Source organism: Novosphingobium sp. PASSN1 (assembly GCF_002278815.1).
Genome location: NZ_NKIS01000005.1, coordinates 1 through 115,343 on the forward strand (window position 1 = coordinate 1; position 115,343 = coordinate 115,343).

Annotated in this window: 84 protein-coding genes, 4 tRNA genes and 1 riboswitch (1 of these 89 running past the window's edge); of the genes, 26 read left to right on the top strand and 62 right to left on the bottom strand. The window is 65.3% G+C overall.

Annotated features, from left to right (window positions below):
• Positions 1-111: 111 nt before the first annotated feature.
• Positions 112-252: a hypothetical protein gene (locus CFE35_RS09855; RefSeq protein WP_292930427.1), complete on the bottom strand. Its 141-nt coding sequence runs from the start codon at positions 250-252 to the stop codon at positions 112-114.
• A 389-nt stretch (positions 253-641) separates the two neighbouring features.
• Positions 642-1,847, bottom strand: a complete 1,206-nt coding sequence (locus CFE35_RS09860) for a site-specific integrase (RefSeq protein WP_292930428.1) — start codon at positions 1,845-1,847, stop codon at positions 642-644.
• A 548-nt stretch (positions 1,848-2,395) separates the two neighbouring features.
• Between CFE35_RS09860 and CFE35_RS09865 the strand changes: the two genes are divergently transcribed.
• Positions 2,396-2,971, top strand: a complete 576-nt coding sequence (locus CFE35_RS09865) for a hypothetical protein (RefSeq protein WP_292930429.1) — start codon at positions 2,396-2,398, stop codon at positions 2,969-2,971.
• A 297-nt stretch (positions 2,972-3,268) separates the two neighbouring features.
• Here CFE35_RS09865 and CFE35_RS09870 read toward each other — a convergent pair whose 3' ends face one another.
• From CFE35_RS09870 to CFE35_RS09880, 3 genes are all read right to left on the bottom strand, one after another.
• A complete protein-coding gene (locus CFE35_RS09870; protein WP_292930430.1) occupies positions 3,269-4,363 on the bottom strand; it encodes an acyltransferase in 1,095 nt (364 codons plus the stop codon).
• Positions 4,364-4,389: 26 nt separating this feature from the next.
• A complete protein-coding gene (locus CFE35_RS09875) occupies positions 4,390-6,468 on the bottom strand; it encodes a glycoside hydrolase family 3 C-terminal domain-containing protein (protein WP_292930431.1) in 2,079 nt (692 codons plus the stop codon).
• A 216-nt stretch (positions 6,469-6,684) separates the two neighbouring features.
• On the bottom strand, positions 6,685-8,949 hold the full coding sequence (locus CFE35_RS09880; RefSeq protein WP_292930432.1) for a TonB-dependent receptor: 2,265 nt from the start codon (positions 8,947-8,949) through the stop codon (positions 6,685-6,687).
• A 307-nt stretch (positions 8,950-9,256) separates the two neighbouring features.
• Between CFE35_RS09880 and CFE35_RS09885 the strand changes: the two genes are divergently transcribed.
• The 3 genes from CFE35_RS09885 to CFE35_RS09895 are packed head-to-tail and all read left to right on the top strand — an operon-like array spanning position 9,257 to position 13,228.
• A complete protein-coding gene (locus tag CFE35_RS09885) occupies positions 9,257-10,303 on the top strand; it encodes a LacI family DNA-binding transcriptional regulator (RefSeq protein ID WP_292930433.1) in 1,047 nt (348 codons plus the stop codon).
• Between the two features lie 23 nt (positions 10,304-10,326).
• The gene (locus CFE35_RS09890) at positions 10,327-11,763 is read left to right on the top strand and encodes a DUF1593 domain-containing protein (protein ID WP_292930434.1); all 1,437 of its coding nucleotides are present in this window, start codon (positions 10,327-10,329) and stop codon (positions 11,761-11,763) included.
• Complete coding sequence (locus tag CFE35_RS09895) at positions 11,756-13,228, top strand: hypothetical protein (RefSeq protein WP_292930435.1); 1,473 nt, start codon at positions 11,756-11,758, stop codon at positions 13,226-13,228. Before CFE35_RS09890 ends, CFE35_RS09895 begins: the two co-directional genes overlap by 8 nt.
• Here the strand turns inward: CFE35_RS09895 and CFE35_RS09900 are convergent.
• The 5 genes from CFE35_RS09900 to CFE35_RS09920 all read right to left on the bottom strand — a co-directional run bounded on the left by CFE35_RS09900 (position 13,225) and on the right by CFE35_RS09920 (position 17,617).
• Positions 13,225-14,238, bottom strand: coding sequence for an oxidoreductase (locus tag CFE35_RS09900; RefSeq protein WP_292930436.1), 1,014 nt, complete (start codon positions 14,236-14,238; stop codon positions 13,225-13,227). The two genes, CFE35_RS09895 and CFE35_RS09900, sit on opposite strands and share 4 nt — an antisense overlap.
• A 65-nt stretch (positions 14,239-14,303) precedes the next feature.
• Positions 14,304-14,807, bottom strand: a complete 504-nt coding sequence (locus CFE35_RS09905; RefSeq protein ID WP_292930437.1) for a nuclear transport factor 2 family protein — start codon at positions 14,805-14,807, stop codon at positions 14,304-14,306.
• Between the two features lie 51 nt (positions 14,808-14,858).
• Complete coding sequence (locus CFE35_RS09910) at positions 14,859-15,716, bottom strand: aldo/keto reductase (protein ID WP_292930438.1); 858 nt, start codon at positions 15,714-15,716, stop codon at positions 14,859-14,861.
• A gap of 23 nt (positions 15,717-15,739) precedes the next feature.
• Positions 15,740-16,735 (bottom strand): aldo/keto reductase, encoded by a 996-nt coding sequence (locus CFE35_RS09915; RefSeq protein WP_292930439.1) that lies wholly within the window; start codon positions 16,733-16,735, stop codon positions 15,740-15,742.
• A 48-nt stretch (positions 16,736-16,783) separates the two neighbouring features.
• On the bottom strand, positions 16,784-17,617 hold the full coding sequence (locus CFE35_RS09920; RefSeq protein ID WP_292930440.1) for an SDR family oxidoreductase: 834 nt from the start codon (positions 17,615-17,617) through the stop codon (positions 16,784-16,786).
• A 127-nt stretch (positions 17,618-17,744) separates the two neighbouring features.
• On the opposite strand from CFE35_RS09920, the gene CFE35_RS09925 reads away from it, so the two are divergent.
• Positions 17,745-18,641, top strand: coding sequence for a LysR family transcriptional regulator (locus CFE35_RS09925; protein ID WP_292930441.1), 897 nt, complete (start codon positions 17,745-17,747; stop codon positions 18,639-18,641).
• Between the two features lie 299 nt (positions 18,642-18,940).
• Here CFE35_RS09925 and xylA read toward each other — a convergent pair whose 3' ends face one another.
• Entirely contained in the window at positions 18,941-20,254 is a 1,314-nt protein-coding gene (xylA, locus tag CFE35_RS09930; RefSeq protein WP_292930442.1) for a xylose isomerase, read from the bottom strand.
• Positions 20,254-21,705: a xylulokinase gene (gene xylB / locus CFE35_RS09935; RefSeq protein WP_292930443.1), complete on the bottom strand. Its 1,452-nt coding sequence runs from the start codon at positions 21,703-21,705 to the stop codon at positions 20,254-20,256. The genes xylA and xylB overlap by 1 nt, the downstream gene beginning before the upstream one ends.
• A 157-nt stretch (positions 21,706-21,862) precedes the next feature.
• Between xylB and CFE35_RS09940 the strand changes: the two genes are divergently transcribed.
• Entirely contained in the window at positions 21,863-22,936 is a 1,074-nt protein-coding gene (locus tag CFE35_RS09940; RefSeq protein ID WP_292930444.1) for a LacI family DNA-binding transcriptional regulator, read from the top strand.
• Positions 22,937-23,064: 128 nt separating this feature from the next.
• On the opposite strand, the gene CFE35_RS09945 is transcribed toward CFE35_RS09940, so the two are convergent.
• The 5 genes from CFE35_RS09945 to CFE35_RS09965 form a co-directional block, all read right to left on the bottom strand.
• Complete coding sequence (locus tag CFE35_RS09945; RefSeq protein WP_292930445.1) at positions 23,065-24,216, bottom strand: calcium-binding protein; 1,152 nt, start codon at positions 24,214-24,216, stop codon at positions 23,065-23,067.
• Positions 24,217-24,339: 123 nt separating this feature from the next.
• A complete protein-coding gene (locus CFE35_RS09950) occupies positions 24,340-26,505 on the bottom strand; it encodes a M10 family metallopeptidase C-terminal domain-containing protein (protein ID WP_292930446.1) in 2,166 nt (721 codons plus the stop codon).
• A 106-nt stretch (positions 26,506-26,611) separates the two neighbouring features.
• The gene (locus CFE35_RS09955) at positions 26,612-27,826 is read right to left on the bottom strand and encodes an NAD(P)/FAD-dependent oxidoreductase (RefSeq protein WP_292930447.1); all 1,215 of its coding nucleotides are present in this window, start codon (positions 27,824-27,826) and stop codon (positions 26,612-26,614) included.
• 10 nt (positions 27,827-27,836) lie between these two features.
• Positions 27,837-29,249, bottom strand: coding sequence for a dihydrolipoyl dehydrogenase (lpdA, locus tag CFE35_RS09960; protein ID WP_292930448.1), 1,413 nt, complete (start codon positions 29,247-29,249; stop codon positions 27,837-27,839).
• Between the two features lie 83 nt (positions 29,250-29,332).
• Positions 29,333-30,616: a pyruvate dehydrogenase complex dihydrolipoamide acetyltransferase gene (locus tag CFE35_RS09965; protein WP_292930449.1), complete on the bottom strand. Its 1,284-nt coding sequence runs from the start codon at positions 30,614-30,616 to the stop codon at positions 29,333-29,335.
• Between the two features lie 220 nt (positions 30,617-30,836).
• Between CFE35_RS09965 and CFE35_RS09970 the strand changes: the two genes are divergently transcribed.
• A complete protein-coding gene (locus CFE35_RS09970) occupies positions 30,837-31,343 on the top strand; it encodes a universal stress protein (RefSeq protein ID WP_292930450.1) in 507 nt (168 codons plus the stop codon).
• 48 nt (positions 31,344-31,391) lie between these two features.
• On the opposite strand, the gene CFE35_RS09975 is transcribed toward CFE35_RS09970, so the two are convergent.
• From CFE35_RS09975 to efp, 12 genes are all read right to left on the bottom strand, one after another.
• Positions 31,392-33,689: a VacB/RNase II family 3'-5' exoribonuclease gene (locus tag CFE35_RS09975; RefSeq protein ID WP_292930451.1), complete on the bottom strand. Its 2,298-nt coding sequence runs from the start codon at positions 33,687-33,689 to the stop codon at positions 31,392-31,394.
• 37 nt (positions 33,690-33,726) lie between these two features.
• Positions 33,727-35,043: a M20/M25/M40 family metallo-hydrolase gene (locus CFE35_RS09980; RefSeq protein WP_292930452.1), complete on the bottom strand. Its 1,317-nt coding sequence runs from the start codon at positions 35,041-35,043 to the stop codon at positions 33,727-33,729.
• 69 nt (positions 35,044-35,112) lie between these two features.
• Positions 35,113-36,663, bottom strand: coding sequence for an aminoacyl--tRNA ligase-related protein (locus CFE35_RS09985; protein WP_292930453.1), 1,551 nt, complete (start codon positions 36,661-36,663; stop codon positions 35,113-35,115).
• Positions 36,664-36,732: 69 nt separating this feature from the next.
• Positions 36,733-37,290: a polyhydroxyalkanoate synthesis repressor PhaR gene (gene phaR, locus CFE35_RS09990; protein ID WP_292930454.1), complete on the bottom strand. Its 558-nt coding sequence runs from the start codon at positions 37,288-37,290 to the stop codon at positions 36,733-36,735.
• A gap of 87 nt (positions 37,291-37,377) precedes the next feature.
• Positions 37,378-38,454 (bottom strand): alanine racemase, encoded by a 1,077-nt coding sequence (gene alr, locus CFE35_RS09995; protein WP_292930455.1) that lies wholly within the window; start codon positions 38,452-38,454, stop codon positions 37,378-37,380.
• Positions 38,447-40,072, bottom strand: coding sequence for an MFS transporter (locus CFE35_RS10000; protein ID WP_292930456.1), 1,626 nt, complete (start codon positions 40,070-40,072; stop codon positions 38,447-38,449). Before CFE35_RS10000 ends, alr begins: the two co-directional genes overlap by 8 nt.
• A gap of 123 nt (positions 40,073-40,195) precedes the next feature.
• On the bottom strand, positions 40,196-40,627 hold the full coding sequence (locus CFE35_RS10005; protein ID WP_292930457.1) for an iron-sulfur cluster assembly scaffold protein: 432 nt from the start codon (positions 40,625-40,627) through the stop codon (positions 40,196-40,198).
• Positions 40,624-41,247 (bottom strand): CvpA family protein, encoded by a 624-nt coding sequence (locus CFE35_RS10010; RefSeq protein ID WP_292930458.1) that lies wholly within the window; start codon positions 41,245-41,247, stop codon positions 40,624-40,626. The genes CFE35_RS10005 and CFE35_RS10010 overlap by 4 nt, the downstream gene beginning before the upstream one ends.
• Positions 41,248-41,259: 12 nt before the next feature.
• Positions 41,260-42,627, bottom strand: a complete 1,368-nt coding sequence (gene radA / locus CFE35_RS10015) for a DNA repair protein RadA (RefSeq protein ID WP_292930459.1) — start codon at positions 42,625-42,627, stop codon at positions 41,260-41,262.
• 64 nt (positions 42,628-42,691) lie between these two features.
• Positions 42,692-42,775: transfer RNA gene (locus tag CFE35_RS10020), tRNA-Leu, on the bottom strand.
• A 35-nt stretch (positions 42,776-42,810) separates the two neighbouring features.
• Positions 42,811-43,635: an inositol monophosphatase family protein gene (locus tag CFE35_RS10025; protein ID WP_292930460.1), complete on the bottom strand. Its 825-nt coding sequence runs from the start codon at positions 43,633-43,635 to the stop codon at positions 42,811-42,813.
• Positions 43,636-43,641: 6 nt separating this feature from the next.
• Positions 43,642-44,205, bottom strand: coding sequence for an elongation factor P (efp, locus tag CFE35_RS10030; RefSeq protein WP_292930461.1), 564 nt, complete (start codon positions 44,203-44,205; stop codon positions 43,642-43,644).
• Between the two features lie 120 nt (positions 44,206-44,325).
• Here efp and CFE35_RS10035 point away from each other — a divergent pair, with 120 nt between their 5' ends.
• On the top strand, positions 44,326-44,703 hold the full coding sequence (locus tag CFE35_RS10035) for a hypothetical protein (RefSeq protein ID WP_292930462.1): 378 nt from the start codon (positions 44,326-44,328) through the stop codon (positions 44,701-44,703).
• A 9-nt stretch (positions 44,704-44,712) separates the two neighbouring features.
• Here the strand turns inward: CFE35_RS10035 and thiE are convergent, their stop codons facing one another.
• The 6 genes from thiE to tkt form a co-directional block, all read right to left on the bottom strand.
• Positions 44,713-45,342, bottom strand: a complete 630-nt coding sequence (gene thiE / locus CFE35_RS10040; protein WP_292930463.1) for a thiamine phosphate synthase — start codon at positions 45,340-45,342, stop codon at positions 44,713-44,715.
• Between the two features lie 42 nt (positions 45,343-45,384).
• The gene (locus CFE35_RS10045; protein ID WP_292930464.1) at positions 45,385-46,284 is read right to left on the bottom strand and encodes a fructose bisphosphate aldolase; all 900 of its coding nucleotides are present in this window, start codon (positions 46,282-46,284) and stop codon (positions 45,385-45,387) included.
• 102 nt (positions 46,285-46,386) lie between these two features.
• Positions 46,387-47,586: a phosphoglycerate kinase gene (locus CFE35_RS10050; protein ID WP_292930465.1), complete on the bottom strand. Its 1,200-nt coding sequence runs from the start codon at positions 47,584-47,586 to the stop codon at positions 46,387-46,389.
• Positions 47,583-48,011, bottom strand: coding sequence for an MOSC domain-containing protein (locus tag CFE35_RS10055; RefSeq protein WP_366557138.1), 429 nt, complete (start codon positions 48,009-48,011; stop codon positions 47,583-47,585). The genes CFE35_RS10050 and CFE35_RS10055 overlap by 4 nt, the downstream gene beginning before the upstream one ends.
• 43 nt (positions 48,012-48,054) lie before the next feature.
• The gene (gene gap / locus CFE35_RS10060; RefSeq protein ID WP_292930466.1) at positions 48,055-49,062 is read right to left on the bottom strand and encodes a type I glyceraldehyde-3-phosphate dehydrogenase; all 1,008 of its coding nucleotides are present in this window, start codon (positions 49,060-49,062) and stop codon (positions 48,055-48,057) included.
• A 22-nt stretch (positions 49,063-49,084) separates the two neighbouring features.
• The gene (gene tkt / locus CFE35_RS10065) at positions 49,085-51,052 is read right to left on the bottom strand and encodes a transketolase (RefSeq protein ID WP_292930467.1); all 1,968 of its coding nucleotides are present in this window, start codon (positions 51,050-51,052) and stop codon (positions 49,085-49,087) included.
• Positions 51,053-51,212: 160 nt separating this feature from the next.
• Here tkt and CFE35_RS10070 point away from each other — a divergent pair, with 160 nt between their 5' ends.
• The 6 genes from CFE35_RS10070 (at position 51,213) to CFE35_RS10095 (ending at position 53,688) form a co-directional block, all read left to right on the top strand.
• Entirely contained in the window at positions 51,213-51,416 is a 204-nt protein-coding gene (locus CFE35_RS10070) for a hypothetical protein (RefSeq protein ID WP_292930468.1), read from the top strand.
• A gap of 27 nt (positions 51,417-51,443) precedes the next feature.
• The gene (locus CFE35_RS10075; protein ID WP_292930469.1) at positions 51,444-51,773 is read left to right on the top strand and encodes a cell division protein ZapA; all 330 of its coding nucleotides are present in this window, start codon (positions 51,444-51,446) and stop codon (positions 51,771-51,773) included.
• A 245-nt stretch (positions 51,774-52,018) separates the two neighbouring features.
• A complete protein-coding gene (locus CFE35_RS10080; protein WP_292930470.1) occupies positions 52,019-52,606 on the top strand; it encodes a 5-formyltetrahydrofolate cyclo-ligase in 588 nt (195 codons plus the stop codon).
• Positions 52,607-52,617: 11 nt separating this feature from the next.
• Entirely contained in the window at positions 52,618-52,842 is a 225-nt protein-coding gene (locus tag CFE35_RS10085) for a DUF2842 domain-containing protein (RefSeq protein WP_292930471.1), read from the top strand.
• Between the two features lie 136 nt (positions 52,843-52,978).
• Positions 52,979-53,055: transfer RNA gene (locus CFE35_RS10090), tRNA-Asp, on the top strand.
• Positions 53,056-53,208: 153 nt separating this feature from the next.
• The gene (locus tag CFE35_RS10095; protein WP_292930472.1) at positions 53,209-53,688 is read left to right on the top strand and encodes a hypothetical protein; all 480 of its coding nucleotides are present in this window, start codon (positions 53,209-53,211) and stop codon (positions 53,686-53,688) included.
• Between the two features lie 13 nt (positions 53,689-53,701).
• Here the strand turns inward: CFE35_RS10095 and CFE35_RS10100 are convergent, their stop codons facing one another.
• The 4 genes from CFE35_RS10100 to CFE35_RS10115 all read right to left on the bottom strand — a co-directional run bounded on the left by CFE35_RS10100 (position 53,702) and on the right by CFE35_RS10115 (position 58,387).
• Positions 53,702-54,988, bottom strand: a complete 1,287-nt coding sequence (locus CFE35_RS10100; protein WP_292930473.1) for a dihydrolipoamide acetyltransferase family protein — start codon at positions 54,986-54,988, stop codon at positions 53,702-53,704.
• A 4-nt stretch (positions 54,989-54,992) separates the two neighbouring features.
• Positions 54,993-56,006, bottom strand: coding sequence for an alpha-ketoacid dehydrogenase subunit beta (locus CFE35_RS10105; protein ID WP_292930648.1), 1,014 nt, complete (start codon positions 56,004-56,006; stop codon positions 54,993-54,995).
• 14 nt (positions 56,007-56,020) lie between these two features.
• Complete coding sequence (locus tag CFE35_RS10110; RefSeq protein ID WP_292930474.1) at positions 56,021-57,310, bottom strand: 3-methyl-2-oxobutanoate dehydrogenase (2-methylpropanoyl-transferring) subunit alpha; 1,290 nt, start codon at positions 57,308-57,310, stop codon at positions 56,021-56,023.
• Positions 57,311-57,409: 99 nt separating this feature from the next.
• On the bottom strand, positions 57,410-58,387 hold the full coding sequence (locus CFE35_RS10115) for a thymidylate synthase (RefSeq protein WP_292930475.1): 978 nt from the start codon (positions 58,385-58,387) through the stop codon (positions 57,410-57,412).
• A 106-nt stretch (positions 58,388-58,493) separates the two neighbouring features.
• Here CFE35_RS10115 and CFE35_RS10120 point away from each other — a divergent pair, with 106 nt between their 5' ends.
• The 3 genes from CFE35_RS10120 to CFE35_RS10130 all read left to right on the top strand — a co-directional run bounded on the left by CFE35_RS10120 (position 58,494) and on the right by CFE35_RS10130 (position 60,583).
• The gene (locus CFE35_RS10120) at positions 58,494-58,826 is read left to right on the top strand and encodes a hypothetical protein (RefSeq protein ID WP_292930476.1); all 333 of its coding nucleotides are present in this window, start codon (positions 58,494-58,496) and stop codon (positions 58,824-58,826) included.
• Positions 58,819-60,366 (top strand): methyl-accepting chemotaxis protein, encoded by a 1,548-nt coding sequence (locus CFE35_RS10125; RefSeq protein WP_292930477.1) that lies wholly within the window; start codon positions 58,819-58,821, stop codon positions 60,364-60,366. Before CFE35_RS10120 ends, CFE35_RS10125 begins: the two co-directional genes overlap by 8 nt.
• Before the next feature lie 140 nt (positions 60,367-60,506).
• Positions 60,507-60,583, top strand: a tRNA-Pro gene (locus CFE35_RS10130).
• A gap of 77 nt (positions 60,584-60,660) precedes the next feature.
• On the opposite strand, the gene CFE35_RS10135 is transcribed toward CFE35_RS10130, so the two are convergent.
• Both CFE35_RS10135 and recG read right to left on the bottom strand, forming a co-directional pair.
• Positions 60,661-61,113, bottom strand: coding sequence for a DUF3429 domain-containing protein (locus CFE35_RS10135; protein WP_292930478.1), 453 nt, complete (start codon positions 61,111-61,113; stop codon positions 60,661-60,663).
• 18 nt (positions 61,114-61,131) lie between these two features.
• Positions 61,132-63,201: an ATP-dependent DNA helicase RecG gene (recG, locus tag CFE35_RS10140; RefSeq protein WP_292930479.1), complete on the bottom strand. Its 2,070-nt coding sequence runs from the start codon at positions 63,199-63,201 to the stop codon at positions 61,132-61,134.
• 142 nt (positions 63,202-63,343) lie between these two features.
• Between recG and CFE35_RS10145 the strand changes: the two genes are divergently transcribed.
• The 3 genes from CFE35_RS10145 to mfd all read left to right on the top strand — a co-directional run bounded on the left by CFE35_RS10145 (position 63,344) and on the right by mfd (position 67,602).
• Positions 63,344-63,745: a host attachment protein gene (locus CFE35_RS10145; RefSeq protein ID WP_292930480.1), complete on the top strand. Its 402-nt coding sequence runs from the start codon at positions 63,344-63,346 to the stop codon at positions 63,743-63,745.
• 69 nt (positions 63,746-63,814) lie between these two features.
• A complete protein-coding gene (locus CFE35_RS10150) occupies positions 63,815-64,096 on the top strand; it encodes a succinate dehydrogenase assembly factor 2 (protein ID WP_292930481.1) in 282 nt (93 codons plus the stop codon).
• 8 nt (positions 64,097-64,104) lie between these two features.
• A complete protein-coding gene (mfd, locus tag CFE35_RS10155) occupies positions 64,105-67,602 on the top strand; it encodes a transcription-repair coupling factor (RefSeq protein WP_292930482.1) in 3,498 nt (1,165 codons plus the stop codon).
• A gap of 236 nt (positions 67,603-67,838) precedes the next feature.
• On the opposite strand, the gene CFE35_RS10160 is transcribed toward mfd, so the two are convergent.
• Both CFE35_RS10160 and CFE35_RS10165 read right to left on the bottom strand, forming a co-directional pair.
• The gene (locus CFE35_RS10160; protein ID WP_292930483.1) at positions 67,839-68,963 is read right to left on the bottom strand and encodes a surface-adhesin E family protein; all 1,125 of its coding nucleotides are present in this window, start codon (positions 68,961-68,963) and stop codon (positions 67,839-67,841) included.
• Between the two features lie 113 nt (positions 68,964-69,076).
• A complete protein-coding gene (locus CFE35_RS10165) occupies positions 69,077-69,463 on the bottom strand; it encodes a RidA family protein (protein ID WP_292930484.1) in 387 nt (128 codons plus the stop codon).
• A 226-nt stretch (positions 69,464-69,689) separates the two neighbouring features.
• Here CFE35_RS10165 and CFE35_RS10170 point away from each other — a divergent pair, with 226 nt between their 5' ends.
• Positions 69,690-70,829, top strand: coding sequence for a patatin-like phospholipase family protein (locus tag CFE35_RS10170; RefSeq protein WP_292930485.1), 1,140 nt, complete (start codon positions 69,690-69,692; stop codon positions 70,827-70,829).
• Between the two features lie 4 nt (positions 70,830-70,833).
• On the opposite strand, the gene CFE35_RS10175 is transcribed toward CFE35_RS10170, so the two are convergent.
• Positions 70,834-72,111 (bottom strand): bifunctional diguanylate cyclase/phosphodiesterase, encoded by a 1,278-nt coding sequence (locus CFE35_RS10175; RefSeq protein ID WP_292930486.1) that lies wholly within the window; start codon positions 72,109-72,111, stop codon positions 70,834-70,836.
• Between the two features lie 160 nt (positions 72,112-72,271).
• On the opposite strand from CFE35_RS10175, the gene CFE35_RS10180 reads away from it, so the two are divergent.
• Both CFE35_RS10180 and CFE35_RS10185 read left to right on the top strand, forming a co-directional pair.
• A complete protein-coding gene (locus tag CFE35_RS10180; RefSeq protein WP_292930487.1) occupies positions 72,272-73,051 on the top strand; it encodes an NAD kinase in 780 nt (259 codons plus the stop codon).
• A 101-nt stretch (positions 73,052-73,152) separates the two neighbouring features.
• A tRNA-Asn gene (locus CFE35_RS10185) sits at positions 73,153-73,227 on the top strand.
• Between the two features lie 352 nt (positions 73,228-73,579).
• Here the strand turns inward: CFE35_RS10185 and CFE35_RS10190 are convergent.
• The 8 genes from CFE35_RS10190 to CFE35_RS10225 all read right to left on the bottom strand — a co-directional run bounded on the left by CFE35_RS10190 (position 73,580) and on the right by CFE35_RS10225 (position 97,219).
• Positions 73,580-76,855: a cadherin domain-containing protein gene (locus CFE35_RS10190; protein ID WP_292930488.1), complete on the bottom strand. Its 3,276-nt coding sequence runs from the start codon at positions 76,853-76,855 to the stop codon at positions 73,580-73,582.
• Between the two features lie 705 nt (positions 76,856-77,560).
• Positions 77,561-77,884: a PilZ domain-containing protein gene (locus tag CFE35_RS10195; protein WP_292930489.1), complete on the bottom strand. Its 324-nt coding sequence runs from the start codon at positions 77,882-77,884 to the stop codon at positions 77,561-77,563.
• Between the two features lie 127 nt (positions 77,885-78,011).
• Positions 78,012-79,277 carry a D-amino acid dehydrogenase gene (locus CFE35_RS10200; protein ID WP_292930490.1) on the bottom strand — a complete coding sequence of 422 codons (1,266 nt, stop codon included), beginning with the start codon at positions 79,275-79,277 and terminating at the stop codon, positions 78,012-78,014.
• Positions 79,278-79,492: 215 nt separating this feature from the next.
• Positions 79,493-79,583, bottom strand: a riboswitch (glycine riboswitch).
• A 165-nt stretch (positions 79,584-79,748) separates the two neighbouring features.
• A complete protein-coding gene (locus CFE35_RS10205) occupies positions 79,749-82,817 on the bottom strand; it encodes a CHAT domain-containing protein (protein ID WP_292930491.1) in 3,069 nt (1,022 codons plus the stop codon).
• 11 nt (positions 82,818-82,828) lie between these two features.
• Positions 82,829-91,999 carry a hypothetical protein gene (locus CFE35_RS10210; protein ID WP_292930492.1) on the bottom strand — a complete coding sequence of 3,057 codons (9,171 nt, stop codon included), beginning with the start codon at positions 91,997-91,999 and terminating at the stop codon, positions 82,829-82,831.
• Positions 91,999-93,699, bottom strand: coding sequence for a ShlB/FhaC/HecB family hemolysin secretion/activation protein (locus tag CFE35_RS10215; RefSeq protein ID WP_292930493.1), 1,701 nt, complete (start codon positions 93,697-93,699; stop codon positions 91,999-92,001). Before CFE35_RS10215 ends, CFE35_RS10210 begins: the two co-directional genes overlap by 1 nt.
• Positions 93,700-94,128: 429 nt before the next feature.
• The gene (gene secA, locus CFE35_RS10220) at positions 94,129-96,861 is read right to left on the bottom strand and encodes a preprotein translocase subunit SecA (protein WP_292930494.1); all 2,733 of its coding nucleotides are present in this window, start codon (positions 96,859-96,861) and stop codon (positions 94,129-94,131) included.
• A gap of 97 nt (positions 96,862-96,958) precedes the next feature.
• Complete coding sequence (locus CFE35_RS10225; protein WP_292930495.1) at positions 96,959-97,219, bottom strand: hypothetical protein; 261 nt, start codon at positions 97,217-97,219, stop codon at positions 96,959-96,961.
• Positions 97,220-97,338: 119 nt separating this feature from the next.
• Between CFE35_RS10225 and argJ the strand changes: the two genes are divergently transcribed.
• Entirely contained in the window at positions 97,339-98,565 is a 1,227-nt protein-coding gene (argJ, locus tag CFE35_RS10230) for a bifunctional glutamate N-acetyltransferase/amino-acid acetyltransferase ArgJ (protein ID WP_292930496.1), read from the top strand.
• A complete protein-coding gene (locus CFE35_RS10235; protein ID WP_292930497.1) occupies positions 98,562-99,362 on the top strand; it encodes an inositol monophosphatase family protein in 801 nt (266 codons plus the stop codon). Before argJ ends, CFE35_RS10235 begins: the two co-directional genes overlap by 4 nt.
• Before the next feature lie 201 nt (positions 99,363-99,563).
• Here CFE35_RS10235 and CFE35_RS10240 read toward each other — a convergent pair whose 3' ends face one another.
• From CFE35_RS10240 to CFE35_RS10285, 10 genes are all read right to left on the bottom strand, one after another.
• Positions 99,564-101,195: a M20/M25/M40 family metallo-hydrolase gene (locus tag CFE35_RS10240; protein ID WP_292930498.1), complete on the bottom strand. Its 1,632-nt coding sequence runs from the start codon at positions 101,193-101,195 to the stop codon at positions 99,564-99,566.
• A 67-nt stretch (positions 101,196-101,262) separates the two neighbouring features.
• Complete coding sequence (gene trxA / locus CFE35_RS10245) at positions 101,263-101,583, bottom strand: thioredoxin (protein ID WP_292930499.1); 321 nt, start codon at positions 101,581-101,583, stop codon at positions 101,263-101,265.
• Between the two features lie 66 nt (positions 101,584-101,649).
• Entirely contained in the window at positions 101,650-105,141 is a 3,492-nt protein-coding gene (addA, locus tag CFE35_RS10250) for a double-strand break repair helicase AddA (RefSeq protein ID WP_292930500.1), read from the bottom strand.
• A complete protein-coding gene (gene addB, locus CFE35_RS10255; protein WP_292930501.1) occupies positions 105,138-108,155 on the bottom strand; it encodes a double-strand break repair protein AddB in 3,018 nt (1,005 codons plus the stop codon). The genes addA and addB overlap by 4 nt, the downstream gene beginning before the upstream one ends.
• Positions 108,148-108,891, bottom strand: coding sequence for a nucleotidyltransferase family protein (locus CFE35_RS10260; RefSeq protein WP_292930502.1), 744 nt, complete (start codon positions 108,889-108,891; stop codon positions 108,148-108,150). Before CFE35_RS10260 ends, addB begins: the two co-directional genes overlap by 8 nt.
• Positions 108,888-109,904 carry a phosphotransferase gene (locus CFE35_RS10265; protein ID WP_292930503.1) on the bottom strand — a complete coding sequence of 339 codons (1,017 nt, stop codon included), beginning with the start codon at positions 109,902-109,904 and terminating at the stop codon, positions 108,888-108,890. Before CFE35_RS10265 ends, CFE35_RS10260 begins: the two co-directional genes overlap by 4 nt.
• The gene (gene tsaE / locus CFE35_RS10270; protein ID WP_292930504.1) at positions 109,901-110,350 is read right to left on the bottom strand and encodes a tRNA (adenosine(37)-N6)-threonylcarbamoyltransferase complex ATPase subunit type 1 TsaE; all 450 of its coding nucleotides are present in this window, start codon (positions 110,348-110,350) and stop codon (positions 109,901-109,903) included. Before tsaE ends, CFE35_RS10265 begins: the two co-directional genes overlap by 4 nt.
• Before the next feature lie 13 nt (positions 110,351-110,363).
• Complete coding sequence (locus CFE35_RS10275; RefSeq protein ID WP_292930505.1) at positions 110,364-112,724, bottom strand: PAS domain-containing sensor histidine kinase; 2,361 nt, start codon at positions 112,722-112,724, stop codon at positions 110,364-110,366.
• Between the two features lie 142 nt (positions 112,725-112,866).
• On the bottom strand, positions 112,867-114,285 hold the full coding sequence (gene ahcY, locus CFE35_RS10280; protein ID WP_292930649.1) for an adenosylhomocysteinase: 1,419 nt from the start codon (positions 114,283-114,285) through the stop codon (positions 112,867-112,869).
• A 148-nt stretch (positions 114,286-114,433) separates the two neighbouring features.
• Positions 114,434-114,952, bottom strand: coding sequence for a hypothetical protein (locus CFE35_RS10285; protein ID WP_292930506.1), 519 nt, complete (start codon positions 114,950-114,952; stop codon positions 114,434-114,436).
• Between the two features lie 217 nt (positions 114,953-115,169).
• On the opposite strand from CFE35_RS10285, the gene CFE35_RS10290 reads away from it, so the two are divergent.
• A protein-coding gene (locus CFE35_RS10290; protein WP_292930507.1) for a peroxiredoxin crosses the window boundary here: on the top strand, positions 115,170-115,343 show its start. Its footprint extends 306 nt past the window's final position; only the first 174 of its 480 coding nucleotides appear in the window; the start codon lies at positions 115,170-115,172; its stop codon lies off the right edge, out of view.

The window sequence follows — 115,343 nt, forward strand, 5'->3', positions numbered from 1 at the left end:
GCTCAATAAAGCCATGTCGATCACTCCAATGTCCCCCGACCAGGCAGCCAGGGGGAAGGTCAGAACATGGGTCACTTCTCAGTGGAAATTATGCGCCTCCCGGGTCAGCTCTCAGTGGAAATCAACAGGCAATTGGGTGACCGTGCCGACTTTCGAGTTTTGCGGGAAGGTCAAGAACAGCAGTTTACGAACCAGAATCAGCGAGGAATGCAAACCGCCGTGGTTGCTGAAACGACGAGGCCGGGTTGCCATAACTGCCGTCGCACGGTGTTCCTTGCCCAGAGGCAAGCGGCTCCGCTCTTATAGTTTACCCGAGTCACCGTCGTTCCATTGGACACGACAAGGACGTGAGGCCCCGGCCCAAGCGTTTCTGGCTTTGGGTCAAACTGGTCAAAGAAGTTTGGAGTCGCTTTCGCGGTTGATGTTGCGCCTTGCGCCTGCGCCGAAACGGTCGCTGGAAATAACACCCAAAATGTAGCGGCAACACACAATATCGCGACCCGTGCGGGAAAGCGCGGCGCTTCTCTTGATCGCTGATACCGTTCGTTCATGGTTCCCCCGGACGCCAAGGTCCACAACGATTTTGAGCTATCGCTGATCCGCCAGACCTGCAAGGCCGCAAGCCCAAACGGAGTAGGAAGTTAAGAGCAGTAGGCCGCCCAAGCGTCCATGAGCTCCCGACGCTTCTCGAACAAATCGCCCCGGCGATAGGCGGCCTCGGCCTTGTTCTTGATCGTGTGCGCCAATGCCATCTCACAGACCTCGTGCGGGAACGGCGTTGTCTCGGCGGCCCAATCGCGAAAGGTCGAGCGGAAGCCATGCACGGTCACGATCTTGCCCCCGGCATTCACGTCCATCCGCCGAAGCAACATGCCCATGGCCATGTTTGAGAGCATCTTGGTCGGCGAGCGTCCGAAGATCAGGCTCTCGGGCTGGCGCTCAGCCTCTCCAAGCGTGACGTGAATCGAGCGCAGCAGATCCAACGCTCTCGGCGAAAGTGGGACGCGGTGCTGCCCGTCCCCGGCCTTTGCCGCCTTCACCTTCATGCGCTCGGCTGGGACCGTCCAGACAGCTTTCTCTAGGTCGACCTCGCCCCACTTGGCTCCCAACGCCTCGCCGGTCCTGACTGCCGTCAGGATCGTGAATTCGAGAAGCAGGGCGGCGGTGCCGTGCTGGGCGCGTAGGCGCTCCATGAAGCCCGGAAGCTCTTCGTAGGGCAGCGCGGTGTGGTTGCCCCGGTTGAGCCGGGTACGCGGCGGTAGACGGGTCTTGAGATTGCCCTTCCATTGAGCCGGGTTTTCACCGCTGCGCAGCCCGACAGCCTTCGCCGCATCGAGGACGCGCTCGATCCTGCCGCGCAAACGCTCTGCCGTCTCCGGCGTTTTGCTCCAGATTGGCTTGAGGACCGCCAGCACATCGGCGGTGGTAATCTGGTCGAGCCGTAGCGGGCGTAGCTTTGCCGCGTGCTGCTTGAGCGTCGTTTCCCATTGTGCGGCGTGCTTCGCGTTCTTCCATGAGGGCCGCAGGTCGGCAACGAAGACATCAGCAAACTCGCCGAAGGTCTGCCCCGGCTTGTCCTTGGCGCGCACAGAGCGCGGATCGTCGCCCCGCTCGATCGCGGCGCGCATCTCACCGGCAAGGGCGCGCGCGTCGGCCAGCTTCAGGTCACGGCCGCTGCCGATCCCCAGCTCGGTGCGCTTGCCAGCGCGGGTGTACATGAAAAGCCAGCGCCGACGGCCATCGCCATCGATCGCCAGGTATAGGCCCCCGCCGTCAGAGTGCCTGCCCGGTTCCTTGGTCTTCGCGACAAAAGTCGCGCTGAGCTTGTTCAGACTGCGTTGCGCCATCGGCCCCACCTTCAAACTGCGCCGGTCCCACTTCTGGATTGACCGGCCCCACTTTCGGCCCCACTTACTGAGTGAGTATCTGGGAAACATTCTGCAACAGCGTGAAGCAATCTGCAACGTAGAATGCCAGAATATCAGGGGTTTCAGCGGGTCTATGCGATTGCCTGTATCGCATGGAAAGGGAAATTAGGCGGACACCCTGTCCGCCAATAACTATTGGTTTAAATGACATTTTTTCGGTGTTGGGCGCAAATTAGCACAAAAGCTCCCCGATAGAGGGCTCGCTTGAAGCGGGATGTAGCTAGACAATCTCGCTCAAAAGGCGAGTGCCGGATTGTAGGTCGGGCAGCCCGCGCGCGCGTTATCTGGGCGCATAGTCACTTCGTGCGTAACGTGGGCAAGGGCCGTTCGCGGGCCGCCCGTTCTCAGCGCATCTGACATTTCTGCTGGCCGTTCAAATCGCGGAGAGCTAATTTAACCAGCAGGGAACGGGGTCGCGCATAGCGGTCAATTGGTTTGAAGGTGGCCGCCGTATCAACGGCTTTTTCATGGGGCTCGTTGCTCTCGGAGGGGCGGGACACCTGTTTCTTAGCAGTCCATCGACCGTGTTCCTGTTTAGCAGCACTCCAGATGAACCATGGTATTTCGCGCCGCGCGAGTGCGGGTATCCAAATGATACGGAGTATATCTCCGATCAAGAGCCGCCAGAGTTGAACGGACGAGAGGTCGCACTCTGTTTCGTGGCCGAAAAAGGCGACATATACTATGCAGAGGCCCCACCGCCGAAGGATGCGCCCCAGCCCCCACCGCCCATAGGAGGCGCGTCAACGGGTGCTAACCGCACGCCCACGCAAAAATGGTATTGGCATGGCGATAGTTACGATGAGCCGGTTAAGGCCTACATTGAAAAGCGCAAAGCGGACTTTGTTTTTACGCCAGACCTTATCCGCCAAATTCGGGACGGGTTTTCGACCCTGCGCTGGAATCGCTTCACCGCGCGCTGCAATGAGGCAGCCCCCTTTGTGTTCGGCACGATTTTGATCCTTTGGCTGGTCGCTGCCGTTGTGGGTTGGATCGTCCGTGGCTTTGCTGGCATACCGAGCGGTCAGGACTTCAGGCCTTAAAAGAAGAAAGACGAAACCAGCTAGGCCGTATCCCGCACCAGACGCGCACGGCCTGTCCGCCTTCACTGACATGCACATGCTTGACGGTTTGCTCGCGCGGCTGGTGCAGTCTCGCCAGCGCCTCCAGCGTTGATCGGCACGCCGCCTGCGCTTTGAGCGCAAGTCTCATGTACCGTCGTCTCGTTCGTTTTTTTGCGGGCGCTCGTCCATGAAACCAAGGGAGTCGAGCTGGAAGAAATGACCGGCTGATGAGGTGGAGCCGCGTCCCAGCGGCCGAACCAAAACACTGAATAGGTGTCAGCTTCCCGGCGCGACCTTGGATCCCAGCAAGCGACGAGACAGCCAGCCCCGCACGGGTTCGTCCCATAGGCGCAGGCCCAGCCAGGCAAGCAGCATCACGCTCATGAACAGCACCGGGGTTGCCGCGAGGCTGGTTGCAGGCGCACCGTGGCCGAACCGTGCATAGTCGATGAAGCAGTACACGAAGGGATAGTGCAGGATGTAGAGCGGATAAGAAAGTCGGCCGAGCAAGCTGCATGCGCGGATCGCCGCTTCACTAGCGCCGGAATGCGCGCCCAGCAGGATCACCGCCGGAAACACCACGATCACCGCCAGCGCTTCGGCAATGCCGTTACTGGTGGTTCCGGCCCCGCCGATGGCCGGCGCGGCAAAGATCGCAAGCAGCGCTAACGAAAGCGGCGCGAGCCCCAACCGGCAGGCTGGCAGATAGCCGACCGCGCGGTGGAGCCAGAGGCCGCAGACAAACGGAAAGGCAAGCCGCACCGGCGCCATCCACCAGCCATCAAAGCCGAAGCCCTTGCTCATCGTGCCAAAATGGGCGGCGGAGACCAGCGTGATGGCAGCACATGCCAGCGCGAGGCCAAACAAGGCGCGCAGGTCCAGCCGGCGCAGCACAAGCGCGTAGGCCAGGCTGCCGATATACTCCTGCAGCAGGGTCCAGGTCGGCCCGTCGAGCGAGTGGGTGTCGTCAAACCGCTCGGGCAGCGCGGGATAGGGCAGGACTAGCAGCGCTGCGGCGACAGTGAGCGCCATTCGCAACGCGGAGACACCGTGGTCAGGCCCAGGATAGGGCGAGAGCACATAGGCCGTTGCACCGAAGGCAGTCGCCAGAAGGACCAGCGGGTGCAAGCGGATCAGCCGCCGGAGCAGAAACTGGCCAGTGCTCATCTCCGGCCAGCGCTCGTCGTAAGCGTAGCCGATCACGAAGCCCGAAAGGCCGAAGAAGAAATCGACCGCAAGCGCCCCGTGCGGCAACACATTGCCTGCCGGATCGCCTCCAGCCAGCACTTCTGAAAGGTGGAACACGACGACGAGGATCGCCGCCACGCCGCGCAAGCCGTCAAGGACGGCGTAGTGCTGCTTTACCTGCATGGCGGTTCCCGATCCTCTGGGTCTGATCAGTCCTTCCAGCTGCGCGCGGCCATGCGAACCGTAACCGGCGTGCCCAGATGCTCGGCATCGTCGCCAAGCGCGAAGGTGTAGGCACCTGCGGGGAGCGACCACCCGCCGTCCTTCCAGTCCGCCAGAATGCGCGGATCGAACGTGACCTTCACGGTCTGCGAGGCCCCCGGCTGGAGATCGACGCGGGCAAACCCGGCGAGCCGCTGCTTGGGTGCACCGGCCCGCGAGACCAGATAGACCTGACCCACTGTGGCACCCTGCCGGCTGCCCGTGTTCTGGACCGTGAAGCTGGCACTCATGCCCGAAACCTTGAGCCCCGAACTGGCGAAGGTGGTGTAGCTTAGCCCGAAGCCAAACGGGAACAGCGCCTTGTGCAGGTTCCGCGCGAACCAACGATACCCGACGTCTGATCCCTCGATATTGTAGTTGGCATCGAGCTTCGTATCGGGGGTCGGCGGATCACCGGCGAAATTGGGCTCCAGATCAAAATACCCATCAATCACCGAACGCGGCAACTGGGCCGCACTGGCCGGGAAAGTGATCGGCAAATGGCCGCTGGGATTTACTTTTCCGAACAGCACATTCGCAATCGCCTCACCGCCGCGCCCGCCGGGGAACCAGGCTTCGATAACCGCCGCCGTCTTGCCGAGCCACGGCATGTCCACAGGATTGCCCGTCTCCAGCACGACGATGGTATTGGGATTGGCCTCCGCCACTGCGGCGATCAGCGCGTCCTGCCCGTTTGGCAGCGAGAAGTCCGCAGAATCCTGCCCTTCGGTCGACCACTTGGTGGCGAACACGATGGCCACATCGCTCGTCTTCGCCTGCGCCACGGCATCGGCAATCGTGGAGCCGTCTCGGTAGATTACCTGCGCTTCCGGCGCGAGCGCCTTGATCGCCTTGAGCGGGGCGGAAGCGTGATACTGGATCTGCATGAACGCTGCGAATGGACCATCGCCGCCGAGCGGGATCGACACCGCCGGACCGCCGGGCAGCTGCACCTGGCTCGAACCCGCCCCCGACATCACGCCGGAATTGGCAAAGCCGCCGATAACGGCAATGCGCTTGGCAGACGCCGCCAGCGGCAGCGCGCCGTTCTGGTTGCGCAAAAGGACGATGCCCTGCTCCGCTGCTGCCAGCGCAACTGCTCCATTTGCGGCAAAATCAATCGCACCGCTAGGCTTGGCGGGATTGGTATCGAGGTGGTACTTGAAGATCTGCGAGAGGATCCGGGTGTTCATGTCCACCAGCTTGGCGGCATAGGCCGGATCGCTCGCGGCCTTGGCCTGCAGGTCCTTCGCGAAGAACACCTTGGGATCGAGCTGCTCGCCCGATTGCTGATCAAGTCCGTTCAGCGCGGCATCAAGGCTGGGCACTGCGCCCCAGTCCGACATGACGAAGCCCTTGTAGCGCCAATCGCGCTTGAGGACCTTGTTGAGCAGCCAGTCGCTGTCGCAGCCATGCGCGCCGTTAACCACGTTGTAGGAGCACATTACCGATCCAGGCTGGCCCTGTTCGATGCCGATCTGGAACGCCAGCAGATCGCTTTCGCGCGCGGCGGATTCGCTGATGACGCTGTTCACGAACTTGCGGCCGGTTTCCTGCCCGTTGAGCGCGAAGTGCTTGATTGTCGAAATGATGTCGTTCGACTGGATACCCCGGATCGCTGATCCGACGAGCACGCCGGTCAGCAGCGGATCTTCAGAGAGGTATTCGAATGTGCGACCATTGCGGGGGTCGCGGGTAAGGTTCGCACCGCCTGCCAGCAGCACGTTGAAGCCCTTGGCGCGGGCTTCCGAGCCGATCATCGCGCCGCCCTTGAAGAGAATATCAGGGTTCCAGCTTGCGGCCTGTGCCAGACCGGAAGGCAGTGGGGTCGAGCCATCCTTGCGGATGCCCATCACATAAGCAACGCCGAGGCTGGCATCGGATTCCCTAAGCGCTGGCACACCCAGCCGCGCAATGCCGGGGACATAGCCGGCGCCAAGAACAGCGTCTGCCGGGACAACGATTCCGGGAACGAACGGCACCGCAATGATGCCATGGGTGAGCACGACCCTTTCGTCTGCGCTCATCTGCTTCACAGTTGCAGCAGCCCGGGCCTCCGCATCAGCCGCAGGAGCCGGCTTAGCCTCAGTCAACATGGGTGCCGAGAGCGCTGCAGCAGCGACACCGATGGCGATTGCGTTTCGATAAGACATGGTCCGTCCCCTGGGAAATTCAGCAATATCGTTGGAAATCAAAAAAACGGGCCGCAACCGGAGTTGCGGCCCGAGAGGAGGGTTCTCAGATCAGAACTTCACTCCGGCGCGCACGCCGTAGAGACGCGGCGCACCAATCGTGGCACCGGCGGCAAGGCCGGTCGATGCGTTCGAGATGGTGATCTTGTTCTCGATGTTCCGGACAAAGCCCTGCACATAGTAGCGATCACCCGGCGCTGTGTAGGTCAGCGTCGCATCGGTCTTGGTGAACGACGGCTGGCGGAACTGCGACAGGTTGTTGAGATCGATGATGAAGTATTCCGAGCTCATCCGGCTTCGCACCGCTGCTTCGAAACGGCCGCCATTGCCCAGCGGGAACACCTTGGTCATCCCCACCGTCGCCACGTGCTTGGGTGCCTGATCGAGCGCAGCCCCCGTGAACGAGAAGTTCGGGAAGTTCACCGGATCGGGCGAGAACTTGGAATAGCGGGCATTGGTATAGGTATAGCCGAGGTCGAAGGTCAGCGTGTTGCTGGGCTTGAGGGTCGCTTCCAGTTCGAGGCCGTCGACCTTGGCCTTGGCGGCGTTGCTGATCAGCGTTGCCGGGATCGGCACGGTGACCACCTGACTGACTTGCAGGCTGCTGTAATCATAGTGGAACACCGCCGCATTGAAGCGGAACGCGGGCGAGATGCGGAACTTCACGCCGGCTTCGTAGTTCGTGAGGTTCTCGGGGTTGTAGTAGAGTACTGCGGGCGTCAGCGCGCAGCCCACGCCGCTGCCGGTCACGCAGCCATCGTTGAAGCCACCCGCCTTGTAGCCGGTCGAAACCGCTGCGTAGACAAGGCCGAGACCCGGCACATCATAGTCGAGGCCGACCTTCCAGATCGTCTTCTTGAATGTGCGCGAGGCGATGTTCTCGTTCAGCACGCAGCGCGCCTTGCCGCAGATCGACTTGGTCACGTCCGCAAAATCGACCACGGTCGCGCCGTTACGCGACTTGAAGTCGTTGTTGTAGCGGATGCCGCCAGTGAGGTGGAAATCAGGCGTAATGTCATACGTCAGCTGGCCGAACACGGCCTTCGAGCGCGAAACGGTGGGTCCTTGCGGGAACGCGAAGCCGGTCGCGTTCGGCACCACGAAGCCCGAAAGAGGCGCACCAAGGTTGAACTCGATCGCCGACTTTTCGTGGAAGTAGTAGCCGCCAATCTGCCCGTGCAGCGGGCTGCCCTTGCCGAAGGCGAGGCGCAGTTCGTGGCTGTCCTGCTTGAAGTTGCCAAAGAAGAACGCCGGGTTGTTGAGCGCGCCGAACAGCAGCAGGTTGCGCGTGTCGTTGCGGTCGGTTTTGCGATAGGAGCCGAGGTAAGTCGCCTGCACCGGCCCGAAATCATAGGTGAACTCGCCCATGATGCCGTAGTTCTTGTTGTTGCGCTGAGTGGGATAGGTCGGCGCCACAGTCAGCGTGCGCTGGAAATCGGCATCGCCATCGCGGTAGACCGGGTTCTTCGTCTTGATGCCCACGGTGGCGGGATCATAGAACCGGTCGAGCGTGACGGTGTTGCCGTTGGTGCCCGAACCCTTGGTGTTCGAGTAATCGCCGCGGATCACGAAAGTGAGGTTTTCGCCGACCTTTCCGCCGAACGAAAGCCGGCCCGAAAACACCTCGCGGAACGGATTGAGCTTCATGGTTGCGGGGCTTGCCAGCGTGTAGAACGGATCCTGGCGCTGGTAGTTCACAGCCGCGCGCACGCCGAGGCCATCGGCAACGCGCAGGTTGATCATGCCGCTGGCATCGACGCTGTCGAGATTGCCATAGCTCGCGTCGACCGAAGCGCCGAACTCGTCCTTGGGCAGCGCGCTGATCACGTTGATCACGCCCGCCGTCGTGTTGCGACCATAGAGCGTGCCTTGCGGTCCGCGCAGCACCTCGATGCGCTCAACATCATAGAAGCTGCCCAGCACGTCGGCAGGCCGCGCGATGTAGATGCCGTCCTGCAGGAACGCCGCCGAAGGATCGCCCTTCTCGGTCGTATCGGTGCTGGTCACGCCGCGAATCGAGATGCGCACCGCATCGCCGCTTTCGGTGAGTGCGAGATTGGGCACGGAGTTTGTCAGTGCGCGCGCATCGGTCACGCCCGCGCTGCGCAGCTGGTCACCGTTGAGCGCGGTCAGCGTGATCGGGGTCTTGGAAAGCAGGGTCGACTGGCGCGACGCGGTGACGATGATGTCGCCGGTGGCGGCCGCCGCCGAAGCGTCGGCTTCCTGCGCCGGCTGGTCGGTTTGGGCATTCTGCGCAAAGGCTGGTGTCGCCAGCGCAAAGACCGATGCGAAGCAAGCGGTGCGGATCAACTTCATGGAACTTCCCTCCCATTCTTGCGCCGGGCCGTTCTGGCCTGATCACAAATTCATATGCGGCCGCACCGTATGCGCAGACGCCAGACACAGGTCTCCCAGCCCGAAAATCGAGTTTTGGTTGACCAAAAATATTAGGAAACAGTGCCTTGGCACTTTGCCGAGCAGACCCGACGTTTGTTTCCGCTCCCGTGTGCGGGCTGCCTGCCCATCTTCAAGAATCGGCTTGATCTATTTTGGCAGCGCTGTCAAGACTGCGCTGTCAATTCAAAAGGGATGACGAGGGAAGAGGACCCGATATACAGCCAGCATGAACATAAACCCCCGCCTCGCCCCCAATTCCCATGCCACCATGGCCGACGTCGCGCAGCTTGCCGGTGTCTCGCTCAAGAGCGTCTCGCGCGTGGTGAACCGGGAGCCCCACGTCTCGGAAAAGCTGCGCCTCAAGGTCGAGGCCGCGATTGCCGAACTGTCGTTCGTACCAGATCAGGCAGCCCGGTCACTCGCCGGCGCGCGGTCCTTCACGATCGGCCTGATCTTGGACAACCCCAGCCCGAACTACACCATGAAGCTTCAGGCAGGCGTCTACCGCGCGTGCACTGCGCATCAGTATCATCTGCGGATCGACCAGATTGATTCGATGCGCAGCGAAGTCGAACTGACCGCCCTGTTCGAGGCGATGCTGCGCAACACCCGCTGCGACGGCTTCATCCTCACCCCGCCGCTCTCAGACAACCGGCTTCTTCTCGAATTTTTCGACCAGCGCGGCGTCATGTATGTCCGGATCGCGCCTGATTTGGAGCATGATCGCGGTGCGGGCGTCGCTATCGACGATGCTGCTGCCGCTGCCCTGGTGGCACAGCATTTCTGGGCAAATGGCCACCGCCGCTTCGGCATCGTCAACGGACCGTTAGACTACGGCGAAGCGCGCAGCCGCCGCGAAGGATTTTTGGCAGGGCTTGCTGCTTTGGGCGCAACGGAGCCGGTCGCGGAAGCCGATGGCAACTTCCTGTTCGAAGGCGGCATTGAGGCAGGACGGAAACTTCTGGCCGGGCCGAACCGTCCCACCGCCATTTTTGCGGGCAATGACGATTCCGCCGCCGGCACCATGGTCGCCTGCCTTGAGCAAGGGCTCGCTGTGCCGCGCGACATTTCCATCTGCGGCTTTGACGATAGCTGGGTGGCCAAATCGGTCTGGCCCTATCTCACGACAATCTATCAGCCGATCGAAGAGATGGGATTTGCCGCCGCCGAGCTGCTGATCGAGCGTGAACCGGACCAGCGCAAGCTCTTGATGCTCGATTTCCATCTCGTTGAGCGCGATTCCGTGGCGCAAGCCCCACCGGCTATCGATTGACGGGACGGCGGCCTTGGTACGCGGTGGCGCTGGCCACCGCGCTGGCCGCACTCACAGTGCCGGGCCTTGTCGTGGCCGATGCTCCCCGCCCCCGGCTGTTCGTCCTTACCGATATCGGCAACGAGCCGGACGATCAGATGTCGCTGGTGCGGCTGCTGCTCTATTCCAACGAGATCGAGATCGAAGGCATCGCAGCGACCACTTCTGTCTGGCAGAAAACCAAGGCCTCCCCCGAGATCGCAGCGTCGGTGATTGACGGCTATGCGGCAGTTCTCCCGAACTTGCGTTCGAACGCAAGCGGATGGCCGGACGCGCAAATTCTCCGTTCCCGGCTGACCTCCGGTGTATCAGGTTATGGGCTGGCAGCGATCAACCCCGCACATCCCTCCCCCGGCGCACTCGCTCTTCTTGCGGCGGCTGGGCGCACGGATAGCGGGCCGCTCTGGGTTACCGCATGGGGCGGCACCGCCACGCTCGCCGAGGCGCTGCAAGTGGCGCGCCGCACGATGGCCCCGGCAGAGCTGGCCGCACTGGTCGCACGTCTCAGGGTCTATGCGATCAGCGATCAGGATGACGCAGGGCCCTGGCTGCGGCGTGAATTTCCGGACTTGTGGTACATCATCTCTCCCTCCAGCCAGGATGGCGGCGACTATGCCCGGGCGACCTGGACCGGCATTTCAGGCGATCGCTACTACCGCAATGGCGAGGGAGCGGATTTCACCAAGGTCAGCAACGCATGGCTCGATCTGGCTATCCGCAAGGGCCCGCTAGGAGCGCACTATCCGCGCTACATGTTCATCATGGAAGGCGACACGCCGTCGTTCCTTGGCCTCATCCCTAATGGCCTCAACGCGCCGGAGCATCCCGATTGGGGCGGCTGGGGCGGACGCTATGTACTGCGCCAACCGTCTGGCGAGAGCCGCCCGATCTGGACGCAGGGCGGCGACAGCTTCTTCCGGACGACCTCGGCCGACACGGTGAACGGCCATACATCGGATCAGGCGACGATCTGGCGCTGGCGCAGCGCCTTCCAGAACGATTTCGCCGCGCGAATCGACTGGACGCTGATGCCCTATGCCAGCGCCAATCACCCGCCCAGGGTCGTCGTGGACGGCGATGCCAGCCTCGAACCATTGCACGTCAGGGCGCACACTGGCTCGCAGCTTCGCCCCGACGCCGGTGCCAGCCGCGATCCGGATCGCCAAAAGCTCGATTTCCAATGGTTCGCCTATGACGAGGCTGGCTTCATCGGCGCAGGCCCTGCCGCCCAGCTGCGCATCGACCGCGCGAACACGCCGCGCCCCGTCATCACCGTCACCGCGCGCTGCGCCCCGGCATGGCTGCCGCTGATGCCCTGCCCCAAGGCGAACACAGCCCACGTCATTCTCGCCGTGACCAATTACGGCACCCCCCGCCTCACCCGGTACCGCCGGATCATTGTGGAGATTTCCGATGAGTGACACGTTTGCCCGCCGCGAAGCGATTAAGGCCATCGGCGCAAGTGCCGCGTTACTGCCGGTCGCGGCGCGCGCCGCCGATCCGGCCAGCAAGATCGCCTGGCTGGAAACGACGCGCGATGCTCCCGGCCGCCGTGTTTCCGCGCCGGCATTCAGCCCGCCGCCGGCCAGCCTGTTCGATGCCGATGCGACAGTGCTGCTGGACAAGCCTGGCCGTACGGTCGCCGGGTTCGGCGGCGCATTCAGCGAAAAGGGCTGGCAGGCGCTGTCGGTGCTCCCCGAAAGGGCGCGCTGGTCGGCGATGGACGCGCTGTTCGGCGCCGAGGGCTGCAACTTCAGTCTGTGCCGCACCCCGCTGGGCGCCAATGACATTTCGCGCGGCTGGTATAGCTATGACGAAACGCCGGGCGATTTCGCGCTGGCCCAGTTCTCCACTGCCAATGACCGCGATACGCTGATCCCATTCATCAAGGGCGCGCAGCAATTGCAGCCCAAGCTGCAACTCTGGGCCTCGCCGTGGTCCCCGCCGACATGGATGAAGCGCACCGGCCACTATGCGCAGGCCCCCGCATGGCCGGGCCAGCCGGACAACGGCATAAAGCCCGACCAACTCGGCAAGGAAGGCGAAGATTCCTTCATTCAGGAAGACCGCTATTTCGATGCCTATGCCCGCTATTTCCGCCGCTATGTCGAGGAATACGGCGCGGCCGGCATCCCCATCGGCATGGTCATGCCGCAGAACGAGTTCAATTCCGCCCAGCCCTTCCCCAGTTGCTGCTGGTCTCCCGAAGGCCTCGCCCGGTTCCTGCCGTTTCTCGGCAAAGAAATGGACAAGGCAGGCGTCAAAGTCTTCTTCGGCACGCTGGAGCGCGGCAATCCCGATCTGTTTGCCCGCGTGCTCGCCAATCCCGAAGCGGCCAAGGTCATCAACGGCATCGGCGTGCAATGGGCCGGCAAGGGCGCACTCACCACGCTGCGCGCGCGCTATCCCGATCTCGAGATCTGGGGTTCGGAGCAGGAATGCGGCGTCGGCACCAATGACTGGCACTACGCCCGCTATGGCTGGGAGACGATCAAGCGCTATTTCGAAGCCGGTGCGACCGCGTGGCATTACTGGAACCTCGCCATGCCAACGGGCGGCATGAGCGGCTGGGGTTGGCCGCAGAACGCGCTGGTCGAGGTGGACACCAAGCGGCGCAGCTACCGCCTGACCAACGACTACTGGCTGCTGCGCCATATTGCCGGGGCCGTCCGCCCGGGCGCAAAGCTGATCCCGGTCGACAGCTTCTTCGGCTTCAACGATCAGCTCGCTTTCCGAAATCCGGATGGCTCGCTGGTACTGGTGGCAAACAACAGCCTCGGTCAGCGGCAGGCGGTGCGTTATGTCGTGGGCAAGCAGATGCTGGAGCTGAAGCTGGCCCCGGATTCGCTCAACACCATTACCATCCCAGCCGCCATGCTGGGCTAAAGCAGGATTTCCCGGCGCTGATCGCTGCTGGCAATCCCGGCAGCGATCACTTCCATGACGGCAAGCGCTTCTTCGGCGCTGACCGGCATGGGTCCTTTGCCCGCCAAGGCAGCAGCAACGCCGCGGTAAAAGGCGAGGTAGTCGCCGCGCTCGGGCACCACTACGCTGATGGTGCCGTCAGCCTGGGTCAACCGGCCGGGGCTCGGATCTATCCCCCATGCGGGGTCACCCGGCCGCACGCCTGCCTTCGATTGCTCTTCCTGGTTGTCGAGCCCGTGCTTGACGAAGCTGCCGCGCGTGCCGTGCACCGCGAGACGCAGAGCATGATCAGCCGTCAGCTGGCTGATATGCAGCGATACGCGCCGATCAGAATAACGAAGCAGGACTTCTGCGTGATCAACTGCATGCCCGCCGAGCTTGAGAACAGCGAGGTCCGCGCTCACCGCTTGCGGCCGCCCAAACAGCACCAGCGCCTGATCCGCCAGATGCGGCCCGAGATCCTGCCAAACCCCACCCGCGCGCCGGTCCTTCCAGCGCTCACCCGGTTCCGGCCGGAACCGGTCGAAGCGGCTCTCCATGGCCGTGATCTCGCCCAGCACGCCTTCGGCGATCAGCCGGCGCAGGGTGAGGAAATCAGCATCCCAGCGGCGGTTGTGGAAGACGGAGAGCATCAGCCCGCGCGCCGCCGCGTATGCCGCCACGCGGCGCGCTTCCTCCAGTGTCGGCGCCAGCGGCTTGTCTATCACCACATGCTTGCCCGCATCGAGCGCGGCCAAGGCTTGCTCTGTATGCAGGTGATCGGGAGTAGCCAGCACCACCAGATCGATCGAGCAATCCGCAAGGACGGCTTCCAGCGTGGGAACAACCAACGCGTCCGGGTACTCCACAGCCACATCCGCGGCGCGGGACGAGACCACAGCCGCCAGCTTCAGCCCCGGCGTTGCGGCGATGAGCGGCGCGTGGAACGCCTTGCCAGCCAGGCCAAAGCCAATGAGCGCGATCCGGTGCATGGTCTTCCTCAGCGCAGGTGTTCTGGTTGAGTCTGCCCCTACCTCAACTGCCGCGTCAGGTGCTTCTAATTTCCGCTGAAAGCGGCCTTAACCGGACGGAGCAGATGCGAAAAGGTCAGCTGGACCAGATGCCACTTGCCGCCCCGTCGCGAATAAACCGCCGTGACCATGAAGGGATTGATCACTTCATGGGTACCGACTGCGGCCTGGAGGTCCAGATCCTCCAGCACCACGGCCGTGTTGCCGAATATCCGCACATCGACCGCGCCAATCACGACCTTCTTGTACCAGATGCCTCCGCTGGCGATGGTTTTGAGTTCGCTTGTCTTCCCCCATGTGCCGCCCATGTGGGTGAACATGGCCTTGTCATCGAAGAGCGCCGTCAGCGGCTCGACGGACTTGCTCGCCATCCACTCCCACTTCCGGTTCGACAGATCGATCAGCTCCTGCTCGGCCCGGGTGTGCGTGGCGGCGGTCGTGATCGTCTCGCTGGGCGGTGCTGGCGATTGCTGCGCCAGTGCCGGCGCTGCGAGCGATGACAGGAAGAGACCGAAAGCAAGCATTTTCATGGTGATGGTCCTTAGGCAGGTGTCAGTCCGGCAGCCCCGTTCGGCTGCAGCTCAAATTGTCCGGGTGCCAAGCCACTTGACCATGGCCGGGTCACGATGATCGAAAAAGCTGCTGGCGTTCTGATCGAGCGTGGCGATCGCAGCAATATCGTCGTGATCGAGTTCAAATCCGAACACATCGAAATTCTCGGTCATGCGGTCCTTGCGAACTGATTTGGGGATGGCGACCACGCCGCGCTGGATCAGCCAGCGCAGCACCACCTGAGCGATGGTCTTGCCGTGCTTGCCTGCGATCTGCTGCAAGACGGCGTTGGTGAACAAGCCATTCCTGCCCTCGGCAAACGGCCCCCACGCCTCAGCCTGAACGCCGTATTCCTCAAGAATGGTCACGGCGTCGGCCTGCTGGTGGAATGGATGGATCTCGATCTGGTTCACCGCCGGCTTCGTTTCGTTGTGAAGAACGAAATCGACCAGGCGATCCGGTTGGAAGTTGCTGATGCCGATTGCCCGGATGCGCCCGGCCTTGTGCAGTTCCTCCATGGCACGCCACGCGCCATAGACGTCACCGTATGGCTGATGGATCAGGTAGAGATCGAGATAGTCGAGCCCCAGCTTGTTGATCGATCGTTCGAATGCCGCCTTGGCCCCCGCATAGCTCGCGTCCTGAACCCAGAGCTTGGTCGTGACGAAAAGCTCTGCCCGGTCGATGCCATGGTTTTTGATCGCAGCGCCAACCGCTTCCTCATTGCCATAGGAAGCGGCGGTGTCGAGCAGGCGATAGCCAACGTCGATGGCATCGCGAACGCTGCGTTCGCACTCCGCCGGATCGGCCATCTGGAACACGCCAAAGCCGAGTAGCGGCATTTGGACGCCATTGTTCAGCGTAACGGTGGGGACGCGTGTGGGCATGTCGGTTCCTTCCGGGTTGCGGCTCAGCGGTTTACGGTGGCCATCAAGGCGGGCGGATAGCGGGTTCCCTCGATGGTGACCGCCGCTGCCGCCGCCTCGATCCGTGCCATGTCATCGGCGGTCAGTACGATCTCCGCCGCGGCAGCATTTTCCTGCATCCGGTGCAGTTTGCTGGTGCCCGGGATCGGCACGATCCAGGGCCGCAGCGCCAGCAGCCAGGCCAGCGCGATCTGCCCGGTGGTCGCGCCCTTGCCGCGGGCGATCTCGCCCAACAGCTCAACGAGCTTCATGTTGTGTGCATGGGCCTCGCCATGGAAGCGCGGGATGCCCTGGCGAATGTCGCCTTCGCCAAACTGCGTGTCCGCCGCGATGGTCCCCGTCAGGAAACCCTTGCCAAGCGGGCTGAACGGCACGAGGCCGATGCCCAGTTCTTCCAGCGTCGGCAGGATCTCGGCCTCGATGTCGCGCGTCCACAGCGAGTATTCGCTCTGCAAGGCGGTGACAGGATGCACGGCATGGGCCTTGCGGATGGTTGCGGCGCTGGCTTCGGAAAGGCCGAAATGCTTGACCTTGCCTTCGGCCACGAGGTCTTTCACCGCGCCAGCCACATCCTCGATCGGCACCTCCGGATCGACCCGGTGCTGATAGAACAGGTCAAGGCAATCGACCCGCAGCCGCCGCAGCGAATCCTCCGCCACCTGGCGAATGCGGGCGGGTGAGGAATCCACGCCCCGCACCGGCGGCGTGGACTCGGGATCGATCTTGAATCCGAACTTGGTCGCGATCACCACCTCGCCGCGGAACGGCGCAAGCGCCTCGCCCAGCAATTCTTCGTTGGTCCAAGGCCCATAGACCTCGGCCGTATCGAAGAAGGTGACTCCGGCCTCGACCGCGGCGCGCAGCAGCGCAATCGCATCTTCGCGCTCGATCGGCGAGGTCTTGTTGTAGCCAAAGCTGAGACCCATGGCGCCAAAGCCGATTTCGCTGACAGCGAGATCGCCAAGATTGCGTCGTTTCATTGCGTGGTAATCCTTCCAGACAGGGATGGGGATCGAACAGAGCAGGACTTAGCCCGGTGTCGGGAGCTTTCCGGCGCGCATCGCGGCGATGACGCCGCCATCGATCAGCAGGTCACTGCCGGTAATGAATCCGGCATCGGGGCCAAGGAGGAAGCCGGCCGCAATCGCGATTTCTTCCGGCGGGGCCATCCGCTTCGAAGGCGAGGCTGCTACCATTCCCCGATAGATATCGCCGATCTCGGAATTGAGTTCATGTGCGGCGAGCGGGGTGACGATGATCCCGGGGCTGATCGCGTTGACGCGCGCCCCGCGTTCGCCCCAGCGCATCGCTTCGGCCTGGACCCGGAGGAAATTGGCGCGCTTGGCGACCATGTAGGCGACCAGCGTGTTGGGGATCGCATCCGCCTGCAGAAAGGGCAGCGCAAGCAGCTCGTCGGCAGGGGTGTGGGCCAGCCGCTTCTCGTCTTCCTCGGGCAGCTGGCGCATCATGTGTCCGGCCATGCTCGAAATGATGAGCCCCGCGCCGCCGGGTGCGATCACCTCGCCAAACTCCTCGAAGACAACCGCCGAGCCGTAGAGATCGACTTCAAGCACCTTCTCGACCGATGCCATGTTTGGCGAGAGGCCTGCCGTGTTGATCACCTGGGCAACAGACCCAAGGGCAGCGGCCTTGCTTGCCAGCGCCTTCACCGAGGCGCGCTGCGTCACGTCCACCGCCTGCGTCTCGACCGCATAACCAGCATTGGCAAGAGCCTGCGCCGCCGAGGCAAGCACAGCTTCGTTCCAGTCCGCGAGGAGGATCGTCCGGCCGAAACCCTGCCGGCGTGCGATGGCAGAGCCGATTCCGCCAGCGCCGATGACAACGATCACATCTGTTTTCATCTGTCCGGTTCCTCATGCCACGGCGGTCAAACAAAGGGCCGCGCGCTGCTGCGAAGACGCAGTAGGGCATGGGCTTTTGAGCGAATATACGCTAAGTTTCACATGCGGTTATACTCGGAGCTTATCAATGCGGCGTGAAGAGCTAAGCGATCTGGCGGTCTTCCTGGCCGTTGCCGAAGCCCGAAGCTTCACGCGAGCTGCCGCAGTGCTGGGCACCTCGCAATCGGCTATCAGCCAGATCGTCAGGAGGCTGGAAGCCAGTCTGGGGCTCAAACTCCTGTCCCGGACGACGAGGAATGTCGGTGTCACTGAAGCGGGCGAACGGCTTCTCGAAACGCTCTCGCCTGCCCTTGCCGACATCGACGCACGGCTGGCGGAACTGAGCCAGCTACGCGAACAGCCATCCGGCACAGTCCGGATCACCTGCAGCCAGCATGCCGCAGAAACCGTTCTCTGGCCGGCGGTCGAAGCCGTGATGGCGCGCTACCCGGATGTGCATATCGAGCTTTCGATCGACAGCGCGCTGACCAATATCGTCAGCGAGCGGTTTGATGGCGGGGTCAGGTTGGGCGAGCAGGTGGAGAAAGACATGATCGCGGTGCGCATCGGTCCCGATCTCCAGATGCTGGTCGTTGGCGCGCCTGCGTATTTCGAACGCCACGGCCGCCCCCTGACGCCGCGCGATCTGACCATGCATTACTGCATCAACTTGCGCATGGCGACCCGCGGCGACCTCTATGCCTGGGAGTTCGAGCGGGATGGCCATCCGCTCAATGTGCGGGTTGGCGGGCGACTGGTTGTCAATCACGGCGAGATGGCCATCCGCGCCGCCCTCGCCGGCCTTGGTCTGGCTTTCGTGATGACTGATCGCATTGCAGTGGAACTGGACAGCGGCGCACTCGTGCCGGTGCTCGAGGAGTGGAGCCCGCCGTTTTCCGGCTATCACCTCTATTATCCGGACCGGCGTAACCTCACTTTGGGCTTTCGCGCCCTGCTGGATGAACTTCGGTCACGCGCCAGCTAGCGGAAAGGGGTAGTCCACACGGACGATATTGCGGAGCCAATAAAACCAATCCATCTAACATTTGGGACAATATGTGGGTCGAGAAATTTTTGGTTTCCATTTTTTGTTTTTAATCGGATACATACACCAATATTCCGGATGGCACCCTGTCCGCCAGTTCATGCTTCCACGGTGCAAACGCGGTCAAAGGTGACTGCCAGCTGAAACGCCGCGCCGCAAAACCCTCACGCCGCAATCGAACCGCCAAGTCCCGGATCGAGATCGAGCCGGTAGTCACCGGCGCGCGAGGTCAGCACGGTCTAGAACCGGTTGTAGAGGTTCTCCAGCCATTCCTGCCGACCCGAGCGCGGTTGCGGCGCAAGGCTCGCGGCCACGGCGTGGTCGGCGATCCCGGCCAGCGTGGCGTCGGTCGCGTGGATAGCCTTGCCCAGCTCTCCCTGCCAACCGGCATAGCGCTCGGCCCGGAAGGCATCGAGCTGGCCATCCTCGATCAGCGCCGCCGCCTTGAGGAGCGCCCGCGCGATCGTGTCGATACCCCCGATATGGCCATGAAACAGATCAGCCGCGTCGATGGACTGGCGGCGCACCTTGGCATCGAAATTGAACCCGCCATCGGTGAACCCGCCCGCACGGATGATCTCGATCATCGCGAGGGTGAGTTCCTCCACCGAATTGGGGAACTGGTCGGTATCCCAGCCATTTTGGTGATCGCCGCGATTGGCATCGATCGAACCGAAAATCCCCAGCGCCCGGGCCATTGCGATTTCATGTTCGAAAGTGTGCCCGCCCAGCGTAGCGTGGTTCGCCTCGATATTGACGCGCACTTCGTTTTCCAGCCCGAACCGCTTGAGGAAGCCGTAGACCGTCTGCGTATCGAAGTCGTACTGGTGCTTGGTCGGCTCGTGGGGCTTGGGCTCGATCAGGATCGTGCCCTTGAACCCGATCCGGTGTTTGTGATCGACCACAAGGCTGAGGAACCGCCCGAAGTTTTCCTGTTCGATGGCGAGATCGGTGTTGAGGATCGTGTCATAGCCTTCGCGCCCGCCCCACAGCACATAGTTTGAACCACCCAGCCGGTGCGTCGCCTCCAGCGCATCGCGCACCTGGCTCGCGCCCCAGGCCCAGACTTCGGGATCGGGATTGGTCGAAGCGCCCGCCATGTAGCGCGGGTGACCAAACAGGTTGGCTGTGCCCCACAGCAACTTGCGGCCATGCGCGGCCTGCAGGGCCTCAAGGTGATCGACCGCTTCGGCAAAGCTTTTGCGGAACGCGGCTATCCCGTCGGCATCGGCCATCACATCCACGTCATGGAAGCAGTAGAACGGCACATCGAGCTTTTCGACAAAGGCGAGCGCCGCCTCGCGCTTGGCGGCCGCGTTCTTCGCGTCCATCGGCCCTTGCAGCCAGGGCCGCGTGAACGTGCCCGCGCCGAACACGTCGCTGCCCGGCCAGCAGAACGTATGCCACATGCACACTGCAAAGCGCAGGTGGTCTTCCATCCGCTTGCCCAGCACCACCCGGTCCTTGTCATACCAGCGGTAGGCGAGATCGGAGGTGGCATCCGGCCCTTCGTAGCGAACGACCGGGAACTCGGCGAAATAGTCGGCAGACATCAGGTTTCCTCTCGAAGCGTGCGGAGCGCGGGCCATGCCGCGCGGAATTGGGCGAGTTTGGGGGCGAGCTGTTCGGCCAGCATCGGATCGGGCGCGATACCTGCGCGCACCGGCGGGCGCAGGCAGCAATCGGCAGGCGATGCGCCGGTCGCGGCGATCTGCGCCAGCCGCGCCGCGCCCAGCGCCGGGCCGACTTCGCCGCCTTCCAGATAGTGCAGTTCCACATCGAGCGCGGCAGCGATGATGCGGCCCCAGTGCTGCGAGCGCGCGCCGCCGCCAATCACCGCCAGTTGCTCGATGCGCGTCCCCGCCTCGCGCAGCGCGGCGATGCCGTCGGCATGGGCAAAGGCCACGCCCTCCAGCACCGCCGCCGCGATCCGTCCGGGATCGGTCTCGTTGTCCAGCCGCAACAGCGCGCCGCGTGCATGCGGGTCGTTGTGCGGGGTGCGCTCGCCCGAAAGGTAGGGGAGGAACAATTCCGGCCCCGCCGCCACGCCTGCCGCTTCCGCCCCTGCCATGAAGGCAGGCACATCCCGCCCGGTCAGCCGCGCGCCCCAGTCGATGCAGCTCGCCGCCGAAAGGTGAACACTCATCTGGTGCCACATATCGGGCAGGCAGTGGCAAAAGGCATGGACCGCGCGCGCCGGATTGGGCCGGAAATCGGCGGTTGCGACGAAAATCACGCCCGAGGTACCCAGCGAAAGCAGCGCATCGCCATCGGCAATCACGCCCACACCGGCAGCGCCTGCCGCATTGTCGCCCGCACCGCCCGCCACTGGCACTCGGCCCATGCCCCACCGCGCGGCGGTCACTGCGCTCAATTGCCCCGCAATCGCCCCGCCCTCGACCAGGCGCGGCATCGCCGACCGGTCGAGCCCCGTGGCGGCAAGCATCGCATCGGACCAGTCGCGCGCCGCGCCATCAAGCCAGAGCGTACCGGCACTGTCGGACATGTCGCTCGCCTTCTCGCCGGTGAGGACGAGGCGGACATAGTCCTTGGGCAGCAGCACCGTGCGCGTGGCGGCGAAGATCGCGGGTTCATGCTTCCTCACCCACAGCAGCTTGGGCGCAGTGAAACCCGGCATCGCGATGTTGCCAGTGATCACGCGGGTGCCCGGTTCGGCGGCTTCCAGTTCAGTACATTCCGCAAAGCTGCGCCCGTCGTTCCACAGGATGGCCGGGCGCAAGGGCTTGTCATCGCTGCCGAGCAGCACTGCGCCGTGCATCTGCCCGGCAAGACCGACCGCCTGCACCCGCCCGCGCAAGTCCAGCGGAAGTGCCAGGACGGCGGCGTCGGTGGCAGCCACCCAGTCATTCGGGTTCTGTTCGGACCACAGCGGATCGGGACGCGAGATGGGCAGCGGTGCACTGGCCTGCGCCAGCAATGCGCCGTCATCCTGCACCAGCACAGCCTTCACGCCGGATGTGCCGATATCCACGCCAAGATACATGCCTGCCGGATCCCTTGCGGTCGGCCCGATGGGTCCGAGTCTCGTTGTTCCAGCAAGATAGCGCTAACATAAACACGATTACAAGCGCTCTTCGGATCGCCCGCCTGCCTCTGAGCGACGCTTGCGCTGCCGTGGGCAGGTCAATAGGTGGGTTCATATGGCCAGTTCGTCCGATCCCCTCCCTCCTACAGCGCGTGCGCAGCGCCGCAAGCGCGGGCGGCCGACCATTGCCGATGTCGCCCGGCAGGCCGGGGTTTCGCCGATGACCGTATCGCGCGTGCTCAACCGCACCGCGTTCGTTTCGAACGAGATTGCCGAACGGGTCGATGCTGCCGTGCAGGCGCTGGGCTATGTGCCCAATCAGGCGGCGCGCAATCTTGCAGGAGGGCAGCATTGCCGCCTCGCGCTGCTCTATTCCAATCCGAGTGCGGCCTATCTCAGCGAATTCCTCATGGGCTGCCTCGATGCCGCTGCGGCGGGCGGCGCGCAGCTGGTGGTCGAGAAGCACGAGCATGGCGAAACCTTGGCCGGGCTGATCGAGCGGCTGCGGGCGCACCGGATCGACGCCGTGGTCCTGCCGCCGCCGCTCTGCGACGAAGACGCACTGGTCAAAGCGCTGCTGGCCAGCGACTGGCCGGTGGCGCAAGTGGCAACGGGCGCTCCGGAGCCGCACTGCTTGTCTGTCGCGATCGCCGATACCCTCGCCGCCGAAGCCATGACGCGCCATGTGATTGCGCTGGGCCATCGCACCATCGGCTTCATCTCTGGCGCGCCCAACCAAACGGTGACCGGGCAGCGCCTGGCCGGGTATCACCGCGCGCTGCAAGCTGCGGGGCTTCCGGCCGATCCCGCGCTGATCGCCCATGGCGATTTCACCTATCGTTCCGGCATGGCCGCTGCCAAACAGTTGCTTGCGCTAAGCCCCCGCCCCAGCGCGATCCTGGCCAGCAACGATGACATGGCCGCAGGTGCCATCGCCGCCGCGCACCGGCTTGGCCTGTCCGTGCCGGGTGATCTTTCGGTGGCGGGTTATGATGATACCGCCATGGCCACCAGCATCTGGCCCGAACTGACCACGATCCGGCAGCCAGTTGCCGAAATGGCCCGGCAAGCAGTTCATCTGCTGATCGAAGCAACCACCGCCCGGCTTGCCGGCGAGACCCTCGTGCCGGTCCACCGCCAACTAGCGTTCGAACTTGTCGAGCGCGCCTCGGTCGGGCACTGCAGGTGATCGCCTTTCCCTGCTGATCCACACAGCGTGTCAGCTGCAAGGCGCCTTGCGTGATCCGGGCAATTGGCGAGACAACCAGCCCCGCGCCGGTTCGTCCCAGAAGCGAAGGCCAAGCCAGGCAAGCAGCACTAGCCGATGATGACAAAGTCACTCCACGCCAGCACCGGGTGATCGCTCAGCCCGAGCTGCGCGATCTTCACCGGATTGCCCCCGTCCGGTCCTTCGGCATCATAGTACAGCGCACCGGTTGTAGTATCGTAGATCAGGAACTGGCCGTCCGCCGCCGCCTTCACTACGCCCGGACCTGCCTTGAAGGCATCGGGGCCGATCTTCCCCGCTCCGCCGAAATCGGCAAACACATCCAGTGCCAGTACGATCCTGTCGTGCGCGGCTGACGAGAAATCGGTGATCACATCGAAGTTGAGCACCGAACTCGGCGCGGCCGCAAACACGAACTTATCGGCACCCTCTCCGCCGCTCAGAACGTCGTTACCCTTGCCGCCGTCCAGCACATCATTCCCGCGCTCACCTTTGAGTTCGTTGGGTTTATCGTTTCCAATCAGAACATTATCCAGCGCATTACCGGTCCCGTCGATCGGTTGCTCGCCCGTCAAAGTCAGCTTCTCGATGTTGGAACTCAACTTGAAGTCGACACTGGCGCGGACTTCGTCGTTGCCGCTGCTGGCAACGTCGACAGCCGAATCGAGCAGGTTGTCGGCGATGTAGATGTCGTTGCCTTTGCCGCCGAACATGTTGTCTGCGCCGCTGCCACCATCGAGCAGGTCGGCACCCGCGCCGCCGTTCAGCGTGTCGTTCCCATTCTCGCCGCGCAGCGTGTCGTTGCCATTCTCGCCGGACAGAAAGTCCTTGCCCGCCCCGCCTGTCAGCACGTCCGCGCCGCTGCCACCAAACAGCTGGTCGCGCTCGTCGCTGCCGGTGATGACATTGTCCAGCGCATTGCCGATGCCAAGATGCGCGTGCTTGGTGATGAAGGTCAGGTTTTCGACATTCGCAGGCAGCTTGTAGCGTCGTAGCGATGCCAGAACGAGATCGGTGCCCTCATCGGCCAGCTCGGTCACCCAGTCGGCCGTATTTTCAGCGACATACGTGTCGTTGCCGTCACCGCCAACCATCCGGTCGCCGCCTTCACCGCCGCTCAGCCGGTCATTGCCCTCATAGCCGTAGAGCGTGTCCTTGCCGCGCGCACCGAACATGACATCGCGGTCCGTGCTGCCGCGCAGGATGTCCCCCGCTGTCGTTCCCCTGATCGTCCTGGGCACCCTGCATTCCTTCGCATTCCGGGCAGGCCGGTCCGCCAATCGCCGCAGGGGCGGGCAAGCGGAAAGCCCTCAGGCCCCGCCCTGCCCCGCGATTGTTGCAGAAGAACTACAAGGCGCGGCTGGCTACAGCACGATATCGCCCACCACCAGCACCGGCGCGCCATCAAGGCGGATCAGGAAATCGCCGATCCCGTCGCCGTTGGTATCGCCTTCCAGCAAGGTCATCCCGGCGGACGCCACCGCATGCAGTTGCCCCGCCACATTGCCGAACGCCTGCGCACCGATGAACGTGAAAGCGTCGTTGGCCGTGCCGCCTCCCGATCTGGCATCGATGGCAGACAGGTCGATCCGGTCGCCATCCGCATGGCTGAAATCCTGAATGCGGTCGGCAGTGGCTGCGGTAAGCCCACCGAAATCACGGTGGGCAAAGGCGAACGTGTCTGCCCCTGCGCCGCCGGACAGCATGTCCGCACCGCCTCCGCCGGACAGCCAATCGTTGCCGCCATTGCCTGCCAGCGTATTGGCCGCGCCATTGCCGCGCAGAATGTTGGCAAGAGCATTGCCCGCCCCGGCAAGCGCGCCCGTCCCGGCCAGCGTGAGGTTCTCGATATTGCCGGCCAGCGTCCAGCTTAGGGTGGCGACGACAAGGTCCGTCCCGCCGCTTGCGCTCTCGCGCACCACATCGCTCGCATTGTCGACGAGGAAAGTATCGTCACCCGCTCCGCCGGTCATCACGTCCGCGCCTGCGCCGCCATCGATCACGTTGTTCCCGGCGGTGCCAACAAGCTTGTCGGCAAAGCGCGATCCGATCACGTTCTCGATCGCGCTCAGCGTATCGGTTCCCGCCGCCAGCGTGTTTTGCGCTCCGGTCAGCCCGAGATTGACGGCTACCCCGGCCCCGGCGTCGGCATAGCTTGCCGTATCGACCCCGCTTCCGCCAGCGATCCGGTCGTCACCCGCGCCGCCCACGAATGTGTCGTCGCGCGTGCTGCCGATCAACCTGTCGGCAAAGCCACTTCCGATCACCGTCTCGATGTTGATCAGCGTATCGAGGCCCACCCCGGCCGCATCACTCGCCGCCCGGCTTGCGCCGGTCCCTGCCGAAAGGCTCACCGTCACGGCTGCCTTTGCGCCGGCATAGCTCACCACATCGATCCCGGTGCCGCCGTTGAATTTGTCATTGCCCGGGTCGCCGCCCCCAAAGAAGGTGTCGTTGCCCGCGCCACCGTTTTCGGTGTCACTGCCGATGCCGCCGTAGAACATGTCGTTCCCGGCCGCGCCATTGATCAAATCGTCGCCACCATTGCCTGTCAGTTGATTGTTGGCTGCATTGCCGCCAATCGTATCATTGCCCTTGCCGCCGATGGCATTCTCGATCGTGCATTTGAAAGCGATGCCGATGTTGGCGTCCAACGTGGTGTTCGGATATGTCAGCTGTGAATACTTGCCCGCCACCAGCGTGATCGTGCACCCGCCTGTGAAAGCGCTCACGTCGATCGTGTCGTTCCCGCCGGCATCCCAGATGGTCTGGTAGACCGGCTGATCCGGTGAGAAGCTGTAAACCGTGTTGCCAGTGTTGTGCGACATGTTCGCGCCATAGATCCGCTGCACCGCGGCAATGTCGTAAACGCCAGGTGTCACAATGATATACTGCGCTTCGCTCTGACCCGGCTTGAAGTTGTATGCGCCTTTGGGGTCGGTGTACGACATGATGGTATAGCGGCCATCGTCGTATCCGGCGGGCATGATGTTGCCTTCAAACGGATGGTCGAGCCCCAGGGCATGCCCGATCTCGTGCATCATTGCATTGAAATCGTAAGTGTACTCGTTGAACGTCCCGTTCTTGACCGAAGGTTCGATCCAGATATCACCTTGCGAGGGATCGGACCCATCGCTGTAAATCTTGGTGTAACCCCAGAAATCGCTGCCGACTTCCGACGAGAACGCGATGCGGATGTCCCCCACGACGCCAGCCGCCGTCTCGTTCACCTGGGTGAACTTCACATTGGCGACGTCGGCCCAGCGCTGGAATGCAAGCTTGATCCCGGGGATCTGCGCCGTGGTCACGCCGAAATGCTCTGTCGCTGTCGGCTCCTTGCCGTAATCGCTGGTAAATTTCGAAGCGAGGCCGTTCAGGAACGGAAAACTGTAGCTGATCTGGGTCTTGCCATCGGCCACCGTGGCCCACTTCGTGCGGAAGTAGTCCTGCGGAGAATAGAGTGAATCGATGAAGGGATCGCCGCTGAGGTCATAACCCAGAGCAGGAGCCGATTCGGAAAAAAGGGTCATCACGCACTCCCAGGATCAGCATCCCACTCTGGCGGCGGAAAGGTGATCCGCAAGCCCGCACGGGGAATCATCTGACTAGGTATAAACCGTCAGGCGGCGTTCGCCGTCATGGAAAATCGGCGATGGCTCCGGCTGCCGCATGGGCGCTCGCCCAGGCCCATTGGAAGTTGTAGCCGCCGAGCCAGCCCGTCACATCGACCGCCTCACCAATGACATAGAGGCCCGGCACCGCGTTTGCGCCCATCGTGCGCGAGGAGAGCCCCGCCGTGCTGATCCCGCCCGCCGTCACTTCAGCCTTGGCGAAACCTTCGCTGCCGCTGGGGGTGAAGCACCAACGCCGCAGCCGCGCCTCCGCCGCCCGCAAAGCCTTGTCCTGCGTCTGGCCCAGTTCGCCCGCAAACCCGATATGCTCGTTCAGTTGCTGGGCCAGCTGCCCGGCAAGCCGTTCGGGCAAGGCCGATCCCAGAACTTTTGCCAGCGCCGCTCGCGGCCGTTCGCGCTTGGCTGCCAGCAGCCAGTCCGGCGTCTGGTCGGGCAGGAAATCGATTTCGACAGGGCCGCCCGGCCGCCAATAGGAAGACACCTGCAGGATCGCCGGGCCAGACAGCCCCCGGTGCGTGAACAGCGCCGCCTCGCGGAATGCGGCCTTGCCGCAGCGCGCCACCACATCGGCCGAAACGCCCGAAAGCTCGCGAAACAGGACGTCGTCTCCGGACAGCGTCAGCGGCACCAGCGCCGGGCGCGGCTGCACCACCTTGAGGCCAAACTTGCGCGCAAGGTCATACGCAAAGCCGGTCGCGCCCATCTTCGGAATCGAGGGACCGCCCGTGGCGATGACAAGGGCAGGCGCGCACAGCGTTTGTGCCCCGAACTGCACCCGGAACAGCCCATCGGCATGATCGACAGCGCCGACCGGTTCCCCGCAGCGAAGGTCAACGCCGCCCGCGCGGCATTCCTCCACCAGCATGGCCACGATCTGCTTGGCAGAGCCATCGCAGAACAATTGCCCCAGCGTCTTTTCATGCCAGGCAATGCCGTAGCGCTCGATCAGCGCGATGAAGTCCGCCGGGGTGTAACGGCTCAGCGCCGAGCGTGCAAAGTGGGTATTTTCCGAGAGATAGCGGTCAGGCGCGGTGTGGAGGTTGGTGAAATTGCACCGCCCTCCTCCCGAGATCAGGATCTTCTTGCCCGGCGCATCGGCGTGATCGAGCAGAGCGACCCGCTTGCCGCGCTGGCCCGCCAGCCCCGCGCAAAACAGCCCCGCCGCCCCGGCGCCGAGCACGATAACGTCATGGGTGGGGACGTCATGCGTCGGCGCCATGGGTGTGGGATCAGATATGTATCGCGCGCCCGTAAGCCGCGAGCACGCTTTCGTGCATCATTTCCGAAAGCGTCGGGTGCGCAAACACCGTGTGCATCAGTTCGGCCTCGGTCGTCTCCAGCGTCTTGCCCACGACATAGCCCTGGATCAGCTCGGTCACTTCCGCGCCGATCATGTGCGCGCCCAGCAGTTCGCCGGTTGCCGCGTCGAACACGGTCTTGATGAAGCCCTCGGCCTCGCCCAGCGCAATCGCCTTGCCGTTGCCAATGAACGGGAAGGTGCCGACCTTGACTTCGTGTCCGGCTTCCTTGGCCTTCGCTTCGGTGAGGCCCACGCTGGCCACTTGCGGATGGCAGTAGGTGCAGCCGGGAATGTTGAGCCGGTCCATCGGGTGCGGATGAACTTCGCTGTTGCCCAGCGCCTGCGCGATGGCTTCGGCGGCGATCACGCCCTCATGGCTCGCCTTGTGCGCCAGCCACGGTCCCGGCGTCACGTCGCCGATGGCCCACACGCCCGGCACATTGGTGCGGCCATAGCCGTCAATGGCGATGATTCCACGCTCGGCGGCAACGCCCAGTGCTTCGAGGCCGATATTCTCGGTGTTGGGCACGATGCCCACGGCCACGATCACATGGCTGAAATCATGCTCGGCAGCCGCGCCGTCCTTGCCCTTGATCTTCGCCTTCACGCCGCTCGCGCTCGTCGTGATGCTCTCCACGCCCGCGCCGGTCAGGATCTTGATCCCCTGCTTCGTCAGCGACTTTTCGAGGAAGGCGGAGACGTCGGCGTCTTCCACCGGCACGATGCGGTCCATCATCTCGACGACCGTAACATCCGCACCCATGTCGTTGTAGAAGCTCGCGAACTCGATGCCGATCGCGCCCGAGCCGATCACCAGCAGCTTCGTCGGCATCGCAGGCGGCACCATCGCGTGGCGATAGGTCCAGATGCGGTCGCCGTCGGCCTTGGCAAACGGCAGATCGCGCGCGCGCGCGCCCGTCGCCACGATCACGTGCTTGGCGGAGAGCACTTCGGTGCCCTTCTCGCCCGTGACTTCGACCTTGCCGCCGCCCTTGAGGACGCCATTGCCCATGTGCACGGTGATCTTGTTCTTGCGCATCAGGTGCGTGACGCCCTGATTGAGCTGCTTGGCCACCCCGCGCGAACGCTTGACCACCGCGTCGATGTCGGCACGGATATTGTCCGCCGCGAGGCCATAGGCCGCCGCGTGCTTCATCTGGTTGAACACTTCGGCCGAGCGCAGCAGCGCCTTGGTCGGGATGCAGCCCCAGTTGAGGCAGATGCCGCCGAGCAGCTCGCGTTCCACGATGCCGACCTTGAGGCCGAGCTGCGCCCCGCGGATCGCCGCGACATAGCCGCCGGGGCCCGAGCCGAGGACGAGAAGATCGTATTGGTCAGCCACGTATATGCTCCTTCAGGTCGGCGACTGCTTTAACCCGCTCGTGCAGGCGCGCCGCTCTCAATATGATCAGGCAGGCAATATGATCAGGCCACCAGCGAAAGCGGCGCTTCGATCAGCGTCTTGAACGCCTGCATCAGCTGCGCGCCTTCCGCGCCGTCAATCGCGCGATGATCGAAGCTGCCGGTGGCGGACATCACGGTGGCGATCCCCAGCGCATCGTCGATCACGTAGGGCCGCTTGTCGCCCGCGCCGACCGCCATGATCATGCCCTGCGGCGGATTGATCACGGCCTCGAACTGCTTGATCCCGAACATGCCGAGATTCGAGAGGCTGGCCGTGCCGCCCTGATATTCGTGCGGGGCCAGCTTGCCTGCCTTTGCCCGCGCGGCGAGATCGGCCATGTCCTTCTGGATGGCGGAGATCGACTTGACGTCAGCGCCCGTCACGATGGGAGTGATCAGCCCGCCGGGGATCGAGACCGCAACAGCAATGTCCGCGCGCGAATAGCGGATCAGGTTGTCGCCCGCGAAGCTCACGTTGGCATCGGGCGCGAGGATCAGCGCCTTGCCCAGCGCCTTGATCAGGAGGTCGTTGACCGAGAGCTTCACGCCCTCCCCGGCCAGCGCCGAATTGAGTTCGCTGCGCAGCTTGAGCAGCGCATCGAGGCGGATATCGACGGTGAGGTAGTAGTGCGGGACAGTCGCTTTCGCTTCGGTCAGGCGGCGCGCGATGGTCTTGCGCATGGTCGAAAGCTTGACCGCCTCGTGCGGGATATCGGTGCTGAACGGCGCGGGCGCAACCGCTGCAACCGGGGCCGCTGCCGCAGGAGCCGCAACCGGCGCAGCAACAGCCGGAGCAGGCGCGGCCGCTGGAGCCAGATCGAGGTCCGCCTTGATGATCCGCCCATGCGGGCCGCTGCCGGTTACCTTGGAAAGGTCGATGCCCTTCTCGCCCGCGATGCGCTTGGCCAGCGGGCTTGCAACAACCCGGTCGCCCGAAGCCGCAACGGGCGCAGGTGCCGGAGCGGGTGCGGCCACGACCGGCGCAGGCGTTGGAGCTGCAGCAACCGGCGCGGGCGCAGGCGCGGCTGCCGGAGCCGCGGCAGGTGCCGTCTCATCCCCGTCATCCTCGCCCGCAATCGTCGCGATCACGGTGCCCACTTTCACGCCTTCGGTGCCCTCGGCCACTTCGATGGCCACAATGGTGCCTTCGTCCACCGCCTCGAATTCCATCGTCGCCTTGTCGGTCTCGATCTCGGCCATGATGTCGCCCGAAGAAACCTTGTCACCCACTTTGACCAGCCACTTGGCCAGCGTGCCTTCTTCCATCGTGGGGGAAAGCGCGGGCATCTTGATCTGGATCGGCATGGGCAGCTCTTTTCCGTTTTGGTTGCCGGGACTTGCAAAGCATCCGCTTCACACCGACGGCCTTTTGCATATCGAGCGTCATTTCGCCACCCGCGCGGGGCGGGTCAAGTCTCTTGGCGCTTGCCCCGCATACGAATTAGGCCAATACGCATGATCCAGCCTTATGGGATGGCGACCCGGCGCGCCGGTCCTTCCGAAAGGCGCGCAGGGGGCAGGCAGGATGAGCACGGCAAACGAAGCAGGGCATGCGCCCGGTGCCGATATGCGCGAAGAACAGCGCGTCTACCTCGTCATCATGGACGATACCGAGGAAGGCGCCCGCGCTCTGCGCTTCGCCGCCCGCCGCGCGGTGCGCACCGGCGGCACGGTTCACATCCTCGCGCTCGTGCCCCGGCAGGAATTCGTCGTGTTCGGCAGCATCCAAGCCACGATCGAAGCCGAGGCGCGTGAGCGCGCCGAAGATCTTGCCCGCGCAGCCGCCGGCAGCCTCGCCAGCGAATCCGGCCTGACGCCCGCCGTCGCGGTGCGTACCGGCAGCGGCCCGCAAGTGGTGCGCGAATACCTTGGCCAGCATCCCGAAGTCTCCGCGCTGGTGCTGGGCGCAGCGGCGGAAGGCAACCCCGGCCCGCTCGTCACCCACTTCACCTCGCACCTCGGCCAATTGCCCTGCGTGCTGATGATCGTGCCCGGCAGCATCGACGAACGCGGGATCGATTCGTTCAGCTGAAAGCCCTCTCCCCTTCAGGGGAGAGGGTTGGGTGAGGGGCTGTCTGCCCTACCGCTTCCTGCCTTGATGCCGGATATTGCGCGGCCGTCCGCGCGGCCCCTGCACGTATGCGCCCGCCTTCTTCGGCCCCCGATCGTAGGGCCGCCCGCCGCGCGGCTCGATCCGCCCCGCGCCTTCGGGCAAGTCCACCGGCTCAAACTTCAGCGCGCCCGTCAGCGGATTGGCTTCGGCCAGGCGTAGCTTGAGGATCATGCCCATCGCAAACTCCTCACCGGTCTCCTCGCCCACCAGCACCTGCCGCTTCTCGTCATGGGCAAAGCGTTCGGAACCCAGCGTGGAAATCGGCACCAGCCCATCGCCGCCCAGCCCAATGATCGTGGCAAACAGGCCGAACTTCTGCACGCCCGTCACGCGGGTATCGAACACTTCGCCCACCCGGCCCGCCAGCCAGGCCGCGACATAGCGGTCGATCGTATCGCGCTCGGCCTCCATCGCGCGGCGCTCGGTCTTGCTGATCGCATCGCTGATCCGCGCAAGATCGCTACGGTCGCGGTCCGATAGCCCCGAAGTCGCCGGGATTTCGCGCTCCTCCGGCCTCGGCTGCTCCAGATGATAGGCATCGACCAGCGCGCGGTGGACCAGCAGGTCCGAATAGCGCCGGATCGGTGAGGTGAAGTGCGCATAGCTGCCCAGCGCCAGCCCGAAATGCCCGGCGTTGCGCGGCCCGTAATAGGCCTGCGTCTGGCTGCGCAGCACGGCTTCCATCACCAACGCCTTCTCGGCCTCGTCGGTCACGTCCTTTAGCATCCGGTTGAACAGCCCCGGCGTGATAACCTGCCCCAGCGCCAGCTTGCGCCCGAACGTGGCGAGATAGTCCTTCAGCGTGACCAGCTTCTCGCGGCTCGGCGGCTCGTGAATGCGGTAGACCACCGGTGCGACCTTGGCTTCCAGCGCCTTGGCCGCCGCGACATTGGCGGCGATCATGAAGTCCTCGACCACGCGGTGCGCATCGAGCCGCTCGCGCAAGGCGATCTCGGCGATCTTGCCCTTGGCATCGAGCACCACCTGCCGCTCGGGCAGTTCCAGCGCCAGCGGATCACGCGCATCTCGCGCCTTTTCCAGCAGCCGCCAGGCCGCCCACAAGTTCAGGAGATGCGGCGCCGCCTCGCGCGCGTCGATCCGCCGCTGCGCTTCTTCATAGGCGATCACTTCGGCAATGCGCACCAGCGCGCGGGTGAACCGCCAGCCCGTGATCCGGCCCTCGGCATCGATAGTCAGATGGCAGGCCATCGCCGCGCGGTCCGCGCCCACCTTCAGCGAGCAGACTTCGCCGCTCAGCACATGCGGCAGCATCGGCACCACGCGGTCCGGGAAATAGACCGAATTACCGCGCTTGCGTGCCTCACGGTCGACCGCCCCGCCGGGCCGCACGTAAAAGCTCACGTCGGCAATCGCCACGATGGCGCGGAAGCCCCCGGCCCCGTCCGGCTCGGCCCAGATCGCATCGTCATGGTCGCGCGCGTCAATCGGGTCGATGGCCACGATGGGCAAGTCGCGCAGATCCTCGCGGGCGCTTTCCGAAAGCGCCATCTGCGCGGCCAATGCTGCCTCGTCCTGCGCCTCTTGCGGGAAAACGAAGGGAATCCCGTGCTTGTGGATCGCGATCAGGCTGAACGCGCGCGGCGCCAGCGGATCGCCCAGCACTTCGGTGACCTTGAGGCCGGCGCGCGGGCTCTTGCTGACCGGCTCGCCCAGCACCAGCTGGCCCTCCGCCGCCCCGCCGAGATCCGCGATAGCCACAGCGTTGCGCACACGTTTATCCACAGGCGCGAGCCACGGTTTGCCCGGCCCGTCGAACTCGACCACGCCCAGCAATTGCTCGGTCCGCGTCGGCAGCTTCTTCATCACATGCGCTATGAGGCCCCGGCCCGCTTCCTCGGTCCGCGCCAGCACCCTGTCGCCCACCTTGAGCGCGGCCTGCGCACTTTTGCCTTTTCCGCGCGGTTCGATGATGCGCAGGCGCGGCGGCGGCGCGCCGTCATCGGGCTGCCAGCTATCAGGAATTGCCAGCGGCTGCCCGTCCTCGATCTCCAGCACGCGCAGCACCGTCACGCGCGGCACCCCGCCAAGCCGGTGGAACGCGCTGCGATTGCCGTCGATCAGGCCTTCCTCGGCCATGTCCTTGAGCAGCGCCTTGAGCGCGATCTTCTCGGTGCCCTGCAGGCCAAATGCCTTGGAGATCTCCCGCTTGCCTGCGGGTTCCTCGCTCGCAGAGATGAACGCGAGAATCTGATCGCGCGTGGGGAGGCCGTCGGGCCCGTTCGGCGTTTGCTTGCGGATTGCCATCACCGACCTGTGAAGGCTGGCGCGCCCAATAGCAAGTTCAGGGCTTGGCCTCCGGCAGATAGGCCCCGCCCGGCAGCGCCGAGGCAATCGGGCTTTCCGAACCGTCCGCCGCCACCGAACTCACGCCGAAGAACCAGTCGTCACCGCGCACGCCATCAAGCCGCAGATGGACGGCATCGGTTTCGGCCACCGGCTTTGCCTCCCAGCCCGCCGTATCGGTGCGCCGCTGCCACACGCGGTAGCGCGCAGCGCCCGGCACCGCCGCCCAATCGACATCGGTGAAGGTCTGCACCGCCGCCGTGACCTTGGCCACAGGCGGCATCGGCGCCGCCGCCAGCGCGGCCAGTGCCCGCACATTCAGCTTCGTCACCTTGGCGAGATAGGGGAAGTCCATCGCCTCCACCGTATCGCCAAACGTCCGTCCGGCCTCGGTCCGCATGTTCTGGTGCTGCCGCTCGTAGTTCTCGACCGCCACGGTAAAGCGCACCGCCGGATAGCCCAGCGCCTGAAACGGCAGATGATCCCCGCCGCGCGCCATGCGGTCAGCCCGCCACACTTGCCGCACGGCAAGGCTGCCATCACCCAGCCCCGCAAGCCAGCGCGAGAGATTGCGCGAAGGGCTGTCGTTCTCTCCGCCAATCGAACGCAAGGCAGCGCGCGCCCGCTCGCTGGCATCATCGCGCGGCCCTTCGGAAAACACGCGCACATGCGTATCGTCGGTCAACCCGTCCGAGCCGCGCGAATTGCCGACAATATCGTTGTTGAGCACGGCCTTCACCGACCAGCCTTGCGACTTGGCATAATCCGCCAGCAGCTTGCCGCCATAAAGCCCCTGCTCCTCGCCCGAGAGCACGGCATAGACGATCGTTCCGGCAAACTTTTGGCTAGAGAGCACCCGCGCCGCTTCGAGCACCAGCGCAGTGCCCGAACCATCGTCGTTCGCCCCCGGCGCATCGCCCTTGGCATCCATCGCATCGGAATTGCGGCCGTCGATATGGCCCTGCACGATCACGACCTCATTGGGCCGGGCGGTCCCGCGCTGGATCGCCACCACATCGACAAGCCGCGTCGCCACCGGCACGCGGTTGTCGTCCTTCACCACGGTTTCCGGCAGCACGATTTCGAGGCATGCACCGCATGCCGCGCTGGTCTTGTGAAACTCGGCCTCGGCCCAGCGCCGCGCCGCGCCGATCCCGCGCTTGGGATCGTCTTGCGACGAGAGCGTGTGCCGCGTCCCGAACGCCACGAGCCGCGCGATGTCGGCTTCAAGGCGTTGCTGGGAAACAGCCTCTTCGGGTGAGGCAAAGGCAGTGGCGGGAAGGGCGAGCAGGGCAAGGGAAAGAAGCTTTTTCATGCCCCGAACCTTAGCCGAACCTTCGTTCCTGTCGAGCAGGGGGAAAGCACAGTTCCCCTGCCCCAAAGGTCAATAGGCCCGCGCCACCAGAATGCGCTCCACCGCCGCCTCGCCGGTGAACGGACACAAGCCTTCCGCCGGCGCCGCATCCATCGGCGTGTTGCGAATTGTCAGCTTGAGCGCCTTCAACTGCTCCACCACCTTGTCGAGCGCCGCGCCGGTGGGCCGCGACCAGCACAGCTCCACCCAGCCCGGAAAGTCCTTGTCTTCCGAGAAGAACGCCGTCAGCCCCGCCAGATCGCTGATCCCGCGCTCGATCTGCGCATCGCGCCGCGCGCGGGCTTCTTCGAACAGCGCGTTCTGGATCGCTTCCAGTTCCGAAGCAGCACTCGCAACGAAATCATCCTGCGCCATGCCGGTGAAGTTGGCCTTGCCGTCTTCGCGCCACAGCCGGTCGCGGCGGAGCACCGAAACCTGCCCGCCCTCGGCATCGCGCCCTCCGATCTCCAGAATCAGCGGCACGCCCTTCTTCACCCAGCCCCAGCGCTTGGCGGTCGCCTTGCCGGGCCGCTTGTCGAGCAGCACGCGCACCTTTTCATCGAACACGGTCAGCGCCGCCAGCTTGGCGCGCAGGGCCGCGCAGTATTCCAGCAGCGCGGCATCGCCATCATTGTCGCGCAGCATCGGCAGGATCACGATCTGCTGCGGCGCAATGCGCGGGGGCGTGCGCAGCCCGTCATCATCGCCATGCGTCATGATCACGCCGCCGATCATGCGGGTGGAAACGCCCCAACTCGTCGTGTGGCACAGCGTCTGCTGGCCTTCCTTGTCCTGATAGCGGATGCCCGCCGCAGCCGAGAACGTGGTGCCCAGATAGTGGCTGGTGCCCGCCTGCAACGCCTTGCCGTCCTGCATCATCGCCTCGATCGAGAACGTCTCGACCGCGCCGGGGAAACGCTCGTTCTCCGGCTTCGGCCCGGCGACCACCGGCATCGCCAGCACGTCTTCGGCAAAGCTGCGGTACATTTCGAGCGCGCGCAGCGTTTCAACCATCGCATCGGCCTCGTCGGCGTGCGCGGTGTGCCCTTCCTGCCAAAGGAACTCGCTGGTGCGCAGGAACATGCGCGTGCGCATTTCCCAGCGCACCACGTTGGCCCACTGGTTGGTGAGCATCGGCAGATCGCGCCACGACTGGATCCAGCGCGCCATCGCCGCGCCAATCACCGTCTCGGAGGTCGGCCGCACGATCAGCGGCTCTTCCAGCTTCGCTTCGGGATCGGGCACCAGCCCGCCCTTGCCATCGCTGATCAGCCGGTGATGCGTGACGACCGCCATTTCCTTGGCAAAGCCCTCAACGTGCTCGGCTTCCCGTGCGAAGTACGAAAGCGGAATGAATAGCGGGAAATAGCAGTTCTCGACGCCCGCTTCCTTGATGCGTTCGTCCATCAACTTCTGGATGCGTTCCCAGATGCCGTAGCCCCAGGGCTTGATAACCATGCAGCCGCGCACGCCCGATTCCTCGGCGAGTTCGGCTTCGGCGATGACCGCCTGATACCACTGGGCGAAATCATCCTGCCGCAGGACGGGCAGGGCGTGCTTGATCGATGCGTTCTGGCTCATGCGCGCCGGTTAGGGCGCTTCGGGGATTCGGGCAATCCCGCTTTGGACTGCCCGCCTCCCCCGACGCAATCAACCGGCGATCTGGTCCAGCTTCTTCTGCATGTCGGCCATCTGCTTGCGCAGTGCTGCAAGTTCGTCTTCAGCCGGGGCCGCTGCGGCTTTCTCGGCCTCGGCCTGTACCGCGCCGGGCACGAATGCGGCGGTCGCGGCCTTGAACAGTTCCATGTTGCGCTGCGCGAGTTGCGCCAGCGGATTGGCACCGATGCTTTCCTCGATGGCCTTGCGCAGCTTCACCTGGTTCTCTCGGAAATGCTCCATCGAAGCTTCGAGGTAGCCCGGCAGAAGCGCCTGCATCGAATTGCCGTACATCGAGATCAGCTGACGCAAGAAGCTCGTCGGCAGCATCTGCTCGCCGCTGGCTTCTTCTTCCATGATGATCTGGGTGAGGATCGTATGCGTCAGGTCCGCGCCGGTCTTGGCATCCAGAACCTTGAATTCGATATTTTCCTTAACCATCTGCGCGAGATGGTCGAGCGTGATATAGCTCGATGTGCGGGTGTTGTAGAGCCGCCGATTGGCGTACTTCTTGATAATGACGGTGTCGCCGTCCTTCGCTGCGTTTGCCATTTTTTTCTGCGCCCCTACGGGTTTATGCAGACGCATTAGCAGATGCAGCGTGTGCAGCGCAACAAAGCTTGCTGCGATTATGGCAATTCATTGCTCGCGGGCAAATCTCCGGCCCATCAGCGTCAGCAGCTCATACTGCGAGAGCCCGCTCGCCGCCGCCGCTTCGGGCAGCGCATAGTTGAGCGCCAGCCAGTCCCCTTCCCCGCAATCCGGTGCATCGGAAAGGTCGACGATAGTCATATCCATCGAAACGCGCCCGACCACTGGCAGACGCTTGCCTCCCCAAAACACGTGCCCACGGCCCGACCAGCAGCGCAGATACCCATCGGCATAACCCACCGCAATCACGCCGACGCGCATCGGGCCGGGCGCGGTGAAGGTCGCGTTGTACCCCACCGAATCGCCTGCCTGCAGGGTGCGCACCTGAATGAGCGACGCCTCGGGATAAGCCACTTGCTGGATGCGCCCCGCCAGTTCGCCGCGCGGCACCCCGCCATAAAGCGCCAGCCCCGGACGCGTCAGGTCGAAGTGATAGTCGCCGCCCAGCGCAATGCCTGCGCTGTTTGCCAGGCTATAGCGCCGCGCCCGCACTGCCGCCGTCACGTCGCGAAAGCGCGCCAGTTGGCCGGCGTTCTGCGCGCTGTCCTCGTCCGCGCTCGCCAGATGGCTGAGGCAGGTTTCGATATCGAGCGCCGCAACCGCCGGATCGCCCGTATCCGCCACGGGCAGGCCAAGCCGGTTCATGCCGGTATCGACCATCAGGTCGCAGATGCCGCCGCCTGCCTTCAGCCAGCGCCGCACCTGATCCAGCGAATTGAGCACCGGCCGCACGCCAATCGCGCGCGCATAAGCGGCCTCGGCCTCGTTCATTGGCCCATGCAGCACGCAGATCTGCGCTGGCGGCACGAACCGCGCCGCGACTGCCGCTTCCTGCCAGTGCGCCACGAACCAGTCACGGCACCCGGCATCCGCCAGCACCGGCACGGCCTGCGCCGCGCCCAGCCCGTAGCAATCCGCCTTGATCGCGGCGCCTGCCCGCGCCGAGCCTGAAAGCGCATCGAGCGCCTGCCAGTTCCCCGCGAGTGCCCCCCGATCAAGCCGCAGCCGCAATGCAGCGGGTGGCAGCGGCGCAGTCAGCGGCAGGGGCGGCTTAGTTTCAGGCATCATCGTGGCTGAAATCGCGCGGCGGCCCGCCCTTCAGCCCCCAGATGCCAACCACAAACGCCACCAGCACGACCACCCACGTATACCACAGCCCGGCATAGGGATCGCCGGTCTTGGCCACGATCAGCGCCGAAATCAGCGGCAGAAACCCGCCGAGATAGCCCGTGCCGATGTGATAAGGGATCGACATCGAGGAATAGCGGATGCGCGCCGGAAACATCTCCGCCAGCACCGAAGCCGCTGGGCCATAGGTCGCGCCCGTCAGCGCCATGAGCACGACCAAGCCCAGCACGATCACCGCGCTGCGGCCGAAATCGGGCACCACTTTGGCAAAATTATAGCCTGCCTCGCCCAGCATCGCCTGCAAGGCCTTGCCCCGCGCCGGGCCCTTTTCCGCCCAGGGATAAGCCTCCAGCGAAGCCGCATCCGTGCCGATGCTCATCGCCAGTTGCGGGCCTTCGCTCAGCGTGTAGCGCACGCCCGAGGCAGACAGGTCCGCCAGCAGCTTACTGCATTGGGTCGCCTGCTCGGCGGCGAACGGGTTGTAACCGCAGTCCGGCCCGCTGACGGCCACTGGCTGGCGCCGCGCCATGTCCGCAAGGCCGGGATTGGCCGCCGCACCGATCATCCAGAACATGGGGAACACCAAGACCAGCATGGCGAGATAGCCCAGCACGATCGGCAGCTTGCGCCCGACTTTGTCCGAGATATGGCCAAACACCACGCTGAAGGGCATGCCGATCACGCAGGCCAGCCCCACGATCAGCTCGGCATAGGTATCGTCCACCCGCATCGGGCCTTTGAGAAACGAGAGGCCGGTAAACATCGCGGTGTAGAAGATCACCGTAAGCCCCGCCGCCACGGCAAACAGCGCCACGAACAGGCGCTTGGGATTGCCGGGATAGGTCAGGCTTTCGATGAACGGATTGCCCGCAATCTCGCCGCTTTCCTTCATCGCCTGGAACACCGGGCTTTCCGAAAGCTTGAGGCGCATCCACAGCGATACCGCCAGCAGCGCAAGGCTGAGCAGGAATGGTACGCGCCAGCCCCAGGCTTCCCACACGTCCTTGCTCATCGCGCCCTTGCACACCAGCACGACGACAAGACTGAGCACGAAGCCGCCCACCACGCTCGACTGGATGAAGCTAGTGAAGAACCCGCGCCGCTCGGGCGCGGCGTGTTCGGCCACATAGACCGCCGCGCCGCCATATTCGCCGCCCAGCGCCAGACCTTGCAGAATGCGCAGGAAGATCACCAGCGCAGGCGCCGCATAGCCGATCTGCGAGGCGGGCGGGATCAGGCCGACACCCGCCGTGGCAATGCCCATCAGCGTAACGGTGACAAGGAACGTATATTTGCGGCCAAGCCGGTCACCCAGATAGCCAAACAGCACCGCGCCAAGCGGGCGGAAGCCGAAGCCCACCGCGAAGACGAGCCAGAACAGCAGCATTTCCAGCGTGGCATTGCCGGTGGGGAAGAACGCCTTCGAAAGGATCGCGCCAAGCGTGCCATAGATGAAAAAGTCGTACCACTCGAACACGGTCCCGACCGACGATGCCGCGACCACGAGGCGGATTTCCGCCGCAGTCGGTTCGCTCGCGCCATTCACCTCATGCATGCCAGTGCGTTTCCCATCCCCATCGGAGCAGCTGCATAGGCCGCCCGCATTCGTGCGTTGATTCCCGGGGCTCTAGCGAAGCCCGCCGCCCGGGGAAAGTGCGCCGCGCCAAACAATTGGAGCTCAAGCCAGCGCGGCGAGCGCCGCATCCCACGCCAGCATGATCGCATCGTGCCGCGCCGAATAGCCAAGCGCCGGTTCGACCAGCGCGATCCCCGGCCAATCGGGCATCGCACCCGCGCCCGCCAGCCAGTCTGCCAGCGTCGCGCGCGCCGTGGCAATCCCGGCCCGGTCGCGGCCCTTCGCTGCGCTGGCAAAGGCATAAGCCGCCGCCTGCCCGATGGCGCAGGCATGGGCGCGCAGGCCGAGCGCAGTGATCCGCCCCGCCGCATCCACCTTCAGCCCCAGCGCCAGCGTGCTCCCGCAGCGCCGCGAGCGCGCCTCGCCCCGCAGAGGGAGGCCATCGTCCCACGCAAAATCGGCCAGCATCGTCGCCGCGCCAAGGATTTCCGGCGTATAGAGCGTGCGCGCCGGGCGGGCGGGCTGGGCCGTCATTCGCCCTCCGCCGCGGTGCTGATCCGCCGCTGCAATTCGCGCCGCGCGGCCTTTTTCGCCGCATTCTTCGCGGCTTTTTCCAGTTCGCTGTCCTTGTCGGCGTCCGCCTTCTTCGCCGCCTTGGCCGCATTCTCGCGGCGCTCGTCGATCATCGTCATCAGTTCCTCGCTTGCCGCATTGAGGAACGGATACGTCCGCGCCGCCGAAATCCATGTCGGCCGCCCGCCTTCGCCCCACACGATGTCATAGCCGAACACCAGCAGCGAAAAGCCCAGGACCATGATGACAAAGCCCTTGATCGCGCCGAAGCCGAAGCCCAGCAACCGGTCGATCGGGCCGAGCACCGAACTGCGGCTGGCACTGCCGACCCATGCCGCCAGCATTTTCGCCGCGAAATAGGGCGCGATGGTCAGGATGCCGAACGCGAGCACTCCCGCCCCCGTCTCACTTTCAAGGTGCGGCGTCAGCAGCACTGTCAGCGGTTCATGGCCATAGCGCACAGCCAGAAGGCCAACGCACCAGGCGAGGAGCGAGAGCACTTCCTCGACAAAGCCGCGAAAGAACCCGCTGATCGCGCAGACCGCAACGATCAGGAAAACAACATAATCGAAGCCGGTCATAGGCCCTGAAATCTACGAGCCGCCCATCACCCGGTCAACCAGGTTCGGCAGAAGTGTTATCGGGGCGTAGTGAATGCCCGGCACTTTTTCCTGCGTGCCTGATGGCCCGTGCGCCTTGTCGAACCCCAGCTTTGCCGCTTCCCGCAAGCGGAGCGAGGAATGCGCCACGGGCCGCACTTCGCCGCTGAGCGAAATCTCCCCGAACCACGCCGAACCGCCGGACAGCGGCCGGTCCGAAAGCGCCGAAATGAGCGCCGCCGCCACCGCAAGGTCCGCCGCCGGATCGGTCAACCGGTAACCGCCGGCGACGTTGAGATAGACTTCGGCGGTCGAGAAGTTGAGCCCGCAGCGCGCTTCGAGCACTGCCAGCAGCATCGCCAATCGTCCGCTATCCCAGCCCACCACCGCGCGGCGCGGCGTCGCCCCGCTCTGCAGCCGCACCGTCAGCGCCTGAATCTCGACCAGCACGGGCCGGGTGCCTTCCAGCGCCGGAAACACCGCGCTGCCCGGCACCGGGTTCTCCCGCCCCGAAAGGAACAGCAGCGAGGGATTGCCGACTTCTTCCAGCCCCGCCCCCGCCATCGCGAACACGCCGATCTCGTCCACCGCGCCGAACCGGTTCTTGAGCGCGCGCAGGATGCGGTACTGGTGGCTGCGCTCGCCTTCGAAGCTCATCACCACGTCGACCATGTGCTCCAGCACGCGCGGCCCCGCGATCGTGCCGTCCTTGGTCACGTGCCCCACCAGAACCAGCGCCGCGCCGCTCACCTTGGCATAGCGGATCAGTTCGAACGCGCAGCCGCGCACCTGGCTCACCGTGCCGGGTGCGCCTTCGATCTGATCGGAATACATCGTCTGGATCGAATCGATCACCACCAGCGCAGGCGGGGCCATCGTGTTCAGCGTGGTCAGGATATCGCGCACCGACGTTGCCGACGCGAGCATGATCGGCGCCTTGCCGAGGCCAAGCCGGTCCGCGCGCAGCCGCACCTGATCTGCCGCTTCCTCACCGCTGATATAGACCGCCGAGCCGCCCGCAGTGGCCACTTGCGCCGCCGCCTGGAGCAGCAGTGTCGATTTGCCGATGCCCGGATCGCCGCCCATCAGGATCGCCGAACCCGGCACAAGGCCCCCGCCCAGCGCCCGGTCAAACTCCGCCAGCCCGGTCTTGCGCCGCTCGGGCAGCTTTACCGGCTGATCGAGCGCGACGAACGCCACCGCCCGCCCGCCACTCGAAAGATCATGCTTGGAGGAAAACACCGTCTCCGGCGCATCCTCCTGCAAGGTGCTCCATTCGTTGCAATCAGGGCACTGCCCCTGCCAGCGAGACGAAACTCCGCCGCAGGCCTGGCAGACATATCGGCGTTTGGGTTTGGCCATGGAAACGGCCTAACGCGAACATAGGGGGAACACAAGCCCGCTTCGCGCTAATTTGATGTGAAGTTGGTGCCCCTGGCCAGACTCGAACTGGCACATCTCTCGATAACCGATTTTGAGTCGGTCGCGTCTACCATTCCACCACAGGGGCACGTGAGGCGGACTTAGCCGCCCCGTTATCTGGCTTCAAGCCGTCTTGATCGCGCCGACAACCAGCTTGTGCAGCTTGGAATGCAGCGCATCGTTGCCGGCCAGCACGGTTTCGGCGCAAATCGGGTGCGAACGGCCGCGATAGTCTGAGACGAACCCGCCCGCCTCGCGCACCAGCAGGCACCCGGCGGCGGTATCCCATGGCTGGAGCGAGCTTTCCCAGAACCCGTCATAGCGGCCCGCAGCCACCCATGCGAGATCGAGCGAGGCGGCACCGAAGCGGCGGATGCCCGCCACGCGCGGGCCGAGTTCGTGGTAGATTCGCGTCCATTCGCCCATGTCGCCCCGGCCCGAAAACGGGATGCCCGTGGCGATCAGCGCTTCGTCCAGATGGCGGCGCGCTGAAACGCGCAGGCGGCGGTCCTGCAGCCACGCGCCGCGAGTCTTTTCGGCCCAGAAGCTTTCGTCGGTGATCGGCTGATAGACGATCCCCGCAGTCACTTCGCCCCAACCCTTGCCGTCGAGCGTCGGCTCCTGCACCGCGATGGAAATCGCGAAGTGCGGAATGCCGTGGAGGAAGTTGCTGGTGCCATCGAGCGGATCGATGATGAAGCGCGGCTTGCCCGGCTCCCCCTCGATGGTTCCGCCTTCTTCCATCACGAAGCCCCAGCCCGGACGGGCCGCGCGCAGTTCGTCCCACAGCGTGCGCTCGGCGTGCTGGTCGGCCTTCGAAACGAAGTCCGCCGGCCCCTTGCGGCTCACCTGGAGATGCTCGACCTCGCCGAAATCACGGCGCAGCCGCTGGCCGGCCTTGCGGGCCGCCTTCTCCATCACCCGCATCAAGCCGGAAAGTGCAGACATGACCGATCAGCCCACCTTGCCGACGTAGGTACGCTCGTAAACGTCCACCACGATGCGCGTGCCGCTGGCGATGAACGGCGGCACCATCACGCGCACGCCGTTGTCGAGGATCGCGGGCTTGAAGCTGGACGAGGCAGTCTGCCCCTTCACCACGGCATCGGCCTCGACGATGGTTGCTTCGACCTGCTCGGGCAGCTGCACCGAAATCGGGCGTTCTTCCCACATTTCGAGCAGCACGGTCATGCCATCCGCAAGGAAAGCCGCCGCATCGCCGAGAAGGTCGGCCGGAAGCGTGATCTGGTCGTAGGTTTCCACGTCCATGAAGATCAGGTCGTCGCCTTCCTTGTAGAGGAACTGGAAGTCCTTGGTATCGAGGCGCACGCGCTCGACCGTGTCGGCGCTGCGGAAGCGCACGTTGGTCTTGCGGCCATCGATCAGGTTCTTCATCTCGACCTGCATGAACGCACCGCCCTTGCCGGGCTGGGTGTGCTGGGTCTTGGCAACCTTCCAGATGCCCTTTTCGTATTCCAGGATATTGCCCGGACGGATGTCCACGCCGCTGATCTTCATGATGGAAAGAGCCCCAAAGAGAGGAAGGAATGGGATTGCACACCGGAGTGCGGAAACGCGGCCCTTAGCGCCAAGCGTCGATTGCTTCAAGCCGCTGCGACATGCTAGCGCGGGGCTGTGATGATCCGCCACGCCATTTACACTCTCGCCGTCCTTTCCGCCGCGCCTGCCATGGCCACGCCGGGCGGCGCGATGGGAACCGCAGCGCAAGGCCGCTGGACTTGCGAACTGCCCGGTGACGCGACGATGCCGCCCACCCCGCAGCCTGACCACGACTTCAGCATCGTGCCCGATTCCAGCTATGTCGTCGGCGGTGAACGCGGCACGTACCTGCTGCTCGGCAACACGTTCACGATGACCTCGGGTCCGTTCTCGGGCCGCCGGTTCGACAAGGTCGGCCTTTCGCTGATCCGGCTCGGCCCGGACGGCAAGCGCGAGGCGCTGCGCTGCGTTCGCGCAGGCTCCGTGCGCGATGATTTCAGCGCGAATACACCCTAGCCGCGCCGCTTAGAGCGCGGCTTGCGCAATCGCCTCATGCAAGGCGCGCACGCCGGCCGCTTCATCCCCGCCCCACACGGCATGGCTGACAGCGAGGAAATCCGCGCCCGCCTGCACCAAGGGCGCACAGTTTGCCACCGTGATCCCGCCGATCGCCACGCAGGGCAATTCAAACAGGCGCGACCACCACGAAAGCAGGTCGAGTTCGGCCACGTGCTTCGTCTCTTTGGTCGAACTCGGGAAGAACGCCCCGAACGCGACATAGTCTGCCCCGGCCTCCCCGGCTTCCATCGCGAGATGGCGGCTGGCGTGGCAGGTCACGCCGATCTGTGCAGCCTTGCCGAGACGCGCGCGGGCATCCGCCACGCTGCCGTCGTCCTGCCCGAGATGCACGCCGTCTGCGCCGAGCCGCTTGGCGAGGCCCACCGAATCGTTGACGATGAAGGCCGTCTCACGGTCCGCGCAGAGGCGCTGCAACGGCTCGGCCAGACGCGCGGCATCGTGCTCAGGCACGTCCTTCACGCGAAACTGGAACGCCGCGACCGGCCCCGCATCGAGCGCGCGGGCAAGCCGGTCGGGGAATGTGCCGCTCACATCGAGCGGCGAGATCAGGTATAGCTGGCAGGCAGGTTCAGACATGACCCGCCCCTAGCCGCCCGCGCGCATCAGCGCAAATGGGGTTCAGACGCTCACCTTCACAGTCGATCCGTGGTGGATCTCGTGGATCGCCGTACCCAGCGCCGCATCGAATTCATGGTCGTCCATGTGATGGCGCAAGTCCTCCAGCAGCGCACGGCTGAAGCTGGCGATGATCCCGTGGTTCTTCGCCAGCTCGATCACCGCATCACCGCGGCTGTAGCCGCCCGAAAGCGCCACCACGCGCAGCACGGCCGGATGCGCGGTGAGCTGTGCGAACAGGCCCGGCTGCAGCGGCAAGGAGAGCTTGAGCATGACCTGCGTGCCCTGCGGCAGCGCGTCCAGAGCCTTGGTCAGCTCGTCCAGCAGGATCGCGTCGCACTCGCTGCGCGTCTCGCTCTTGATGTTCACTTCAGGCTCGATGATCGGCATCAGGCCATGCGCCAGCACCTGCATGGCCAGCTCGAATTGCTGCGCCACCACGGCGGCAATGCCGGAACGGCTTGCCGAATTGATCACCGAACGCTCCTTGGTGCCGAACACGCCGAGCGACTTGGCATGGGTGAGCAGCGCATCCAGTCCCACAATCGGCTTCATCAGCTGCACGCCATCAGCCTCGGCTTCCAGCCCCTGATCGATCTTGAGGAACGGCACCACGCCCTGTTCGATCAGCGCGGTCGGCACCGGAGTCCCGTCCACATCACCGTTCATCGTGCGCTCGAACAGGATCGCGCCGAGCACCTTCTCACCCGAAAACGCACCCGAGCGGATGATCCGGCAGCGCATCTCGTGAATCAGGCCGAACATTTCCTCGTCCGAACCCCACGCGCCCTCTTCAACGCCATAACCCTTGAGCGCCTTGGGGGTCGAACCGCCGCTCTGATCCAATGCCGCGATGAAGCCCTGTCCAGCAGCGATCTTCGACTTCATCTCGGCGTAGTTCATGGCTGATCCCTCATGCAGTGCATTCGTATGCGGGGCCCTTAAAGCGAGTCCTGCCGCACTGCAATATCGCAGCGCGGTTCACCGCCCAATAATTTGAACCGATCAGGCTTCGAGCGCCGCCACACCGGGCAGCACGCGGCCTTCCATCCATTCAAGGAAAGCCCCGCCTGCGGTCGAGATGTAGGAAAAGTCGCCCGACACCCCGGCATGGCTCAGCGCGGCGACAGTATCGCCGCCGCCTGCCACCGAAACCAGCGACCCTTCGCGGGTGAGCGCCGCTGCGGTGCGCGCCAGCGCGACGGTGGCGGCATCGAAGGGCGGCGTTTCGAACGCGCCCATTGGACCGTTCCACACCAGCGTCTTGCAGACCTTGAGCACGTCCGCCAGCGCCTCGGTCGCTGCCGGGCCAACGTCGAGGATCATCTCGTCCGCCGCCACTTCATGCACGTTGCAGGTGCGCAGGCTCGGCGGATTGGCCGAAAATTCCTTCGAGACGACAACATCATAAGGCAGATGCACCGTGCAGCCCGACTTGTCTGCCGCATCGAGGATCGCCTCTGCCGTGGACGCCAGATCATGCTCGCACAGCGACTTGCCGACATCGACTCCGCGCGCGGCGAGGAAGGTGTTGGCCATGCCGCCGCCGATGATCAGATGATCAACCTGGCCGACGAGGTGCTTGAGCACATCGAGCTTGGAAGAAACCTTGGCCCCGCCGACCACGGCCGCGACCGGCCGCTCCGGCGCGCCCAGTGCCTTGCCCAGCGCCTCGAGTTCGGCCTGCATCGAACGGCCCGCATAGGCCGGGAGCACATGCGCCAGACCCTCGGTCGTCGCGTGGGCACGGTGCGCCGCCGAAAAGGCGTCGTTCACATAGATATCGGCGTTGGCGGCAATCGCCTTGACAAGCTCCGGATCGTTCTTTTCCTCGCCCTTCCAGAACCGCGTGTTCTCCAGAACCGCGATCCCGCCTTCGGGGAGGATGCCGACAACCTGCTGCACCACCGGCCCGGCGATTTCAGATACGAACATTACCTCGCGCCCGATCACCCGCTCCACCGCGCCGACGACCATGCTCAGCGACTGGGTGGAAACGCGCTCGCCCTTGGGGCGGCCGAAGTGGGCCAGCAGCAGCACCTTGGCGCCCTTGTCGGCCAGTTCGAGGATCGTCGGCTTGGCGGCCTGCACGCGGGTATCATCGGTCACCGCACCGTCCTGCATCGGCAGGTTGAGGTCCACGCGCACCAGCACGACCTTGCCGCGCACATCGCCCAAATCGTCAAGCGTCTTGAAAGTGCTCATTCCTCGATCCTCACTTCATCGCCCACGGCAATCTCGCCTTCGCTGATCACCCGTCCGCAAATCCCGCCGCGCCAATCGGGCGTCAGCGCGCCGCGCAGGCCATCGCGCAGCGCGTCCATCCGGCTGCACGGATCGCATTCGCAGCGCACTTCGATGCGCAGGCTGTTGCCTATGGCGATCACCCTGCCGCGCACACGTGGCAGACGCACGCCCGAGACCAGCAGATTGGCCCGCCGGTCGGACCAGACGAGGCCATCGGCCCCGCCCAGTTCGTTCATCGCCGCAGCCCAGCTCTCGGCCTCGATCACGGTGATCTGGCGGTTGCCCCGCTTGCCTTCCGGCACGCGCCCCCGGCAATCGCCCTCTAGCCCCATGTCCGGGGTCACGCGCGCGCGATCCAGCACTTCCATAGGCCCGCGGGACACCTTGTGCCGGGCTATGCCCTCAAGACGTCCCGCGCCCATGGGATCAGAGCAGGCCCGCGATCACGCCGGCCGTATCGACCATGCGGTTCGAGAAGCCCCACTCGTTGTCGTACCACGAAAGCACGCGCACCAGCTTGCCGTCGATCACCGAGGTTTCGAGGCTGTCGATGGTCGAGGAGTGCGAATCGTGGTTGTAGTCGATCGAGACCAGCGGCTCGTCGCTGAAGCCGAGCACGCCCTTCATCGGACCTTCCGCCGCCGCCTTGAGCAGGGCATTGACTTCGTCCTTGCTGGTTGCGCGCTTGGGCACGAAGGTCAGGTCGACCACCGAGACGTTCGGAGTCGGCACGCGGATCGCCGAACCGTCGAGCTTGCCCTTCAGTTCGGGCAGAACCTCACCCACCGCGCGGGCAGCGCCAGTGGTGGTGGGGATCATGCTCATCGCGGCAGCGCGGGCGCGGCGCGGATCTTCGTGGATCTGGTCGAGGATCTTCTGATCGTTGGTATAGGCGTGGATCGTCGTCATCAGGCCGTGTTCGATGCCAATGGCATCGTTCAGCACCTTGGCGAACGGCGCGAGGCAGTTCGTGGTGCACGAGGCGTTCGAGACGATGGTATGATTGGCGGTGAGCTGGCCGTGGTTCACGCCGTAAACGACCGTCAGGTCGACGTTCTTGCCCGGGGCCGAGATCAGCACGCGCTTGGCGCCCGCCGCAATGTGCTTCTCGCACGAAGCGCGGTCGGTGAAGAAGCCGGTGCATTCGAGCACGATGTCGATGCCCTGCGCGCCGTGCGGCAAGTTGGCGGGATCGCGCTCGGCGGTCACGGCAATGCGCTTGCCGTTGATGACGAGATCGGTGCCGTCAACTTCGACCGTGCCCGAAAACGCGCCGTGCACGCTGTCACGCTTGAACAGCAGGGCATTGGCCTTCGCGCTGGCGAGGTCGTTGATCGAGACCAGCTCCAGACCGCAGTCCGGCCGCTCGAGGATGGCGCGCGCCACATTGCGCCCGATGCGCCCGAACCCGTTGATCGCAACCTTGGTCGCCATGATAGTGTTCTCCTGGTCTCGTTTAGGAAAGCCGCGCGTGGATGCGCGGCAGGATCTTCTCGGCGGTCAGGCCGAAGTGGTCGTAAAGCACCGGCGCGGGGGCCGATGCGCCGAAGCTGTCGATGCCGATGGTCAGGCCATCGCCGACATACTTCTGCCAGCCCAGCGTGACGCCCGCCTCGATCGAGACCTTGAGCGCGTCTGCCGGCAGCAGATCGGCGCGGTAGGCGGCGTCCTGCTCGTCGAACAGCTCCCAGCACGGGAACGACACGACATCGGCGCCGACGCCTTCGGCTTCGAGCGCCTTCGCGACGTCCATGGCAATCGCCACTTCCGAACCCGTCGCCATCAGCACGACCTTGCGCGTGGCGGAGGCGGTCACAAGGCGGTAGGCCCCCTTCGCGCTCTTCATTTCGGCATCGAAGCGCACCGGCGGCAGGTTCTGCCGGGTCAGCGCCAGCACCGTCGGGCGGTGCGCATTGGCGAGCGCGAGGCTCCACGCTTCCGCCGTCTCGATCGCATCCGCCGGGCGGAACACGAGGAGATTGGGGATCATGCGCAGCGACATGACATGCTCGACCGGCTGGTGCGTCGGGCCGTCTTCGCCAAGGCCGATGGAATCGTGCGTGAACACATAGACCGCGCGCAGATGCTGGAGCGCCGACATGCGCACCGCGTTGCGGCAATAGTCCGAGAACACGAGGAACGTGCCGCCATAGGGGATCACGCCGCCGTGCAGCGCCATGCCGTTCATCGCGGCGGCCATGCCGAACTCGCGGATGCCGTAATAGACATAGCGCCCGCCGTAGCTGTCCTTGGTCAGCGGGCCGGTCGCCTTGGTCTTGGTGTTGTTCGAACCCGTGAGATCCGCCGAACCACCTACCATTTCGGGGATCGCAGCAGTCAGGGCTTCCAGCGCCATCTCGCTCGACTTGCGCGTGGCGACCGTCGGCGGGGTGGCGATCAGGCTTTCGACATACGCCGCCGCCCCGGTATCGGCCGGCAGTTCACCTGCCATGCGCCGCGCCAACTCAGCCCCTTGCGGATGCGCCGCCGCGCGCGCTTCCCACGCAGCCCTTGCGGCCGAACCCTGCGCACCAGCAGCGCGCCAGTTAGCCAGAATGTCTACCGGGATTTCGAACGGCGCCGAAGTCCAGCCCAGATATTCGCGGGCCGCCTCGATCTCGCTCTTGCCCAGCGGCGAGCCGTGGACATTGTGTCCGCCCTGCTTGTTGGGCGCGCCCTTGCCGATCACCGTGCGGCACGAGACGAGCGAGGGGCGCGGATCGGCGGCGGCTTCGGCCAGCGCGCGGGCGATATCGGCAAAGTCATGCCCGTCGCAGCTGGCGGTGTGCCACCCGCTGGCGGCATAGCGCGCAAGGATGTCTTCGGTGGTCGAAAGCGAGGTATCGCCATCGATCGTGATCTTGTTGTCGTCCCACAGCACGTTGAGGTGGCCAAGGCCGAGCGTACCGGCCAGACCCACGGCTTCGTGGTTCACGCCTTCCATCAGGCAGCCATCGCCCGCGATCACCCAGGTCTTGTGATCGACCAGATCGCTGCCGAACGTCGCATTGAGGTGGCGTTCGGCAATCGCCATGCCCACTGCCATCGCCACGCCCTGGCCCAGCGGGCCGGTGGTGCATTCCACGCCTTCCAGCATGTCGTTTTCCGGGTGACCCGCGCAGGGGCTGCCCAGCTGGCGGAACTTGCGGATGTCGTCCATCGTCGGCGCGGCATAGCCGGTCAGGTGCAGCAGCGCATAAATCAGCATCGAGCCATGGCCCGCCGAAAGCACGAAACGATCGCGGTCCGCCCACTTGGGCGCGGCGGGATCATACTTCAGGAACTGGCTGAACAGCACGGTCGCCACATCGGCCATGCCCATCGGCATGCCGGGGTGCCCCGAATTGGCGGCCTCGACCGCATCCATCGCCAGCGCGCGGATGGCGTTTGCCATCGGCGCCAGTACGGCCTGATCCCGTTCCATCACCTAGTCCTGACCTTCGATCCCGCAGCCAATGCCGCGCTGCAACCGCCGATTCGGCAGCGGGCTCTCTTTGGGAGCGCTCCTTGATAGCGTCAAGGTTGGGGAAACTGGTGGCCATCCCGGCTTGCGAGGTTAGGCAATTGTGCTAGCGATCAGCCTCATGACCACGCAGGCGCAGGATTCTCCGCTCGAAGCGGCCCTCGGCAGGATCGAGCAGGCGCTTGCCCGCCTCGAAGCCGCCGTGGCCGCAACGCCCCCGCCCGCCGAAGTGGCAGAGCTGCGCACGCGGCACCGCAGGCTCAAGGAGCGGGTCACGCAGGAAATCGAGCAACTCGATCTGCTGCTCGCCAATCTTCCCCAGTAAGCCCCAGATGATCAGGCCCCTCCTCCCATGAGCAACGTCACCCTGACCATCGGCGGCCGCCCCTACACTGTCTCGGCAGCAGACGGCGAGGAAGCGCATATCGAGATGCTCGGCCGGATGGTCGCCGAACGCGCGGCGCGCGGCGGCGGCGGCCCGGGGCAGAGCGAGCCGCGCATGTTGCTGTTCGCGGCGCTGATGCTGGCGGACGAACTGCACGAACTCCACCGCCAGATGCCGCCCCCGCAAGATACCGCCGAGCAGCCTGCTGCGCCTGAACCTACCGCTGAAGTCATCGCGCGCATCGAAACGCTGGCCGCGCGCGTCGAGGCCCTCGCCGCGCATCTCTCCGAAGCATGAGACTGCGCCCGGCCCTTGAGAAACCGGCCGGTCTCTCCTAGATAGGGTCTGACGGGTACTGCCCGGCACGTGCCACATGAAATCCCTGAGGCTATAAGCAAAATCCTTGGGGGCTGTCCCTGCCCTGGCCCTGGCCCTGGTATATGGTCCCCACCTGACGTGAACGCGTCAGAGGATTCTCCTGGAAACGACCCATGGTGGTCCCGTCACCCCCGGCACGCGCCCCCTTTGAAACGAGACCGCCGATGAACGCAGATCCCGCTTCCGCCAAGGCGGGCTTGCGCAAGGCCCTGCGCGCTGCCCGGCGCGAGCATGTCGCCGCGCTCGATCCGCGCGTGAAGGCCCTGCTGTTCAAGCGCCCGCCTGCCGCGCTGGGCGCGCTCGTCGCTCCGGGTGCTGTGGTCGGCCTTTATACTGCCATCGGCGATGAAGCACCCACGGCTGCCTATGCCGGCCACTTCCACGAAGCGGGGCACAGAATCGCGATGCCGTGGTTCGCCGCGCACGGTGCGCCGATGGCGTTTCGCCACTGGGCATCGCCGCATCTGGACGACCTGCTGGAGCCCGGCCCCTATCGCGCGCCGCAGCCCCTGGGCGATGCCGAGGCGCTCATCCCCGATGTCCTGTTCGTCCCCCTTGTCGGCTTCACCGCCGACGGACAGCGGCTTGGGCAAGGCGGCGGGCACTATGATCGCTGGCTGGAGCAATACCCGCATGTTCCCGCCATCGGCATGGCGTGGGACAGCCAGCTTGCCGAAGCCTTGCCCACCGAGGCGCATGACAGGCCGCTCGCCGCAGTGGTAACGCCCACGCGCCTTTACGGCCCCTTTTGAGCGGAACCGACATGAACGATCCCGAATCCTACAAGCCAACCTGGCGCAAGCCTTTCGGCATCCTCGCGCTGGTCCTTGCTCTGTTCGGCTATGCGCTGATCGTCGCGGGCCTGTCCGGCCCGATCAGCACCCTGCCAGTGCTGGTGCAGACCCTCGTCTACATCATTCTCGGCACGGTGTGGCTGCTGCCGCTGCGCCGCTTCCTCATCTGGATGGAAACCGGGCGCTGGGGCTGATTCCCGCATGGCTTGCGCTCTGACGAAGCATCTTTTCCAGCCTCCTCGGAGAAAATTCAAGGCCGGGAAAAAATTGCTGCGCAAGGGCGTTGACAGCCTGCGAGGTCTGCCATAGAGGCGGCGCTCCCAAGGGTGAGCGGGTGTAGCTCAGTTGGTTAGAGTATCGGCCTGTCACGCCGAGGGTCGCGGGTTCAAGTCCCGTCACTCGCGCCATTGGGAAGACGAAAAAGGCACCTCCGGGTGCCTTTTTCTTTGCCTGCCGCAGATGCGATCCAAACTGCGCAAGCCCCATTAACCAAACTTTATCGGAACACATGCCAGAACGGACCTATCGGCGCAGGGGGCGCCCAAGGGGTTCGTGAGGCAATGTACAAGGCGGTCCTTCCAGCAATGGTCGTCGCGGGCGCGGCAAGCGCAGCACTCGTGCCTGCTGCGGCACATGCCGCTGCCGCGAGTGTGCAGTTTGCCAGCGATGTCTTCGTCGAACGCTTCCAGCCCGCGCCCGGCGGCCGCACCGCCCGCATCCTCGAACGCGCCGATCAGTTGCGTCCGGGTGACCGGGTGATTTTCGTGGTCAACTGGTCGGGCCGCAAGGACGGCGGCTTCACCGTCACCAATCCGCTGCCGCGCACCATCGCGTTCGCCGGGGCGACCGACGAGACGCAGGAAGTCTCGGTTGATGGCGGCCGCACCTGGGGAGCGCTCGAAATGCTCAGCGTGCGCGATGCCGCTGGCCGCGCCCGCCCTGCCCATGCCGCAGAGGTCACCCACTTGCGCTGGCGCATCCCTGCCCCGCAGGCGCTAACCGGCGGCGGCCAGATGACCTGGCGCGGCGTCGTTCGTTGATAGAAGGTGCGCGCTAGTCCGCCAGCAGCAGCACCGGCGTCTCGATCAGCCGCTTGAGTGCCTGCACAAAGCTCGCCGCATCCCAGCCATCGACCACGCGGTGATCGCAGCTGATCGACACGTTCATCAGCTTGCGCTTCTCGATCCGTTCGCCGCCCCCAGAACGGTTAGACTCGTCGGGCACGAACATCGGCCGCTCGACAATGCGGTTCGGCCCGATGATCGCCACTTCGGGCCGATTGATCACCGGCGTCGTCGCCACCCCGCCCAGCGCGCCGAGCGACGTGATCGTGATCGTCGAACCCGATAGCTCGCCCGAAGTCGCCGTCCCGCTGCGCGCCGCATCGGCCAGCCGCACGATTTCATGCGCAAGCTGCCACAAGTTGCGATCCTGCGCGTCGCGGATCACCGGCACCATCAGCCCGCCAGGCGTCTGCGTCGCCATGCCCAAGTGCACCGCGCCGTGCCGCGTCACCACACCTGCCTCGTCGTCATAGCGGGCGTTGAGCATGGGATAATCCGGCAGCGTCTTGCAGATCGCGGTGATCAGCAGCGGCAGCATCGTAAGCTTGGGCTTCGCGCCCCGCGCATCATTCAGCTGCGCGCGCATCGCCTCAAGCGCGGTGACATCGCATTCCTCGACATAAGTGAAATGCGGAATGGCGCGCTTGGATGCCGCCATGTTCTCGGCAATCCGGCGGCGCAGGCCGATGACCTTGATCGTCTCGTCTGCATGGCGCGAACCGGCGGGGCGATAGCCGCCGCCTGCATTGTAGGCGAGGAACGCGTCCAGATCGGCATGGCGTACACGGCCCGCTTCCGAAGGCTTCACTTCGGCGAGGTCGATGCCCAGTGCCTCTGCCCGTGCACGCACGGCGGGGCTAGCGAGTACCTTGGATGGCCGCTCAAAGGGGTTCGGGTTCTCTGAACGCACTGCGACAGATACTGGCTCTGGCACGATTGGCACCGCCTCCACCGGCTTCTCAACCGGCACTTCAACCACAACCTCCGCTCGCCCTGAGCCTGTCGAAGGGCCAGACGCAGGCTCGGCCTCATCCCCCTCGGTCTCGATCACCACCAGCGGCGAGCCGATCGCGATCACATCGCCCACCTCGCCCGCAATCGAGACGATCCGCCCCGAAACCGGGCTTTCCATCTCGACCGTCGCCTTGTCGGTCATCAGATCGGCCACGCGCCCATCCTCGGCCACCACATCGCCGACCTTGACGTGCCAAGCGACGATCTCGGCCTCGGCAATACCTTCGCCGATATCGGGCAGGCGGAACGTGAAAGTACCCATCGGCTCAAGCCTTCAGCAAACGGTCAACAGCCTCGCCAATGCGGACCGGACCCGGAAAATACGCCCATTCAAGGCTATGCGGATAGGGCGTATCAAACCCCGTCACGCGCTCGATGGGGGCCTCAAGGCTGTAGAAACAGCGCTCCTGCACCAGCGCGGAAAGCTCAGCGCCAAAGCCGCTGGTGCGCGTCGCCTCGTGGACGATCAGACACTTGCCGGTCTTGCGCACCGAAGCCTCGATTGTCTCGATATCCAGCGGCACCAGCGTGCGCAGGTCGATGATCTCGGCGTCCACGCCCTTTTCGGCCAGCACCGCCTGCGCCACATGAACCATCGTGCCATAGGCAAGCACCGTCATCGCCTCGCCTTCGCGCACCACCCGCGCCTTGCCCAGCGGGATGCGGTAGTACCCTTCCGGCACCGCTCCATCCTTGTGGCGCGACCACGGCTCGACCGGCTTGTCGTAGTATCCGTTGAACGGACCGTTGTAGATGCGCTTGGGCTCGAAGAAGATCACCGGATCGTTGTCTTCGATGGCCGCGATCAGCAGCCCCTTGGCATCGTGCGGCGTGCTGGGGATCACTGTCTTGATCCCCGAAACATGGGTAAACAGCGCCTCCGGGCTCTGGCTGTGCGTCTGTCCGCCGAAGATGCCGCCGCCAAACGGCGAGCGCACCGTGATCGGCGCGGTAAACTCGCCCGCCGAACGATAGCGCAGCCGCGCCGCTTCGGAGACGAGCTGATCCAGCCCCGGATAGATATAATCGGCAAACTGGATTTCCGGCACCGGACGCAGGCCATAAGCCCCCATCCCCACCGCCACGCCGATGATCCCGCATTCGCTGATCGGCGTATCGAACACCCGCGTGCGGCCATATTTCTTCTGCAGCCCCGCCGTCGCGCGGAACACCCCACCGAAATAGCCGACATCCTCGCCCATCACGACGATATTGCTGTCGCGCGCCATCATGACGTCGAGCGCATCATTGATCGCCTCAATCATGTTGAGCTTCTTCATGGGAAGGTCCTCGCTCACGAGTCTTCCTCCTTCCACTCAGGCCATTTGATCCGGCGCTCGCGGATTGCCTGCTCGCTCTGCTCCTTGAGGTGCCAGGGCAGTTCCTCGAACACGTCCTCGAACAGCGTGCGGAACGGGTGGTGCAGGCCGTGGCCCAGCACGCCATTGGCCTCCGCCGCCTTGGCAGCCGCTTTCACCTGTTCAGCCAGTTCCAGATCCATCGCCGCATGGGCTTCCGGCGTCCATTCGCCCAAGGCTTCGAGATGCGCCGCCAGCCGCGCAATCGGATCGCCCAGCGGCCACTCGCTGCGCTCCTGCACCGAACGGTACTGCCCCGGATCGTCCGAGGTGGAATGCCCTTCCGCCCGGTACGTGAAGTGCTCGATCAGCGTCGGCCCGCCATTGGCCCGCGCGCGATTCGCCGCCCAGCGCGATGCGGCATAGACCGCCAGCGGATCGTTGCCGTCCACCCGCAGCCCGGCGATCCCATAGCCGATAGCCCGCGCCGCAAAGGTCGTCCGCTCCGCTCCGGCAAAGCCAGAAAAGCTCGAAATCGCCCACTGGTTGTTGACGACATTGAACACCACTGGCGCGTTATAGACCGCCGCAAAGGTCATCGCCGAATGGAAATCACCCTCCGCCGTCGAGCCTTCGCCCAGCCACGCCGCAGCAATGCGCGTATCCCCCTTGATCGCGCTCGCCATCGCCCAGCCCACCGCTTGCGGATACTGCGTGGCCAGATTGCCCGAGATCGAAAAGAACGAAGCCTCGCGCGCCGAATACATGATCGGCAGTTGCCGCCCCTTCAGCTTGTCCGCCTTGTTCGAATAGATCTGGTTGATCATGTCGACCATCGGATAGCCGCGCGCGATCAGAATGCCCTGTTGGCGGTACGAGGGGAACACCATGTCGTCGCTGGCGAGCGCCATGGCCGGGGCAATCGAGGTCGCCTCCTCGCCGGTGCACTTCATGTAGAAGCTGGTCTTGCCCTGCCGCTGGCCGCGATACATCCGGTCATCGAACGCGCGCGTCAGCGCCATCAGCCGCAGCATCCGCCGCAGGGTCTCGGGATCGAGCTTGGGATCCCACGGGCCGACAGCCTTGTGATCCTCGCCCAGCACGCGCACCAGATCGAGGCACAGGCCATGCGTTTCGTTCGCCGCGCAGCTCTCGTCGGGCCGCGCCTGCGCACCCGCTTTCGGGATCACCAGATGGCTGTAATCCACCGCATCGCCGGGACGGAATTTCGGCTCGGGCACATGCAATTGCAGCGGTGGCAGGTTGCTCCGGGGTCCCTCGGTCATACGCAGATCACCAGCATCGGTCACTCCCGGCGCGTCTCCGGCATGAGACGCATTATTAGCTCACCGCATAATATTATTACAACGCACTTTCCGAGTCAATCAAACCGCAACGGGTGCCGAAATAGGAGCCTGCGGGGCATAATCGCTCACCACAAAGTCCTCGATCCGGTAGTCGAAGATCGATTCCGGCCGCCGCACGATCTCCAGTTTCGGGCTCCCATCCGGCACGCGCGCCAACTGCGCTTCCACCAGGTCTGTATGGTTCAGATAGAGGTGCGTATCGCCTCCCATCCACACCAGCTCACCCGGTTCAAGGTCGCACTGCTGCGCCAGCATCCGGATGAACAGCGCCCCGCCCCACAAGTTGAACGGCAGCCCCAGCGCCACGTCGCAACTGCGCTGATAAAGCAGCCCCGAGAGCTTGCCGTCCGCGACATGGAACTGATAGGTCTTGTGGCACGGCGGCAGGGCCATCTGGTCCAGCTCCGCTACGTTCCACCCTTCCACGATATGGCGGCGGCTTCCGGGATTCTTGCGTAGGCTCTCGACGACTTCGGCCACCTGATTCACGCCTTCGGCCCGGCGCGCAAACAGCCCCTCACCCGCCGGCTCGTAAACCGGCCAGTCCGTCCACTGCTTTCCGTAGACCGGCCCCAGATCGCCCCACTGCGCCGCGAAGGCTTCATCTGCCACGATCCGCGCTGAAAAGTCCTTGCGGCTGATCACCTCGCCCGTCTCGCGTCGATAGCGATCCAGCGGCCAGTCGGTCCAGATCTCCACCCCTTGCTCGCACAGCTCGCGGATATTGGTCCGTCCGGTGAGGAACCACAGGAATTCGCGCGTCGCGGTCTTCCAATAGACGCGCTTGGTTGTCAGCAGCGGCATTGCCCCGTCTGCCAGATCAAACCGCAGCTGCGCGCCAAACACGCTGCGCGTACCCACGCCCGTGCGGTCCACCCGCTCGTCGCCCTGTTCCCAGATGCGGCGCATCAGGTCGAGGTATTGCTGCTCGGGATGCGTGCCCGGATTGCTTTTGGGCGGCGCGGGGACTCGCGAAGGGGAAGCGGCTGTGGCCATGCGCAACTGTCTAACCGCGTCCAGCCATGCTGACCAGCGCCCGGAATACGCAGTTAACCTTAACCCCGCCCTTCACCGCCTTAAGTCCGCATCGGACTATATCGAAATGATGCCTGCCCCCACCGCCTCCCTGCCGCTTCCGCGCCTTGCGCTCGCCGCCCAAGGCGCGGTGCTGGCCGCCGTTGTCGCGTTGGCCGAACTCGCGCCCCGCCCCGGCCTTGCCGCGCTCTATCTGCCGCTGCTGCCCGCACACCGCCACGCCGCGCTCGATTGGGCCTTGGCCAACGGTGCCGCGCTGAACGGCAAGGGACCGCTTGGCGGCCTCATCCTCACCGCGCCGCCCCCCGGCCTTGGCACCCGCGCGCTGCGCGAAGGTGCGCTCGCCATCGCTATCCCCACCTTTCTCTGCCAGCCCTCGAAAGCACCGCCCCATGGATGAACTCCTCGCCGTCCGCCGCAATGGCCTCAAGGTTCTGGCCGCCACGTGCCTTCTGACGCTGCTCATCATCGGCGGCGGCGGGTTGCTAGCATCAAGCGGCGTGCTGCCCCTCCTGCTCGCGCTGGCGGTAACAGGGATCCCCTTGTGGCTGGTGATGCAGGGACATGCCGATCCCGCAACCCGCCTCGCCATGGGGAGCGCGGTTGCCGCACTCCCCATGATCCTGCTCTATCAATGGGCCGGTTCGCCGCTGATGGTTGATATCCACATGATCTTCTTTGCCGCGCTCGCGATGATCGCGGTCATGGCCGATTGGCGGCCCGTGGTCTGCGCCGCCGGGCTGATCGCAGTGCACCACCTGCTCGGAAACATCCTTGCGCCGGGCATCATCTGGACCGGCAGCAGCGAATTGGCGCGCGTGCTATTCCACGCTGTCGTCGTGGTGCTGGAGATGGGCGTTCTCGTTATTCTGTGCGAACAGGTTGCGCGTCTCGTCGTCAACCAGGCCTTGGCGAACGCGGAACGCGCGCGGCTGGAGGCGGAAGCCGCCGCCGAACGCAACCGCATCGCCGCCGAACAGGCGCTTGTCATCACAGCACTTGGCACGCGGCTGGATGCCCTTGCCGATGGCGATCTTGCCGCGCGGATCGAAACCGCATTCCCTCCCGCCTACGAAGCCCTGCGCACAGCCTTGAACAGCGCGGTCGCCGATCTCGATCGCCTGCTTGGCCGCGTGGCCCAGGCGGCAAGCCAGATGGCGTCAGGCTCGGGCGAAATCCGTACCGCGTCGGACGATCTTGCCCGGCGGACCGAGGAGCAGGCCAATGCCATCGCCAGGAACAGCGAAGATACGAATCGCCTCTCGGCCGATATCCGCACCTCTGCCAAATCAGCCGAATCAACCAACCGCGCGACGGCGGCGGCACAGGATCACGCCGTGACCGGGGGTGCCGTGGTCGAACGCGCCGTTTCGGCCATGACCGCGATCGAACAGTCCTCTAAAGAAATCTCGCAGATCGTCACGATCATCGACGGGATTGCCTTCCAGACCAACCTGCTTGCCCTCAACGCCGGGGTCGAAGCGGCCCGCGCCGGGGAGGCCGGCAAGGGTTTTGCCGTGGTCGCCACCGAAGTGCGCGCACTCGCGCAGCGCAGCGCCGATGCCGCGCACGACATAAAGTCGCTCATCACGGCATCCTCCGCGCAAGTCGTCAACGGCGTCGAACTGGTGGGCGAAACCGGCACCGTCTTGCGCCAGATCGTGGACCAGATAACCGGCATCAGTGGCGCGATTGGCGCGATTGCCAAAGAAGCGGCGCAGCAGGCCGATGATCTGGGCACCGTCAATGCCAGTTTCTCCCGGATCGACAAGTTCACCCAGCAGAACGCGGCAATGGTGGAGGAAAGCAACGCCGCCGCGCACAGCCTGCTGCGCGAGGCCGAGACGCTGCGGGAGCTGGTCGCCCGCTTCCGCCTGTCCACCCATCAGACGGCAGGCACCCCGCACACCGCCGCAACGCCGCTCAGCTACGCAGCCTGAGGGGTCTGGCCGAGCCTTTCACTGCAGACATGCAAATTCTTGCAAAAAGGGTGCTTGTCACCCTCGAATCCCCCGCCTATAGCGCGCCCCTGCCTCGCTTCCGGGTGGCCTCTTGGGTCCCTCGGAAGTGAACGATCGGTCGGGGAATAGCTCAGCCTGGTAGAGCACTGTCTTCGGGAGGCAGGGGCCGGAGGTTCGAATCCTCTTTCCCCGACCACTTCGTTTCATTGAGGAAAATCGGGCCGTTCAGGCCCGATTTTTTTATGCCCAATGGCAGCATAAGCAGCCGCGCAGTTAAAGCCCCGAAGCGCGCTCCGCCATCAGCCCGATCACCACGCTTAATCCGCCCAGCAGGACCGAAAGGTTGCGCCGCAGCGCCAGCCAGCCTTCGGGCTTCAGGCCAATCGCCATGTCGACCAGCGGTGAGGCCGCCAGGCAGATTCCCAGAACGATCAGTTCCGGCCCCGGCCAGCTCCACCCCGCCATCCACGGCCACCACAGCGCCAGCGCGATCAGCGATGGCATGACGCCCGCCAGAAAGATCCAGCGCGGGCTTTCGGGCCGGGCGATGCCGATGCCCCACCATACCCCGCCCAGAAAACTGAAGATCAGCGCCGCATAAGCATAGGCCAGCGCCAGCGCAGTCCACGCCCACTCGCCGCCCTTGAACACCGCCAGCAGCGCCGCCACTTGCGGCAGGAGGCCCGCGTAGCCCAGCGCCCGCGCGCTTTCCGAAACTCGCTTCAACTCTTGTCCTTTCAGACCCTAACCGCCGCGCAGCAGCTGCACGCCCCAATCGCGCTCGAACAGATAGAGCAACGCGCGCGCCGCCTCGCCCCTCGGGGAGGAAAGCCCGCCGTCGCGCTCCATCAGCAGCCGCGCGTCGTCATGCGCGAGCGGGAGCAGCCGGGCAATCTGTTCGAAGTCGGCTACCCGAAAGGGCGTATCGCCCGATTGCCGGGTGCCCAGCAGTTCGCCTCCGCCGCGCAGGCGCAAATCCTCCTCCGCCAGCCGAAACCCGTCCTGCGTCTCACGCATCAAGGCCAGTCGCTCGCGCCCCACTTCCGAAAGCGCCTCTCCGCGCAGCAGCAGGCAGGTGGACCGCGCCGATCCGCGCCCGACCCGCCCGCGCAGCTGGTGCAATTGCGCCAGGCCAAACCGCTCGGCCTGCTCGATCACCATCAGGCTCGCGGCGGGCACATCCACGCCCACCTCGATCACCGTGGTGGCCACCAGCAGCTTGGCCTCGCCGCGCACAAAGCGCTCCATCGCGGCGTCCTTGGCCTCGGGGCGCAGCTGCCCGTGCACCAGCACCACATCCTCGCCGAACCGCTGCTGCATCTCGGCAAACCGCGCTTCGGCTGCCGCAAGATCGGCGTTCTCGTTCTCGCGCACCATCGGGCACACCCAATAAGCCTGCGCGCCGGTCGCCAGATGCCGCGCGAGCCCCTCCACCACTTCGGGCAGCCGCTCCACCGCCACCACCCGCGTATCGATCGGCTGCCGGCCCGGCGGCATCTCGTCGAGCTTGGACACTTCCATCTCGCCATATTGCGCCAGCGTCAGCGTGCGCGGGATCGGCGTTGCGGTCATCGCCAGGCAATGCGGCGTCGCCTTGCCCTTCTGCGTCAGCATCAAGCGCTGGCCGACGCCGAAGCGGTGCTGCTCGTCGATCACCACCAGCGCGAGATTGCGATAGGTCACGCTCTCCTGAAAGATCGCGTGCGTCCCCACCACAATGTCGATGCTGCCATCGAGCAAGCCCATCAGGATCGCCTCGCGCGCCTTGCTTCCGCCGCGCTGCGAACTCTTGCCGGTCAGCAGTGCAATCTGCACCCCCGTGCCCGCCGCCATGCGTGTCAGCGTCTCGGCATGTTGCCGCGCCAAGATTTCGGTCGGCGCAAGCAGCGCCGCCTGTGCGCCAGCTTCCACCGCGATCAGCATCGCGTAGAGCGCCACTGCCGTCTTGCCCGAACCCACATCGCCCTGCAGCAGCCGCAGCATCGGCGCGTCCTGCGCCACATCGCTCTCGATCTCCGCCACAGAGCGCGCCTGCGCCCCCGTCAGCGCAAACGGCAGGCGCAGCTTTTCGCGCAAGCGTCCACCGCCCCGCAGCGGCACCGTCCGCCGCGTCCGGTTGCTCGCCTTCACCAGCAGCAGCGCCAGCGAATTGGCGAGAAGTTCGTCATAGGCAAGCCGGTCCCGCGCGGCTGCATCGGCGCCCTTGTGTGCCCGCAGCAGGGCCTCGCGCCATGCGGGCCAGCCTGATTGCGCCAGCAGCCCCGGCTCGATCCATTCGGGAAGCTCAGGCACCATGCCCATGGCCTGCGCCGTCAGCCCGGCGATCCGCGCCTGCGTCAACCCCTCGGTCGCCGGATAGACCGGCTCGTTGAGCGAACCCGCCAGCGCGCTGCTGTCTTCGGCAATATGCTCCGGGTGCACGATCTGCCAGGACTGGCCATACTGGTCGAGCCGCCCGGCCACCCAGCGCTTCTCCCCCACCGGCAGCAGTTTCTTCGCGGTATAGCTCGCCCGCCCGAACCACACGAGCGCGACATAATTGCCCAGCGCATCCTCGGCCATGATCCGGTACGGCCCGCGTCCGGTGCTGGACCGATGCTCGCGCGCCGTCAGCGCAATCACGATGTTCTCGCCCACCGCCGCTTCATCAAGATTGCCAACCGCGCGCCGCGCCACGAACCGGTCCGGCAGGTGGTAAACCAGATCGCGCACCCGCGTGAGGCCGAGCTTGCCCAAAGGCCGCGCCAGCCCCGGGCCGACACCCTTCAGGCCCTCGGTTTCGGCAAACAGCGGATTGAGCAGATCGGGACGCATTGCGCTTGTTCATAGTCACGCCCGCCGCGAAGCGCCACACCTCGACCAATTTGATCCAGCGCATGGATACGGGTCTTGTTTGAGCCCATCACGGCTTCTCGATCGTTCAGACTGAACCTTAACAACGCAGGATGCCACGCAAATGCTTATCCCTCACGGAACCCTCGTCGCCATTGCCGATGGCACGCATTTCACCCTCCTGCGCAACAGCGGCAATGATGCCGAGCCTGTCCTCGAAGCTCAGGCCATGCCCGTGCTTGATCTCCACGGCCACGCCTCAAGCGGCCAGCATGGCCACATGAGCGGCCACGATCCGGCCAGTCATGTGATCGAGGCGCAACACAGTGCCGCCGTCGTCCGCTGGCTCAATGCCGAAGTGCTCGCGCACCGCGTTCAGGACCTCGTGATCATCGCCTCGCCGCGCACCCTTGGCGAATTGCGCCCGCACTATCATGGTCAGCTGAAGGCTGTCCTGCGGCGCGAAGTGGCCAAGGAAATGGTGGGCCGCACCGGCACCGAAGTGCTGGCCGCGCTCCGGGCCTGATAACGCCGCCCTTTGGGGCTTCCGGCTTGGCGCTTGCCCCGCACGCCCGCTCCGGCGTATCGGGCCACCATGACCGCACCCGACTCCCCGCTCAGCCCCCGCCTCGCGCGGATGAAGTTCCGCGCCTGGCATCGCGGCACGCGTGAGGCGGACTACATGATGGGCTGCTTCTTCGATGTCCGGCACAAGGGCTGGGACGAGGCCGCGCGCGATTGGTTCGAACGCCTGCTCGAAGAAGACGACGTGGATATCATGGCCTGGGCGCTCGGTACCCAGGCCGTTCCGCCCGCGTTCGAAGGCGCTGAAATGGACGCCATGCGCCGCCTCGACTACGTCGATATCCCGCGCTGAGCATCCGCGTGCCTGATCCGTCCCGCATTCTTGCCGCCACCACGCCGCTCACGCTCGCCAGCATCGCGCGCGGCGCGCAGCCGCTCGTCCTCGCCGATCTCGCGCGCGCCGCCGCTTCGGCCAAAGCCCCCAAGCGCACGATCTTCATCGCCGCAGACGATGCCGCCATGCGCGCCGTCACCCAAAGCGCCGCCTTCTTCGCGCCCGAACTCGACGTCACCGAATACCCTGCGTGGGATTGCCTGCCGTTTGACCGCGCCTCCCCCGCGATGGCGGTCAGCGCCCGCCGCCTCGCCGCGCTTCATGCGCTGCAGGAACAGCAGGAGGGGCCGCAGCTCCTCGTCACCACGATCAACGCCGTTCTTCAGCGCACGCTCACCCCGTTCCGCATCCGCGAATCCGTCCGCGCGCTTCGGGTCGGTCAGGAAATCGCGCGCGATGCGCTGATCGCGCTCGTCCAGCGCCAGGGCTACACCCGCGTCGATACCGTGGTGGACGCGGGCGAATATGCGGTGCGCGGCTCCGTCTTCGATCTGTGGCCCAGCGGCCTCAGCCACGGCCTGCGCCTCGATTTCTTCGGTGACGAGATCGAGACGATGCGCCTGTTCGATCCGGGCACCCAGCGCTCGGTCCAGCCCGTCCAGTCGCACTTGCTGCTCCCCGCCAGCGAAGCCTTGCTCGACGAGGACTCGATCCGCCGCTTCCGCACGCGTTACCGCGAACAGTTCGGCGCCAACGCCACCAGCGATCCGCTTTACCAGGCCGTCACCGATGGCCGCCGCCTTGCGGGCATGGAGCACTGGCTCCCGCTCCTCGAAGACCGCCTCGTGACCCTGTTCGATCACCTCGCGGACGGCGATCTCGTCCTCCTCGACGCCGCCGCCGCCAAGGCCGCCGAGGAGCGCCTCGCCGACATTGCCGACTACCGGCAGGCCCGCGCCGAAAGCAGCCAGCGCGCGGGCAGCACTACCTACCGCCCGCTCAATGAGGCCGCGCTCTACCTCAGCCGCGACGAGTTCGACCGTGCCCTTGCCGGCTGGCCCATCCACCGCATGAGCCAGTTCGCGGAGCCGGAATCCCCCCGCGTTCTCGATTTCGGCTTCGGCCCCCCGCGCGATTTCGCGCCCGAGCGCGCATCCGGCGCCAACATCTACGAAGCCGCCGCCAAGCACCTCGCAGCCCTCGCCACGCGCGGCCGCAAGGCCGTCGTTGCCGCCTACTCCGCCGGCTCCCGCTCGCGCCTCGCCTCGTTGCTGGGCGATGCTGGCAAAGCGCCGCCCGTGCTCGCCGAAACCTGGCAGGAAGCCCTCGGTGCCGCCGCCACCGGCAAGCCCGCCACCGTCGTCTTGCCCCTCGAACAAGGCTTCTCCAGCGGCGACGTCGATGTCCTCACCGAACAGGACATCCTCGGTGATCGCCTCGTGCGCCCCAAGCGCAAGCGCAAGGACGCCGACGCCTTCCTCGCCGAACTTGCGGCGCTCGGCACCGGCGATCTCGTCGTTCACATGGAGCACGGCATCGGCCGCTACATCGGCCTCGTACCGGTCGACGTCGGCGACAGCCCGCATGATTGCGTCCAGCTCGAATACCACGGCGGCGACAAGCTCTACATCCCGGTCGAAAACCTCGACGTCCTCTCCCGCTATGGCAGCGACAGCGAGGGCGTCCAGCTCGACCGGCTCGGCGGTGAGGCATGGCAGCGCCGCAAGGCGAAGATGCGCGAGCGCATCCTCGAGATCGCCGGTCAGCTGATGCAGACAGCGGCCCTGCGCGCCTTGCGCGAGGCCGATACCATCGCGCCCGATCCCGCCAGCTACGGCCCCTTCGTCGACCGCTTCCCCTGGGCCGAGACCGACGATCAGGAACGCGCCATCGAGGACGTCCTCGCCGATATGGCCTCTGGCAAGCCGATGGACCGGCTCGTGTGCGGCGATGTCGGCTTCGGCAAGACCGAGGTTGCACTGCGCGCCGCGTTCGTGGCGGCGATGGCGGGCAAGCAAGTCGCGATCATCGCCCCCACCACACTGCTGGCGCGCCAGCACTACACCGCCTTCGTCGAGCGTTTCTCCGGCTTCCCCCTCGAAGTCGGCCGCCTCTCGCGCCTCGTGCCCGCCAAGGAAGCCGCCGCCACCAAGGAAGGCCTCTCCGCAGGGACCATCGACGTCGTTATCGGCACCCACGCGCTCCTCTCCAAAGCCCTAGAATTCAAGCGCCTCGGCCTCGTCATCGTCGATGAGGAACAGCGCTTCGGCGTCACCCACAAGGAGCGCCTCAAGGAGCTCAAGGCCGACGTCCACGTCCTCACCCTCACCGCCACGCCGATCCCGCGCACGCTGCAGATGGCGATGTCGGGCCTGCGCGAACTCTCCACGATCCAAACCCCGCCGGTCGACCGCCTCGCCGTGCGCACTTATGTCATGCCGTGGGACGACGTCACCATGCGCGAGGCGCTGATGCGCGAACACCAGCGCGGCGGGCAGAGCTTCATCGTCGTGCCCCGCATCGCCGACATGCCCGATCTGGAGGAATGGCTGCGCCTCAACGTGCCGGAAATCCGCGCCGTCTCCGCACACGGCCAGATGAGCCCCACCGAAGTCGAAGACCGCATGGGCGCGTTCTATGAAAAGCGCTACGAAGTGCTCCTCTCCACCACCATCGTGGAGAGCGGCCTCGATATCCCCAGCGCCAACACCATCGTGCTCCACCGCGCAGACCGCTTCGGCCTAGCCCAGCTCTACCAGCTGCGCGGCCGCGTCGGGCGCGGCAAGCTGCGCGCCTATGCCTACCTGACGTACCCCGAAAATCAGGCCCTCAGCGAAATCGCCGAAAAGCGCCTCAAGGTGCTGAGCGATCTCGACAGCCTCGGCGCGGGCTTCCAGCTCGCCAGCCACGATCTCGATATCCGCGGCGCAGGCAACCTGCTGGGCGACGAGCAATCCGGCCATGTCCGCGAAGTGGGCTTCGAGCTCTACCAGTCGATGCTCGAAGACGCGATCGTCGCCGCCAAGGCCGGCGAAATCGGCCTCGCGCGCGAACGCAACACGCTCAGCCCCCAGATCACCGTCGATGCCCCGATCATGATCCCGGAAGACTACGTCCCCGATCTCGCCGTCCGCATGGCACTCTACCGCCGCATGAACGACGCCGAAGGCGCAGACGCCGTCGAAGCCCTCGCCGCCGAAATGATCGACCGCTTCGGCCCCCTGCCCGGCCCGACGCAGAACCTCCTCAAGCTCATCGAAATCAAACGCCAGGCCATCGCCGCCCACATCGCCAAGATCGACGTCGGCGCGAAGGGCACGCTCGTGTCGTTCCACAACGACAGCTTCCCCGAACCCGCCGGCCTCTTCGCCTATATCGACCGCCTGAAAGGCACAGCCAAACTGCGGCCGGACAACAAGCTGGTGATCAACCGGGCTTGGGGCTCGCCCGAGGCGCGGCTGAATGGACTGGTGCAGCTTACGAAGGGGCTGAGTGCGGTGGCGAAGCGCGGGAAGCGCACCTGACCGTCAAAAAGCCCCTCCTCTTCAGAGGTGGGAGGTGGTGCCCCCGCCCAAGCTGACGCATAAAGAAAGCAGCCTCCGGCGGGCAAGGGCCACAGCCCTTGCATCCCGGGATTTACAGAGTTTAGGGATTGTTGCACTTTTCACCGTAACTATCTTGTCACCGTAACCGTGCTATCAACTTAACCGTGATGGATTAGTCGCACCGTTGCCTGACAGCCCCGCCAGCAGCAAGATCGTTAGCAAACGGTTTCCCACAAGACCTCGTCCATCCTTCCGGGGATGACGCGTTCCTTAACATCGTCAAAATATTCTCTTTTTATAATCTTTCCACTAGCATCGATTTTCGAAATTTCGAGTATTGATAACTCGCGGGTATTACAGTAAACCTTATAAAAAATAAGATCCTCTCTGTGCTTTAATTTTTTATTATATTTATGGTTTTCTTTTACCCAAACCTCAGTCACGGAATTTTTCCGCCTTATAGAATCAGAATTAATGTAATAAAAAGTAAAATCATCGGATTTAAATGATCCACTGGTTCCATAAACCAGCCAACCATCTTCTTTTTTGATCTGGCTGTCTATAAATTCCTTTAGCTCTGCCTTGGCATTTTCCGGTTCTTCAAGATTACGTCGAAGGACAAAGCCGCGGTACCTAAAAGTATAGGTTACATACCTAGCACCAGCAATTTCAAGCTCCTTTGAATCGATGATTTCAACATCAGTATTTTGGGGCGATCTTGTGGAAAGTGGCGACGGAAAAGGAATTGAGGGAACCGGAGATGCGGGAGAAATCTGCATGGAGGGCGGCTGCAGTGGCAGCTCGAAATCAATTCCCGAGACGTCTTTGTTCGCCGCCTCTAGCCACAAGACCTTGTCGGGCGGGGCTGCGGTGGCGAAGACTATGGCCTTTGATGGGAGCCCAAGTAAGGTCATGTAATTACCGATTAGCGCATTCGCTGCACCGGATTCTTTCAAAAGCCCGTCGTTGTCTCGGTAAGCCGCATGAAACCCAACTCGCCCACCAAGATACCTGGCGCGCCCCCCAAGCCAAATCACAGCGCATGCGGACACACACGTGTCATTCTGCAAGACAACGGTTGAATAGCCTGCAATTCGGATAATGCGTCCGATTTCCAAGGCTGGGACTAAAGCCCCCCCGGAACTTTGAAGCTGAACAACCGCCTTCGGGTGCTGCAAGGAGAGGGCGCGAAACCGCTCCTCATCTTCAGATTTGATCTCCCCTGTAATCCGTATAACAACCTGACCAGATTGGTTTTTTTTCGCAGAAATTTCAGCAGATTGCACCATCGTCGAACTGCAAAGCAATGCGAGAAGGTAAAGTGCTTTGTGGGTTCCCATAAGTCCTGCTGATAACAAAAAATGCCCTAGATATCAAAATATTTGCCGGTCTCGTTTCCGGTGACCGTTTCGGATTACGTAGCAACTTTACTAAATCCCCAAATCCCAACACTTCACCCCACCACCGCAATCACATCGATCTCCACCATCAGCTCTGGCAGCGCGAGGCTCTTGACCTCGACGATCGTGTCCGCCGGCCAGGGCGGCGTGAAATACTTGCGCCGCGCTTCCACGATGGCGGGGAAGTTGCCCATGTCGGTCAGGTAGATCGTCACTTTCACGATCCGGCTGCGGTCGCTCCCGCCCGCCGCCAGCACGGCGTCAATATTGGCGAAAGTCTGCGCGAGTTGCGCCTCAAAATCGCCCACGCCGATAATCGCGCCCTCCGGGCTGATCGCGGCCTGGCCAGAGAGGAACAGCAGGTTCCCCACCTGCCACCCCGGCGAAATCGCGTACGGGGCCAGCGGATCGGGCTCCATGCTGATTACTTTGACGGTCATGCGCGTGTTCTCCCCAAGGGCGCCAAGGCTAAGCGGTCAGCACGCCGCGCGCAAGAACGCCTCTGCGCCATGCGATTGCGTGCGCCGATCCTGCTGCCTTGTGCTAAGGGCAGGCTTGTTCTCGCCGTCCGCGATGGTCAGGATACACGCCTCGCAAGCGCGCATGAAGCGCCGCGGCAGGCTGCGGGCATGGATTCCCGCCGGGTTCGCGAAAAGGAACACAGGTTTGGGCGGATTATTCAGGGCGGCGCTCCTTGCGGCCAGTCTCACGCTGGCGGGCTGCGCCACGATCAACCGCGAACCTTTCAACGAACGCCAGCAGGCCGAAGCCGCGATCCCCGGAATGCCGCAGGCGCGCTTCTGGGCCGATGCGCCGGGGGCCGCGCGGCTGATGGCCCCGGCGTTCAGCGGTGCGGATGGCGAACGCTCGCTGCTCGCGCTTTCGGGCGGATCGGACAACGGGGCCTATGGCGCGGGGCTGCTGGGCGGCTGGACCAAGGCCGGAACGCGGCCCGAATTCGCCGTGGTCACCGGCGTCAGCACCGGCGCGCTGATCGCGCCTTTCGCGTTTCTGGGGCCGGATCAGGATGCCGCGCTCGAAAAGGTGTTCACCGGCACTTCGGCGAAGGACATCTACAAGAACCGCTTTCCCCTCGTCATCCCGTTTTCCCCCAGCATCGCCAGCACCAAACCGCTGGCACGGCTGATCGGCACGGCGCTCACCGATGCGCTGATCGATCGGATCGCGGCAGAGCACGCGCGCGGGCGGCGGCTGTTCGTGGGCACCGCCAATCTCGATGCGCAGCGCATGGTCATCTGGAACATGGGCGCGATTGCCGCCAGCAAGGCGCCGGGCCGCTACGCACTGTTCCGGCAGGTGCTGCTCGCCTCCTCCGCCATCCCCGCCTTCTTCCCCCCGGTGATGATCCGAGCCGAAGCGGGCGGCCGGGTGATCAGCGAAATGCATGTCGATGGCGGCACCACCGCGCAGATCCTCACCCTGCCGGACGAGGCCATCGTCGCAGGCGCGGTCCCCGCCGCCGCGCGCCCGATGCACATCTACATGATCGTGAACAACAAGCTGAACGGCGAATTCAAGCTGGTGAAGCCGCGTACCGTGCCCATCGCCAGCCAGGCCATCTCGCTCAACATGCGCCGCTCGATGGCGAGCACAGTGGGCCTGAGCTACCTTTATGCCAAGGCCCACGGCATCGATTTCAACCTCAGCTTCATCGACAAGGCCTACCCCGCGAACGACAAGAACCTGTTCGACACCGCGTTCATGCAAGCGCTCTTCGCCTATGGCCGCAAGCTGGGCGAAACCGGCACGTTCTGGGCCAAGCGCCCGCCCGATGAGGACGAGTAGGGACCTAGATCGAGGCCGCCGCCAGCACGCCGAACTCCTCGGCCGAGATCGGTCCGGAACGCAGGAAGCCCTGAAACAGATCGCAGCCCTCGCCCTGCAGGATTGCCAGCTGCCCCGCCGTCTCCACGCCTTCGGCAATGACCCTGAGGCCCAGCGCCCGCGACATCGCGACCATCGCCGAAACAATCGCCCGGTCGCGCGGATCGTGCTCGATATCGCAGACCAGCGAGCGGTCGAGCTTCAGCGCATCGAGCGGCAGCGCCTTCAGCGCGCGGAAATTGGAAAAGCCGGTGCCGAAATCGTCGAGCGCCACTTTGACGCCGATGCCTTCCAGTTCGCGCAGCGCGGCGGCGCAGGCTTCGAAATCGGCGATCAGCGTCTGCTCGGTGATCTCGATCATCAGATGCTCGGCCGGAAAGCCGCTCTCCGCGATCTCGGCGCGCAGCGTGGCGGCAAAATCGCCCACCGCGAAATCCTCCGCCGTCACGTTGAGCGAAAGCTTTAACGCGGCCGCGCCTTGCGGCCAGGCCGCTGCCATAGCGAGCGCGTGGCGGCCGATATGGCGCGAAAGCTGCGCCACATGATCGCCCCGGTCCGCCACCGCAAACAGCGTTTCGGCACTGATCCGCCCGAACGCCGGATGCTCCCAGCGCGCCAGCGCCTCCGCCCCCGCCAGCGCGCCCGTCGCCACGTTGAACTGCGGCTGGAACAGCACCGTGATCTCGTCCCGGTGCAGCGCGCCGAGCAGATCGCCCTCAAGGCTGGCAGCGCTGCGCCCGCGCGCGGGGTGGCTGCCATCGGCCCACAGCACGCGCCGACCGCGCCGCCGCTGCAGATCACCCGAAACCTGATCGAGCCGGTCCAGCAACTGCGCGCCGGTTTCCCCCGACTGACCGCGCAGCAGCGCCATGCGCGGAGCAAGGCTCAGCCGCTCGCCATCGACCACCAGCGGGCGCGCAATGGCCCGCCCGAGCGCCTCAGCCAGCCATTGCCACCGTTCCCGGCTGAGCGCCGCGTGACTGGCGACGAGAAACGCCCCGCCGCCCGCGCGCGCAATCATGGCGTGCGGGCCAAGCTCGTCCGCCACGAAATCGCGCAGCCGCCGGGCGATCTCCACCAGCACCCGGTCTCCGCCTGCCATGCCATAGGCGAGATTGACCGCAGGAAGCCGCTGCAGGCTTACCAGCATGGCCTGGACAAAGCCCGTTTCGCTCGATCCATCGAGCCATTGCGCCGCACTGCCAAGCCCGGGGAGGCCCGTCAGCACGTCGCGGTCAGGCATGGGAGGGGGCGCGATAACAGTCATCGCCGACCGCCTTATGCGATTGCTCCGGCGAAATCATCACTGCTGTGCCGTTTTGCATTGCACCAGATTGGGTCGCTCCATATCAGTTGCGCGCCGGACGCTGATCGCAGCGCTAGCGCGAGGAGAGCTGTAGACCATGCCCGCCCTACCCCGGCTCGCGCTGCTGGCATCGCCGACCGACCGTGCGCAGGAAGCCGAAGCCGCACTCGTCGCATCGCACGATTGGGTGCCGCTGGAAGAAGCGGAGATCGTCGTCGTGCTCGGCGGCGATGGGTTCATGCTGCAAACCCTGCACCACATGCTCGATACCGGGCGCGTGCTTCCCGCCTACGGGCTCAATCTCGGCACCGTCGGCTTCCTGATGAACCGCTACAAGGCCACGCGCCCCATCGTCGAACGCGTTGCCAAGGCGCGCGGGGTCGCGGTGGCGCCGCTCTTGATGGAAGCGGTGACCCAGACGGGCGAGCAGCATTCGTCGTGGGCGATCAACGAAGTCTCGCTGCTGCGCGAAACCCGCCAGACCGCGAAGCTCGAAGTCTCGGTCAACGGCAAAGTGCGCATGGCAGAACTATCGTGCGACGGCGTGCTGGTGGCGACGCCTGCGGGTTCGACCGCCTACAACCTCTCCGCCAACGGACCGATCCTGCCGATGGGCAGCGCAATGCTCGCGCTCACGCCGATCAGTCCGTTTCGCCCGCGGCGCTGGCGCGGCGCGATCCTGCCGGAAAGCTGCGAAATCCGCTTCCGTTCGCTCGAAGCGAAGAAACGCCCGGTCTCGGTAGTGGCAGACCAGAAGGAAGTGCGCGACATCAGCGAAGTGCGCGTGAGCGCCGCGCGCGAGCACCAGCTGACGCTCCTGTTCGACAAGGGCAAGAGCCTCGACGAGCGAATTTTCGCCGAGCAATTCCTGGTATGACTGCTGTGCTGATTTTTGAGCCCATTTTTGGTCAATCAGGCGCTTGCCAAAACCGAAACGCCTGCTATTAGCGCGCTCCTGCCCCGGGAAACCGGGCCCGGTCCCTGATAGCTCAGCGGTAGAGCTCTCGACTGTTAATCGAGTGGTCGTAGGTTCGAATCCTACTCAGGGAGCCACACCTCACCGAAATTAAGGCGCTTTAACAATAGCTCCCAGAACGTCGGTTTTGCGGACCATCATTCGCTCGCACAGTTGGTCAGCAAGAAAATCCCACATCGCGATCAGCGAGGAACTGGCAATCGCGCAGCAGGGCGTCGAAAATCGACAAGCCGCCCGGTAATTCGCTCTCCACCGTCCCATGCGGGCCCCCGTCCGCGATCGCTTCTAGCTTTGCTGCAAGCGCCGACGCAGTGGATATCGGCTTAGCAAACGTGGCATCGAGCAGGTCGCGGCCTGCACGCGAAGCACCGTGCCATCTGGCTCGTCGCCTTTATAGCCACCACGGCGACCCGCATCGCCTTCAGGGCATCATGCGATAATATCGAAATCGCTGTAAACCAGCGCAGGGTGATTGGTAGCACCGACAATGGCGATCTGGATTGCAGCCGAGCCGCCCAGGCCGTCGGCGTCGTAGTAGAGCTTACCCGAACTTGTATCGTAAATCACTCGGTCCGATGCATCGTGGCCCGCCATAGCACCGGCAGCTGCGTAAAATTCATCTGATGTCAGTTCGCCCAACTGGGGGAAGCTTGCAAACTTCCCCTCGCTGAACTGGATCCGGTCGTTATCACCACGGTTGAAGTCTTGGATTCTGCCAACGTTGCCTGCGCCCGGCGCTGTGTCGAACACGAAGCAGTCCTGACCCGCGCCACCGCTCAGCCAGTTCATTCCCTGCCCGCCCAGCAGGGTGTCATTGCCGCTCCCCCCATTCAACATGTCGTTGCCGTCACCGCCATACAGCGTGTCGTTGCCAGCCCCGCCGCTCAGCGTGTCGTTGCCAGCCAGGCCCATCAGCATGTTGTCTGCGGCATTGCCGTAAAGCAGGTTGTCCCCGCCGTTACCGGTCCCGTCGATCGCGGCCGACCCGATCAGCACCAGCTTCTCGACATTGTCGGAGAGCGTGAACGTAACGGTTGACCAGACGCGGTCTGTGCCTTCGCCTGCATCTTCAGCCACCGTGTCATTGGCGGAATCTACGACGTAAGTATCATCGCCCAGCCCACCCAGAAGGGTGTCATTGCCGCTCCCCCCATTCAACATGTCGTTGCCGTCACCGCCATACAGCGTGTCGTTGCCTTGCTCTCCGAAGATTTTGTCATCTCCGTCGAGGCCACTCATCGCGTCTGCACCAGCGGTTCCGCGGAGTGAATTGGCACCAACGTCACCGAGGCACGCCACTTGCGACGAAACAATCTCCTTGGTGCCAAACAGGTCAGTATATGAGACCACATCGCGGACTAGCGATCCTTCCGGGATCAGCAAGGTGCTCATGGTCGCCTCAGAGCCCACTTGAACGTCGATCCAGGAATCGCCGCCATCAGCGGAAGTCTGCCAGTGGTGGACAAACGTCAGCGTTCCCGCGACATCCGGATCTCTCAGATCGACACTGGCGCTGATGATACCACACTGTGTGCCGGAGGCAGAGGCAGTTTGCGCGACACATAGCGCAAATGTCCCTTCGGCGGCCTCATCGGTATTGATTACCGAAACCGCGAGCGTCTGGTTTTCGCTCAACCTGCCGTCAGAGGCCTGAACAACAACATCATAGACATTGTCTCCACCCGCATCTGCCGGATTCTCGAAGTCTGGAGCCGCCTTGAAGCTCAAGTCACCCGTATTGGCATCAATCTGGAACAGCGCAGCATCATCTCCGCCTGCGATGCTGAAGGTCAAAACGGTATCCGCATCTGGATCCTGCACCAAGACCGTGGTCACGGCCTCCTGATACTCGGCGACGCTTATGCTCGCGCTGGCTCCTCCGCCGTCGCTGGAAATGATCGGTGCTTCGTTCACATCGGCAACTGTGACCGCAAGCGCCTGGCTTTCGCTCAGCGTGCCGTCAGAAAGCTGCACCACGACATCATAAACGTTATTGGCGTCTGCATCGGCCCGCTGCTCGAAATCTGGAGCCGCGATGAAGCTCAAGGCACCAGTATCGGGGTCTATCTGGAACATTGCAGCATCAGCGCCGCCCACGATGCTGAAGGTCAAAACGGCGCCCTCGTCCGGGTCGTGCCCCGTGACGACGGTCACCGCCGACTGGTTTTCGTCGATGCTGAAGCGCTGAACGGTCTCGCCGCTGGTGATGTCCGGCGCTTCGTTGGCCGGGGTAGCCGTAACCGCGAGTGCCTGTTCACTCGTCAATGTACCATCGGATACTTGGACGACCACGTCATAGTGATTGTCGAATCCGGTATCGCTCGGATTCTCGAAGTCTGGCGCGGCCTTGAAGCACAGCGCCCCGCTGATCACATCGATCTCGAACAGCGCCGCATCGGTACCACCAGTGATGCTGTAAGTGAGCACGGCACCTGCATCGGGATCAGTCGCAGAAACCACGGTCACCGCCGTCTGGTTCTCTGAAATACTGATGCTGGCGGTGGCCCCGCCGCCGTCGCTCGTGATGACCGGTGCGTCATTAACATCGGAGACCGTGACCGCGAAGGTGTAGACCGATGCAAGCGTCCCGTCAGAGACCTGCACTTCGACATCATAGACGTTATCGGCACCTGTATCTGTCGGGTGCTCAAAATCCGGCGCCACCTTGAAGCTCAGCGCACCTGTGCCGGCATCAATCTGAAACAGTCCCGCATCATCTCCACCCGCGATGCTGAAGGTCAGATCGGTGCTCGCGACGGGAGAGTCAGTTGCTACGGTAGCCACAGCCGTCTGGTTCTCGGCCACGCTTACCACCGCATGATTCTGCGCGAACACCTGCGCGCGGATATTCAGGCTATCGTCATCGCTCAGTGCACCACTTGCATCGTACCACGTAACCGCGAAGCCGCCGTTGCTAAGCCCTGCAACGACCGGGGAGTACTGATCGCCCATACTGTCCGCGTTGACCAAAAACTCGCCGCCGACTTTTGCGCCAACCGCATCGAACACCTGTGCCTTGATGCTGGTCCCATCGGCATCGCCCAGCGTGCCGCTGGTATCATTCCACGCCACCACAAAGCCGCCGTTGCTCAGCCCGGTGATGGTGGGGTTGTATTGGTAACCAGCGGTTTCAGTGTTGACCAGAAACTCAATGCCGACTTGCACGCCGCCAGCGTCAAATATCTGTGCCTTGATGCAGACCCCACCAGCATCGCCCAGCGTGCCGCTGGTATCATTCCACGTCACCACTAAGCCGCCGTTGCTCAGCCCGGTGATCGTTGAATTGAACTGGTCGTTGGCGGTTGCGGTGTTCACCAGAAACTCGCTGCCGACCTTCACGCCTTCGGCATCGAACACCTGGGCCTTGATGCTGGTCCCTTCGGCATCGCCCAGCGTGCCGCTGGAGTCATTCCAAGTCACCACGAAGCCGCCGTTGCTCAACCCGGTGATGGTGGGGTTGTATTGGTAACTAGCGGTTTGCGTGTTGACCAGAAACTCACTGCCGACATGCACGCCGCCAGCGTCGAATATCTGTGCCTTGATGCTGGTCCCATCGGCATCGCCCAGCGTGCCGCTGGAGTCTTTCCACGTCACCACGAAGCCGCCACTGCTCAATCCGGCAATAGCGGCGTTGGTCTGATAATTGACAGTTTCAGAGTTCACCAGAATTTCAGATCCCAGTGGGCTCGCAATATACGCTGTCATCAGTTTTCAACTTGAATAGTGTTGGGATTAATCTCCAAGTGGCGTGGAGCCTAAGGCGATCCTTGAAACATATATTGAATCGCTCATTCCAAAGGCACTTACTTACAAATACTGGATTTCTCGGAGACACCTGAGAGGACTGCGGCCACGGCCGAAGCCGGCTTCTCCGATCGGTCCATCGCTGGGCCGGCAGGGCCTATCTTATATCTTATTTTCAAATGCTTAGACTGCCTTCATCGGGGCGCTTGACACCAGGCCTGGCAAGCAAAGAATTAGACCTGCCACTCAAGCATTGTCAGAAGGCACGACGGCAGCGAGGTTCAGAGCCAAGTAAGCATTTTTAATTATACGTTTGACTTAGGCTCCTGGCCAAAAAGGGCCCTTGGCAATTCGCCCGCCTCGATTGCGCCGATGGTTCATTGCCAGCTTCAGCCGTTCGCGCCCCATACCCCGGCTCTCCCGCATCTCGGCAAACTTGCTCGGGGCACAGGTTGAAGAAGGTGAAGCCGACACGGAGCGCCGCTCTTTGATCTGCTGGTGAAGGCAGGCGATGAAGACACCGTTGTCGAACGTCGCCTGCGCTGTGTCCTGCCACTCGAGGAGCCACACCCCCCGGAATTGCAAGCAAGGTCTCGCACCGTTCAGAGCCGCGGACAATTCTTCCCACCGCCAGCCATCACACAGCGAACTGGCGACAGGCGCGTCCTAGTGTACCGAACCGATCCGCCCATCGAGGATGGCATCGAGCACAGCCGGGTGGAGTGGTGCCTCGAAGCGGAGGCCGGCGGTGAAGCCGCTGGTCCAGTCGACCATTGCTGGGCGGGCTTCAAGGCCGGGTAGCGTGATCCACACAAGCATGCCGGGGCGCAGCGTTTCCATCGAATCGATCCGGGCAGACCGGCACGTCAGCTCGCTCAGTGTCACTTTGGCGCGCAGCACCCCGCGGCGGTAGGTTGCCGAAATGAGCGGGCCGCGAGGCGCGGCGCCCCAGGGATTGGCCTCGTTACCTGCAGCTTGCTTGACCAGCATGGCGGTATTCCCTTTTTGGCTGGACCGTGATCGATCCTCAAAGAGAAGAACGGCCCGAAAGCCCTGCCGTTTAGGCAAGCAGGGCTTCCGGGCCGCACATGCGGTATTCTACGTATCGCGGAGCAGGTCAGGCGACTCGCAGTGTGGGCCGAAGTGCGGCTTCACTTTCGAGCGACTGGTCGATCGTGGCCGCCACCATCTGCGCGGTAACGGCGCTGAGCGTCCAGCCCAGATGGCCGTGGCCGGTGTTGTAGAACACCCGCGAACGCTGCCCGGCGCCGACGCGGGGCATCATGTCGGGCAGCATTGGCCTCAGCCCGGCCCAGGGCAGTACTTCCCCCACACCGACGCCGGGAAACAGCTGGCGCACCCAGTTCACCAGCGGCGCGATGCGGTCGGCGCGGATATCGCGGTTCTCGCCGTTGAATTCGGCCGTGCCCGCCACGCGGAAGCGGTCCTTGCCAAGCCGCGAGGTGACGATCTTGGCGTCCTCGTCGAGCAGGCTGACCCACGGCGCAGCGGCCTGACTGGCCTCATCGCGCATCATCACGGTGATCGAGTACCCCTTGACCGGATAGACGTTCACCCGATCGCCGATCATCGCGGCAAGGCGGCGGCTGCCGACCCCGGCGCAGATCACCAGCCCGTCGAAGTGCCCGACATCCTCGATCCGTGCGTCGGTGAGGCTGGCAGTGCGGATGGTGACGCCGCGATCGTGCACCGCGATAGCCTGAACAGCGCGGTCCAGCTGCAGCACTGCGCCCTTGCGCTCGCACGCGGCGGCAAGGCCGCGCGTGAACTTGCAGATGTCGCCGGTCGCATCGGAGGGGGTGAAGTATCCGCCGCAGTAGTCGCCGGTGACAGTTGGGTCGATCTTGCGCATGTCCTCGGGGCTGACCTGAAAGCGGTCCAGTCCGCCCGTGCGCACGAGTTCGTTGGTGCGTGCGGCATCGGCGAAGCTGGCGGCATTGCGGTAGATGTGGAGGATGCCGCGCTTCTCAAGGTCGAAATCGATGCCTTCGCGCTCCGCCAGATCGAACAGGTATTTGCGTGCCTCGATGGCGAGCCGCACCGTTTCCACCGTGTTGGCGTCATGCTTGGGGATCGCCTTCAGAAATTCGGCGATCCAGGAAAACTTGTGCCAGCCAGGGCGCGGATTGAACAGCAGCGGGGCATCGCGCCGCGCCATCCAGCGCAGCCCCTTGAACACGGTGCCGACCGAGTTCCACACTTCGCCATTGCTGGCGGAAAGCTGCCCGCCGTTGGCGAACGAGGTTTCCATGGCCGGCAGGGGCTGGCGATCGATGACAGTGACGTGGTGCCCGCGCTCGAGCAGCGCGTAAGCCGTGGTAATGCCGGTAATGCCGGCGCCAATAACCGCAAAATGCGACATGAGCAGTGCTCCTTGATGAGTGAAATGCGTGGCTCCGGCCCTTGCGGACCAGCGCGGCGTTCATTTCCCCATCTCTGTCGCTTGTGCCTGAGAGCTTGACCGCTTCGGTCTCACGCACGTGTTGCGCGTGACCCTACCATACGGCTTTCTCCGTCGGCGGATGGCTGCTTTCCAAACGCATAACCGTTCGGGGGCGCCATCACTCTCCAGAGTGTCAAGACCACACGGTTCCTGGTGCCTGAGAGTTTCCTGGGGGGTTGCTCCGTCGGCGCCGGATCAAAATCCGGACTCTCCCATGCGGTCATCGAGACAACGGCTTGCGGTGCTCTCCTTCCTGTGGTGGCCAGCGAGGCCGGATTTATTGCGATCAAAGCCATGACTCGCTGTCATGGCCCTATCGCATGCCGTTATTGTGCATCAGCGAAGGCGCGAGGTCCAGCCCTGATCGGATTTATGCGCCGCTGGCCTTTGTCAATGGCGCGGTGCAGCAGTCATCGCAGGCTTGGCCGCATCGCCGACGACCACGAACGCCGCCCAGTAGAATGGGTGCGAGGTCAGCGGATCGTCCATCAGCTTCGCCTCGGCCCCGGCCAGCGCGTCGCCCACCGATTCCCCGGCCTTGCCCGCAACCAGCCCGCTGATCAGCCGCCGCGTTGCATCATACTCATCGGGCACCGGCCAATGGCTGGCGATTACCGCCCGCGCACCCGCGCCGGTGAAGGCGCGCACCAGCCCGTCGAGCGCATAGTTGCCGCCGGTCGTCACCCCCGCCTCGCGGCTCGCGGCAACCGTGGCCATGCCCGCCGTATCGCAGGCGGAAAGGATCACGAGATCGGCATCGAGCTTGAGGTCAAAGATCTCGCGGAAGCTGAGCAGGCCGTCCGAGCCCTTGTCCGCAAAGCTCGTCACCAGCGCCGGGCGCGCCGGGCAATCCTTGCGCGGGGCGGAGACAAGGCCGTGCGTGGCGAAATGCAGCACGCGGTATTGATCGAGTGACGGATCGTCGAGCAGCGCCGCATCGGTAAAGCTGGTTCCCGTCTTCACCACGCTTGCGCCGCCGATGGTCCTCGCCGCAAACATCAGTTCATCGGGCTTTACCGGGCGCTGCCACACGGCCAGCGGCCAATCGCAGCTATCGGCCACGGCTGTGATCGGGCGCTGCTGCGGCACAGCATTGGCGCCAAGCCCGAGATAGGGCCGCTGCGCAGCTGACGGGGCCAAAGCCCTCAGATCAAGAAACGCACGCGGGCTGACCGCGATCGAGATCGCCCGGCCCCGCCCCAGCCACGCGATCCCGGTGAAATCGAAGGCATCGGCATCGATATCGACCGTGCGCGCCTTGTAGGCGGCAATGCCCGCGTCCGCTGTCACCAGCACCGCCGGGGGCAGCTGGAGCATCGCCGCATCGGGTTCGAACACCAGATGGCGCACGCCCGCAAGATCGCCATCGACCGGGCCGAACAGCGCCAGATAGAGCGCACGCGAACGATCGAGATCGAAGGGACGGTTGACCACTTTGCCGTTTTCGATGGTGACGATGCTGTTGCGGATCGCCTGCACCTCACGCGTAAGGTCTGCGCGCGACAGCGGCAGCGCGAACAGCCGCGCCGAACCCGCGCTCGCATAGAGCCCGTAAAGGTCCTGCCCGACAGCGACGAGCTTGTAATAGGCCTCACCGCCCCTCAGCGCCGCCTGCATGTCCGCCAGCGCCACCCGCTTCGGCGCGAGCGCGGTGTAGCGCGGAAAGGCGGAAAGTTGCGCGAGGATCTGGGTCTGTTCACGGCGCAGGCCTGTCAGCACGTCCTGCTGGCTCGCCAGTTCGGCAATTTCGGCTGTGCCGGGATTGGCCAGCGCGCCGAGCCGGGCAACCTCGCCCTCGGCGCGCACGATATCGCGGCTGCGCGCCAGCGAAAGGCGGAACAGCGCCGCAGCCCCATCGTTACCCTCGGCCAATTGGCGCGCAAGGATCGCCTGAGTCTGCGCGACACCGGGCCGCTCAAGCACTTGCGCGGCGGCAAACGCGGCCACCGCTGCACCTTCGCCGCCCTCACCCGCCAGCAAGGCAAAATAAGGCGCGAGCAGATCGCGCAGCGTGGTGCCGCTATCGGGAACTGCAGCGCTCTGCGCGACAACGGCGGCGAACAGCTCGCGGGCAGGCTCCCGCTCTCCTGCGGCCAGCAGGAACCCGGCCTTGCGCGCCTTTGCCGATAGCACGGCAGGCGATGACGGGTACGCCGCATCGAGCGCGGCAATGGCGCGGTCGAACCCGGCCAGCGCCTCGGCTGTCCGTCCAGCAGCCCCGGCAATCTGCGCAAGTTCGATGTCGATTTCCGCGGTCAGCCAGACAATCGAGGCGACTTGCCCGCCGCGCACAAGCGCAAGCCGCTCGCGCGCCTGATTGAACGCGGCAACGGCTTCCTCGGTGCGGCCCGCCATCCGCGCCGCTGTCGCGCCGATGGCCTGAGCCTGCGCATCGAGGATCTCGGCCTTTTCGGCGCGGGTCAGCGCCGGATCGGGCGCGCCCATGCGGCGGGTCGCGGTGTTTTCGCGGTTGATCGCTTCGGCCAGCGGCAGATTGATCACGCCATCGGCAAGCCGCGCGCCATCGAACACCGCGTTGACCGGATCGACCGGCCTTGCCAGCGCGGCCGCTGCGCCATCGGGGCGGCGCTGGTTAAGCTGATCGAGCGCGCGGTAATTGCGCAACAGGCGCTGGGCGAGGCCATCGCCGGTCAGCGCCGCGCTTTCGCTGCTGCCAAACAGGCGCGCGGCGGCCTCGAAATTGCCGAGGTTGGATTGCTGCAGGCCTTCATTGGCAAGGGCTTCGGCCATTTCCGCCTGCTCGCCCTTCTGGCTGCGCGCCTTTTCGGCAAGCACTTCGAAAAACGCAGCAGATTCGGCAAAGCTGCTGCCATTGTTGCGCAAATAGCCCTCACCGCGCACACCGCGCGGATCGAGCAGACCGGCCTGCAGCCGCGCAAACGCGGCGGCGTCGGTCACGTCGGTGGTGGCGACCTTGATCTCGCCCGGCACCGCCCGGTTCAGCACCACGCTGGCCAGCGCCAGGCGCAGCGCCCCATCATAGGCGGCAAGGCCCTCGACCAAATACGTGGTGTCGCCGCGCGTCAGGCCATAGCGCCGATAATCGAGCCCGCCGGTTGGATCTCGGCAGAGCAAGGCCCGCACATCGCCCAACGCGTCGATGGGCGCGCGGCCCACTGGCCCGCAGACCCGCGCCGGCCCGGCAGCGGCAGGCACGCCAGGCAAAGGCGCCGCATCGACCGGCATGACGCGGCGAACCGCGACCAGCGTGCCCACCGGGCCTGCGGCATCGCGGCACGAAAGCGTGTAGGCACGGTCGAACATGCCTTCGAGGCGCGGATCGCGCGGGGCAATTTGCGCCGTGCAGACCACACCCGCCGAACCGAGCCGGAAGTTGCTGCGCACCGAGATCGGCAGCGTGCGCGCCGCAAGATCGGCGGGGACGAACGATCCGGCCAGCATGGCGACCGCTACGAGAAGGGCTGATGCGCACTTCATGGCCACGCAGTTCATAGCTGGCCGCCCATCAGTGCCGGATTGCCGCTGCCTGCAATCGGTTCGTCGATGTGGCCCGGCAAGGCATCCGGCTGGACGGGCAATACGATTGCGGGCGGCATGATCGCGTTCAGCACCGCAGGATCGCGCTTCTCCTCAGGCTTTTCGGGATCGGCTGGCGCATCGTCGAGCGGCGGCTCCTCGATAACGTCAATCAGCGTGCGAATACCGGGATCGGGATCGCGCGGGACATCGGGCACATCCACGCCGCAGGTTGCCGCCGCCAGCAGACAGCCGTTGAGGCGGCTGTCGGCAGTAAAGCCGGAAATATCTGCGCCGCTGGCCTTGAACTGCCGCCACGCTTCCGCTCCACTGACAAGGCCAGCGGCAGTGCGGAACGTGCCGTTGATGATCACCGCGATGCGACCCGATCCTGCCGGGCGCACCTTGAAGCCATCAAGCGGTTCCTCAAAGCCCAGCGGATCGGTGCCGCTTCCGGTGCGCTGGATATAGAAGCTGCGCCCAACGGTGAAATCGAGCGCACCCGCCCGCACCACCGGCCCGCTGGCCCCGGCGCTTTCCTGATCGAGCGCAGACTCCAACCCGGTGAAGAACGGGTCGGCGGAAAGCCGCGCCAGCAGCGGTGTTGCCGCGACATGGATATCGTTTGCCTCGATCCGCAGCGAGCCGGAAAGGGCATCGCCCCGGCCCAATACGGCAATGCTGCCGGTGTCGGCGGCAAGCTGGAACTGGCCGGTGCGGAAGATCAGCGCGTTGGCGGCGCGGAACCCGGCGGCATTCAGCGCACCGGCGATGCGGATGGTGCCGCTCGGCCCGGAGGTCGGCGCAGCGCCGGTGCTGAAACGGACGCTGCCTGCCGGATCGTCGATCGTGCTTCCGGCATCGGGGCCGGTCACATCCAGCTTGCCGATCAGGATATCGACGGCCCCAGCGCCATCAAGGCCGAACACGCTGAGCGAGCCGCTGTTGATGCGGCCCCATTCGGCATTGCTGAGCGCAAAGGCGCTGTCAGGCACGACGCTGCCGTCCAGCCCGTCGCCGATGCGCAGACCCGCCGCATTGCGCGAAACCAGCGAGATCGTGCCGGAAACTCCGGCGTTAAGGCCCGAACCCGCAGGCATCACGAGGTCATTGGCGCGCAGCACGATCGAAGGCGCACCCCACACCCCGCCCAGCTGCACCGTGCCGCCAGCGTCGACCAGAATGCTGCGCGAGGCGGTGATACCCTGAAGCTGCGCATCGCCAGCAACGGCGGCGGTGAAGGTGCCACCCGTAACCGGCCCGGTGAGCGTGATGCCGCCGCCCGCGGCAACCAGCGGCTCGGCGAACACGGCGTTGAAATTGAACGCGCCAATCGCGCCGCCAGCTGTGCCAACGGTGTTGCTGGCGGCGAGGATGCGTCCGTCCGGCGAAACCAGGCTCGCCCCGCGCACCGCGCCGCCTGCCAGCAGCAAGATATCCCGCGCGCGGACTGTCCCGACCGCAAGATCGCCCGATGCGATGAGCACCGTATCCGTGCCTGCGGTGATCGAACCCGCTGTCAGCGAACCGGCATTCGCGCGCAGCTCGACCGTTTCGCTGGCCGTGCGCACATCGCCCACGCCAAGATCGCCAGCGGCCGAGAGGAGAATGTTGCCCGCCGCAGCAAGATTGCCCAGCGTGACCGCGCCCGCCGTGTTGCTGAGCGCAACCCTGCCCCCTGCCGCAATCGCGCCGCCCGTCACCGCACCGGCGCTGCCGATCACGACATCGCCGGTAAGGGTCGTCACATCGCCAAAGGCCAGATCGCCGCCTGCCGAGAGCCGGGCAGATGCCGTGCTGACGTCGGCGAGGCGAACAGTACGCCCGCTCGCCAGAAGCGCACCGCCAGCGCGCAATGCGCCAGCGGCCAGATCGGCGGCGGAAACAAGCGTGAGATTGCCCCCTGCCGAGACCGCAGCAGTGGTGACCGCGCCGCCGCTGCTGCTGGCCGAGACAGCGCCAGTCGCCGTGATCGCACCCGCCGCCAGATCGCCGGTTGCAGCCAGTGTCGCTGCGCCGCCCGTTGCCGCTACGGTGCCTGCCGAAAGCCCGGCCCGCGCGAGCACGCCAACCTCAGCCGCGCGCAGATTGCCAAGGGCAAGCGCCGCGCCGCCCAGTTCCAGCGCGCCCGCTGCGGTAATGTCGCGCAAAGTCAGGTTACCCGCAGCGGTCAGCGTCACGTCAGCGCCTCCCTCGATCGCGCCCGCCACCGCGGCATTGCCGCCGCTGCTGGAAAGCGTGATCGCCCCGGGAGCCGATAGGCCTGCGGCAACGATATCGCCCGCTGCGCTCAGCGTTACGCCGCCCGAGCTTGCGCTGGCCTGCCCCGTCGTGAGCGTCGTTCCTGCCGCCAGACTGATCGCGGAACCAGCAAGGTCGCCTGTCACCAGCGCGCCGTTGCTGCTTGCGGTGAGCGTGGTCCCGGCGGAGAGCGCGCCGGTCGTTGCCCCGGTGCTCGCCGCGATCCGCACCAATCCGGCCGCAGCCCGCACGGCCCCGGCATCGAGCGCACCCGTGACGTCAAGCGTGACGTCACCCGCGGCCGACGTTGCCGCCCCGCGCAGCGTGGCGTTCCCCGCCGCCGTCAGCGCGATGCCGCTCTGCCCGCTGATCGCGCCCGCATCGAGCGCCGCGCCCGAGCGCAGCGTCAGCGCGCCGCCATTTGCGGCAAGATCACCGGCCGTCATCGCCCCGCCGCTGACCAGACGCAGCTCACCCGCCGTGGCGGCCGCGTTGCCCAGCGACAGCGTGGTGCCCGCCGAGGCGCGCATGCCCACGCCGCCCGACAGACCTGCCGCTGCCAGATTGCCCAGCACCGCCGCGCCGCCCGCTGTGACATACAAACGGCCGCCCGTTGCGGTGAGATCGCCGGCCGTGAGATCTGCGCCCGCATCCAGCGTGACGTCACCCGCTGCGGAACTGGCCGACGTGATGCCAAGGTTGCCGCCCCCGCTCGCCGTGATCCCGTTCGCCGCCGTCACCGCGCCGGACGCAATCGCGCCAGCGGCGCTCAGCGCGGCGGTTCCGCCGGTCGCGGCCACATCGCCCACGCGCAGCGCGCCGCTGCCGCTGGTCAGCGAGACGCCGCCGCCCGCCGTCACCGCGCCCGAAGCAAGATCACCGCCCGCGCTGACCGAGACACTGCCGCCGCTCGAACCCAGGCGCCCGGTCGTCACCGCGGCGAGGCCCGTCACGCCAACGCCGCCAGCCCCGGCCAGATCGCCCACCGTCATCGCCCCGTCGCTGCCGAGCGTAACAAGATCGCCCGCACTGACCGAGACCAGCTCCAGCGTGCCCTTGGCGGTAACCGTCGCCCCGCCCGTAGCCGATACCAGCGCACCGGCTTTCACCCCGCCAGCGCTGCTCACCAGCGTGACCGTGCCAGACGCCGTCACCGCGCCCGTCAGCAGATCGCCTGCTGCAGACAATGATGCACGGCCCGCTGCCGCTTGCACCGCACCCGCCGTGACAGCCGCAAGGCCCGCAACCGTCACGCCGTCCGCCGCCGTCAGATCCCCCGCCGTCAGCGCGCCGGTGCTCGCCAGATCGAGCGTTCCGGCCGCAACATCCGCCTTGCCCAGCGTCAGCGTCGTCCCCGCCGAAACGCGCATGCCAACGCCGCCCGCCAGACCTGCAGCCGCCAGATTACCCAGCGCAGCCGATCCGCCTGCCGCCGCCAGCACTCGCCCCGCAGATGCCGTGAGGTCGCCAGCCACAAGATCAGCGCCCGCATCAAGCGTCACGTCGCCCGCAGCAGTGCTGGCCGAACTGATGCCGAGATTGCCGCCCGCGCTCGCCGTGATGCCGCTCGCGGCAGAGATATTCCCAGTGCTGGCCGCGCCATTGGCCGTCAGGCCGACCGAGCTGCCCGATGACGCAAGATCACCGACCGCAACGCCGCCGCCCGTGCTGACAAGCGCGATCGAGCTGAAGGCACTGATCGCTGCGCCGGTCAGGTCGCCAGCGGCGGTGAGCGAAACGCCGCCACTGGTCGCGGTCACCGCGCCAGTGCCAAGGCTGGCCCCGGCCGTTGCAGCCACCGATGTTCCGCTGAGGTTGCCCGCGCCAAGCGCGCCGTCCGCAAACAAGGCAATCATGCCGCTGGCGGCGGCGAGATTGCCGGCGGTCAGCGCGCCGCCGCTGGTCAATTCAAGATTGGCCGCCAGCGAGGTCGCATTGCCCACGGTCAGCGCCGTGCCGGTTGAAACCTGAACGGATGGACTGCCATCGACGCTATTGCCCGACAGATCGCCCAAGTCTGCCGCGCCGCCTGCCGTGACGATCACCCGGCCGTCCGCAGCCCCGAGATTGCCGCTCGTGATCGTGCCCAGACCATCCAGCAGCAGATCGCCGCTATCGGTCGTGCCCGATACAAGGCCGATATCCGTCCCCGAACTGATGGAGAGGCCCAGTGCCGCCTGCGTGGCCCCTGCCGCCACTGCACCGGGCGCGGTTATCGCCACCGTGCCCGTTAGCGAGCCGATGCTGCCGACCGTCACGCTGCCGGACGTGCTTTCCAGCAGGACGTTGCCGCCTGCAAAGATGGCTCCTGCCACCAGCGTGTTGGTTGCCCCCAACGCCGCGCCACCGGTCAGGGTGGTCACCGCGCCGAGCGAGACGGTGTCGTTGCCGGTTACGGTCACCGCATCGCCCGCGATATCGCCGCTGGTGAGCACGCCGCCTGCAGAAAGCGTGACGGCGCTATTGCCGCCGACGACCGAGGCGAGCTCCATTGCCCCGCCAGACGTGATGAGCGTGGCAGCGCCGCCACCGCCCGCGGTCACGACACCGGCGGTCACGGCGCCAAGGCCGCCAATGGTGACACCGGCCCCGCCGAACAAGTCGCCCGCGGTGATCGTGCCGACGCTGTTCATGGACAGAAGGCCGCCAGCCTGCGCCGACGCGAGGTCCAGCGTCGTGCCTGCATTCAGGGTTATCCCGTCCTGCGCGGTGATGGCCCCTGCGGTGAGCGCACCGCCAGCGCGCAGATCGACCGCGCCGCTTGCCGTTGCGGTGCGCGTGGTGACCACGCCGCCTACGGTGACATCGCCCAGCGCGATGGTCGTCAGCGCGCCGGCGGCGGTCGGCCCGGCGACGCTGATTGGCCCGCTTCCGGCGATCGGAGCCGCTGCCAGCACCGCGCCGAGATCAAAGCCATCGAACGGATCGCCGCCGATCGCGGTCATCGCATTGCCAGCAAGGAGCACCCGGCCCGATGCCGTGATCGCGCCAAGCGTCTGCGCGCCGTCCGCCAGAACCAGCACTTCGCGCCCGGATATCGATCCCGCACTGACAGACTGCGGCGTGAACAGCGTGATATCGTGCGCGGCCGCAAGATCGCCCAAGGCCAGCGCGCCATCGGCGGAGACGATGATCCCGTAAGTCGCGGTGGGCGCTGCCGATGGACTGACCAGCCCCGCAGAGAGCGAGCCCGTGGTGATATCGCCGCCGGAGCCGAGCAGGACCGAATCGCCCGCCTGCGCCGTACCGCTCAAAGTGAGGCTGGACAGGCCGAGAAAATCGACGTTCTGCCCCGCCGTCACCCCGCCGCTGGACAGGGCCGCACCGGAGAACAGCACGGCCGAGCTGCCGGCGGACACCGTGCCGACCGCGACATCGCCGGGCGCATTGGCCGAGACGGTACTGCCGGCGGCAATATTGCCGAGCGAGATGGTCGTGCCAGCATTCACTGTGACGGCGGCGAGCGAGGTGAGATCGTCGAGCCGCACACGCCCGGTCGCAATGACGGTGAGCGCATTGCCGCTGTTGCCCGAAAGATGCGCGAAAACATCATTGCCGGATGTGAACGACAGATCGCCAGTGGCAAACAGCGTCCCCGCCGTGCCGACCGGTACCGCACCCTCCAGCCAATCGCCTGCCGTTATCGCGGCGTTGACGCTGCGCACGTCCGCGCCGTCGAATGTCGCCGTGAGCGTGCCGGGGGTGCTGAAGTTCAGGTTGCCGGTCAAGGTGGTGTCACCGCCCGCCAGCGCAATCACCGAAGGCAAGGACCCCGACGCCGCATCGCCGGCCGCGAGGAAATCAAGATTGCCGCCTGTAATCGAGCCGCCATTCAAGAGGAAACTCAGCGGCTGGTCCAGCACGGTCGCGGCTCCCGCCGTTCCGCCCTTTCCGCCAGTGCTCTGAGCGCTGAACAGAAAATCCGCAGCGACAAGGTTCCCGCCATCCACGCTCAGTTGGACACCGCCTGGCCCACTACCGGTCCTGCCGATTGTCGCCGCACCGCCCGTTCCGGTCCCGCTGCCGCCGCCACCGCCTGTCGCGTCGGCCTCGATGATCGCGTTGCTACTGAACGTAACCGGTCCGCCTTGCACGACCAGTGTGGCATAGCCGCCCACCGCGCTGCCGCCCGTACCCGCCACACCGGGCGTACCGCCAGCGCCGCCCGCTCCGCCAAGACCGCCCGTAGCACCTGCGTTAGCGGTGGTGCCCCCGAAACTGGCCGACCCCGAAGCCGGACCGCCCGTACCCAGCCCGGCCACGACACCAAGCCTCACGGTGCCGCCCCTGCCCGCGCCGCCCGCGCCGCCATTGCCGCCCGGCCCAACGCTGACGGCGCTGCCGCCTTTGCCTCCTGCGCCGCCCGCGCCCGTCGCGGCCAGCACCAATCCGCCTAGACTGAGAACACCGTTGCCTGCTTCAGCCAGTGCCTGCGCCTGGCCGCCTGTTCCGCTGCCGCCCGCGCTGCCCGCGCCTCCGCCAAACAGCGGCGTGCTGCCCGCGCCGCCCGTGCCGCGGGCATTGATCGTCGTTCCCGCGAAGCTGACGTTCGAACCACCCTCCAACGCGCTGTAGGCGATCACTTCGGCATTTCCGCCGAGACCGGCCCCGGCGGTGCCGCCGCTTGCGCTTGCCCCGCCGCCGCCGAAAGCCTGCACGCTCAGCGACGCGCCGCTAGCGGTCCCCTGGCGTGCAGTTAGCGTTGCGATACCGCCACTCCCGCTGCCGCCAGTACCGCCCGCCCCGCCGATCCCGTTGGCCTGAACATCGACACCGCTCGTGACCGCGATCGCGCCGGCCCCGCCGGGCGTGCCGGCATCGCCCGCTGCGATGAAGGCCAAACCGCCGAGGCCATCGCCGCCCGAACCGCCAAAGCCGGTCGAACCGGAAACGCCAGTATCATCCAGCGCCCCGATACCGCCGACCCCGCTGGCGCGGACCGAGAGGCTGGCCAACGCGGTGAGGCTGCCACCCGTTGAAAACACGAAAGCTTCGCCGCCAGTGCCGGCACCGCCGCCCGTGCCGCTGCTCGGGTCAGAAGCCTTGCCGCCCGTGCCGGTCGCATCGACTGTAACGGTCTGACTGGCGGTGAGGTTCAATGCGGGCGTCAGGTCGATGCCTGCAGAGCCGCCCAGCCCCGCGCCGCCTTCCACCCCGCAGAAGAAGCAAAAGCTGCCGTCCGCGCCGGTGCCGCGAGCCTGCACGTCCAGCGTGCCGCCGACGGTGATCGTCCCGCCGCCGATGCCTCCCTCGACCCGCGCAATGCCGCCCGTACCGGGGCCACCGACCAACCCGGTATCCAGCGCAAGGCCGCCATCACCATTAGCCCGGACAGTCGCACTGCCGATGACCGCAACGCTGGAACCGTTGTCGACCAGAAGCCGCGCACTGCCACCCGTTCCCGATCCCGTGGCAACTGCCACAGAACTGCCCGTAGCTTCGCCGACCCCGTCGCCGGTGATCACCAGATTGCGCCTGAGATCCACGGTGGCGCCGTTCCGGGCGGTCAGCGATGCCGCGCCGCCGATCGCCGCATTGCCGGCAAACCCGGTGCGGCTGGCGTCGATGGTGGTGTTGCCCAGCACCGTCAGCCGCCCCCGGCTCACATCGATGTGCGCGGGCGTGCTATCGGGCGCCGTGTTGCCGAGAACGACGCCGGCATCCAGCGAGCGGACAGTGAGGTCCCCGGTGATGTCGAGCGTCGAGCCGACACCCGAAACGATGACAAACGCGGAATCGGTTGTTGCCGCCGCTGGGTCCTGAACGCCCGATAGGCTGACGTTCGAAGCAAAGTTGCCCGCTTGTGCGGCATTTACGGTGAGCGAGGCCGTTCCGGTCGCCTGCCCGGTCACTTGCGAAGTCGCCGTGATCGCGCCGATGGCAAGCCCTGCGCCTACCGGGGCGCTTGCCGGGGCGCGGGTCGCCTCGATGGTGCCGCCCGCGATGTTGTATCCCGCCGAAAGCACGATGGCATTGCCATCAACATCTGCTGCTCCGGCAACATCAAAGCCCAGCGTGCTGCCAGCCTGGATTGCCATGGTGATCGCATCGTTACGCGGCACCGCGACGAAATAGACCCGGTGCGCGGCGGTCGCATTGCCTGCCGGGCCGGTAATCGTGCCGGTGTTGGTCACGACTTCACCGGTCGCGCTGGTGCCTTGATCGATCTGGATATCAAACAACCCGCTCGGGCGGAACGTGATGGTGGAGGCATCGGCCGCCACGATGACCGCCGAACCATCGACGTTGATCGCGCCGGAATTAATCACACGCGGCGCCACCAGCGCGACATAGGCGCCACCCACCCCGGCGGTGATCTGCGCGCCGGGGCGAAGTTCGACCTGGCTGCCGGCATTGGCGGGAAGGAACGAATAGGTTCCCGCCGTCCCGAACGCTCCCGTTACGGGATCAAGCGGCAAATCCGACGCCGTCAGCACCAGATTGCCGACATTGAACACGCCGGTAGGCCCCACCACGATGCCGCCGGGGCTATAGAAAAACAGGGTTCCGCCCCGTGTCACCGCACCGGTTGCCGCCGTCTGCAACTGGCTGATCACCGTGCCGTTGAACTGCACCGGGCGCGTGATGTCATTGGGCAGAATGCGATTGAGTACCGTGAAATCGGCCGCATCCCGGTTCACGAAGGTTGCCGTTGTTCCGGCGGACTGAAAATTGATCGGCCCGGCGCCCGCCGCTTCATTCGTGGACCAGTCGATCACGGCCACCGGCAGATCGAGCGAGACCGTGGTCTGGCCCGCTGTCGCCACATCGATGGCACCGGCACCGACGGAGAACACACCAGTGGCATTGAACGACTGCGCCTGCGCGTTCCTGTGCGGCGCTGCCGCCAGCATGGCAGCGAGCGCGAGCAGAGAGCCACCTCTTGAAAGGGCACAGCGCATCAGCGGCCTCCCCAGGGCACAAGGCGGGTGGTGAGCGACACGAGCAAACGCGGTGCGGGCTTGCGCCCGGTCAGCCCGGCCCGGTCCAGCGGTACTGCAAGGCTGGCGTCGAGCCGGAAGCGGCTGCCGATATCCGCCCTGATGCCGCCGCCCACCGAAGACAGGCGCTGCGCCTTGCCTGCGCCGCGATCCCACGCCCAGGCCGCATCAAAGAACGCGAATGGCTGGACAACCGGCGCGTTGCCCTTGCCGATCAGCAAGTGCGGCCCGCGCAGTTCGGTGGCCACGCCCAGCCCGCTATCGCCGGTGATCGTGCCCGGATCATAGCCGCGCCCGACCGTGTAGTTGCCCGGCGCAAAGGCCTCGAAGCCCAGCACCTTGCGGAAGCCATACTGGCCGCGCGGATGGAGGGAGAGCGAGAAGCGCCCCAATGCCCGCTCGTATTCCACTTCGCCGCGCACCACCGTGGCAGCGGGCGTTGCGTCAAACCGGCTGGTTGGCACCCGCCCATTGCAAGCCGCACCAAGGCACGAAGGACTGGCGCCGAGCCCGGCAAGGCCCTGCCGTACCTCGAGCGAACCGCTGATCCGCCAGCCCGGTTCGGCCCGCGTCAGATCAACCCGGTCGAAATCAAGCCTTGCCCACGCCACCCGCAAGCGGTCGCGGCTCAACGGCACGATCAGCGTGGTGCTCTGGTTGAGGAGATCGAAACCGGCCCCGATCCAGAGATCGCCGGCCTGCGAACGCTGCAGCGGATAGCGCGCATAAAGGCTGGCCAGCAGCGTGCGCGCATCGAGCACCGCGCCGCCGTTCGGCTGCCCGAGATCGGGGCGGGTCCACGCATAGGTCAGCGATGCCCCAACCAGCAGCCCTTCGCTGCCCGGCCGGAATTCATGGCTGGCCTGCAGGATGCGCTGCTCGCGAAAGTCGGACGTGGTGTAATAGGAAACCGTGGTGGCATCGCCCATGCCGGTGATGCCGAAGGCCTGTGCGCGCAGCTGCCCGCCCCAACGCCCGGTTGCCGCAGAAGCGAGGTTCTGAACTGAGAAATCGGCCGTAAATACCTGCCGAAGAACGGTTACTTCACCGATCAGATCGCCCGGGGCAGTGCCCGCCGGGCGCAAGGTGAGCTGGACGTTATAGCCCGGCAGATCGCGCGCCAGCAGCAGATAGCGTTCGGCCCGGTTGCGATCGAACACTTCATCATGGGTCAGATGGCCAAGATAGGCCGTGAGCTTGCGTTCCGCGCCGCGCGTCTCACCCCGGGCGCGGATCGCGGTGATCCGGGCGTAAAGCACTTCGAGGCGGACCTGCCCGTTCTCGATGCGCTGCACCGGCACTTGCACCGCGGCCAGATAACCCTTGCCGCGCAGGATGGTCGCTGCGGCATCGCGGATCTCACACAGCACCGCAATTGGCTGCGGCGTTCCGGCGAGCGGCCTCCATGCCGCTTCCATTTCAGCCGCCGTCGCGCCCTTGAGCCCATTAAACGTGACCGAAGTGATCGTGGTGGTGATATTCGCGAACTGCGGGTCGGCCAGCGGACAACCCGACCGCTCGATCCCGCCCGAAACCGTTAGCCGGGGAGCCTGTACCGCCGGCGCGCGCGTGATCCCGCCCAATTCATCGCGGCTGGGACCGGAAATGGTTGGCGAACTGACTTGCGCCGCAGCAGCGATGGGATGGAGCAGCGGCGACACGAGTACCGCGCTGGCGAGAGCAAGCGAACGCCAGCATCCAAGGACGGTAAACGCCCTTCGCCTGCTGCTGGTCGCACCCTCGTGCATTGTGGAGGCCCTCGTCTGCTATGTTGCGTGCGTTGCGTCCACGGTGTTCTATTTGACAACCCGCGTAGCAAGCGCTGCGACTGCGAGTCAAACGGGTTAAGTACTTTCACAAATTATTGAAAAGACGCGGTAATTCGCAGATCTGCACCAAATCGGACCCCAGCCCGTTTCGACTCGGCACAAACGCCTGATTGCAGCGACGGATCGCCGCGCACGCACCGACGCGCCCGTGACAGCCCGAACAGATTGCCACGTAGAATTACTTACTGCAATGGAAACAGCGTCATAGCGCCGCTTTCTCAACCAAGGTGCCAGTTAAGACGCGGGCGGATTGGCGCTCCCTCAGGCCAGCGCGCCGTGGCAGTGCTTGTACTTCTGCCCCGAACCACACGGGCAAGCCGCGTTGCGGCTGATGCCCATGCCTGCAAAGGGATCCTCGCCCGGCGCGGCGAGAGCGCCTGAGCCTGCCATCGGCGGCGTGAACGTACCGAACAGCGCGCCGGCGGGGACCGGACGCGCATCATCCTCGCCTGTCAGCGGATCGATGTGGCTGGTCAGGAAATCGGGCAGTTCGGGCAGCTGGAAATCTTCCGGCGCGCCCATGCGGATTTCGCTGGTCATCAGGATGCGGGTCACGTCCTCGCGGATCGCTTCCAGCATCTTCTCGAACAACCCGAAGGCTTCCTGCTTGTATTCGTTGATCGGCGTCTTCTGCGCATAGGCGCGCAGGAACACGACCTGCCGCAGCGCATCGAGCGTGGCGAGGTGTTCCTTCCAGTGGTGGTCAAGCCGCTCGAGCAGCACCGACTTTTCAAGGTTGCGCCATGACGCAAGCTCCACCGACGCCAGCTTGCCAGCCATCTTTTCCTCGGCGAACGCGGCAATGCGTTCCTCGATCACTTCGGGCTCCAGCCCATCTTCGTGCGTCCAGGCATCCAGCGGCAATTCGAGGCCAAGCGTCTCGCCCACGCGCTCCGCCAGCGCAGCCACGTTCCACTGCTCTGGATAGGATCCCGGCGGGCAGGCATCGCCCACGATGGCATTGATCGTGTCCTGACGCATGTCGAGCACGACGTCATCCACCGCCTCGGCGTCCATGATGTCGGCGCGCTGCTCGTAGATCACCTTGCGCTGGTCGTTCATCACGTTGTCGTATTCGACAACCTGCTTGCGCACGTCGTAGTTGCGCGCCTCGACCTTCTTCTGCGCGGTCTCGATAGCCTTGGACAGCCAGCGTGAACCGATCGCCTCGCCGTCGGCAAGGTTGGAATTCATCATGCGCGCAAACAGCGTGTCCGGCCCGAAGATGCGCAGGAGATCGTCTTCAAGGCAGAGGTAGAACTTGGAAAGCCCCGGATCGCCCTGACGGCCCGAACGGCCGCGCAGCTGGTTGTCGATGCGGCGGCTTTCGTGCCGTTCGGTGCCGATCACGCACAGGCCGCCCGCGGCCAGCACCTTGGCTTTTTCCTCGGCCACTTCGGACTTGATCCGCGCAATGCCTGCCTCGCGCTCCGGCCCTTCGGGCACATCGCGCAGTTCGTCTTCCACCCGGAACTCGACATTGCCGCCCAGCTGGATGTCGGTGCCGCGCCCGGCCATGTTGGTGGCGATGGTCACCGCGCCGATCCGCCCCGCCTGGGCCACGATATGGGCTTCCATCTCGTGGAACCGCGCGTTGAGCACGCTGTGCTTCACACCTTCCTGATTGAGGAACTCGGAGAGCATTTCCGACTTCTCGATGGAAACCGTGCCCACGAGCACCGGCTGGCCGGTATCGTACCGCGCGCGGATCAGCTTCGCGATGGCCTGGAACTTGTCCTGCGTATTCTTGTAGAACTCGTCTTCCTCGTCCACGCGCTGCACCGGCACGTTGGTGGGAATGGTTACGACGTTCATCTTGTAAATATCGAAAAACTCAGGCGCTTCCGTCGCCGCCGTTCCCGTCATGCCCGAAAGCTTGGGATACATGCGGAAGAAGTTCTGGAAGGTGATCGAGGCCATCGTCTGGTTCTCGGGCTCGATCTGCACGCCTTCCTTGGCTTCGACCGCCTGGTGCAGGCCGTTTGACCAGCGCCGCCCGTCCATCATGCGCCCGGTGAACTCGTCGATGATGACGACCTTGTCGTCCTTCACGATATAGTCGATGTCGCGCTTGAACATGACATTGGCCTTGAGCGCCTGATCGAGGTGGTGGACCACCATCGTGTTCTCGACGTCATAGAGGTTCGAGCCGACGAGCAGCCCTGCTTCCTCCAGCTTGCGCTCGGTCCATTCCACGCCGTCTTCGGTCAGCGAGATGTTCTTGGTCTTCTCGTCCGCTTCATAGAGCGTGGGATCGATCTGCTTCACCACCGCATCGACCGAGACATAAAGCTCGCTCTTGTCGTCGGTCGGGCCGGAAATGATCAGCGGGGTGCGCGCCTCGTCGATCAGGATCGAGTCCACTTCGTCGACAATCGCGAAGTTGAACGGGCGGTGCACCATCTGGCTGCGCTCGTGCTTCATGTTGTCGCGCAGGTAATCGAAGCCGAGCTCGTTGTTGGTGGCATAAGTGATGTCGGCCTCATAGGCCTGCCGCCGCTCGTACTCGTTCATGTTGGGCACGATCACGCCCACCGTGAGGCCGAGGAACTTGTGGATCTGGCCCATCCATTCCGCGTCGCGCCGGGCGAGATAGTCGTTCACCGTGACCACGTGGACGCCCTTGCCCTCGATGGCATTGAGGTAGGACGCGAGCGTCGCCACCAGCGTCTTGCCCTCGCCGGTGCGCATTTCCGCGATCTCGCCGCGGTGGAGCACGATGCCGCCGATCATCTGCACATCGAAGTGGCGCATGCCAAGCACGCGGCGCGAGGCCTCGCGGCAGGTGGCGAAAGCTTCGGGCAGGATGTCGTCGAGCGTCTTGCCCGCCTCCAGCTGGCCGCGCAGCTTGGCAGTCTGGCCCTGCAGTTCCTCATCGCTGAGCGCCTGCATTTCGGGCTCGAGCGAGGCGATGGCGCGCACGATCTTGTCGAGCGACTTGACGTAACGATCGTTGGAAGAACCGAAAATGGCCTTGGCGATGCTGCCGAACATGGCTGGAATCCTGTTGTGGAATGGAGTGCGCGAAAAAAGGCCGCGCTGGTCAGGCGTCCGCACGGAGGCGGAGCGGGATAAAACTGGAAACCGCGCGCTATTCGCGCGGGCGGTCCGAAAGGGCGATGCTGATCGCACGGATCGGTGCGGGTGCCGCAATCGCGGGCGCAGCAGCAATGCGGACTTCGCCGCTCGGCCGCTGGGCCTTGGCAAGGCTGACCCTCGCCCCGATCTCGGCGCTTGCCGCAAGCACCGTGCCCGAGGCCGCGCCGACCACTTCCGCACGCGCGGAAGATGCCGTCACCTCGGTAAGGGACAGGCCCGAAAGCAGGGCAAGAAGGACGAGCAACAGCCGCATCGCAGGCGCAGATAGGCGGATTTGCTGCCAAGGTCCACCATCAAGCCGCAGAATATTGCGTTGCGTGACGCCTTCCACGGTGATTGAAGCGCGCCGCGCAGCGCGCTAGGGCCGCGCGCATGGCCCATGATCGCTCCCCCCTCGCCCAGCCCTTCCCCGCGCTTCCCGCCATTGCTGGCGCCACGCCGCGCATCGCCCGCGCCGGCTATAAGGACTGGGGGCGCTGCGACCTGACGTTTGTCGAACTGGCTGAAGGCACGGCGGTCGCGGGCGTGTTCACCCGCAATGTGTGCTGCTCCTCGGAAGTCGAACTGGGACGGCAGAACGTGGCGCAAGGCCGCGCGCGAGCGCTGGTGGTCAACGCCGGCAATTCCAACGCCTTCACCGGATACCGGGGGCGCGAGGCAGTCGAGGCGATCATGGATCAGGTTGCCGCGCATATGGCCTGCCCGCGCGAGGAGGTCTTCGTCTCCTCCACCGGGGTGATCGGCGTGCCGCTGCCCAAGGACAAGGCGCGCGCGGGGATCGAGGCGGCGCTGGTTGCCGAGCCCTGCGCGTGGGAAGACGCGGCGAACACCATCGGCACCACCGACACCTTCGCCAAGGGCGCGACGGCCACGGCGATGGTCGGCGGCATCAAGGTGACGCTCAGCGCGATCATTAAAGGCAGCGGCATGATCGCGCCCGATATGGCGACGATGCTCGGCTATGTGTTCACCGATGCGGCGGTCGATCCCGCTTTCCTGCAAGCCTGCCTTGCGGAGGCCAACCAGCGCACGTTCTCCTGCATCACAGTCGATAGCGACACCTCCACCAGCGACACCGTGCTGGCCTTCGCGACTGGCGCAGCGGGCAATGCCCCGCTGGTTTCGGCCGATAGCCCCGGCGCGGATGCCTTCGCCGCCGCGCTTCATGACGTCTGCCGCCAGCTCGCGCACCTTGTCGTGCGCGATGGCGAAGGCGCGCAGAAGTTCATTGCCGTGACTGTATCGGGCGCGGTGAGCGATGACAGCGCGCGCCGCGTCGGCCTCGCCATCGCCAATTCGCCGCTCGTCAAAACGGCCATCGCTGGCGAGGACGCCAATTGGGGCCGCGTGGTGATGGCAGTCGGCAAGGCGGGTGAACCCGCCGACCGCGACCGGCTTTCCATCGGCTTCGGCGGCGTGTGGGCCGCGCGCGAAGGCCAGCCCCTTCCCGATTATGACGAAGCCCCCGTCGCCGCGCACCTCAAGGGTCAGGAGATCACCATCGAGGTCGATCTCGGACTTGGCGAAGGCCGCGCAACGGTGTGGACCTGCGATCTCACGCATGGCTACATCGCCATCAACGCGGATTATCGGTCGTGAGCGCAGCGCTCGATAGCGCCGTCGCCGCGCTGCTGCGCCGGGTTTCCGCGCAAGTCATCATGCCGCGCTACCAGACGCTGGCGGCGCATGAGGTGATCGACAAAGCGATCAACGACATGGTGACGATTGCTGACACCGAAGCCGAAGTCATGCTCGCCGAAGGACTGTCTGCGATCCTGCCCGATGCGGCGGTCGTGGGTGAGGAAGCGGTCCATGCCGATCCTGCGCTCTCGGCCCGGCTCGACAGTGGGCCGTGCTGGATCATCGATCCAGTGGACGGCACCAACAACTTCGCCGTGGGCAAGCCGCCGTTCGGCATCATCATCTCGTTCAGCGATGGCGGCGAGATTCTTTCGGGCTGGATCTATGATCCGCTGAAGGACCGGCTGTGCGTGGCGCACAAGGGCAAGGGTGCTTTCGTCAATGGCGAGCGCGTGGCCGCGCGCACCACTGGCGAGACCCCGCCGATTGCCGCGATCAGCACGATGTTCCTCGATCCCGTAGCGCGCGAGGCGGTGAAGCAGCGCATCGCGCCCTACTACACCCTCGTCGATATCCCGCGCTGCGCCGCTGAGCAGTATCCGCGCCTTGTCCTCGGCGTGAACGACATTTCGGTGTTCGAGCGCACTTTGCCGTGGGACCATGCGGCAGGCGTGCTGTTCGTCAACGAAGCTGGCGGCGTGGCCGCGCGGCCCGACGGTTCCGCCTACCGCACCGATCAGCACGGACAAAAAGGCCTGTTTGCGGCCTCTTCACCCGCGCTGTTCGATGAGTTTGTGAAGCGGAGTGGTGCGTGATTGCTGCTTCATCCTAGAACCGGATGACATCAGATGACATCGTCGGCCCGGACTTGATCCGGGGCCTAGGCTTTTCTTTGAGGGCACAACGCCAGACGAACAGCCTAACCCCGTGTCGAGCACGGGGTGACCAGAAGCAAATCAACCGTACTCCATCAAGCCGAGCTGAAGCACAGTGCCGCCACCCGCAGGAGCGACCCCTCACTGCGCCGGATCGCGCACCTTGAACGGGTCGGTCGGCACGGGCTGGGTCGGCAGCACGGCGCGCGGCAGTTCCTTGTCGCTGTTGGCCGCCTGCCACAGCATACCGGCCATCACCACCGCCGCCTGCCGCATGTCGTCGGCGCGCATGTGGTCCACGGTATCGAGATTGGAGTGGTGGACGCGGCTGTCGTAGTCGAGCGGGTCCTGGATGAACTGGTAGCCGGGCAGGCCGATCGCCTGCATGAAGACGTGATCCGTGCCGCCGGTCTTGCTCACCACCAGCTTGTCCGCGCCCAGCATGTCGAACGGGGTGAGCCATTCGCGCAGCAGCTTGTCCGCGCCAAGATTGCCTTCGGTATAGATTCCGCGGAACCGGCCCGAGCCGTTGTCCATGTTGAAATAGGCCTTCAGCTGGCCGTACTCCGCTTTGGGCGTGATCGGGAAGGCATTGCGCCACGCGATGTAGGAATCGATGCCCTTCAGCGCGGGATCGACCGGGCGGCTGGCAAGGTGCTGGTCGATATAGGCGCGGCTGCCCAGCAGGCCCTGCTCCTCGCCGCTCCAAAGCACGAAACGGATCGTGCGCTTGGGCTTCACGCCCAGTTTGGCAATCAGCCGCGCCGCTTCGAGCACGGTAACGCTGCCCGCGCCATTGTCGTTCGCGCCGTCGCCCGCAATCCAGCTGTCGAAATGCGCGCCGGCCATGACATAGCCGGCCTTGGGATCGCTGCCGGGGATTTCTGCAACCACGTTCTCCGCCTTGAGATTGCTCTCGTCGTAGCGCGCGGCAACAGTGATCGCGATTTCCGGCGCGGGGCCGGTCTTGGCGAGGCGCACGAGACGGCGGTAGTCTTCCTGCGCCAGTTCGATGGCGGGCAGCGCAAGGGTCTGTCCCGGCTGGAAATCATAGCCTTCGCCGTGGACCAGCATCCCGTCGCGGTAGCTGATCTTGACCATCGCCACCGCGCCCTCGGCCTTGAGGAACGCGGCCAGCTTGCCCTGAAAGCGACGGTTGCGCACTTGCAGCGCTGCTGCATCGGGATCGAACACGGGCTTGGTATACGTATCAAGCTCGGCGATCTGGGCATCGGTATAGCGTTCGAACACCGGACCTTTGCTCTCGCTCGTCTGGCCTGGCAGCGAAACAAGCACGATCTTGCCCGCCAGCTTGCCCTTCCATTCGGCAAAGTGCTCCTCGCGCGACATCGGCGCGATCACCACGGGGGCGCGCAGGATACCGGAGGTGGGCGGCGACCACGCCACCGGAATGGCGGTCAGCGGCAGGGCGCGCGGGGCGACCATCGCCACCGAATAGCTGTCGAGGTTCCAGCCCACGCCGAACTCGAACGGTTCAACATGGACGTTGGCGAGGCCCTGCTTCTTCATGAGGTCCATCGCCCAGCTTTCCGCGCGGCGGTGGTTTTCCGAATTGGTGAGGCGCGGCCCGATGCGGTCCATCAGCGCAGAAGCCGTGGTCATCGCCTCGCTGCGGTTCAGGCCTTCATCGATGATGCGGGCGAGCGCGGCGCTATCGGCATCGGGCGCTGCTGCAAGAGGTGCCGCAGCGCTCAGCGCAAGCAGGCTCGCAGCGCAGGAGAAGGCAAGACGGCGGGCGAACTGGATCGGCATGGGCAAGTGGCTCCGATGAGGGATGCGGCACTCTTGCACCCCTCATCGGCCTTGCCAAGGCGCTGCCTTAAAGGACGCTTTCCAGCCAGCCCTTGAGCTGGCTCTTGGGCGCAGCGCCCAGCTTCTGCGCCACGGCCTTGCCATCCTTGAACAGCACCATCAGCGGGATCGACTGCACGCCGATTTCGCCGGGGACGGTAGTGTTTTCCATGATGTCCATCTTCACGATGGAAACCTTGTCAGCCAGCTCGTCCGAAATTTCTTCGAGCGCCGGGCCGATCATCTTGCACGGGCCGCACCAATCGGCCCAGAAATCAACGAGAACGGGTTTGTCCGAACCCAGAACGTCGGCGGCGAAGCTGGCATCGGTAACGGCTTTGGTGGCCATGTCTGAAAACTCCTTGAGGTTGGATGGATATGTAAGCGCTCTCGCGCAGGGCGCAAGAAAGCAGCGCTAAAAGCTTTCCTGCGGGCCCTGAAGGGCAGGCTTGTGCGCGGCAATCACCGCTTCGGGGAGCACGATCAGCCGGGGCGTGTGAGTATAGAGCAGCGCCGCCTCGATCCGGCGGCCGGGGTAGATCACCTCCAGCGCGGCGACATAGGCCGCCATCTGGCGCAAGCTGGCGAGCGGCACTTCGCCGATGTCCTGCGGCGGGCGACGGGCGGTCTTGAAATCGACCACGCGCACATGGGTCTGCGCCAGCAGCAACCGGTCGAGCGTGCCGCTGACGACCCGTTCGCCCACCACGGCGGCAATCGGCACTTCGGCCAGCGAGCCGGGGCCGAACACCTCCGCCCACGCCGGTTCGGCCAGCACGCGGATCGCCGAAGCCGCCATTGCCGCGCGCTCGTCTTCGGGCACATCGGCGGCCATGCGGGCAAGCCAGCCCAGCGCCGCCGCCTCGCGCGCTTCTGCTGCGAGTTCGGGCAGGCGCTCGATCAGCTTGTGCATCAAGCTGCCGCGCCGCGCTGCCATGCGCGCAGCAGGCCCTGTGCGCGAAGGCGGATCGGGCGCATCGTCTGCCTCCCCCAGCCCGGACGGAGCAAGCGGACGCGGCGGGCGCGGCTCGGCAGGCAGCGGAGCATCGAGCCAATCCGGCAAGCGATCGGCCGCTTCGGGCGCAGGCTCTTCTGCGCGAACCGCAGCCGGCAGCGGCCCCAGCCCCCCCAATTGCCGCGAGGCACCCCAGATCGGATCCTCGCGCCAGTCGCCGTCCTCATCGCCAAACAGCGGCGCGAGCTGCGCGTACCAGCTTTCCTCAGGCGGGCCTTTGGCGTTGGTGCCGAGCGCACCGCCGATGAACAGCGCCTCCTCCGCGCGCGTCATCGCCACGTAAAGCAGCCGCCAATGCTCCTCGCGCTCGGTCGCGGCGGCGTATTCGGCAGCATCGCGGACTGGCCCGGCCTGTTCGGCCTTGCGCAAGGGCGGCAAGGGCACGGTGCGCCGTTCGTCCACCACCTGCTCTTCGAGGGACAGGCCACGCGGAGAGGACTTGTCCGGATCAGCGGCGGCATCGGCCAGAATGACAATCGGCGCTTCCAGCCCCTTCGAGCCATGCACCGTCATCACCCGCACCAGATCGGCCTTCTGCCCCGCCTCGCGCTTCAGTTCGCCGTCGCCCGCATCGAACCATTGCAGGAAGCCGACAAGGCTCGGCGTCTGGCCGCTGGCATAGGCGGCGGCGGCATTGATCAGTTCGTCGATGGGGTCGTTGGCCTCTGCGCCAAGCCGCGCGACGAGCCTTTGCCGTCCCTGCCACGGCCCCACCAGCAGCCAGTGCAGCAATTGCGCCGGTGTGCCGAAATCCGCCCTCGAGAGCGCGCCGCGCAGTTGTTCCATCGCCGGATGGGTGGCCGGGCCTTCGCTGGCGCGCAAGTGATCCCACAGCGCCGTACCCTTGGCGCGGTAGCCGTGCTCGAGCAGCATGTCCTGCGTCCAGCCGACCAGCGGCGAGACGAGCAACGCGGCAAGATTGAGATCATCGAGCGGTTGCGCGCAGAAGCGCAGCACCGCGACGAGATCCTTGACCGCCAGCGGCGCGCCCAGCCGCAGCCGGTCCACCCCCGCCACCGGCACGCCGCGCGCATGGAGCCGCGCCACGATCAGCCCGGCCAGCGCCTTGCGCGAACGCACCAGCACCATGATATCGCCCGGCGTGGCCCGGCGCGGCCCCGATCCTGACTGGCCCTTGTGCAGCGGGAAGCCCGCATCAAGCCAGTGCTCAACCTGCTGCGCGATCTGATCGGCCATCACCCGGTCGGGCCGCGAAAGCCAGCTTTCCTCGCCCTCGTCGCCTTCGCCCGGCGGCGTGTCGTCATCCTCGTCCGCCTTGCCGCCAACCGGCTTCCACAGCGTGACCATTCCGGGGCGGCTGTCATCGCCCTGATGCGGTTCGGGCGCTTCGGGAAGACCGAAGCGGTCCGGGCCGATGGCGCTGATCGCGCGGTCGACAAACGCGAGAACCGAGGCGGCGGTGCGATAAGACCGGCCTAGCCCCAGCGGCAGAAGTTCGCGCGTGGGATCGGCGGTCGCTTCGGCCAGCGCATCCAGTTCGCGCCGCACCCGCTCGCGCGCGGCGGCGAAGTTTTCGGGGCTGGTGCCCTGAAACCCGAAGATCGCCTGCTTGTAATCGCCCACCACGAACAGCGTTCGGTTGCCGTCCTTCTGGCCTTCCCCGCTGAAGAAATCGCCGACCAGCCCATCGAGCACGATGCGCCACTGCGCGGTGTTGGTATCCTGCGCCTCGTCCACCAGAATGTGATCGAAACGGCGGTCGAGCTTGTAGCGGATCCACTCCGCCGGGGCCTGCTTGGTGAGGAGGTCTGCCGCCGCGCGGATCTGGTCGTCGAAATCGATGAACCCTTCGCGCGCCTTGGCCTCGGCCCAGGCCAGCGCAAAGCGGCGGCCCAGCGTGAGCGCGGGATCGAGCCTTGCTGCAAGGCCAATCAGCGCGCGCATTTCCTGAACGCGGCCCAAGTCTTCGATGACGCAGGCCTGATAGTCGGCGTAGGCGGGTTCGTGCTTTTCAAGGTTCTTCGCAGCGCGCGGCGTGCCCGCCTTGGTGAGGAACTGCGCGGCAAAATCATCGATCCCGGCGATGCGCGCCGCCGGGCTTGCCTCCAGCCAATCGCGCATGATCGAAGCCGCATCGAGGCCGGTCTTGCTGCCCCAGCGCTGGTTCGCCTCCATGCACACTTCCGCCGCGCGCACATCGAACACGCCGTCGCGCACCAGATCGGCGAGCCCCGAGCCGTCCTCCTCGGCATCCAGCCCGAGCAGGCGGTTGATGCGCGGGCGCAGCGGGGGCTGCCATGCGCCCGGCCCTTCCCACAGGCCATGCGCCCCGGCGCAGCGCAGCAGGAAGGCGGGGACCGCATCCTCGCCCATGCGCAAGCTGAGGTCTTCGAGCGCGGCAAACAGCGCTTCGTCGCCTTGTTCCTGCGCGGTGATCAGCAGGTTCGCCAGCACCTCGCGCAGCAGCAGGTCGCGGTCGCGGTCTTCCATCGCGCGGGTGCCGGGGATCAGCCCGGCCTCAGCGGGAAACGCGCCCAGCAGCCACTGCGAGAAGGCGTGGATCGTCTCGATCCGCAGGCCGCCGCCGGGGCAATCGAGCACGGCGGCAAACAGGCTGCGCGCGCGCGCCACGGTTTGCGGCCCCATCGATGCGCCGATGGCGCCGAGCTCCCCGGCCAGCTCCGTATCGGGCAGGCGCACCCAGCGGGCGAGCACATCGTTGACGCGCGTGGCCATTTCCGCCGCGCCTGCCTTGGTGAAGGTGAGGCACAGGATCTGGTCCGGCGTTACCCCGTCCTGCAACAGCAGCCGCAGCACGCGCGCCGAAAGCACTTGCGTCTTGCCCGTGCCGGCCGACGCAGAGAGCCACACCGTGCGTTCGGGCTGCACGGCAAGGCGCTGGTTGTCCTTGAGGGGGTGGAACTTGCTCATGCCGACTTGTTCCCGCGCCCTTGCCACTCTTCGAGCCGCATCAGCTGGTCATAATCGGTATAGCCGGGCAGATCGGGATTGGGCCGCGCGGTGAAAGGCGCACTGCCAAGGATCCACTTGTCGATCGCCTCGGTCAGGAAGCGCAGCGTTTCGGGGACGAAGGCATCACGCGCAAGGCCCGACTTCTTGCGGCTACCCTCCCCTGTAACGGGTTCATCGCGGTAGCCGAAGGTGTCCTGCCCCTGCTTCTTCTGCAGCGACCAGTATTCGAAGCCGTGCACCGTGCCGCCCAGCCCGGCAAACCCGCCGCGTTCAGCAATCAGCGCGACGAGGCCGAGTTGCAGCGCATAGCCTTCCTGCACCATCTTGCCCGAAGGCGGCTTGCCGGTCTTGTAATCGACCACTGCCAGCGTGCCATCGGCGAGCCGATCGATCCGGTCTGCGCGGCCATGAAGCTTCACGCCGCTGATCTCGACCGCGCCGGTCTTTTCCCACAGCACCGGCACGCGGCCCTGCAAGGCAAGCTCGGCGTTCCAATCTTCCACCCATTGCAGCGCCGCCAGCAGGCGCGGCCGCCACAGCCCGCGCATGAAGGGATGCGCGCTCATTGCGGCCAGCGTGCGTTCTGCCAGCGGGATCAGTTCGCCCGGCTTGCTGCCCTGATCGTGCCACTCCTGAAGGATCGCATGGACCGCCGTGCCGCGCCAGGCCGCAGTGGGCGCGGCATCGAGCGGATCGAGCGTTCGCAGGCCCATGATCGCCGAGGCATAGAACTGGTAGGGATCGCCGCGCAGCCTATCGAGCGCGGTCGATGAAATGCTGACGCGGCGCTGCTCGGCGCTCGGCATCGGCGCGGGCTGCAGATAGGGCTGAGCCGCCGGGGCCTTGCACAAAGCGCGCGCAATCCGGACAGCTTCGTCCTCGCGCTCAAGCTCACGGCCCAACATCGCGCGGATGCGCAGCAGAAAGCGCGAGGGGATGACCGGCCCCGCCGCATCGCGCGCTGCATGGCTCAGCACCACTTCGGGCGCACCGAGCGCGGCGGCGAGATCGTGCGCGGAAAGGCCGATGCGGAAATCGGCGCCCGGAATGCCCAGCGCGCGCAGCACAGGCGGGGCGAGCAGCGGATCGGGCGCGGGCGCGGCGGGCCAGCCTCCCTCGGTCATCCCGGCGCAGATGACGAGATCCGCCCGGCTCATCCGCGCTTCGAGCAGCCCATAGATCGCAAGGCGCGGGTGGCTGCCATAAGGCGGGCGGACCGCGATCTCGGCCAGCGCATCGCCCAGCAGGGTGTGAAGTTCGGCAGGCTCCACGGGGAGCGCGCTGTCTTGCGCCGCATCGCGCCATGCCTCGACGAAACTGGCGAGCGCGCGGCCATCGGCCTCCGCCCAGACGGCAGGTCCGCACAGCGCTTCAGCCGCTTCGGCCAGCACATCCAGCCCGCGCGCCAATGAAGCCGGCGCGGCGTCGTCGCAAAGCGGAGCGAGCAGCGCGGCGGCCTCGTCCCACCATGCGCCAAGGCCCGGAAAGTCCTTCTCCCGCGCCGCGACCGCCGTACCCACCGCCGCCAGCCCCGGCCCCGGACGCGGCCCGCGCAGCACCAGATCGAGCTGGCGCACGCGTTCCAGCCACGCTGGGCGGCCTTCACCGCGCCGCACCAGCGGATGGCCCAGCAGCGCCAGCAGCGGCACCGGCGCGGCCGATGTCGCGGCGATCTCGGCCAATTGCAGCAGAACGCGCCCTGCCGGCATCTGCGAGAGCGGGCGGCCTGCGGTATCGTCCGCCGCAATGCCCCAGCGTTCGAGATGCGCCACCAGACGCTGCGCCAGATCGCGGTCCGGCGTGATCACCGCCACGCGCTTTTCCGGCTCGGCCAGCGCGTGGCGCACCAGCACGGCCAGCGCCTGCGCTTCCTCCTCGGGATGCGCGGTTTCCATCACGCGCACGCCCGAAAGCCGCCGCGCTTCGGCGGGAAGCTCGACCCAGACCGTGCTCGCCTCAGGTGGGAGAAACAGGTTGGAAATGGCTCGGCTGCGCGCAGGCGGCGCGGCGGCCGGGCCGGAGCGGTGCCACGCCTGAACCTCGCCGCGCGCGATGCCCATGCGCGCCAGCAGCAGCTTGAGGTGATACTGCGGATGCGTCGCCACATCGCCGCGCCCGAACACCGGGCTATCGGGCTTTGCGGTATTGCCCGCCACGCCCAGCGCATCCCACACAGCCCCCGGCAGCGCGAGATCGAGATCGGGCAGGATCACCGCGCCTTGCGGCAGATCGGCCACCACGCGCAGCAGGCGGGCGACCGCAGGGGCTGCCGATGTTACGCCCGCCGCCACCACCGGCGAGGGCGGCGGCTCCTGCCGCCAGCGTTCTGCCACATGCGTCAGCAGCCGATTGCGGCGTACCGGCGCGTCGATCTCGCCGCGCGCCGCGCAGCGATCGCGCCACCGCGCAAGGATGCGCGCGAACTGCGCCGTGCCTTCGATCCAGTGCCCGGCCAGATCACCCACCAGCCCGACCACTGCGGGATCGAGCAAGGCCTCAAGCTCGACATCCTCCACCGCAAGCCGGTCCATCGCCTGCGCCAGCGAACGGGCTTGCCGCAGCAGGCCGGGGGCGGAAGTTGTGCGCGTCGCGGGATCGGTGCGCAGCATTTCGGCCAGCGCCAGCAGCCGCGCCACGGGATCGGCAGCAGGCGGCAGATCGGCCCCCTGCCCGAGCGGATCGAGCAGCGGCCCCAGCGTCTCGTCCAGATCGAGATCGCCCACCACCACCATGCGCGGCAGCAGCAGCCCGCCACCCGCGCCTTCGCCTTCAGCGCCACTTGCGCGCACGAACGCCTCGGTCACGATGCGCACCGCGCGGCGGCTGGGCAGCAGCAAGGTCAGCCGCGCAAGGCCGAAGCCTTCCTCGCGGTAGCGCGGGATCAGCCCCGCCACGAGCGCATCGGCAAAGCCGCGATGCGCAGGAATCGAATAGATCGCGGGCCGCTCTGTTCCGGTTTGGCGATCAGCCACGCTGGAGCGCGGCTTCGGTTGGCGCGATCATCTGCGGCGCGCCCACTTCGAACCACAGCCCGCTATGCGAGATGCCGTAGAGCCGCCCTTCCTCGATCGCCCGGTCCCACAGCACGCCGGTGGAAAACGCGCCCGTGGGCGCATCGCGCAGCAGGCGCTGCGATACGAGCTGGATGCCGGTATAGATGAACGGCGCCACCCGGCCCGGCTTGCGCCGCGTGATCGCGCCCAGCGGATCGAGGTGGAAATCGCCCCGCCCGGTGTAGTTGAAGGCGCGGGCATGGCTGACCAGCAGCAGCAGCGCATCCATCTTCGCCGGATCCCACGCATCGCTCAGCGCGGCAAACACGGTCTGCGGCCCATCGAGCCAGACATTGTCGCTGTTGAGGCAGAAGAACGGATCGGCGCCGATCAGCGGCAGCGCCTTGACCATGCCGCCACCGGTTTCGAGCAGGGCATCGCTTTCGTCCGAAATCGCGATCTGCGGGGCGCTGCGCTGCGCCAGATGCGCCTCGATCTGGCCGGGCAGATAATGGACATTGACCACCGCGCGCGCGACGCCCGCCTCGACCAATTTATCAAGGCTGTGATCGATCAGCGGACGGCCATCCACGCGCACCAGCGGCTTGGGCCGCGTTGCGGTGAGCGGGCGCATGCGCTTGCCGATCCCGGCGGCGAGGACCATCGCCACGTCGCTTGCGAGTGGGCTGGCCAGCGGGCTTGGAAGCTTGCTCATGCCGCGAATGTCCCGCCAAGACGGCCCGCGGGATCACGCAAGGCGGCGGGCACATTGGCATCGAACCAGCGCGCCACCGGGGCCAGCGCCGGGTGCGCCAGATCGCGTTCGAGCAAGGCCCACACGCGCGGGATGTAATCGAGGTAGCGCGGCTTGCCATCGCGCTTCCACAGCCGCACGAAAATGCCCACGATCTTCGCGTTGCGCTGCGCGCCGAGCCGGGCATAGTCCTCGGCAAAATGGGCATCCGCGCCGCTTCGGGCGATGTAGTGATCGAGCATCGCGCGTTCGAGCTCCTCAGGCACATCGCGCCGCGCATCTTGCAGCAGCGAGACGAGATCATACGCCGCATGGCCCACCAGCGCGTCCTGAAAATCAAGCAGGCCCTGCTTTTCAAGCCCGCCGAGCAGCATGATGTTTTCGGCGTGATAATCGCGCAGCACCGCCACGCCGGGGCGCTGGCGCGCCAGCAGCGGGCCGAGCACTTGCTCCCACGCCTGCGTATAGCCTGCCAGATCGACCGTCAGCCCCTGCACCGGGCAATACCATTCGGCAAAGAGCCGCACTTCGCGCAAGTATTCCGATAGCCCGTACTGCGTGAACGGCCCCGGCGGGAGGCGATGCAGCTGCAACAGCGCCTCGATCGCATGGGTATAGACCTCATGCTCGTCCTGAGGCCAGGCATCGAGGTACTCGCGCATGCGAATCTCGCCAAAATCCTCCAGCAGCACGAAGCCCGCCGCGCTGTCATCGGCAATGATCTGCGGCGCGCGCAGGCCATTTGCATCAAGCCAGCGCGCCGCACGCAGGAACGGTTCGGGGTCTTCGCCCGGCGGCGGCGCGTGCATCAGCATGGCGGTCGCGCCCGGCCGCCGCAGCCGGAAATAGCGCCGCGCCGAGGCATCGCCCGGGATCGGCTCCACCGCAGCCGTGCCCCAGCCAGCAGCGGCCAGAAACGGGTGCGCGCCCTCGGGCAGGGCTTGTTCGGGCGAAGCGGCTTCAGCGGGGGTCACGTCCATCCTCTGCGCTCTAGCCAATCCGGCCCCGCCTCGACAATGGCGACGCGCTCGTTTTCAAGGATTTCGAGCCTGATCGACAGGCAGGCGAGTTCCTGCGCGAAACCACCGGCATGTTCGGGCCATTCGGCAATCAGCACGGCATCGGCGCGGTAGTCGTCGAGCCCGAGTTCCTCGACCTCTTCCGGATCTTCGAGCCGATAGAAATCGGCATGGACCACGCGCAGCCGCAAGGCAGGAGGATCATAGACCTCGATGATCGCAAAGCTCGGGCTTGGCACTTCCTGCGTATAGCCCAGCGCGGCGATAATCGCGCGCGCCAGCGTCGTCTTGCCTGCGCCCAGCCCCCCGCTCAGCGCCACGACATCGCCGGGGTGGAGCAGGCTGGCAATGCGCCGCGCCAGCGCATCGGTTGCGGCCAGATCAGGCAGCGGAATGATCATGAACGGGCTCCCTTCACGGTAGCGTCACCATCGCACTCGTGCCCGCGCCGGGTTCGGACAAAAGTTCGAACGTTCCGCCATGTGCCGCCACAAGCTGGCGGACCAGCGGCAGGCCGACCCCGCCGCGCTGTTCGACCGAACGGCCATCGGTGCTGATCTTCAGGCCCTCCAGCGCCCGCGCGAGCTGCGCCGGCTCCATGCCCTTGCCATTGTCCGAAACGACGATCTGCAGGGCGCCCTTTGCGCTCTTGCCGCCTTTCCGGCGCGATGCTTCGACCAGAATGCGCCCGCCCCTGGGCGTGGCAGCAATCGCGTTATCGATCAGCTGGCCAAACAGCCGCCGCAGCCGCCGCCGATCCCCGGTGGCGCTGCCGATGGCGGCGCTGCCGCGCAGATCGAGCGTGATCCCGGCATCGGCCAGCTTCTCCGCGCGTTCGCGCACCACATCGCCCAGCAGCGGAAACATGTCGACCGGTTCGGCCGCCAGCGGCAGCGTGCCCGCCTCGCTCTGCGAGAGGTCGAGCACGTTCTCGATCTGCTCGCCCAGTCGTTCGACGGAGGTGAGGATCGCGCTGACGTATTCCTGCGCCTGCGGGGTGAGTTCGCCTGCCATGCCGCTTTGCAGCAGTTCGGCAAAGCCGCCGATCGAGGTCAGCGGCGTGCGGAATTCGTAGCTCATATTGGCGATGAAGCGCGTCTTCACCGCGTCTGCCTCGACCAGCGCGGCATTGCGTTCGCGCAGCGCCGCTTCGGCCTTTTCGGAATCGGTGATGTCGAGCACGGTCAACAGACCGTTGCCATCGGGCAGCGGCACCCCAGCGATGGCGAAGCAGCGCCCGTCCGCCAGCACGATGCGCCCGCTCTGCTGCTTGCGATCGAGCGAGGCGGACTGGATCACCTGCCCGATAATGCTCACTTGCGCGGGGCGCCTGAGGATCTTGGCGATCCGGCTGAGCAGCGCATCGGCGCGCGGATGCTGGCCAAGGAACTCCTCCTCCAGCCCCAATTCGCTGGCAAACCGCCGGTTCCACAATTGCAGCCGCCCATCCGGCCCGAACACGGCGAGTGATTCGAACAGGTTGTCGAACGTCGCGGTGCGCGTGCGCAGCAACGTATCGCGCGTGGCGGAAAGCTGGAGCTGCTCGGTGCGGTCCTCGAAGATCATCAGCAGCCCGCCATCGGGCATCGGCTGGCCGACGACGCGAAGGTGCGTCCCGTCACTAAGGTGCCAAGGCTCCTCCTGCGGCTCGCGCGCGAGGAACCAGCCTTGCCGTTCGCGCCGCCATTCGGGAAAATCGCGCACTTCGGGCAAGCGCGCGCTATCACGCATGCGGTCGAGCACGCGGTCGAACGGCGGGGTATCGACCACCCACGCCTGCGGGACGCCGAAAATGCGCAGGAACGGCTGGTTGGCGAAAACCAGATTGCGCTTCTCATCGAACTGCGCGATCCCGGCAGACAGCGTATCGAGCATTTCGCGCTGGGCATCGCGGAAGCGGCGGAACTGGCGCTGGAGCTCCTCCATTTCCTCGGTATCGACGGCGTAACCGGCTACCCCGTCTTCACCCAGCGGGAGATCGGAGACGCGGATCGAGCGGCGCTGGCCGCCGATCGTGGCGGAAACCGCGCGCTCCACCGGCACGCGCCTCGCAAACACCTGCTGCGCGATCTTGGCGGCGCTCACCCCATCGACCGGCTCGATCAGTTCGGTGCCCGCGACCACCACGTCCGCCGCGCTCGCGGCGCCCACGGCCTTGACATAAGCGCTGTTGACCAACCGCAGCGTCATGTCCGGCCCGCGGAACCACATCGGCAGCGGCGCGGCCTCGATCAATCCCGCCAGCGCAGCAAAATCGGCGCGGGCGGAGGAAGCTTCGGCGCGCAGACGGCGCAGTTCGGCGACACTGTCCGAAAAATCGAAGAACCACACGAGCGCCGCGCCGCCGGGCGAAACTTGCGGATCGGCCAGATGCCCGCGCACGCCAAGACTGCGGCGGCCTCCGCGCGGGGTCAGCGCCAGTTCGAAGGGGGTGCCCGTCTTTTGCGCCTTGCGCACGGCATCGCTGAGCTGGGACAGCTGGACTTCCTCCAGCCCCATCTCGCCGCCATCAAGCTCGCTGAGGTAACCGGGCATGGCATCGAGGCCGAGCCATCCGGCAAGGCGCGACGGCCCTTCGATTCGGCCGTCCGCCCGCACCAGCAGCGGCAGGGCGGGCGCTTCCTCGATCATGCGCGAAAGCCGCCGCGAAAGCCGCTGCGCCGCCTCGGTCCGGGCCAGACGCCCGCGCGCCGAAAGCACCGCCCATGCCGCGGCCAATGTCCAGGCGGCGAGGACCAGCGCAATCAGGACAAGGGCAAACTGGGGCACGACCATCGCTGCTTGGCTAGGGTGCAGCGCGGCAAATTACAATGTCAGCCCCGGCACAAGCTGTGGGAGGGGCATACGAAAAAGGCCCGCGCAGCTGCGCGGGCCTCCTGTTTCGCGGCAAAGGAGCACGCAGCCCCTTGCCTTGTGCTTAGTAGCGGTAGTGATCCGGCTTGAACGGGCCCGCTTCGGGCACGCCGATATAGGCTGCCTGCTTGGGCGAAAGCGTGGAAAGCTGCACGCCAAGCTTGGCGAGGTGCAGTGCCGCGACCTTTTCGTCGAGGTGCTTGGGCAGCACGTAGACGTCGTTCTTGTACTGCTCGGGGTTGGTGAACAGTTCGATCTGCGCCAGCGTCTGGTTGGTGAAGCTCGCGCTCATCACGAAGCTGGGGTGGCCGGTGGCGCAACCCAGATTGACGAGGCGGCCCTTGGCCAGCACGATGATCTGCTTGCCGTCAGGGAACTCGACAAGGTCGGTGCCCGGCTTCACTTCGGTCCACTTGTAGTTGTCGAGCGCCGAGATCTGGATCTCGCTGTCGAAGTGGCCGATGTTGCACACGATCGACATCGGCTTCATCGCCTTCATGTGATCGGCGGTGATGACGTCCTCGTTGCCGGTCGCGGTCACGAAGATGTCGCAGCGCTTCACCGCTTCGTCCATCGTGACGACTTCATAGCCTTCCATCGCCGCCTGCAGCGCGCAGATCGGATCGATCTCGGTCACCATCACGCGCGCGCCGCCCTGACGCAGCGAAGCGGCCGAACCCTTGCCGACATCGCCGAAACCGGCGACGCAGGCGACTTTGCCAGCGAGCATCACGTCGGTCGCGCGGCGGATCGCGTCGACCAGCGATTCCTTGCAGCCATAGAGGTTGTCGAACTTCGACTTGGTCACGCTGTCGTTCACGTTGATCGCGGGGAACGGCAGCTTGCCTTCCTTGGCGATCTGGTAAAGGCGGTGGACGCCCGTGGTGGTTTCTTCCGAAACGCCCTTGATGGCCTTGACCGTCGCGGTGAGGTAGCCGGGCTTCTTCTTGAGGAACGCGGTCAGCGCGCGGACGAACTCGATCTCTTCGGCGTTGCTCGGCTCGAACAGCGCCTCGCCCGCTTCAACGCGCGCGCCCCACAGCGCGAACATCGTGGCATCGCCGCCATCGTCGAGGATCATGTTCGCGGTCTGGCCCGAACCATCGGCATCCCAATCGAAGATCGAGCCGACATAGTCCCAGTATTCAGCCAGGCTTTCGCCCTTGATCGCGAAGACCGGCACGCCCGAAGCCGCGATGGCAGCGGCAGCGTGGTCCTGCGTCGAGAAGATGTTGCAGGTCGCCCAGCGCACATCGGCGCCGAGCGCGGTCAGCGTCTCGATCAGCACGGCGGTCTGGATCGTCATGTGGAGCGAACCTGTGATGCGCGCGCCCTTGAGCGGCTGCGAGGCGCCGAATTCCTCGCGCAGCGCCATCAGACCGGGCATTTCGGTTTCGGCGATGCGGATTTCGGCGCGGCCGAAGTCGGCCAGGCCGATATCGGCGATCACATAGTCTTTCCGGGCGTCAAGCACGCTGGGCACGAGGCAGTCTCCACAATTGGGTGTCACAGGACAATGAAACAGGCCCGCCGAGAGGGCGGTCATTCTGCCACCTCCTTAGCGGGCCATGAGCCTTTGCGCAATTACTATATAAAGAAGTCTTTATATCATGCTCGGAAGGGCTGCATCATCATTTGCGCCGGATAGGCAGTGTGGCCACGGCGACCTGCAGCGGGCAGGCCTCCAGCGCAACATCATCGCCCACCAGCATGTCCGCCGCGCGCGGCAGCGCATCGTCGCCGCTGTCGGCCAGCGCGGCGGTCACCTCGCCCAGATCGGCGCAGCCATAGCTCGCCTGCTCGCCATAGCGATTGGCCATGCGCACGCTGGCCTGATCGAGCGTCTGCAGCGCCCCGACCGAACCCAGCCGCACGCGCATCTCGCCCAGGATGGCCATGTTGGCCTTGCCCAGTTGCGGACGGTGGCGCAGCAGGAACCGGTCATAGGCCGCGCGGTAATCCTGCGCCGTGCCACGGCAGCGCAGCGAGCCGACCATGAGCATGACATCAAGCTGCCGCAGCCGCGCCGCGTTCACCAGATTGGCCGACCAGCAGGCAGGCGCGGCCAGCGCCGGCACGCTGGCAGTCAGCGTGATCGCCCCCGCCACCGCTGCGGCGCAGATCGTTTTCGTCAGAACATGAAGGCGCATTTCGCGAATCTCCCCTGAAGCCGCCCCGGCTTCGGGAACAAGTCTGCGCCGCGCGCTTTACGGATCATTCAAGGTTCGCGGTGAAGCGCATTTAACCATGCGCCGCAGCGGTTGCGCTGTCACCCGCCGCGCCTATATCGGCTTTCGCGCATCAACGCACAAATCGGTTTCACACAGGCCCATTACAAACTGGCCCATTTTCAGAAGGAATTTGCCCATGACGATTGCGATTGGAGACAAGCTGCCCGACGTGAAGCTGGTGAAAGCCACGGCCGACGGCATCGATGCGGTGCAGTCCGCCGAATACTTTGCCGGCAAGCGCGTCGCGCTGTTCTCGGTGCCGGGCGCCTTCACCCCCACCTGCTCGGCCAAGCACCTGCCCGGCTTCGTG

Bases quoted from the DNA above. Each gene is read 5' to 3' on its own strand.
- CFE35_RS09855 (WP_292930427.1), bottom strand. From the start codon at position 252: ATGGCAACCCGGCCTCGTCGTTTCAGCAACCACGGCGGTTTGCATTCC.
- CFE35_RS09860 (WP_292930428.1), bottom strand. From the start codon at position 1,847: ATGGCGCAACGCAGTCTGAACAAGCTCAGCGCGACTTTTGTCGCGAAG.
- CFE35_RS09865 (WP_292930429.1), top strand. From the start codon at position 2,396: ATGGGGCTCGTTGCTCTCGGAGGGGCGGGACACCTGTTTCTTAGCAGT.
- CFE35_RS09870 (WP_292930430.1), bottom strand. From the start codon at position 4,363: ATGCAGGTAAAGCAGCACTACGCCGTCCTTGACGGCTTGCGCGGCGTG.
- CFE35_RS09875 (WP_292930431.1), bottom strand. From the start codon at position 6,468: ATGAGCGCAGACGAAAGGGTCGTGCTCACCCATGGCATCATTGCGGTG.
- CFE35_RS09880 (WP_292930432.1), bottom strand. From the start codon at position 8,949: ATGAAGTTGATCCGCACCGCTTGCTTCGCATCGGTCTTTGCGCTGGCG.
- CFE35_RS09885 (WP_292930433.1), top strand. From the start codon at position 9,257: ATGAACATAAACCCCCGCCTCGCCCCCAATTCCCATGCCACCATGGCC.
- CFE35_RS09895 (WP_292930435.1), top strand. From the start codon at position 11,756: ATGAGTGACACGTTTGCCCGCCGCGAAGCGATTAAGGCCATCGGCGCA.
- CFE35_RS09900 (WP_292930436.1), bottom strand. From the start codon at position 14,238: ATGCACCGGATCGCGCTCATTGGCTTTGGCCTGGCTGGCAAGGCGTTC.
- CFE35_RS09905 (WP_292930437.1), bottom strand. From the start codon at position 14,807: ATGAAAATGCTTGCTTTCGGTCTCTTCCTGTCATCGCTCGCAGCGCCG.
- CFE35_RS09910 (WP_292930438.1), bottom strand. From the start codon at position 15,716: ATGCCCACACGCGTCCCCACCGTTACGCTGAACAATGGCGTCCAAATG.
- CFE35_RS09915 (WP_292930439.1), bottom strand. From the start codon at position 16,735: ATGAAACGACGCAATCTTGGCGATCTCGCTGTCAGCGAAATCGGCTTT.
- CFE35_RS09920 (WP_292930440.1), bottom strand. From the start codon at position 17,617: ATGAAAACAGATGTGATCGTTGTCATCGGCGCTGGCGGAATCGGCTCT.
- CFE35_RS09925 (WP_292930441.1), top strand. From the start codon at position 17,745: ATGCGGCGTGAAGAGCTAAGCGATCTGGCGGTCTTCCTGGCCGTTGCC.
- xylA (WP_292930442.1), bottom strand. From the start codon at position 20,254: ATGTCTGCCGACTATTTCGCCGAGTTCCCGGTCGTTCGCTACGAAGGG.
- xylB (WP_292930443.1), bottom strand. From the start codon at position 21,705: ATGTATCTTGGCGTGGATATCGGCACATCCGGCGTGAAGGCTGTGCTG.
- CFE35_RS09940 (WP_292930444.1), top strand. From the start codon at position 21,863: ATGGCCAGTTCGTCCGATCCCCTCCCTCCTACAGCGCGTGCGCAGCGC.
- CFE35_RS09950 (WP_292930446.1), bottom strand. From the start codon at position 26,505: ATGACCCTTTTTTCCGAATCGGCTCCTGCTCTGGGTTATGACCTCAGC.
- CFE35_RS09955 (WP_292930447.1), bottom strand. From the start codon at position 27,826: ATGGCGCCGACGCATGACGTCCCCACCCATGACGTTATCGTGCTCGGC.
- CFE35_RS09965 (WP_292930449.1), bottom strand. From the start codon at position 30,616: ATGCCGATCCAGATCAAGATGCCCGCGCTTTCCCCCACGATGGAAGAA.
- CFE35_RS09970 (WP_292930450.1), top strand. From the start codon at position 30,837: ATGAGCACGGCAAACGAAGCAGGGCATGCGCCCGGTGCCGATATGCGC.
- CFE35_RS09975 (WP_292930451.1), bottom strand. From the start codon at position 33,689: ATGGCAATCCGCAAGCAAACGCCGAACGGGCCCGACGGCCTCCCCACG.
- CFE35_RS09980 (WP_292930452.1), bottom strand. From the start codon at position 35,043: ATGAAAAAGCTTCTTTCCCTTGCCCTGCTCGCCCTTCCCGCCACTGCC.
- CFE35_RS09985 (WP_292930453.1), bottom strand. From the start codon at position 36,663: ATGAGCCAGAACGCATCGATCAAGCACGCCCTGCCCGTCCTGCGGCAG.
- phaR (WP_292930454.1), bottom strand. From the start codon at position 37,290: ATGGCAAACGCAGCGAAGGACGGCGACACCGTCATTATCAAGAAGTAC.
- alr (WP_292930455.1), bottom strand. From the start codon at position 38,454: ATGCCTGAAACTAAGCCGCCCCTGCCGCTGACTGCGCCGCTGCCACCC.
- CFE35_RS10000 (WP_292930456.1), bottom strand. From the start codon at position 40,072: ATGCATGAGGTGAATGGCGCGAGCGAACCGACTGCGGCGGAAATCCGC.
- CFE35_RS10005 (WP_292930457.1), bottom strand. From the start codon at position 40,627: ATGACGGCCCAGCCCGCCCGCCCGGCGCGCACGCTCTATACGCCGGAA.
- CFE35_RS10010 (WP_292930458.1), bottom strand. From the start codon at position 41,247: ATGACCGGCTTCGATTATGTTGTTTTCCTGATCGTTGCGGTCTGCGCG.
- radA (WP_292930459.1), bottom strand. From the start codon at position 42,627: ATGGCCAAACCCAAACGCCGATATGTCTGCCAGGCCTGCGGCGGAGTT.
- CFE35_RS10025 (WP_292930460.1), bottom strand. From the start codon at position 43,635: ATGTCTGCACTTTCCGGCTTGATGCGGGTGATGGAGAAGGCGGCCCGC.
- efp (WP_292930461.1), bottom strand. From the start codon at position 44,205: ATGAAGATCAGCGGCGTGGACATCCGTCCGGGCAATATCCTGGAATAC.
- CFE35_RS10035 (WP_292930462.1), top strand. From the start codon at position 44,326: ATGATCCGCCACGCCATTTACACTCTCGCCGTCCTTTCCGCCGCGCCT.
- thiE (WP_292930463.1), bottom strand. From the start codon at position 45,342: ATGTCTGAACCTGCCTGCCAGCTATACCTGATCTCGCCGCTCGATGTG.
- CFE35_RS10045 (WP_292930464.1), bottom strand. From the start codon at position 46,284: ATGAACTACGCCGAGATGAAGTCGAAGATCGCTGCTGGACAGGGCTTC.
- CFE35_RS10050 (WP_292930465.1), bottom strand. From the start codon at position 47,586: ATGAGCACTTTCAAGACGCTTGACGATTTGGGCGATGTGCGCGGCAAG.
- gap (WP_292930466.1), bottom strand. From the start codon at position 49,062: ATGGCGACCAAGGTTGCGATCAACGGGTTCGGGCGCATCGGGCGCAAT.
- tkt (WP_292930467.1), bottom strand. From the start codon at position 51,052: ATGGAACGGGATCAGGCCGTACTGGCGCCGATGGCAAACGCCATCCGC.
- CFE35_RS10070 (WP_292930468.1), top strand. From the start codon at position 51,213: ATGACCACGCAGGCGCAGGATTCTCCGCTCGAAGCGGCCCTCGGCAGG.
- CFE35_RS10075 (WP_292930469.1), top strand. From the start codon at position 51,444: ATGAGCAACGTCACCCTGACCATCGGCGGCCGCCCCTACACTGTCTCG.
- CFE35_RS10080 (WP_292930470.1), top strand. From the start codon at position 52,019: ATGAACGCAGATCCCGCTTCCGCCAAGGCGGGCTTGCGCAAGGCCCTG.
- CFE35_RS10085 (WP_292930471.1), top strand. From the start codon at position 52,618: ATGAACGATCCCGAATCCTACAAGCCAACCTGGCGCAAGCCTTTCGGC.
- CFE35_RS10095 (WP_292930472.1), top strand. From the start codon at position 53,209: ATGTACAAGGCGGTCCTTCCAGCAATGGTCGTCGCGGGCGCGGCAAGC.
- CFE35_RS10100 (WP_292930473.1), bottom strand. From the start codon at position 54,988: ATGGGTACTTTCACGTTCCGCCTGCCCGATATCGGCGAAGGTATTGCC.
- CFE35_RS10105 (WP_292930648.1), bottom strand. From the start codon at position 56,006: ATGAAGAAGCTCAACATGATTGAGGCGATCAATGATGCGCTCGACGTC.
- CFE35_RS10110 (WP_292930474.1), bottom strand. From the start codon at position 57,310: ATGACCGAGGGACCCCGGAGCAACCTGCCACCGCTGCAATTGCATGTG.
- CFE35_RS10115 (WP_292930475.1), bottom strand. From the start codon at position 58,387: ATGGCCACAGCCGCTTCCCCTTCGCGAGTCCCCGCGCCGCCCAAAAGC.
- CFE35_RS10120 (WP_292930476.1), top strand. From the start codon at position 58,494: ATGATGCCTGCCCCCACCGCCTCCCTGCCGCTTCCGCGCCTTGCGCTC.
- CFE35_RS10125 (WP_292930477.1), top strand. From the start codon at position 58,819: ATGGATGAACTCCTCGCCGTCCGCCGCAATGGCCTCAAGGTTCTGGCC.
- recG (WP_292930479.1), bottom strand. From the start codon at position 63,201: ATGCGTCCCGATCTGCTCAATCCGCTGTTTGCCGAAACCGAGGGCCTG.
- CFE35_RS10145 (WP_292930480.1), top strand. From the start codon at position 63,344: ATGCTTATCCCTCACGGAACCCTCGTCGCCATTGCCGATGGCACGCAT.
- CFE35_RS10150 (WP_292930481.1), top strand. From the start codon at position 63,815: ATGACCGCACCCGACTCCCCGCTCAGCCCCCGCCTCGCGCGGATGAAG.
- CFE35_RS10160 (WP_292930483.1), bottom strand. From the start codon at position 68,963: ATGGGAACCCACAAAGCACTTTACCTTCTCGCATTGCTTTGCAGTTCG.
- CFE35_RS10165 (WP_292930484.1), bottom strand. From the start codon at position 69,463: ATGACCGTCAAAGTAATCAGCATGGAGCCCGATCCGCTGGCCCCGTAC.
- CFE35_RS10175 (WP_292930486.1), bottom strand. From the start codon at position 72,111: ATGCCTGACCGCGACGTGCTGACGGGCCTCCCCGGGCTTGGCAGTGCG.
- CFE35_RS10180 (WP_292930487.1), top strand. From the start codon at position 72,272: ATGCCCGCCCTACCCCGGCTCGCGCTGCTGGCATCGCCGACCGACCGT.
- CFE35_RS10190 (WP_292930488.1), bottom strand. From the start codon at position 76,855: ATGACAGCGTATATTGCGAGCCCACTGGGATCTGAAATTCTGGTGAAC.
- CFE35_RS10195 (WP_292930489.1), bottom strand. From the start codon at position 77,884: ATGCTGGTCAAGCAAGCTGCAGGTAACGAGGCCAATCCCTGGGGCGCC.
- CFE35_RS10200 (WP_292930490.1), bottom strand. From the start codon at position 79,277: ATGTCGCATTTTGCGGTTATTGGCGCCGGCATTACCGGCATTACCACG.
- CFE35_RS10205 (WP_292930491.1), bottom strand. From the start codon at position 82,817: ATGAAGTGCGCATCAGCCCTTCTCGTAGCGGTCGCCATGCTGGCCGGA.
- CFE35_RS10210 (WP_292930492.1), bottom strand. From the start codon at position 91,999: ATGCGCTGTGCCCTTTCAAGAGGTGGCTCTCTGCTCGCGCTCGCTGCC.
- secA (WP_292930494.1), bottom strand. From the start codon at position 96,861: ATGTTCGGCAGCATCGCCAAGGCCATTTTCGGTTCTTCCAACGATCGT.
- CFE35_RS10225 (WP_292930495.1), bottom strand. From the start codon at position 97,219: ATGCGGCTGTTGCTCGTCCTTCTTGCCCTGCTTTCGGGCCTGTCCCTT.
- argJ (WP_292930496.1), top strand. From the start codon at position 97,339: ATGGCCCATGATCGCTCCCCCCTCGCCCAGCCCTTCCCCGCGCTTCCC.
- CFE35_RS10240 (WP_292930498.1), bottom strand. From the start codon at position 101,195: ATGCCGATCCAGTTCGCCCGCCGTCTTGCCTTCTCCTGCGCTGCGAGC.
- trxA (WP_292930499.1), bottom strand. From the start codon at position 101,583: ATGGCCACCAAAGCCGTTACCGATGCCAGCTTCGCCGCCGACGTTCTG.
- addA (WP_292930500.1), bottom strand. From the start codon at position 105,141: ATGAGCAAGTTCCACCCCCTCAAGGACAACCAGCGCCTTGCCGTGCAG.
- CFE35_RS10260 (WP_292930502.1), bottom strand. From the start codon at position 108,891: ATGAGCAAGCTTCCAAGCCCGCTGGCCAGCCCACTCGCAAGCGACGTG.
- tsaE (WP_292930504.1), bottom strand. From the start codon at position 110,350: ATGATCATTCCGCTGCCTGATCTGGCCGCAACCGATGCGCTGGCGCGG.
- CFE35_RS10275 (WP_292930505.1), bottom strand. From the start codon at position 112,724: ATGGTCGTGCCCCAGTTTGCCCTTGTCCTGATTGCGCTGGTCCTCGCC.
- CFE35_RS10285 (WP_292930506.1), bottom strand. From the start codon at position 114,952: ATGCGCCTTCATGTTCTGACGAAAACGATCTGCGCCGCAGCGGTGGCG.